This window comes from Undibacterium sp. JH2W (assembly GCF_049340425.1).
Lineage (GTDB): Bacteria > Pseudomonadota > Gammaproteobacteria > Burkholderiales > Burkholderiaceae_D > Undibacterium.
The window spans coordinates 172,031-285,203 of the sequence record NZ_JBMPOT010000006.1 but is presented as its reverse complement, the minus strand read 5'-3'; the positions used below and the strand labels follow the sequence as shown (position 1 = coordinate 285,203).

Here is a 113,173-nt window from a genome sequence, read left to right as displayed (position 1 = left end):
CGTGCGTTGCTTGCTGATCTGTTCGTGCCTGTGGGATGCCAGCTCTTTTTCAAAGCGTGCATGTTCGCCTTCGCAGGCGGCGTTGCGCAAGAAATTTTTCAGCCAGTCGCGCTCGTTCTGGGCCTTTATGCGTTCGTTCTCGCGCTGGCTTTGCCATTGCCTGATATCGCTCACGGCTTTGCTTGATAGCATGCTGCAAGCCACGCTGGCCGGGAAAACCAGTAGCGGCATGGCCAATGCGAGCAAGGCCCGTTGCCAGATGGGTCTTTTTACCTTGATGAATACAATCACCATGGTGATGATGCTGAGCAAGGCGCTACCAAATATAGCCCAGATCATTTCCTCAATATTTGAATTGACTGTAGCCGCAAGAACCTGGCAGGAATAAGTGGCAAAAAATAGTGTTGGTGGCAAGCGAAAAAGATACAAACAGAGGCGTGTGGTCACTGACCTGGCAGTGGGTTTGGCGGCGGCTGGCCCGCCTTGAAAAGATGTTCTCAAGATCTGTTTTGTAGTTCATGGTTGCGGGTGGGGCTAGTGTCTCACATGAGCGGGCTCGGGACAAGTTTCTGGCATATGCCTTTGCTGCAAGAGCGCGAGCAGTTCTTCATTTTTTGTTTTTGTCGCAAATTGCTACATGGAATAAGCAGGAGCATCCTGACTCGTTTCGGGGCAAATGAAGTCCAGTAATTGCTGGTCATTTAATTTATTCAAGGCCATTTTCAATGGCCGGTGAAAAAACCGTATCCGCTCGCAGGAAGGCAATGCCATCTTTATTCAAGATCCTGAGATTGACACCGTGTTGTGCCAGATAAAGTCAGCAGGTCTGCGCCATCGTTCTGGATATCAAGTGATGCATGAGACATGAACCAGGGAGGTTTCCTTGGCGATAGCCTTTCTGGGACAATTTTGCGTAAGTCCTAACTATTTTATTTCGCCACTTCAAGGACAAGTCTCAGGCATATGTCTTTGCTTTAGGTATGACACAAACGCCTGGTTTTGTGATTCTCTTGCATCGAGATACAAGGAATAGGCAGTGCCACCCTTGCGAGTTTCCGGGCAAATAAAATCCTGCAATTGCTGGTCATTCAGTTGATCGATCTCTGCTTGTAATTCCTTCGTCAGGATAGTACCGCCCTGTATGAAGCCCGTGCCACCCTGATTCAGTTGCTTGATACTGGCGCCGCGCTGTAATAGATATTTTAGCAAACTTGCACCCCCATCTTCTACAGCTTGCAGATTGCTGGCGTAAAGCTGTTTTCGTGCCAGTGCATTTGCTTCGGCTGCGCTTAACTCGCGCAGCCGAGCTTGAAGACGCTGTAAATCTGGTGTGCTATAGCTTCCCAGGTCAGAAAAAGAGTGGCGCTGCAGTACCCAGGTCTCTGCCGGTGTCCGTGCCTGCTCGTCACCAAATACTGCATAAGGGTCGAGACCAGCGTCGAGGGCAAATATGATGACATCGGCATTGGCCTTATCCATGGCGAGTGACAGCATGGACAACTTGCTGGTAGTGAACTTCATGTTCACATCATGCGCCTTCAAATAGTCCAGGGTCTTGAGCAAAGGCCCGGTATCGTCCTTTTTTTCAGATAATAATTCCCACCATGATGGCGCTGGTTTGTCCGGCCCATTGCCGTAATAGGTGTTGGAAGGACACACCAGCGACAGCTTCTGCTCGACAAATACATCTAGCAGACTGGTATTCATGCTCATCAACACCGGATTGAGGTAATTGCAATAGGCTGACTTATCTTCTTCCTGCTTCAATGTCGTCTGCAAAAAACTGCGTAAAGCAGCCTGGTTCGTCTTGGGGATGATGCATTCCAGCAGCAGCCGCTGGCGGGTTTCTGCACTATGTGTGCCCGTTGCCAGCGCCGCCTCGACTCCTTGCTGGTCATTGCCATCACAGGTGGCGAGACGCAGGGCATTGTTTTGCCATTCCTGCTGGCGCTCAGCCTCAAGTTGTTGTGCAGTTTCTTCGCTTTGCTTCTTATAGACTTGTTGCGCGACATAGCTGGTTGCCATGCTGCCTGCCAGGCACAGCGGAAATACCAGCAAGCTCGTCGCCAGTGACAGCAATAGCCGCGGCAAAAAAGTGCGCTTCAACCTGATAAACACCACGATCACTACGACGATACTCACCAGCGTGCTGCCGACTACACCCAGGATTAATTCTTCCAGTTCTGAATGCTGGCTGTAGGCAAAGGCCGGGCTGGCGAAGAGGAAGGCAAATAGTGTGAGAATCAGCTGGTAAAAATTTCTGGCAGGCCGCTTGCTATGCGCAGGAGTTGGAATGCGTGTACTGTGCTTGGTGTAGGTCAAGATACCGTCCGTAGTGCTAAGGTGTACATGAACGCTATCGGCAGCTTTACATGCTATAGCCTTGCGACTATAGCATGTTGTGGGTGGCACATGGCTAATTGCTATTATTTCCTCATGCTGTGTAGCTGTGAATGACTTCAATCGCGCTCACAATGTTTTCATTCAATGCATCCACATCTTCAGCCGGTATCGACCATTCTGCATGGTGATGCGACAGAAGAAAGCTGCTCTTTGCAGAGGCTACTGGCTTTGATACGATCAGCCCAACTATTGCGTATACTCAATGCCGTTTTGAATCGAGCCTATCACTTGTGCCTGGTTTTCTGTACTCTCGCAAAAACTTGCCAGGACTCCGGCCAGGGGTGATGTCAGTGCTGACGCGAATATTGTCATCAGCATCAAACACTTTGCTATCTATCTGCGCTGGCGTGATGCCTGCGATGTAGCTGTTGGAAATCTGTATGTTATGAGAAAATCCAGGGCCATTGAAAAAAAGGTCCAGTTTAATAATCTCGCCAGCATTGATAAAATTAGAGCTGCTGATATTCAGCGATCCACCAAAAAAACCTGTCCACGCAGTGACTGTTATTGGTGAGTTGACGAAAGTACTGTTGCTGATATCTGCATTTTTAGTTCCGGATGCATGGATAGTCGAATTGATGAACAGATCCGAGCTAAATTTGCTACTCATCAGCGGACTGATAGCAGAAGCTTCTATAATCGATTTCGATAACTGGATTGAACCCTGGCTGAAAAAATCATCCACAACAACATGGGAAAAATAGGCATTGGCACCAGTGATCTTGCCTTGTGTGCTATCTGCCGAAATCGTGGAATTACAGAGTCTTGCCATCTGTGTTTCATTTCCCGCCAACTGCAAATCACCTGCCAGCAAGAGGGTATTCCCGCTCAGATCCAGCGTTACACCGGGTATGATGGTCATGGGCGTGTAAGAGGTTTGATACTGAAAGTACTTGCTAATGGTGCACTGGCAATGTGAAGAGATTTTTTGAAATCGCCAAGTAAATTATATTTATTTAACATGCTTCATAGTGATAATGAGCACTTCAAGTTTGCTCATTTCTGTTTTTATCTGAGAGAAAAAAACCAAGCTGTAAGTAGTTGCACAGGCCCCTACGATGCCTGTGACGATTTACCAAAAATTGAAGGGGATTGCGAAATATTTTTCGTAAATGATGTAGTCTTAGCTTGCCATGCAATAGGCAATACTCTCGCAGGAGCGGCTTCAGCCGCGAAAAACTATTGCAACAACTATTTACGTCGTCCAGTCAATGCAATCAGAAATTCGCGGCTAAAGCCACTCCTGCGCGAGTCTATCCCCGCTTCAGCCGGTCCCTTTCCTTGACCGAGCGCATCAAGACTTTCCACTTCGACCTTGCGGCAATTTTATCCAGCGGGGTTTGCTGGTTGCGCTGGCTTTCGCGCAGCAGTTTTTGGTAATTCCTGAGTCTGTCTTCATCCACTGCAGCGCGCACGGCACAGCCGGGTTCGCTCTGATGGCTGCAGTCACGGAACTGGCAGGTGGCGGCCAGCGCATCGATGTCGGCGAAGCTGGCGCTGAGTGCCTCTTCGTCGAGATTGAGTTGCAGGCTGCGCAGGCCAGGGGTGTCGATAATGCAGGCACCGCCAGGGCAGAGATGCAGCGAGCGTGCCGTGGTGGTGTGGTGGCCGCGGTTGTCGCCAGCGCGCACGCCGCCGGTTTCTTGCGCACTGCTGGCCAGGGTATTGGTCAGGGTGGATTTGCCAGCACCGGATGAACCCAGCAAGATCAGGCTTTGTCCGGCTGCCATCCAGGGTGCCAGCAATGCTGCGGTGGCGTTGCTGAGCCCATTGATGGCAAACACTGGCACGCTGGCAGACAGGCGCTGTTCCACTTCTGCCAGCCGGGCAGTGGCATGCTCATGCATATCGGCCTTGGTCAAGAGCACGACAGGGGCGACACCAGCGGCATGCACCAGGGCCAGGTAACGTTCCAGCCTGCGTAAATTAAAATCATTATCCAGACCCATGACCAGCAAGGCGGTATCGATATTGCTGGCCAGGGCTTGCAGGCGGCCTTCATTATTGCGGCGTGCCAGATGCGTCAAGGGCGGCATGCGGGCGATGACGTGGTAGCTGCTCTCTGCTGTACCACTGAGCAAGCCCCAGTCGCCCACGGCCAGGCTTTGTTCATCGTCTGCCAGTTCATGCAAAAGGCGCGGCAGGGCACGCGCCTGCATAGTATTGATGCCATTGTGGACAACCAGGCTGTCGCGGTGTACTTCAGTAATGCGCACCATTTGCAGCGTGGTGTCCTCGGTATATGCTGCTGCCAATGCGTGTAGCTGGTTGGCGATAACAGGTGTCAGGCCGATCAGGCGCAGTGAGGCGAAATCAAAATTGATCATGATAAGTGTGTCTATCCATATTCATGGGTATGCATCGTTTGAGGATGCACTAAGCCATCCCGCAGACCTGGTAAAAAACCAGGACGTGCAGGAACGAAAAAGAAAATGGAAGTCGGCGCGTGATCAGAAGCGCATCAATGCACTAGCACACTAGCGGGATTGTTTTAAAAACGCCAGAAGACGATGCAGGCAGATCAGGCAGCCGACAAGAGGGCAATATCCGTGGTTCTCATGATGTTGTCTCCTGTGGTGGTTGATGGAAAGCATAGTGTGCCAGTAGTGGAGTGGGGCGTCAAGTGAGCTTATTAAATCATGTAAGCTGGGCGTGAAAATAAAAGTCGGTTCGCACGGCGCACATTACATATGACCGTGTCCTGTAGGGTGCGTTGCAACGCACCGCATCTACGCTTTCTAAGGCAAGAGTAATGCAAATGCCAATGAAAACAAATCAAGGCCTTTTGATAAAAAAGTAAAGCCTCTGCATACTCATGTCGCTGGATAGTGCCTTGCCAGCGACATGCCTTTGCATTGGAATAGCCCATATTCCACTTGCACCAGCTCACTTCAAGTCCGGTTCACCGACACCCCGCCATCCACCAGCATGGATGTACCCGTCATGAAAGACGAAGCATCCGATGCCAGGAATAAGGCTGCCCTGGCGATTTCTTCTGGCTGGGCCAGGCGCTTCAAGGCGTGCAGGCTGGCAACCTGGGCTATTGCTTCTGGTGTGTGGTTCATTTGATGCGCCATGGGTGTCTCGGTGCCACCCGGTAGCAGGGCATTGACGCGTATGGCTTGTGCACCAAATTCTGTCGCCAGTGCCTGCGTCAGGCCAGTCAGTCCAGCCTTGCTGGCGGCATAAGCCGCAGCACCCGGGAAGCCGACCGTGTGGCCGACAAAGGTCGACGTAAAAACCAGGCTGCCACCGCCGCGTTTCAGCATGGCTGGAATCTGATACTTGGCACCAAAAAACGCACTGTTCAAATTGGTATCCAGCGTATCTTGCCACCCCGCTGCGCTGACTTGCGGCGTCGCCCCCAGTTCACCCATGGTGCCTGCATTGTTGAAGGCAATGTCCAGACCACCAAATTCTTGCACGGCAAAATCCACCAGGGTTTGTGCATAGGATTCGTGACGCACATCGCCCGCGATGCCAACAGCGCGGCCACCTGCTTGCTTAATTTGCGCCACCAAGCTATCGAGTTCAGGCTGGCGCCGCGCAGCTGCGATAACTGTAGCCCCCGCGCCTGCAAACAGCAGCGCCGCTGCGCGGCCTATGCCAGAGCTGGCACCGGTGATGATGGCGATTTTATTGTTCAAGATAGTCATGCTGTGTCCTCTTTGCTTCTGGTTGAAAAGAGTCAGCAGTATTGGTTTTGGCGGGCGAGCTGTCTCGCCAGAAACGGACTGGGGATTTTTTGTGGGGTCTTAAGTGATGAGCTAGCTGTTTTCTTTCGCCTCATGGGGCGTGACTGGCTGTGGCGCGTTATAGCGCACAGTCTCTCTTCACAAAATCAAGTACCTCACATCCTTGGACATGGTGCGCCTGGCGCACCCTACCAGACGGTCTAATATTGAAAATCAAGACCAAAAAATTCACTACAGAGGCACAGAGTGAGTAAGTAGACTCATGCTGCGGATTGTAGGGTGCGTTATAACGCACCGTCGGTAAATCACGCAATGTGCAGGGAATATTTGAGGCTGGCATGGTGCGTTATAACGCACCCTACACTTCCAGCAAAAAATTGGATGTGGTTTGGCTGCCCAGTTGCACTGGTGCTTCTGTCTCATCCTTGAGGCTCACACCCGTCAGGCCACGCTTGCGGGCTTCAGTCAGCAGGTAATGCAGTTTGTAGGCCGCCTGCTCATAGCTCAGGCCATCCGGGCGTATGTTGGAGATGCAATTACGTGCAGCGTCGGTCAGGCCAGGCTGGGGTGCCCAGCTCAGGTAGGCACCCATGCTGTCGGGTGAGCTCAGGCCCGGTCTTTCGCCTATCAGTACCAGCACGGCGCGGGCATTCAGCAGCGCGCCTGTCTCGTCACCGATGGCGACTCTGGCCTGGGTGGCGATGACGATGGGTGTCAGGCTCCAATTGTCAGGCGTGAGCATTGCCTGCAAACCTGCCAGCAAGGGCAGGGCATTTTGTGCAACTGCGGGGGCGGATAAACCATCGGCAATGACGATCGCAAGGTCGGCTGGCGGCGATGATAATTGCTGCAGATGCTGGCGTGAGGCCTCATTCAATCTGCGGCCCAGGTCCGGCCTTTGCAGATAGCTGTTGCGATCATGCGCGGCGCTGTTGACGTGCAGGCTCTCGTACCCGGCTTGCTGCAAGGCCTGTGCCAGTGCAGCGACATCCAGCGCCTGATGCACGGCATCCCGGGCACGCGCATGGGCCAGCTGGAAAGCCAGTTGCGCACCAGTCGGCACGCTGACACCAGCGCGGCCCAGGGCTATGCGGGCCTGGGTAAACTGACGCAGAGCTTGCCAGGGATTGGTGTGGACGGGTGGTTTGGGTGCGTTCATGTCAAGCGCCGTAAAGCTGTTTCAAAACCAGATGGCAAGGCATCGTGCAAATGCAATTGCTCATCGTGCTTGTATATCTCCATCTGCTTGAGCCAGGCTTCAAATTCTGGTGCGGCCCGCAAGCCCAGCACACGTCGCAGATACAGTGCGTCGTGGAAAGAGGTGCTCTGGTAATTGAGCATGATATCGTCCGAGCCTGGCACGCCCATGATGAAATTGCAGCCTGCGGTAGCGAGCGAAGTCAGCAGAATATCCATGTCATCCTGGTCAGCCTCGGCATGGTTGGTGTAGCAGACATCGCAACCCATGGGCAAGCCCAGCAGCTTGGCGCAGAAATGGTCTTCGAGACCTGCGCGTATGATTTGCTTGCCATCGTAAAGATATTCAGGCCCGATGAAGCCGACCACAGAGTTCACCAGCAGCGGCTGGAATTTGCGCGCCACGGCATAGGCACGTGCTTCGCAGGTTTGCTGGTCCATGCCATGATGGGCATTGGCTGATAGCGCGCTGCCCTGGCCGGTTTCAAAATACATGACATTCTGGCCCACCGTGCCGCGCCCCAGCGACAGGGCGGCGCTGCGTGCTTCTGTCAGCAAGGCCAGGTTGATGCCAAAGCTACTGTTGGCCGCTTCGGTGCCAGCGATGGACTGGAACACCAGGTCCACCGGCGCACCACGCTCGATTGCTGCCATGGTATTGGTCACATGCGTGAGCACGCAAGACTGGGTGGGGATCGCATATTGCTCTATGATGGCATCGAGCATGTGCAATAGCTTGATGACTTGCGGCACATTGTCGCTGGCAGGGTTGATGCCTATCACGGCGTCACCACTGCCATACAATAAACCATCGAGTATGCTGGCGGCGATGCCGGTGCTGTCGTCAGTTGGGTGATTGGGTTGCAGGCGGGTAGCGATGCGATTTCCCAGTCCCAGGGTATTGCGGAAGGCCGTGACCACGCGACATTTTTTCGCCACCAGAATCAAATCCTGCACGCGCATGAGTTTGCTGACGGCGGCTGCCATTTCTGGCGTGATGCCGGGTGCCATTGCATTTAGCGTTGCAGTATCTGCCGCATCCGACAATAGCCAGTTACGAAAATCCCCTACGCTCAGATGGCTGATTGTGGCGAAGGCAGCAGCATCATGTTCATCAATGATGAGACGTGTCACTTCATCGCTCTCATAAGGCACCAGGGCTTCATTGAGAAAGGTTTTCAGCGGCAGCTCTGCCAGGCACATTTGCGCAACCACGCGCTCTTCTGCGGTGCTTGCGGCTACGCCAGCCAGCAAGTCGCCAGAACGCAGCGGCGTGGCCCTGGCCAGCAAGTCCTTGAGGTCGCGGAACTGGTAAGTGCGCGTGCCGATGATGTGGCTAAATTGTGCTGGCTTCATGCTCATCTTGCAGCGGTTTCTGTGGTCATGGCATTGTCCGCTTCTTCATCCTGGGTTATGCCGCTACGCTTGCCCACGGTCATGATATGGTAAACATAAGCCAGCCCAAGGAACAGGCAAAAAACGCCGAATATCAACAGATTATAATAAACCATGGTGGCCATGCAGATGCAGGCTGCCAGCAGGGCGAAGGCGGGTGAATAAGGATAAAACGGCGCGCGGAATGGTCGCGCAATATGCGGTTCTGTGCGGCGCAGCTTGAACAGGGCGAGCATGCTGACGATATACATCAGCAGCGCACCAAACACACTCATGGTCAGTATATTCGCCGTCAAACTCTGGCCACCTATCTTGATGAGTTCATCGCTATAAATCGCAGCGATGCCAATAAGGCCACCTGCGATGATTGCACGGTGCGGGGTCTTGAAGCGCGGATGGATTTTTGCAAAGAAATGCGGCAGATAATTCTCACGCGCCAATGCAAAAATCTGCCGCGAGTAACCAAGTATGATGCCGTGAAAAGACGCAATCAAACCAAACAGGCCCAGCCACACCAGCATATGCAGCCAGTTGCTGTTATTGCCGACCACCAGCTTCATCGCTTGCGGCAGCGGGTCATTGATATTCGCCAGCTTGGTCCAGTCGCCCACGCCACCGGCAAACACCATCACGCCTATCGCCAATGCCACCAGGGTGATGATGCCGCCTATGTAGGCAATAGGTATCGAGCGTTGCGGGTTGCGCGATTCTTCTGCCGCCATCGCCACACCTTCTATCGCCAGAAAGAACCAGATCGCAAACGGGATAGCCGCAAACATGCCAGGCAGCGAGGCTACGCTGAAATGATCTTGCCCGGCCCAGCCGCCTCTGGTGAAATTGGATAAACTAAAACCCGGCGATACCACGCCAATGAAGACCAGCAATTCAAAGATCGCCAGCAGCGTGACGGCCAGCTCAAAATTGGCGGCGATTTGTATGCCTATGATGTTCAAAGCCATGAATACAATGTACGCCCCCACCGCCGCCGTCTTGGGATTGATTTCAGGAAATTGTACATTCAGGTAAGCACCTATCGCCAGCGCAATGGCCGGTGGGGCAAACACAAATTCTATGAGAGTAGCCGCGCCGGCAAAGAAACCGCCCAGCGGCCCAAATGCCCGCCTGCTATAGGCAAACGGCCCGCCCGCATGCGGGATGGCCGTGGTCAATTCTGTGAAGCTGAAAATAAAGCTGGTGTACATCGCCGCGATGAACAGCGCCGTCACCGTGAAACCCAGCGTTCCCGCAGACGCCCAGCCATAACTCCAGCCAAAATATTCACCCGAGATGACCAGGCCCACCGCTATCCCCCACAACTGCAAGCTGCCCAGCGTAGGTTTCAACTGTGCATTAGCGCCTGAGCTTGCCTGATCGGGTGTCATGGATAGCCTCACTGTGGGGTAGGGTGAGTCAAGTATCCATGATTCGGGGCGTTATCACAAGAGCCAGATTTGGGTCGGAAGGGAGGCTCTAGGCAGGGGGGCGTAGGTTGGGCTACGCTTCATCAGCCCAACACTCGGCGCTTAAATAACGGATACGTATATTAAAGGCCCAGTGTTGGGCTGATACCCCGTAGCCCAACCTACAAGGATTGCCCGACCTACAGAGCGATCAATTGACGGCTTTCTTCTTCCGCCTCTCATAAATCGTCTCAATCAAACCCATAGTCCAGCACATGGGGCAGCCGCGCATCAATAAGAATGCAGCTATGAGTGCCAGCCCCTGCCATATGAAGGACAGGCCAGGCACCAGAAAAGCCACTAGCAGCAAACTCAAGGCTCCAAAACCGCGCAGCAAATGCACCGTCACAGATGTACTACAAAACATGATGACCTCCATGATTTGTCGGTGTTTCTGGCGCACCATCCTTCATCCAGTAACCGCTGCTCAGCAATTGCTCGCGCACCTGTGCACGGGCGCGGTGCAGGCGGCTCTTGACAGCTTCCAGGCTCAGGCCCAATTGCGCGGCAACTTCGGGGGCGGTCAGTTCATGCACGTCGCGCAGTATCAGCACCTCGCGGTAGGGTGCTGACAAGCGCTCCAAAGCCCGCACCAGGTCCAGACGCAAGTCGGTAGGCACCATGCTGGCCATGGGCATGTCGCTTTCATCAAGTTCATCCAGCACATCATGGTACTTCTTGATGCGCAGCAAGCGAAAACATTCGCGCTCGACGATGCGAAACATCCAGGTGGCAAAGGTGGCCACGCAACGCAGTGCGCCCACTTTGCGGTACAGGGACCAAAGTGCCATTTGTACCGCATCTTCAGCGTCTTCGGCATTCGAGCAGGTGCGTCTGGCAAAGCGCTTAAGGTCGGGTTGGCAGACCGCCAGCAACTCGGCAATAGCTTTGCCATCACCTTGCTGGGCGGCTTCCAGTAATTGGGTGCGGGGCAGGCTCATGTCAGTTATCCAGGTATTTACGCCCCACCATGGCACAGGCAGGGCAGAATCCTACAAAGGCTGTCATGACCATGGTAGCGGCACTGGCGATGATAATCCAGTTCAGCACGCCCTGGAATTGACCACTATAAGCCAGCCAAGCCAGCGCCACACCGCTGATGATGCGCAGCGCGCGTTCCCAATGGGGCAAATTACGTTTGAAATGAAACATGGTGAACTCCTCTTTGTAATGAATGACACTGAGCAAGAGTGTTCATCCAATGAAAAGGATTCAGGTATTTTCAAAATAATTGAAAATAATGGGGGAAATCAGTTCAAACCCAGGATATCGCCTATAGCTTGTTGTAATTGTTCTACCAGTTCAGCATCCATGTACTTGTATTCGTCAGGGATATCGAGCACATGCACAGGCTTGTGGCCTATCAGGTTACGGTAGCTGGCCATCAGGCGTGACTTGTGTTTTTCTTCCATGACAAAGATCTGGTCTGCCCATTCTATATCGGCGGCAGAGACTGGGTGGCGGGCGTTCGGGCTGGTGCCGCCAGAGCGGGCGCGTACCATGGGGTGCTTGCGCCAGACTTGCTCGGCTGTGGGGCTGCGCCACTGGTTGCGGCTGCAGACGAAGAGGGCGTTGATGGGGGTGTCTGGCATGGAGCTAGGTTGCTGAGGCAAAAGCGCCATCATGCCAGAAATGGATGAGGCTGGCCCTGATTATCGCTTGGTCAGTAGCATCTTGTCATTGATGATTTCAACTATGCCTGTAGATTTGCAACTCTCGGGGCTTCCGCCCGCAGTCGCGCTGCTGGCCTGGCTGGCGTTCGTCTCTTCTTCAGGGGCTGACGGTTCGCAGGTATCTGCATCCAGCCAGAGTTGCAGGTGGCCATTTTTTGGCAGTCTGGTGACGGCCGCCAGATGGCTGACTTCATACAGGTATTTGAAACGCTTGATACCCTTGAGTTCAAATACCCCCGCCATGTTAACGGCCAGCATGATGCTGTAATCCGTATCATAGTAAGGCGCAATAGTTTTATCTTCAGGCTGATAGAGATAATGGCAATCGCTGACCAGCAGCTTTTCAAGCAGATCTTTTTTTGCGTACACAGTGATCTTGGGGGAATTGCAATGCTGGTCTTTTAGCACTGCCAGGCTTTGCTTGTGCTGGGCTGGTGTCAAATATTGCAGGAGCGCGGCATGGTCTTCTACTACCATCATATCAAATTTGTCTGCCTGGGGCGCAGCCAGCAAGCCGGGGTGGTCTTCATTGCCTGGTGCAAACTCCAAATCATCGATGGCACTGGTGACGGCAGTGCTACTTGCGCCGGGGGCCGCAGCCGCAGCTTGATTAGCAGCCTGATGAGCAGGCATGCTGGCAGGTGTGGGGGTAGCCTGCTGCCAGAACAGCCAGGCAAGCAGCACTGCCAAAAGAGCGATGGTAATGAGGATGAAACCTGAACGGGATTTATTCATGCTGAAATGGATGGCAAATGACCAGAGCCGCCAACATAGATGAAATACAGTAGTGTGGCTATGCTTTTTACCCGAGGTAACAAATGCTCAGGGACAGGCAACTAGGAGCAAAAATGCAGACCTATTTTTTTAGCGCTTGCAATTCACCATGAATGATTTCCACAATGGTGGTGGACCAGCAGCCTTCCAGTGAGCTGCGCTTTTTTGTGCCATGCTGGCCGATGCACTGACAGCATTGCCGGGTAGTGCGCCGACAGGCTCATCCTCATCATTGTCAGAGCCGTCGTTTTCACAAATCAATCCATCCAGCCAGAGTTGCAGGCCGCCGCTTTTATCCGACTTGGTAACGGCGCTGAGTTTGCTGGTTTCATACATGAACTTGTAGTGGATGATGTCCTTCAACTCAAGGACAGTAGTTTTATCCACGGCCAGCATGATGCCGTACTCTGCGTCGTAATTATCGGGATTGCCCTTGCTGTCAGAGAAGAGTGAATAATAGCAGTCACTGAGCAGCAATTTTTCAGCGACATCCTTTTTAAAATACACCGTCAGCCTGGGCGATTTGCAATACTGCGTCTTCAGCAAGGCCAGGGCCTGCTTGTGCTGGGCCGCGCTCAGGTATTGCGCGAGGGCGGCGTGGTCTTCCAGCATCGCCATGTCGAATTTTTCTGCCTCTGGCGCCAGCAAGATGCCAGGCACCTGGCTGACCCCCGGCAATTTGGCAACTTCAGGCAGGCTGCCGGCTACTGCCACCTCGCTGGCGACGCTGACATTGCTGGCGCTGGACTCACGGGCAGCACTGGCGGCCACTTCCTGATCTGCTGCTGGCTTACTTGCCAGCGGTATCGTTTGCCGCCACCACAGCCAGGCAAACAGTATTGCCAACAGGGCGAATGCGATAAACAACAAACCTAAGCGGGATCGTTTCATGACATGGGCAGGCAAAATGCAAATAGCCGCAAAAATATACGAACTGTTGCGGCCGGGCCAGCTATTTTACGCCAAGTAACAAATACCGCAGCCCAGGTGCTGCAGCCCTTGCTTTCATCAAGCAAGGGCTGTCGTCTTACTTTGCTTCTGTATCATAGAGGGCAGCAATGCCACTGGCCAGCACATGGGGTTGCGAACCCTGTAAATTGGTCAGCACCACTACCGTCAGATGCTTCTCGGGCAAACTCACGCGCCAGGTCGCAGCGCCACCGCCATAAGAGATGGCCGTTTGCTTGCCAAAGGGCATGAAGATAAAGCCCAGGCCATAGTCACCATCCTGGCCATTGCGCAGCTTATAGGGCGTGGTCATTTCTTTCAGTAATGCGGGTTTGACGATCTTGCCTTCTGCCAGGGCTTGCTCAAAATTGATCAAATCATGGATATTGCCATTCAAGAGCCCGGCAGGTGCCAGATAGTCGGGCATGAACTTGGCACCATAGTGATAAATCTTGTCTTGCATGACGACAGGACGGCCATCCTTGATATCGAGCTTGCTATGGTCTTTGCTGATATTGAGCGAAGTGTACAAATCGCTGCGGCCAGGGATGATGGACCAGGCATCACCAAAACGTGCACCCGTCAGCCCCATGGGTTTGAATAAACGGGTTTGCAAAAACTGCTCATACGGCATGCCACTGGTTTTTTCTATGATCATGCCCAGCAACATATAGCCAGTCTGGTTGTAGACGGCTTTTTCTCCTGCTGGCTGCAAGGGCATCTTGGCCAGTTCTGCCAGGAGTAACTCGCGGTCGCCATTGATGGTGATGACGTTCACATCATCAGTGAGCGCATCTGGCAAGCCCGAAGTATGGGAGAGGCAATGGCGTATTGTGATGCCTGCCCATGCAGCCGGTAATTGCGGCAGTATCGAAGTGATGGTGTCATCAAGTTTGATGCGGCCATCCTGCACCAGCAGCATGATGGCGCTGGCAGTAAACGTCTTGGTCATCGAAGCCAGGACATAAGCAGTATCCGGCTTTACAGCGACATTGTGTTCTATGCTGGCCAGGCCATAGGTACTTTCCTTGATGATCTTGTTATCGCGCAGTACAGCGACCGACATGCCGGGGATATGGCGCTTTTGCATCTCGGCGCGCACAAAATCATCGGTGGCATCGGCATGGGCCAGCAAGGGTGTGGCAGCGATCGTCATGCAAGTCAGCATAAGTGCAGCCATGCCGCATTTTTTTGACAGATTTGTTCCTGAATTCTTTATAGTTTTCATTCTATTCTCCTGGTTTTCATGGACATAGATGCTGGCTTAACACCGCACCAGCCTCGCTTTTTTCCTTGTCTGTGACAAGTGCAGGCTTACTGTATTGCCAACTTTAAAAAGCTGCCATAGGGAAAATGATGAGTTGCAAAAACAGGGGAGTAAAATGCAAACCTGGGGGATAGATTGCATGGAGGTGCTGCCGGTTTGACCGTGCCTGGTGGTGAGCTTTTTGGTCTTGATCTTACTTACCAACTGGGACTTAGCGCCCAGCAAACCATACTGCACGCCCAGGCAACTGCCCTCACTATCGTCATTCCTGCGCAGGCAGGAATCCATCGTATTTGAGCCGTGATCTTTGATGCACCTTAATCGGCTTATTAAGAAGGTAGGGTGCGTTGCAACGCACCTGCTTGATTATCGCAGATCACAACTTGCATAAACCCACACATTCAGTCGCCGACATCACTTCTATGATTTTTCGCAAATTGCTGTCCATTGTACCGGATCTTGTTTTTTGTATAGTAGTGGCGAGATCCCAAATTTGCTGGCGTGCGGCAGGCTGGATGATACTGGCGAGCGGTGCAGCTGCGTCGGCCAGGGCTTCAACAATTTTTTCTTTAAAAGGTTTTTTTAAGTCCGGATTACTGAGGATTTGCAGATTGCCATAGTAGATAGAAAGCACACCATTTCTTGCTTGCTGCAAACCGCCACGCCGGATATCGGTGAATTCTTCTGGTTGTAAAGTAGCGATAAATTCTGTCAGGAGAGGTATTTCTTTTGCCAGGCAACGCACTAAGAAGGGTTGCAGAGGCTCCAATTCATTTTGAAAGGATACGACATTTTTGTACATTAATTTTCCTACTTGCTGAACGACCAATGCTTGATCATCCCCTTTTTTGACATAGGACTTCATATCGAACAATGCATACGACATGGTGACTGCATTAGTTTTCATGCACATATTGTGCAAGGTAGCCAGATCAGCAAGGCGGTAGGATGTTGAATTCAAAAAACGCTGGCTGTCAGAAAGAATGGCGATCAGCTCCATGACACCCTTGTCCTCCAGGCGTGGCATGTGGCCCAAGGCTGTTTTTTCTGCAGTAATTTTTTCAAATTCCTGGCTCGCAGCAAGATAGGCATTGATTTCATGTGCGCCAGTGCTTGTGCATGCAAAAATTAATAGGAGTAGCACCAGTCTTGTCCAGTTTTTCATGCCCGCGTCCACGCTCAGTTAATTTGTTAGCCTGACAGTTTACTATGTGCGGTAGGGGAGCGCAAATGATGTCTGGCGGTGCTGCGTTATGCATGCCAGCCTTGATCATTGATAAAGAGAAGCGCTATGGGCCATAATAGGTCGGCACTGGTAGAGTACGCCATGTGCATCATGCCTTGATATACCCGGGGCTTAGTTATTTGTAGGGTGCGTTACAACGCACCATTAATGATTCCATGTATTCAAAAAACGGTGCGCGTGGCGCACCCTACTCATTGAGCATGAATTTCCGTGCCCACTCGGTGTCTTTGTGGTGAGCTTTGGTCTTGACTTCATCATGCCTCATCAACGCTCTATCCCATACTCTATCGTCACCACCACCCGCGCCACTTTGTCTATCGTTGATTTATCATAGGTGCCGCCGTATTCATCCGAGCTGGTTTCTGTGCCTACTGGCAGGATGTAGAAAGCCCCTTGCGAAGCAGAGCGCATGCTGCCTACCTTGACTGCGCCATACTTGGCAAATTCAGCGGCGCGCTTGTTGGCGTTTTCGGTGGCTGCGCCGATCAATGACATTTTAATGTCTTCCAGTTTGGATACCAGAAACTGTGGCGCGCTGTAGAAGACGGGTTGGCCATCGGCTTCCAGTTGCAGGGCTGCACGGCTGACATTGGTGACCTTGGCCAGGTCCTTGGATGTCACCAGTATGCTTTGCGCTGCCTTGTAGCCACGTTGCACCTGGCGGCTACGGCCTTCTGGCAATTCTTCGGTGACCATATTGGGTTCTACTGCTTCTTCTGATTCTTTCAAAGCGGCTTTTTCAAAACCTTGCTTGCTTAAAAATTCATCCAGCACAGGGCGCGATTTGCGCAGCTTGGCCAGTGCCTCGGCAAAACTGGGTGCTACCACGGCCACGCCTATGCGCCATTCAGCATAATCAGCTTGCAGTGGTTTTTCTGCCAGGCCCTTGACAGAGATACTCTGCTTGCCCGACCCTATGTGTTTGGCCTGCGCGCCAAAAATAAAGGCAGCAGCCGACATACCCAGGGCCAGCAAAACACCGAGCACGACCAGGGCGCGTGATAAGTCTTTGTTCATTTCAATCTCCAGGTGTTATTGCCATGCAAAAATCGGCTTTGCGATCACTGTTAAAATAGGGCAAGGCAGTGACACATACTGCGATAAAGCTTTTATTTTCCCTATACACTTTGCATTTTGTTGCAAATTACTATAACAAGCCATGAAAAAAAAATGGTCTACGCTAGAAAGCCTGCTCGCCTGGTGCAAGACTTTCGCCCCTGCACAAATTGGTACTGACCATCGCGAACGCCTGCGTGCCTGTGCCGGCATGCTGGCAGGTTTGCTGCTGACAGGTCTGGTCACGCGGGTCATGCTGGGCTCATATGCCGCTATCCCCATGTTGCTGGCACCGATAGGGGCTTCTGCCGTTTTGTTGTTTGGCGTGCCCGCCAGCCCGCTGGCACAACCCTGGTCCATCGTAGGTGGCAATATGCTGTCAGCCCTGGTGGGTGTCTTGTGCGTGCACGTGCTGGGTTCGTCCATGGCCACTGCAGCACTGGCGACTGCACTGGCGGTGGCCGCCATGTTCTTGCTGCGCTGTCTGCATCCACCCGGTGGCGCGGTGGCCTTGACAGCCGTGCTGGGCGGGCCATTGATACTGGATCTGGGCTACCAGTTTGTGTTGCTGCCAGTGGGTATCAATTCTGTCTTGCTGGCCTTGTTTGCGCTGGTCTATAACAATGCCACTGGCCGTCGCTACCCGCATGCGGCCCAGCCTGACCATTCTGGCAAACATGGCACGGGCGATGCACGCCCCATAGACAGACTGGGTTTCCAATCGCGTGACCTGGATGAAGTACTGCAAAAATACAACCAGGTGCTGGACGTCAGCCGCGATGATCTGGAATCCCTGTTCCTGCAAACCGAGATGCATGCCTATCGCCGTCGCTTTGGTGAAATCACATGTGCCGACATCATGTCCAAAGATCTCGTCACTGTCGAATACGGCAGCACCCTGGAAGAAGCATGGACCTTGTTGCGCCAGCACAGGATCAAGGCCTTGCCCGTCATTGATAAAGCCCGTCGCGTCATCGGCATCGTCACCCTGGTTGACTTCATGAAGAATGCCAATCTGGATGTGTATGAAAAATTCGATGAAAAACTGCGCCAGTTGCTACGCCGCACCCGTCTCATGCATTCCAGCAAGCCAGAAGTCGTAGGCCAGATCATGAGCCACCCGGTACGCACCGCCCGCAGCGACATGCACATCGTCGAACTGGTGCCCTTGCTGTCTGACCAGGGTTTGCACCATATCCCCATCATCAATGAAGAACGCCGCCTGATAGGCATGGTCACGCAATCTGACCTGGTGGCGGCTTTGTATAGGGGCAAGCTGGCGGATACTGAATTGTGATCCATCCGGATAAGAGACAAGATAATGGGTATTACTAACACCGACACATGGAAAAAACTCGAAAGCCGCTGGGAGCAGGGTTTTGATCTATTGATGCCGGCAGAGCAGCAAGCCATTGCATTATGGTGGCTGGAAGCAGAAACCATGAATGGCACGCTGAATCAATTCTTTTGGAATAGTGCTGGTGATATGGCTCTGCTGGCATTGACTGCTTTGCAAGAACTGGATTTGCCTGTGACCACAAAGGCGCTGCAATCTGCGCTCAGATTTTTTGGGGACGATTATCCTGTGGACAGGGATGCGCGCATGCGCATGCTTGAAATCATAGAAACGGAACACGGAACGGATGCATTCATGCCTGCGAGCCGTATCATCCAGGATTTACCGGAAGATTTTGTGCTGGCTGCGGTGGACAGACTGGAAGATTTGTATGCACGTCGTTTAATATGTCCCCAGCAATAATTACCAAAAGCGACTTGCTACAATATGTCCGTGGATTTTTTAGAAAACCAAGCAAAACCTACGATGATCTCTACTCGCCAATTGTCCCAACTCCCCCTGCCTTCAAGTTTGCGTAGCATCTTGCAGGCCCTGGCCATGCTGGATGCCATTCTGGAAGAGGAGTGGGATTATCGCTATTATTCCTATAATGCCCATTGGTCAGAGACCGAGCAAATGGCTTCCATGCGTACGGGTTCTGGTGATGACTTCTTTGCCGTGTTCGATAGCTCTGGTTGCTTCTTACGTGGTTTTGGTCATGAAGCTGCGATGGCTCCTGCTAACAATGCCAGTTCTCAAGTATGGCCAGGAGTGCTTGATACTGTGCCGTCGGTATTTTGCAGTTCGCTGAATGAAGCGGCTTTTCACATGCAGGACACCACGTTTTGCATCTGGTGCCAGGTTGACGATGCTGCATGGTCATGCGGGATGGTAGAGTTTCCAGAAGGTGAAGATGACCCTGATGGCTCACAGTGGATGCTGACGCCTTTAGATGGAAAACCAGAGACTTACCAGGCTTTCGCGCAAGAGTATTATGAGCTTGATGTTGACCTGTCAGCCATTGCCAGGATTTTTGCGCACGAGCCATTGACAGCTGAGTTAGTCGCAGCTTTTTCAACTTCGCGTACTCTGGAAGAAGTCTTGATCGATGCAGAGGAAATTGGATATCACTGCTGAGTTTGAATCGCCTGTAAAAGATCAGTATGGCCGGATAGTGATGCTAGAAGTGACTGCTGGTTGAATCTGATTCGTGGATAATATGACAAACCACAAGAGCTCTTGTCATGTAAAAACATTAAAATCCACGGTAATTAAATTTGGCATTGATTAGTGCTGATAGCCAGGGCCGAATACCTCAAGTATCATCGCCCTCATCGGTGATCTGCTCCCTTGCCGGGCAGGTATTTTTTCAAAAAATGTCCGCGACTGTCGTTCTTTGTTCTGGAGCCTGAGACATAGCCCCGGACATGGTAACCTGTATTCTCCGTTGCGACGGGAGGAAGATATGTTTGCTTACCTGGTCATTGCTTTCAACAAGCTTGCTGAACGGTGTATCCGCGCCCGGCTTTACTTCGCTGTTTTTGTCCTGCCACTGTGTGCATGCGCTACCCAGAATTTCGATCTGGAAGTTTACCAGGGCTTGCGTGTCGGCATGAGCCGGGGTGAAGCCAATAAGGTGCTTGACAGGCTGGAAGCAGCAGGCCCGCCATTTGTGCGAAGAGTGAACGATACTGTCGGTTCCAGGTGTGTCGAATACCCAAGTCTCTGCCAGGACGGCCCTGACTCCCACCTCTTCGATTTTTACCGGGCTCAACAATTCCCTTACGATGTATTGAAGCAGGTCAGCAATGGCACCCCTTTTTTTCAAGTGGATTATCGTAGTGGTGCCGGTATGCGTTGCATCTATTTATTCTTTGATCCCAATACTCAGTTGCTGCGTGGCTGGGTAGCAGAGACCAACTTGCGGAGCCTTGCTTATTGGCAAGAGCGCCTGGGGTCGAAGTTGAAGCGTGAATATGGGAGAGTCAGCCATGGTCATACGAAAAAAGCGGAAGTATATGCGCTGATAGGGCCGCCAAAGACGATCATCGCTGCTCCCACAAAAATGAGCCGTGAATTGCTCGACGATCATTATTGGGATTCTAGGACCGTAGACCCGCCCACGGGGAAATGGAGTAATCGCTGGGAAGTCTATGAATATCTGCTCGAAGATGGTGCCGTCCGACATGTCTATATGATTTATGCAGGAGACAATAACAGTCTGACTGCCTATGGTTATGACCATGCCCACCTGGAAGTTGAGCGTTTTAAGCGTGTCCGTGGCTTTTGAATGCGGCTGCACCTGATGGCAACTGCTACTATCTCAAGATGTCATATCCACTGTCTATGAATGTCTGTGAATGTCTGTGAGTGTCTATTAATGCCTATTAATGAGAAAATTTTTATATGGCTAAATATCAATACTATCTGACGCGCATCGCTGCATTGGTTTTACTCGCAAGTGGTAGCCATGCCTGGGCATCTGGCGGCACCGGTGAATACACCCTGGACTGGCCCGTGCGCGGCGAGTTGCTGGCCTATCATTCCAGCGGTTGTGCAGATGCCTGCTGGGTGGCTGAGGTAAGGATAAGAGCCACAGGCAAGCTTAAGGCTCGCTTGCGCTGTGATGTGGATAAATTATATTTTTCACAGACAGGCAAGAGCAAGGAGCGCTTGTTGCCGGAAGCCTGCGCTTCCTATAGCGATAGTAATGACAAAGCCAGCCTCATCAGCAACAAGCTGAGGTTGCTGCTGCAACCTGGGCAAGTGAAGAAATAAAGATATAAGATGAACTACAGGATCAACGCATTGCTGACATTGACTGCGGCACTTTCCATTGCGTATGAATGCCAGGCTGCGAATGAGATCGCACTCAAGGGCCGTTATGAATTTCGTACCGATACCCAAAGCCAGGACTCGCTGGGTGGCCTGGTTTGCTTTTATCCAGGCTCGGATTCGGCCAAAATCTTGCCACGCTCGCCAACTGATAAACGCCTGGCCTGGTTTTGTTTCAAGAACAAAGATGAATCCAAAAAGCTGTTGAATATCCCCGAACAGATCAAGGGAAAAAATTGTGGCATCTCAGGACAGGCTGCATTAAAAGTTGCTAATTATGTCAGCTATAATGGCGAGGGTGATGGTGTTGATACGGTGGTCCTGGTGGCAGTAACAGAAAAATCCGCTCCCAGAAAACTGGCTTGCAAAGAGTAGAACTCATTTCATAAACAGGCTGAGTTGTAGAGCTTTGTCTGGTGCATCATCGCAAAATCCTGAAGCAGAAACATCAACCTGCCTATGATGAAGGAGCATGATCCATGAGTGCCGACCGAATCGACAAACTATTGCAAGACATACGCCTGCTTAATGAAGACCATTATGCCCTGGTACAGGCATTGCGAGAACAGATACTCAAGCTAGACCAGGGTGTGACAGAGGAAGTCAAATATGGCGGCTTGCTGTTCTCTGCCATCAGGCCTTTCTGTGGCGTATTTTCTTATACCAAGCATGTGACGCTGGAGTTTGGGCGCGGTGCATCCCTGCCAGACAAGTACAAGACGCTGGAAGGCGAGGGCAAGTACCGCCGTCATATCAGGCTGACTACGCCACAAGAGATAAAAGACAAGCATGTGCATGCTTATCTGCAGCTGGCACTGAAGGAAGCAGCGCAGGAATGAGTAGAAAATTATCTTCATCCTCCCCAGGCTGAATGACATAAGCTGCTGTGGTTTGCAGATCGTATCTCCGCTACCAAATGAGCCGGGCGCTGATGCTAAGTGCAGGTGAAAGGCGTATTACGGCGGTAGGGTGCGTTATTATTAGACCACTACACGCACTGCATTTTTTCCAAAAATATCAAAGACACTGTTTTGTTGATGCGTGCAAATTGCTGCTGCATGACATTTCTTGGACTGGCAAAGAGCCACGTGGTGCGTTACAACGCCCCCTGCCGACTTATGCAAACCCTGGTTTTTTGTAGGAGCGGCTTTAGCCGCGCATGGTTTACCGTGCCCACCAATTCGCGGCTAAAGCCGCTCCTACAGAATGCTCAAGGAAAACAGCTTATTGATCAAGAGACCAGGTCTTGCTGGATTCCGACGATCTGCACGGGTTCTGCAGGAGGCGGGTGTGTGGCGACATCATAGCCCGTCAAGGATGAATAATTGGTGATCACCGTCAGATTGCCCGCACTGTCAACTTCATGACCGGCGTAGTCGAACAGCTTGACCACTGCTACGCCGCCTTTGGGGACATTGTATTGCAGGTGCTGGGGGTCATAAGCTTCCAGAGGGGCTGATATGATATTGAAAGTCAGCTTGGTATCCGTGATCGAGATATTATGGTTTGAGGCGATACGCTGATTGCCTATCCAAAGCTCGGCATAACCAGAAGTCGCTTGCCCGGCGACGATGCTCACCTCTGCGCTGATTGCTACATTGCTGCCATTCAAGACGACAGTACCAGGGCTACTATTGCTGACCTTGCCACCCAGTGGTGTAATGATTAAACCGGTAGGCGCAGTTAACCCCCCTTGTATGGCTTCGCCATCAAGGTATCTGGTCTCCAATACTGACCAACCCACAGAATATGCCGAGGACCCTGCCGCAGTATGCAGTTCAATAGATGCCGTTGCACCTTTCCCCAGCAACGCTTTCAAGGCATAGGCGCTATCTGTATTGATTTCAAACCTGAGCTTGGTATCGCCTGCGAGAATTTCCCTGTCAAACACTGAAAATCCATTCATGCTCAGGCTGGCATAACCACCTGTCGCTTCACCGGCCACGATATCTGCAGTGACGATGAGTTTGGAATTGCTCGCATTGATGGTGTTGAGCACGCCCTTGCCATCTACCGGGATAAAGCTGGTATTTTTGGGATTCGTTAATTTGGTATCGCTGCCTGTCAGAAAGGCATTGGGCAAATTCAAGATATTGAAGGTGGTGACATTGCCAGCGCTGTCATATTCACGCACATTGTAGCCACCGTAGTACATGCTCTTGTTCTGCGCCTCATTGAGATCAAAAGCGACCTTGGTATCCGTCGCAGAGATGATATCGACTCTTGCCAGAGTATTTGTCTCGGTAGACCCTAGGGTGATATGGCCGCCAGTCAATTCACCCTGGGGAATGTTTAGCTCCAGGTGTGTCGTGCTATTGGCGTAGTTATATCGTGTCGTATAAGAAGTTCCCGCTGCTGGGGCTATGGTATCGAGTTGTATCCGGGTTTCCGCACCCAGATCGCCGGTGTTCCCGAAAATATCACTGACTTTGACACCTATGCTTTTTCCGCCATCTACACCCCAGAAAGTTGCACCAGGTACGGCAATGCTGGCTTTTTGCGCCAGTATCTCAGCCATGGTGATCGTGTGGACGACGCGTGAAGTGAATGGCTCGCCGTTAATCATCAATTCAAGCTTATAGCCGACTGAAACAGCCAGATCCTTCAAATCCAGGTCTATCTTTAAACCATTGGCAGCTTCAGTCCCATTCACCGTATTGTGCCCGGAAGGGAAATTCAGATTGGCGTGAGAAGTCAGTGTGGGAACGGGGGCGCCCGCCAGCACTTTGGACATGACCAATTTGACAGCCTCTAGTCCCAATGAGCTGGTATAGTTCGCAGCCTTTGCAGGGGTATCCAGGCTGGCGGTGAAGCGCTCGGCAAAATTAAGCTTATTGGCAATCGCAATACCATCATCACTGAGAGGTGATGCACCGTTCAAGATCGCCAATGCCGCTTGGCCCAGGTTGATGGCAGCGCTGTCAATTTGCCCGGTCCAATAGCTCAGGCCGCCGCTATCTGGCGCACGGCCAAATAAGTTTTGGTATAAGGCAGTGACTACGGTTACCGTATTTTTACCGCCATAAGTATTCTGGTATTCAACTTGCTCACTGAAAGATTGTGCCAGGCCTGCCAAAGAAATTTTATTTGCATCAAGCTGCCCTTCCCAATATTGCAAGCCAGCGACATCGGCAGGACGGTTAAAGTAGGCAATATAGATTTTTTGTATAACACTGGCATTGGCACCCATTGATGCAAACCTTTCGGTGATGTTGATAATGTATGGCTGGCCCATAGCCCCGGAATACCAAGCAGGAATATTGCATGAAAAATCCAGCTAGCCTGGGTAGTCTGAGGAAGAATCCGCGTATTTTCTCATGATCACCGCTTGCTGGCACAGTTTTCATGACTAATTCGTTTTCATGATCTGGGTGCATGGCGTTAATTGGCGGGGGCTTGAAATCAAGACCAAAAAAGTTCACCGCAGAGAGACAGAGCGGGCACGCAGACTGGTGCCCAGTCAGGAAGTAGGGTGCGTTATTATTAAACCACTACATGCACCGCATTTCTCCAAAAATATCAAAGACATCGCTTTATTGATACATGACATTTCTTAGACTGGCAGAGAGTTATGTGGTGCGTTACAACGCACCCTACCAGGCTATGGTTTGCAGATCGTATTCCCGCTACCAAATGAGCTGGGCGCAGCCGCTGGCTTTCTGGCGGAGTAAGTGCAGGTGAAAGGCATATGACGGCGCACCCTACTTAATTGTTGGCAGGCGCTTTGTCTCTGTGGTGAGATTTTGGGTCGTGATTTCACCGCTTCATGTGGGACTGTGCAAAGCTGGCACCCGCCCCAGCCAATCACTGCGCAATAAACCATACAGTGCCGAATCCGATACCTCGCCTTCGATGATCCAGCGTTCGCGCAAATAGCCTTCGCGGAGAAAGCCCAGCCTCTCCAGTGTCTTGGCTGAGCCCAGGTTGTCTGGATGTATGTCGGCTTCGATACGATTCAGATTCATTTCCGTGAAACCATAATTCAACAAGGCGACCAGGGCTTCATGCATATAAGCCTGACCCCAGAAGCTGGAGTCCATGTCGTAACCGATTTCTGCGCGGCGGCAGCTTTCATCCAGATGGAACAGGATGCAGCTGCCAAGAAAGACATTGTCAGTCTTGCGTATCATGCCCAGGCGCAGCATATCACCCTTGAGCACGGCAGCCTGGTCGCGTTCTACCATGGCGATGGCCTGGGCGATGTCGGTCCACGGGGCCGTGGTCATGTAGCGCATGACTTCCGGTTTGGAGCGCATGTGCAAGATGGCTGGGGCATCGTCCAGGCATAAGGGCCGCATGTATATACGTGGAGTATCTAATTTGAGCTGGTCGAAAGAGGGCATGATGAAGTAGGGGCCAGGAATAGTCTGATCTATTATTATAAATATGCACACCCTGGTAGATACGGGCAGGCATGGCAAAAAGTCTGTGTACAATAATAGATGAAAAAAGCCGTTGCTGCCATGCGTCTTATGGGCACAGTTTTTGTATGCACGTTGAGAACATGACAGGAGCGCCATGAAAACCTACCACGGCAGTTGCCATTGCCAGGCCATACGCTTTGCCGCAGAGATCGATCTGGCTGCTGGCACCATGCGTTGTAACTGCAGTTTTTGCCGCAAGATCCGGTGCTGGGCGACGGTGGTCAGACCTGAGTCTTTTCACTTGCTGGCGGGGGAGGGGGATTTGGCAGAGTACCAGTTCGGCGCAAAAAATGAACGCCACTTCTTTTGCAGGCATTGTGGCGTGCGGCCTTTTGGTATCGCGCAGTCACCCAGGCGCGGGCTATTCTATGGTGTCAGCCTCAGTTGTCTCGACGATGCAACGATTGCAGAACTGGCGAACGCGCCCGTCACCTATGTCGATGGCCTCAATGATAATTGGGATACGCCGCCGGATGAAGTAAGTTATTTATAAGATGATCCAGTGCCTGTCACATATGCGTGATCGGCGCATACATGGCCCAGATTACAATGATAATTGCCAGCAGTTGTAGCGCCGCCAGCGCGGCAAACGCCTGGCTGGCGCGCGCTTTTGCCTGTGGCTTGGAGCGCTCCCTCAGCCAGTTGAGCCAGATCGCCAGGCAGGGGAGGCCAGCACGCCATAAGTAGCGGCCATAGTCATCAACAAACTTGGTGATGATGAAGTCTTGTTCCAGGTTGAAAGACTGATGTAGCTCATAAAAAAACGGGATGAAAAAAAAGCCCATGAGCCCCAGTAGTAAAGAAAAAACGCTGGCACAGATTGCGCTCGGCCAGAAAAAATTTTTACCAGTGTTTTTACCAGTGTTTTTACCAGTGCTTTTGCCAGGGTTAACTGCTTGCATGTTGTGGTTTATGTGTAATTGAGTATGAATAAAAAGCTTATGCAGCCTGCAAGCGTGCCCTGGCCAGTGTCGCTACATCGGCCAACTGTGCGTCATAGCGCACATGCTGCTTCAGATAAGCCATCAAGCGCCCCAGGTCTTTGGGGTTGCTGGCCTTGGTCGCTTGCACACCCGCTTCCAGCAGGGCCAGCATGGCGGCCTGGTCCAGTGGCAAATGCAGTGGCAGGTTCAGGCGCAGGGCCAGCGGCTGTGCCTGCTCTTCCAGCAGGATGCAGGCTTCCACTTCCAGCGGTATTTGCAAGCCATGTACGGCTTTGAAGTGCAAGGCCGTGACATCCACTGCATGATGCCTGCCTTGCAGGTAAACCGAGCCATCGATGTAGGCATTAGCCGGGTTGATGGCGAAGCGAAAGCTGCGACCGGCCAGCGAACGCGGGTCAGGGGCCAGGCCGGGGATATGGTCCAGGCGTATGCTGATGTCACTTTTGTCGCCTTCATCATCCTGCTCCAGGCTATGCAGGCGGATGTGGATGGCGGGTAAATCTTCTGGCCCGCGGCGGCTGAAATACAGCGCGTCTATGGGCCGCAAGTCATGGGCACTTAATTGTTCCAATTTCATGAAGACTACACCAACACCGCTGCTGTCATATCTGAAGCCAATAACCAGCCCAGGGTAGTGTAGAGGGCGCGGCCTTCTGCCGTCGCGACCAGCACGCCCTGTTCGGCATGCTTGCCAACAGCATGGTTGGACAGGCTTTGCATGATGGCATTTGCCAGGCCACGACGTCGGTGGGCGGGTTCGGTGACGATCTGGTCAAACACAGCATGCTCGCCATGGATGGCCATGCGGCCAGTGGCAGCATGCTGGCCATCCCGGTTGCAGGCGCGGGCGGTGACGGCATTGCCATCAACTGTCAGGCCTATGCTATAGGCTTCGGGCATGCTCACTATGGTATGGCTGAGTTGTTTGCTCATCAGGTATTCTGGTGCCTTGACTTGCCAGCGTACTGGCAGCAGGCCTGCAACACTGCTATGGGGTGCGCAAATTTTTAACCAGGTGTCGGGGGTGTCGATTTCTTGTGCCAGCCTTTGTACGGCAGTCAGCACATGGCCTTGCAGGACATAGCGTTCCAGATGGCCGGGCAAGCCTACCTGGATGCGGTAACCAAAATCGGCCAGCGGGATGGGGGCATCAGTGCCGCGCGAAATAGTCCAGCCATGTGCCCAGGCGCTGAGTAGCTGGTTTTGTTCCTGTATGCTGAATTGGCTCATCAAAATCCTTGAATAAAAGATGGTGCCTGACATTGGGTTTGCTGACTGTAGACTAGGGCCGCCAAACATCAAGCTGGCCTGCGGCATTGACTGCGCGTAGCAGCATTTGCGAGCGCCAGTCCACCAGGATCAGGTCATGATTTGTGTACAAGTAGCTAAAGGTGGCGATCAGCCTGGCATTGTCAGCGTCCGGCCCCATGCTGACTCCCAGCACTGGTATGCCATCGGCATTTGTATAACCATACAGGCTGACATTGCCACCCAGGGCGATACTGAAACCATCCTGCACCTGGCCACTCAAGCTAGTGGCGTAATACAGCAGCGGGGCCGGGCCGGGTTTGCCACCCAATGCCGCGGCCAGTTCCGATACCGGCAAGCGCAGTACCGTGGTCCTGGCAAGCTGGCGCAGATAAGCCTTGCGCCAGCCGCCTTCGGTGCGATGTCCGGCTTCAAACAAGTGGTATTCACTGAGCGTGGCTTGCACTTCTTCGGCCCGCTCAGCGGCAAAGAATTCCATTTGCTCCCACTCATCTTCATGCAACAGGAAATCTGCTGCCTTCGGCTGCTCAGTCACAGGCAAGAGCGGTGCCAACTCATTTGCCAGGGTGGGGATGCTGAACAAGATTTCTTGTGGATTGACTGTCACCATGTGAATTTTTGCAGCCGCCAGACTGCAAGTGGTATGTTGGTGTGAAAATAACAATTTTACACGCAATAACAAGTGCAGCCAGCGATTTACAGGCTTTTGTTACATTCAGAAGCAAAAAAACCTATCATTATTTGGAGGTGTTCAGGGCCTCTACCCGCAACAGCACAGCGTCTTGCTCATCATCGAGGGCATCCATTTCCACCCAGTGCGCACTGATGGCCTTGCCTTCACGCAGGACAAAGCGCAGACGAAAATCTGGATTGTCATCGTAGAAAAATTCAGTGGCAGACAGCGCACTGATGGGCATGGCAGGCGAGTTTGCAGAAAATGCGGCATATAATTTGCCCTTTTCCAGTGTGATTTTGCCATTTTCGCCGCCATTTTGATACAGACCGACAAAGCCAGACAGTTTGCCTGTATCAAGTGCGATAGCGCGCGGACTTTGATAAGCCTGGCCAGCGCTCATCAGTGCCAGCCGCTTGACGATGCCTTGCAAGCCTGTACGTGCCACGCCCTCGCCATTATGCAAGAGCGCGACAAATAGTTTTGCTGAGGGCAGGTACACGGTTTCACTATGAAAGCCGGGGATGTCACCATTGCTTTGTATATACGCCGCCTGATGCAGCGTGTGTGGGCGCAGGCCGTAGCCATAATGCACCTGCTTGCCATCGTTAAGCTTGTACGCTGTGTTCATCAATGCCAGGCTGGCCGGACTGAGCACCTTGCCGCCTTGCAGGGCCAGTGTCCAGGTGGCGAGATCGCTGGTGCTGGAATAATAGCTGCCACCACCGTAACCCAGATGCGGGCTCATGAAAGCGACCGTGCTGGGGCCAGCCGCATACGGCGTGGCCAGGCCAGGTATGACTGTATTACCTATCGCAAAAACGGTGTGCTTCAAACCCAAAGGCTGGATGAATTGTTCATCCACATAGGTCTCATAGGGTTTGCCAGCGACCTTGCCTATCACCATGGCCAGCAAGGTGTAATTGATGGTGGCATAGTGGAACTGGCTGCCAGGCGCAGCCCGTAAGGGAGCATCTTTGGCAATGGCAAATAATTGTGCCGGTGTCAGGTCTTCACGCAAGCGCCCCTGCATGGCAGGCAGGGTGAAAATATTGCTTATGCCAGAAGTATGGCTGGCCAGATGGCTCAGGGTAACCGCCGCCCAGGCTGGTGGCGTGTCGGGTAAATACTGGCTGACGGGTGCATGTAAATCAAGCTTGCCCTGTTCTGCCAGCTTGAGCAAAGCTGCGCCGGTAAATTGCTTGCTGACCGAGGCCACATGGAACACATGGTCCGCCTGCATGGCCACGCCCAATTCCAGGCTGGCCTTGCCGTAGGCTTTTTTAAACACAGGCTGGTCATCACGCAAAATCAAGACAGCGGCACCAGGCATGCCCGGCTTGAAGGTAGTTTGCAGATAGCTGTCCAGGTTTTTCTGGATTGCGCTATCAGCGCTGGTTTGCGCTGGCGCGGCGGCGGCTGGTGCAGCTAGCGTAGCCAGTGCAGTGCCAGTCAATAAGCTGGTGCACAACAGGAAAACAATTCTTGGCATGGAGTTTTTTTGGGGGGGATTTGAACCTGGCTGCAACAGTAAGAGTATCAAAGAGCATGCCAGGCAAGCTGCTCTACGCGCAGCATAGTAACAGTGATATGGGCCTTGTATGCAAACGTATTTTTCTTCGCAAATCGTCAGTCTTTATATCTTCGGACAAGCTGCGTTACAACGCACCGCTTTTCTCTTACTCATCTGTCTTGTCAGACTCGATAAGACGCGTCAGCAATTTCAGCAATTGTTTTTGTTCAGTCGCGTTGAGGGCTGCAAATTGCTTGTTCAAGTAATGTTCTATGCGGCGTCCTTCGCCAGCGCGGCGTTCTATCAAGCCCTGGGCGACCAGGCGATTGGCCAGTCAGTAGGGTGCGCCATGCGTACCGTTTTATTTAAACAGCGTTGATCATGAATGGTGCGTTATAACGCACCCTACAAAAAACCGTCAACTGCGGTAGGGTGCGTTACAACGCACCGCTTTTCTCTTACTCATCTGTCTTGTCAGACTCGATAAGACGCGTCAGCAATTTCAGCAATTGTTTTTGTTCAGTCGCATTGAGGGCTGCAAATTTATCGGCCAGCACTTGATTGGCAAGGTCATTGCCGTTGGCCAGTATGTGCTCGCCTTGCTTGTTCAAGTAATGTTCTATGCGCCGTCCTTCGCCAGCGCGGCGTTCTATCAGGCCCTGGGCCACCAGGCGATTGGCCAGTGTGCCAAAGGCCTGGTCGGTCTGGAAGGTGGCTACCGCCAGGTCGTGTGATGAGGCCCCCGGGGTGCGGGCAATGGCGCGCAGGGCATCCCATTGGGCGAGGGTAGTGCCGGCCGCTGCCAGGGCATTTTCCAGGGCGCGGTGCTGGCGGTATTGGGTTTGCTTGACGGCACGGCCCAATTGCTGGATAGGGGTTAGTTGCAGGTGATTTAGCATGAGGCCAGTTTAGCAGAAAATATAAATCAGCTGATATAAAGAAATTTATATCAACATATTTATATAAATATGTGTATATAATGTGCGCCAGATCAAACAGGTCTTCAATTTTCAGGAGCAGCCATCATGTCAGGTACCGCAGCAAACCCCAGCGCAGTAACCCGCACCGCAGACTTGCGCCCCAACTTGTCGATACGCTTTGAGCAGGCAGGCCAGGGGCGGCCCGTCCTGATCTTGCATGGCGGTGGCGGCACGCCCACCGTGGCTGGCATTGCCCGCCATCTGGCTGACAGTGCCTTCACCATCTTGCCCACGCACCCAGGCTGGCATGGCACGCCCAGGCCGGATGACTTGCACAGCGTGGCCGACCTGGCACGTGCTTACCTGCTCTTGCTGGACCATCTGGATGTAAGCGATGTGACCGTGATAGGCTCATCGATAGGCGGTTGGATAGCGACAGAAATGGCATTGCAGGATGAAGGGAAACGCATCAGCAGCCTGGTGCTGGTGAACGCTGTTGGTATCAAAGTCGAGGGCCAGGAAATTGCCGACCCCTTTGTGCTGGGCCCACGCGGCCTGGCTGAACATGCCTTCCACGAGCCAGACAAATTTTTTATTGACCCTGCCAGTCTGCCTGCAGAACAGCAAGCCATGCAGCGCGCCAACATGGCGACCATGCGTGTCATCGCCGGTGCGCCCTTCATGCATGACCCGCAATTACATGCGCGCCTCGGGCAAATCATGATTCCTGTGCTGGTGGTCTGGGGGACGAGTGACAGGGTAGTCACCACCGCCTATGGCCAAGCGTATGCGTCAGCATTTACCAGCAGCCGCTTTGCGCCCGTGCCCCTGGCTGGCCATCTGCCGCACCTGGAGCAGCCTGCCCATACTTTTGCCATCATCGATGGCTTCATGCAGGGCAAGCTTGCCTGAACCCTGGGCTTGCGATTAGCACCTGTCAAGAACCTGGCACATGATGCCTGGTTTCAAGCCCAGCATGGAAAATTGAAACAGGCTCAGTTCGCCGGGGATGACCCTGGCTGTCAGGGCCGGTACCAGTTTCAAACCCTGGTCGCTATTGGTCAGCAAGACCATGGCATCGCCCGTGGCGGGGGCGGCAATCACAAAGGAGCGATAACCATAGTTATTACCCCAGTGCCAGAGCAGGGGCGCTTGTCCGGCGGCAGATGTCTGCGCCAGCCCCCAGCCCAGTCCCCATTCCAGCTTATTGGCCGGGTCCGCCGTGACGGGCTGATCGAGGATTTGTTTTTGCAGGCCGGCATCCTTCAGCACGGCCTGTACAAAGCGTGCGTAGTCAGTGATGCTGGCATGCAGGCTGGCTGCGGCAACTGCATTGCGTGGCGGATGCAAGGACAATGGCTTGCCTCGCAGACTGCCGGCGACGAGTTGGGCTTGCCATGCTTTGCCCGGCTGGTAACTGCTGTGCTGCATGCCCAGCGGGGTAAAGACCGCTTGCTGCATCCAGGCATCCAGCTCCATGCCAGTGATGGCGCTAACTACGGTTTGTAGCAACATATAGCCTTCGCCAGAATATTGCCAGCGGCTGCCAGGCTCAGACTCAAATCTGAGCTTGCCGCTCTCCCAGTTGGGCAAGCCTGCCGTATGCTGCAAGACCATGCGTGCCGTGACTTTTTGCAGACGCGGGTCGCTGACCAGGTCATGCGCACTGCTCTTGTCACCAGGCCGTGACGCATGCTGATAGCCTTGCGGCAGATATTGCAGCAAGGGCGCATCAAGTGCCAGCTTGCCTTGCGCTACCAGGCCCAGCACCGCATAGGCAAATACCGGCTTGCCCAGAGAAGCAGCCTGGAAGATGCTGCTGGCATCCGGCATGGCAGTATCATCACAGCCCGTGACAAACTGCGGTTCTTGTATTTGTCCGGCTTTGATATACACCAGCGCGGCCGCGCAAACCTGGTGTTTACTGGCGAGTTGCTGGAAAGTGGCAGGCGGCTCTGCTGCGGTACTGGTCGCCGGTGTCGCCATACCTGACAGCAAACTGCTGGCCAGCAAGAGAGTAAGCAGGTAGTTATTCGCCATGTGCGTAGGAGGCAAGGACTTTGCCTTCGTCAGAAAAATGAAAGAATTCTGCACACAGCTTGTGATCCAGTCCGTGATAATGGATGACAGCTGTATTGACGCCCTTGAGCATGGCGATCAATTCAAAGTGCAGGTCAGGGCGCGCTGCCAGGCCACGGCCCCAGTACATGCGCGCTGCCTCCTTGCCTTTGAGTTTGCCGCCACTGGCCGGGCTGACCCGCGCCAATACCGGCGAAGAGAATTCAAAGTGCTCGTCATAATGCGCCAGGATGTGCTCCAGATCATGCGCATTCCAGGCAGCCAGCCACTCGCCGACAAACTTTTGGTAAAAAGCATCGTGCAACATACTGTCTCCTTGCAGGTGCCAGTCTTGGTCTGGCGTGATGTCGGTATTCTACGTCAAAGTCTGCCGTGGAGATGTGCGGTCTGTGATCTTATAAAGCACTATCAGCAGGCGGCAGATGGTTTTTACGCATGCGGCTTTAGTGTGATGCTCAAGGCGAGCTTGCCGGGTAGGATGACCATCCTTAAGCAGCACAGGAAATCCAGATTCACCAGACACACCAGATACACGAGATGCAGGGGTTTGCTTGAAAAACTGCTTGCCTGGTATTAATTCATCGCAGATACAAAAAAGCATTTGATGACTTTTAATAAATAATGTTAAATTATTAAAATTAGCAATATAGCTAGTCATTTGCTGATGAATTGTCGTCAGTCTCGCCCGCCCCTTCATCGCCCTGTGCACTGAGCAGCAATGGCTTGCCTGGCAGCACGGATGCATGCTTCCTTGTTTCTTTTTATGCCACATACATAGGAGAAAACCCATGCCTACACTCAGCCCGGTTTATCTGCACAGCATTGATGAGCCAGTACGCTATTACTATGACACCAACCTGGCTGGGGCCTCCGGCTGGTCTGAAGGGCAGATATTCTTTCAGGCTTACACTACCCAGGAACCCGGTACGGTGGCCATCTACCGCCATTTTGCCAAAGACCCTGATCGCTACTATTACGACACCAATCTGCACAACAATGCAGGCTGGAGCGAAGGTAGCATTGCTTTTTATGCCTATGAACAGCAACAAGGCAATACCGTGCCAATTTACCGCCACAATGCGCCGGACCCTGACCGCTATTACTACGACACCAATCCGCAGAACCATTCAGGCTGGGGCGACGGCACTATCGCCTTCTATGCTTATCCGCAAGGCTGGATGTCGGCCATTGATGATAATGCCCTGCTGGCCCATGTCAGCCTGCCCGGCACGCATGAGACCATGTCGCACTATGGTTATGGCAGCGATTGCCAGCAATGGACACTGGCCGAGCAATTGCAGCAAGGCTTGCGGGTGTTTGATATCCGCCTGCGTTATCTGGAAGGCGACGATGGCAAGGTCAATTTCGCTATCCACCATGGCAATGACTATCAATACGCCTTCCTGGACTCCCAATTTCCCTACACCGATGACGCCAAGTACTTTGTGCTCGATGATTGCCTGGCTTTTCTGAAGAATAACCCGACAGAATGCATAGTCCTGTTAATGAAACAGGAAAAAAGCGCGCAAGAGCGCGGCCTGTTCTACGACGCCTTCTGGGAAATCATCGACAAGCGTGATGGCTACAACGGCAAGACCCTGGACCAGTTATTCTATAAAGAGCATACACCACCAAAAATGCGAGATGCCAGGGGAAAGATCATCTTCGCCTTTGTCGATGGCGACGACGGGGCCGACTATCAATTGATTTCCCCTGAGCGTGGTCTGTACTGGGGCAATATCGATTACCAGGTGCAGTGGAACCGCGTACTGCCAGGCCAGCAACCCGGTCTGGATGTAGAAAACCACTGGAAAGACTTTAAAGACGCCAAATGGAGCAGGATAGAAAAGCATCTGTACAAGGCACTCGACACCGGCACCGCAGCCACCGTCTGGTATGTCATCTATACCTCCGCCAGCCGCGCACCTGAAGTGGGCTACTTCCCTGGCGACTACGCCAGCTATTTGCTACCACAGCTACAAGACTACCTGTACACCAATTCCATCAACAAACCACACGACAACTGGGGCATCTACTTCGGCACGGTACTGATGGATTTTCCCAGCAAGGAAGTCATCAGCCTGCTTATCAGAGCTGCCCTGAAGTATCAGTATGCTTAAGCTTATTGATGGAGTGCCAGGCTAGTAATTTGCAGGGTACGTTACAACGCAGCACAAATGTTCATGGTTGTTAAAAAACGGCGCGCACGGTGTACTCCACAGCAACACGATCTGGTGTCTTCGTGGTTTTTGCACAGTGTCATGCCTGAGTTCTGGATTCACTTTTCCCCGCTATATCTACAGACAAGGATCAAGCAATGAATAATGATGACAATGAGTACGGGCAAGTCGCGACTATGCTTGCAGAAAACACCGATGAAGAAAGCGCACAGATCGCTTTTTTGGCTGACTTTGAAAAAAATCGGCAAGTAAAAGCTCAAGGTGCCACGACAGAATTTTTGAAATGGGCGGCCAGTGGCGTGGTGGGTAAAGTGGCGGGTGAGGTCATTGGTGGCCCGATACTGGATTTGTTTGGCCTGGGTGAAAAGGACTATACAAAATACCTGGAAAATATCCAGTCTCAATTGGCCGACATGCGCAGTGAGATCAACCAGCAAATGGGGGCCGTGCAACAAGGTATCAGTGAAATCAAGGCGGCAGTCACTGCCATCTCTATCGATACCAAGGACCAGAAGTTACAGTTGGCCTTGCAAATGTATACGCCCAATAAAAACAAGATCAATCAAAATTTTATTTCTTTTGCCAATGCCATTGCCGGTTGTGCCTCCAAAGACACGACGAAATCAGCCCGTTCAGTGAAGGAGATCTTTGATCTGCTGCAAATCACCAACATGAATTCCATCTCTGAAGCGATGATGAATATCCATGATGGCGTCTATGGGTCGGGGCAAATGACGGGCATCATCGATTATCAGGTCGATGTTTGCTATGGCGCGGTCGTCAAATGGGCATCCATATCCAAAAATCTCTGGCCGGAATATGGGCTTCCTCCTTTTGATTATGAAGACTATAGCAAGGTCATGTTTGAAGCCAGCCCCATCATGAACCGGGAGCTTAATCAGGTGGTATTACCCAATCTGAAAGCCATGCTGACCGTGCAATTGCAAGGGCTGGCTCTGCTGACCCGCGCCTGGACAGGCACAGCACAAGAATCGCAGCTCAAATTGCATATCATGAACCTGACTGCCCAGATTACTAAAATCAAAGGTCTGTATGCCGTCATGACGGCGACTGCCAAATATGACAAATTCGTGCAGGATACCATCGTCGCCCTTGCCAAACCCCTGCAGCAGGAAGTGTATGACCAATATGTAGAATCGCTGCGTGGCCCCGACGGCAATGTCGGCGATGGGAACTTGCGCTACTGGCGATTTTCCAAACCTCCATTTGGCAAAGACTGGGTAGGCTGGGGACATCCCAGGCATTTCATTGCCGGCTATCGCCGTCCCTTCCACAAAGCCTGGCAAGGAGAAGAACCCTCCATGTTTGATAATTACGAGCAGCCTTGTACCTCATCTTGCATTATTAAATTGCCTATCAATTTTGGTGGCATGAATCAGATCATCCATATAGGAACCATCTTCGGTCAAAAAGCACCCAAGCATTTTTATACTGGGATCAAGGCTACCATTCATAAATCGGGCACGCCGATGAAAACCATTCTTGATCCACGAAACACGCCGATTCCCTATCCACATATTTACATACAGCCAGCGTCGGCTGAATATGCAGCCTTTATCAAGGAAATGGACAAGCCACCAGCATGAACTAGCGTCAGCATTTTGTAGGAGCGGCTTTAGCCGCGAATAGTTGGACACCGCAAGATATCTGCGGTCAAAGCTGCTCCTGCGAAAAATGCGCTGCGTTACAGCGTACCCTACAATCCGTAGCATGAGTCTCTGTATTCATTCTGCGCCTCTGTAGTGAGTTTTTTGTTTTTGATTTTCAATATCAGACAGCCTGGTAGGGGGCGCCGTGCGCACCATCTCTAACATGCCTTGGCTTTCTTGTTGCCGCGCTCAGCCAACCAGCATTACCCCAGGCAAGGTCGCTCCAGCGCAGGCTGGAGTCCAGCGACGTTTGTGGATCAACGCAGAGAGATCAAAAATTTGAATACGCGTCCCCATGTCTGGTGGCAGATCAAATTTCACGGCACTAATACCATGCCATGGATTCCTGCCTGCGCAGGAATGACGAGTGAGAGTGCATTCAAATAGACAAACGATACTGTTTGCATGAACTTAAATACCTGACTCGTTTGGTGCGTTACAACGCACCCTACTGACTATGGTGATATTTTTCTCTTGATTTCTGGGTGTCATAAACTATGAGCTTAGCTGCCGTTGGAGCGGCTTCAGCCGCGAATTGGCATAAGCGGCAAGGAATACACGGCTCAAGCCGCTTCTGCAAAAATGCATGTTTGCCAGAGTGAGATGGATACTCTTTATTTCGCCATCCACCCCAGGCCCTTGCCACTGACATTGTGAATATACAGCCGGTTCGCAGTTTCCGTGACGCCGGTGACGGTGGGTGAATTGCCGCTGGGGTCTTGCAGGTCGGCGGTGACTTTGCCGTCTTCGGTGAAGGCGATGATGTGACCGTAGGCTTGTGGCAGTTTCCATAGCATGCGCGGGACGCGCAGGGCCATGCTGCGCAGGTAGGGGCGTTCGGCGGTGTAGTCGAGGAAGTTGCGCTGGCCTGCCAGCCCCAGCCATATTTTGCCGTTCTGGCCACGCGTGAGGTTGTCCGGGTAACCGGGCAGGTTATCGAACAGCAGGCGGGCTTGCGGTGTAGCTTGTGTCAGCGCGCCAGTAATATCGAGTTGCTCGGCGCTGATGGCGATTTTCCATATGCGGTACTTGCCGCTTTCGCTGACGAACAGGCTGGTCTCGTCTGCACTGAGGACCAGGCCATTGGAAAAACTCAGGCCTTGTGCCACCACGCGCATTTCCTTGCTGGCCGGGTTGTATTCGAGCACACGGCCAGTGGCAGATTGTTCAAAGATATCCAGCATGGCGGCTTTGTTCGTGCTATGCCATAGTCTGGCAGCAAAGCGGGCAGTAGAGTCGGTCAGATAGATCTTGCCGCTTTGGGCTACTACGACCGCATTCGGGAAGTGCACGGCACCGCCCTCGTAGGTATCGAGCAAGATGCTGTACTTGCCATCGGCAGCGATGGACAGCAAGCCCTTATAGGCATCCGCCACGATGAGCCTGCCATCTGCATCAAAAGCCATGCCCAGCGGTCTGCCACTGGTATTACAAAATACTTCCTGGGCGCTGCCATCTGGCTGCATGCGCAAGATATTGCCGCTTTGCATGCCCGTATAGAGCTTGCCATCTGGCCCTATCAGCACATGCTCAGGCCCCACTTCGCCATGCAAGTCTATATTGTGCAGGTCTTGCAGCCTGGTGTTGGCAGCGTGCACGCCGGTATAGCCGTTGCTCACTGGCGCTTGCCAGGAGAAAGGCACGATGGGGACGGGAGCGAAGGTCAGGTAGGCTGCTAATACCAGGATAGGCGGGAGTGCCAGGGCAAGACGTTTCATGCAATTTTTTGTGTCAAGGTGGTAGGTTGCGCGCATATTACAGCATAGCGCTCACATAAAACAATGCTGTTCATGGCGAATCTGGCTGTATCGCAACAGCCTCTAAGAGTTGATAATACGATAGGCAAGGGGGCCAGTAGTGGCTAAGCGGCGGGAGCGGCTTTAGCTGTGAAAATTGAAGCGTTCAGGGCATGGGAAAGAGGCAATATGCTGAGGCCTGCAATTTGGCAGGGTAGGCCGTGCGCAACATGGTCTTGATACATTAGAGCAAAAACTGGTGCGTTACAACGCACCCTGCAAAACACGGTACTCCGTATTTACCAGCTCAATCATAATCATACACCCAGGCTTTTTCAGTGAAGTCATAGTGCCAGGCTTCAAAAGGGACAAAGGTCGCGGCATAGGTCAGGAAAGGGCCATCACTGCCTTTATTGTAGAACAGCATATGAGGGCGACTTTCCGCACTTGCCAGTGTGGGGATATCGTCGAGGCTGGCAGGGAAATCGCCATGTACTTGCCGGTGTTTTTCCAGTTCACTGATGATATTGTCGGCATAGGCGCGGGCATGATGATGGCGTTGCACATGCACAGCCGCCACCACCGCCGCTGACAGCAGGATGAGGGCGATCAGCAATACATATTTATTGCGGATTTCTGCCTTGCGCCAGTTGAGTGCAGTTTTGATCAGGGCATACAGCAGGCAGGGGATGGCGATCAGATAAAACATGAAGCCCGCATGTTCGGCACTGCACATGAAGGTGATGACGGCCCATATGACGATGAAATAGGGATGACGGCGTGCCTGCAATAATATGGACATGGATCTTAACCTTGGATGGTGTCAAGCTGCACAGATATCATGCAGCATAGGCCGGGCAATGCGCAGATAGTCTTCGGTATTGAGGATGATGGAGGTATCGAGCCGCCCGGCATTAAAGGCAATTTCAGCATAGCGCGACACCAGTGAAGGATCAAGCACCAGTTGTATATCGTCATTAAATACAAAGGGTGGGATTGCACCGATGACGCAGCCAGTCTTTTCCATGGCCGCCTCCGGGGCAGCAAAGCTGGTTTTCTTGACTTGTACGGCGGTCGCCAGTTTTTTGAAATCGATCTTCTGGTCACCTGGCAAGATCGCCAGTATCAGTTTGGCGGCGTCATCCTTGCTCTGGCATAGCATGGCCTTGGCACCCTGACCCACTTCTGTGCCGCGGATAGCGGCAACTCTTTCCGACTGGCCTTCGGCCAGATGTTCTACCACGCGGAAGCGGGCCTTATGCGTTTGCAGCAGGGTCTTCAATTGCTCGAACATGGTGCCTTTCTTGACAGATATTGTCGTAAAATTTTTAGATCTTGATCGATGCATGCTGCAAGACTGCCTGGCGCAGAGAATGTCTATATTCAACCACACGCCAGTTGCTCAGGCGTTCTACTTGCCAGCCCAGTGCACCCGCGGCCTTCCACAAGGCTTGTGAGTCATCGTTATAGCGTGGTGTGAAAATCAGGGTAGGCATGGTTGCTGGATTAATCTTGCATGGAAGCAAAGACTATATACGTGAAACGGCTCATCTGGCAATGCTGGCCAGAGCTTTCTTTTGATGCTGGTTATTCTGCGTCAGCAGCGCTGGTTTGTATTAAAAACACAACGCCATTTTCTGCTCATTACTCTGCCGCTTACCCAGCTGATCACCCAGCTGAGCACCCAGCTGATCAAAATATTTTTTTTGATTGCTAAAAATTTAAGAAATAGGAGTATAGTGTGTTTGTAATTGTAAAAAATGCAATTAAAAATATCAACAGCTGACAACTCTGTCTGGCTGCGCCCAGGTTTGTGATTCCCCCACTTTCTTGAAATGGAACTGAGATGAAAATCCTTTCTATGATAGGCAGTAGCCTTGCTCCCATGCTACTCGTGCTCGCTACCCAAGCCCATGCTGCACCGGATAATTTAGCTGCCGGGCGCTGCGAACGTAGTATCTCTGCTGACGTGGTGGCGATAGAACAGGCGATGATGATTAACCGTCTGGGTACTGCACAACCGGGCGGCATGGTGTATGCACTGCTTGGCGATGTGGTTGCTGTCAGGGGCAATACGCCAGGGCCGGGCAATGCGCAATTGCGGCCAGGCAAAAGGCCGCGCCCTATGGTCTTGCGGGCGAATGTCGGTGATTGCCTGGTGATCAATTTCCAGAACTGGCTCAACCGGCCGTATTCCAATTCCAACCCGCCTGCTACGCGCAATGCATCGGTGCATGTGGCCGGTATGGAGCTGGTACAAACCATCACCGATGGCGGCAGCTTTGTGGGCAATAATGCCATATCTGCAACAGGCTATGCCAGTGGCATTATCCAGCCTGGAAAAGCGATCACTTATCGCCTGTTTGCGGCAGAAGAGGGTAGCTTTTTGCTCTATAGCATGGCCGGGCAAGAGCAATTGACGTATGGCCTGTTTGGCTCCGTCAATGTGCAGCCGCGCGGGTCGGAATGGTATCGCAGCCAGGTTACGCAAGCTGAAATGCAGCAGGCATCGGGCACCAGCGCGACTGGTTATCCGGTCATCAATTATGATGCGCTGATACCCGGCAGCAGCAAGCCAGTATTAAAAATGCTGGATGCCAGGAATAACATTGTCCATAGCGATTTGACAGCTATCGTCACCGGCCCCAACCACGGTCCCTTCACTGTCAGTGGGACACGCAATCCATCTTATCCTAATCCAGAGTCACCCTATCGTGAAGTGACGGTGATGTACCATGAGTCTTTCGCTCTGGTGCAGGCATTTTCACAACTGGCGGACTCCAATAATGTACTCAGCGGTGCCAATGATGCGTTTTCCATCAATTATGGGTCGGCAGGTATTTCTGCCGAAATCCTCGCTAACCGGCTCAAGGTCGGGCCGACTGCCGATTGCCCTGAATGCAAATTTGAAGAGTTTTTCCTGAGCTCATGGGCTGGTGGTGACCCTGCCATGGTGGTCGATAATCCAGCCAATCTGACATGCTCGCCCCAGCCTTGTACGCCACCTAAAGCTACCGTGGCGCGCTTCCCTGATGATCCATCGAATGTGTATCACACTTACCAGGGCGACCGCGCCCGTTTCCGCGTCCTGCATGCGGGGCAGGGTATCTTCCATGTGCATCACCACCATGCCCATCAGTGGCTGTATTCACCGGACAGTGATACCAGCAGCTATCTTGATAGCCAGACCATAGGCCCGGGTTCATCCTATACCATGGACCTGGTCTATGAGGGCAGCGGCAACCGCAACCTGACGCCGGGCGACTCTATCTTCCATTGCCATTTCTATCCGCACTTTGCCAGCGGCATGTGGGCCCTGTTCCGCGTCCATGATGTGCTGGAACTGGGTACGTCCCTCGACAGTGACGGCAAGCCCAGGCCTTTGTCCAGGGCACTGCCTGATGCCGAGATTCTGGCTGGCACGCCAATACCGGCAGTAGTACCCCTGCCCACCCGCGCCATGGCACCCCTGCCGGCCGCCGTGCATATCGATAAAGGGCAAGTCAAGGTCACCGGTGCAGGCAACCCTGGTTACCCCTTCTTTGTGCCTGGACTGGCGGGGCACCGTGCGCCGCACCCACCCAATGATTTTGCGGTGGAAAATGGGGTGACACTCAATGGTGGTTTGCCACGTCATTTGATTACTGGCGGCACGATTTCTGTCGATCAATACACGCAGACTGACTTTACCAAAGAGATGAGTCTTATCAACGCCATAGAATTGCCGGAGCAGGGCACTGCGACAGAACAGGCGGCCATGGCTATGCATGAGCAAAAATCCGTCGCCACCAGATTGCCCGATGGCAGGCCTGCACAATTTGCCATGAATGGCCTGGCGCGCGCACCTGGTGCCCCCTTTGCCAATCCGGCCAGAGGGGCAGTCGGCACGCCGCCGTTACGCATCTATAAAGGTGCGGCCATGCAGACTGACGTGGTCCTCAACAAGAAGGGCTGGCATTTCCCGCAGCAACGCATATTGGCGCTGTGGCAGGACGTGAAGCCCATCATCAACGGTGAGAAACCGCCAGAACCCTTGTTCTTCCGCGCCCGCAGCAATGATGTGGTCGAATACTGGCATGCCAATCTGGTGCCCAGCTATTATGAGCTGGATGATTTCCAGGTGCGCACGCCCACCGATATCATAGGCCAGCATATCCATCTGGTGAAATTTGATGTGCTTGCCTCTGATGGTGCAGCCAACGGTTTTAATTATGAAGACGGTACCTTCAGCCCGGATGAAGTACGTGGCCGTATCACCGCCATCAACCAGGCCGGTGGTTTAACTACCAATGGCAAACAAAACAGATTGACACCTAAGAGCATAGCCACATTTGGCGATGGGCCTACGCCCGGCAGCATGCAGTGGCTGGGCGCGCAGGCCACCGTGCAACGCTGGTGGGTTGATCCTGTGCTGGATAAGCAGCAAGCCGACCGCACTTTGCTGACCGTATTTACCCATGACCATTTTGGTCCATCTACACACCAGATGGTGGGGCTATATGCCGGGCTGGTCGTGGAACCAGCAGGTTCAAGCTGGACCACAACAGATGGCAAGATGCTCATGGGGGTACGCAATGATGGCGGCCCCACCAGTTATGCCGCCAATATCCTGACGCGCCAGGGCAAGGCCTACCGCGAATTTGCGCTCGCTGTTGCTGACTCGCAGTTTGCCTATCTGCCAGGCAGCCGCTCCAGTTTTGATTGCTACCCGGAACAAGACCCCAGGTTCAGTGGCTGCAAGCCCAGTACTAAGGGCATATATACCGGCTGGGCTGATCCGCAAAATGGCATCAATTGTGTTGACTGCTTGCCAGTGGCACTCAGCAATCCGGTCAATCCACCGATTCCGCCTGTCACTAAGCCCAGCATCATCGGTGGTTTTGGTGTCGGTGTATCGGTACTCAATTATCGCAATGAGTCCCTTGCTCTCAGGGTGGCGGCAAATAGCGGGGTCGCCAATGCGGGCACAGACCTGGCGCGTGCCTATAGCTCCACACTACGCAATGATGCACAACTGAATGTACAGCCCATGGGCGGGGCCAACATCAATCCGCTCTGCGTGAAGAGTGCGACCAATCCCTGCTTCACTTTCCCGGTACAGGCTGTCAGTGCCCAGATGGGAGCGACCGATCCCTACACCCCGCTGTTGCATGTCTATGAAAATGACCCTGTGCAGTTACGCGTCATCGACGGTGCCCTGGTCGGCAATCATACCGTCACCGTGAATGGCAACAAATGGCTGTTTGAACCGTTCGATAGCAACTCGGGTTATCGCGACAGCCAGACCATGAGCTTGTCCGAGCATTTTGAAATGCTGTTCACCATCCCGCAAACCGGCAAGGCACAAACGCTGGATTATCTGGTCAACACCAGCGATGCTTATGATGGTACGGTCAGTGGTGCCTGGAGTTTAATGCGCAGCCACAATAGCCCCGTGCCCTGGCTGGCGCGCTTGCCTGGTAATCAAAACATCAGGCCAGTGGCGACCAATTTGCCAAACCTGCCTGCCGATTGCAGTGCGCGTGGTCCCTGCGTGCGTGAGTTCAAGGTATCTGCCACGACGATACAGCAACTGCTGGGCCCAAATCAGCAACTCCTGTATAACAACCGGCGCGCCACGGGCTTGAATAGCACGCTGGCCCTGAGTGACCCCAATGCCATCGTCTATGTGCAGGACCAGGACTTGAATCCGAATGGCAGTCTGAAAGCCGGGCGCAATATTGAGCCACTGGCCTTGCGCGCCGCCGCTGGTGATATCATCAAGCTGCAACTGACTAATCGTGTCAATGCAAATGCAGCGGTGTTTACCACGAGCGAATCGGCAGCACGACCCCACCTTGGTTTTACCGCCGCTTATGCCAATATCAATTTGCTGCCTTCCAGCCAGGTTGGCCTGCATCCGCAGTTATTGGCGATGGATGTCAGCAATGCCGACGGCATGAATGTCGGTGGCAATCCAGTCCAAACCGTTGCTGCCTGCAACCCGGCACCATGTAGCGGTACGCCACCCTCCATCACCTATACCTGGTATGCCGGTACCCTGCAAAACGACAATGGCGTCACACAAGCCACACCGATAGAATTTGGTGCCCTCAACCTGATGCCCGCCGACCCGCTGATGCAGGCTTATCATGGCTTGTTTGGCGGCATGATCATAGAACCGCTGGGCGCGAAATGGCAAGATGATGTGGATACCCATGTCTCCAGCACGGTGTCACCGGCCAGTGGCAAACCCTTCCGTGACTTTGCCGTCTTTATGCAAACGGATATTGCCATGCAATATCAGGGCAAATCGCTCTACAGCGCCAAATCACCCTTGATGGCGGTTAATTATCGTACCGAGCCTTTCTTTTATCGCTACGGCACAGATGTCAAAATCAACGCCAACCTGGCGAGCATGGACACCACCTCCGAAGTATCCAATACCCTGGTCAATGGTGAGCCGAAAACACCGACCTTCCGTGCTAATGCAGGTACGCCAGTACGTTTCCGCCTGTTTGGCCCCACCGGGCTGGCTGACAATCAGAATGTCTTTGAGCTGACTGGTCACCAATGGCAGTTTGAGCCTTATACTGATGACTCAGGCAGGATAGGCCATAATCCCGCCTCGCCATCGACAGGCACGCAGTCTGGGTATGGCACGACATCACATTTCGATGTCGTCATCGATAAAGCCGGTGGCGCATTCGCAGTACCGGGAGATTATCTGTACCGTAGCTGGCCCAATAGTCAGTATGCTGCCGGTAGCTGGGGCGTGTTCCGTGTCAGCCCTGCGACAGGCTCAGCTGCACCAGCTGCACCAACTGCTGCAGTGGCAACGCCCGCAGCCCAGCACGGGTTTGCCGATATCGTGGTAATAGACCAGGCCTTGTCCAACGATAACAGCATAGAATTGCTGGGCAGTGTCACGCTGCGCCTTGGCCGTGAGCAATGGGAACAGGCTGACTTTGTGACCGTGGTGGCCGATGGCAAAGAACTGGGTACCGCGCCGGTTGATAAAACCGGACACTGGCAATTCAAAGCCAATGTGGCCCGGCCCCAGATGCTGGAAGTGCGTTCTTCTTTGGGCGGGTTGGCGCAGCATAGGCCAATAGTCACGGCCGCCAGCAAGGCCATCAACTTGACAGAAAAACTGGCTGAACCCGTGTTGCCCGTGCAAGAAATAGTGCGACGGAAACGTTAATGGAACAGGCAATACCAACCAGGGCTTTGCAGAAGAAAAAATCCATGCGCAGATGCTGGCATCATGCCCTGGCCGGGCTGATGCTGGCAACGGTGATGACCTGCAATGCGGCAACGCTGGCAGTAGCAGAGACAAAACCCGCAAGCGATCAAGTCGTCAGGGATGGCGTGGCCTTGCAACTGCAAGTTGAACACACCCTGCAAGAGGGGGGCGAAGCCCGCTTCAGCCTGAGCCTGCATGATGCAGCCAGCGCAAGTCCCATACGCAATGCGCGACCTATCGCCTGGGTAGATGGGCCAGGCAAGGACGACGATATTGGTGGCAGCAATAGCGAGCAGGCTTGCCGCCGCAAGGTGGCGACTTTCATCGGCGGCGATTTACTGCATGCACCCGCACTGAATCTGAATGCTTATTATGTGCTGGCCCTGAATGAAGATAATTCCATCTCCGTCATCAATCCACAAACCGGTTTTGGCGGCTCCAAACTGCTGACCATGGTGATACTGCACGGGCAAGGGCAAGACTGGTTGCTGACCCCTGAGCAAAACCTCTGGGTCAGCCAGCCACAGGTGCATGAAGTGGCATTGGTGGATACCCACAACTGGCAAGTCAAAACCCAGGTACCCGTGCCTGGTCATCCCGGGCAAATGGCCTTGCGCCCAGGTGCACAGCAAGTCTGGGTATTGACCGATGAGGGGGTGGCGGTGCTGGCGGCGGACAGTGCACAAGTGCTGGCTACCATCCAGACTGGGCAGGGCAAACACACTATCGCCTTCAGTGATGACGGCAAGAGCGCATTTGTCAGCAATAGCGCAGACAATAGCATCAGCCTCATAGCCGCAAGCAGCCTCAAGAAGATTGCAGATATAACCGCTGGCAGCAAGCCGGTCGCCATGGCATGGTCAGTCAAGGCACAACTGCTGTACGTCGCCCATGAAGGCGATGGCCAGGTGCTTGCCTTTGATGGGGCGGGCAAGCAGGCGGCCAGTATCAAGGCGCTGCCGGGTATTTCCACCATCCGCTTTGCACCGGATGGCCGCTATGGCTTTATCCTCAACCCACAAAAAAACAAACTCGATTTGCTCGATGCTGCCACCAACCAGATCGTAAAAGTTGCAGATGTTACTCATGGCCCTGACCAGGTGACGTTTTCTGATCGCATCGCCTATATCCGGCGGCGTCATAGCGAAATCGTGCAACTGCTGCCACTCGATGCGATAGAACATGCCATACAGTCTGGCCAGCCACTGGCACTGGCCGCAGTCGGTAATGGACAAAAAGCGCCAGATCAGGGGCGCAGCGCCAGCAGCCTGGCCGACACCACCGTGATGGCACCGAATGGCACAGCCGCCCTGCTGGCTAACCCGGCAGACCGCACCATTTATTACTACCAGGAAGGCATGAGTGCGCCTGCCGGCAGCTTCCGCAATTATGGCCACGAACCACGTGCCGTGCTGGTGCTGGACCACAGCCTGCAAGAGCGCCAGCCTGGGCTGTACCAGGCCAGCGCCCGCTTGCCCAAAGCGGGTAATTACCAACTGGTGTTTTATCTCGATACACCCAAGATGCTGCATTGTTTCCCCCTCACGGTGCAGGCTGATCCGGCCAGGCCAACACCGGCGCATTATGCAGTGACACTGGCAGGCGCGGCCTCGGCCCAGGCCTTGAACAAGGGCACAAGCCAGAAGCTGCAATTTATTATCCGTGATACTGTCAGCGGTGTAGCCAAGTCTGGCGTAGCAGATTTGCAGGTCTTGCTGTTTAATACCGCAAACAGCCAGCAATTGCAACTCGATGCCAGTGCACTGGACAGCGGTGCATATGGCATCACATTTGCAGCACCCAGCAGTGGTCATTACTATGTTTACTTTCAGTCAGCATCGCTGGGCATGAGCTGGAACCAGACGACACAACTGATGTTGACGGTGAGATAGGGTTTTCTATAATCGGGATCGATATGAAGCGAGAGATAAAAAACCTGCAGGCTGTGCTGACCCAGATCATGCGATGCATCGGCTATTGCGCCCTGGGCTTGTTCTGGGCATCGTCCGCACTGGCGGCAAGCCGCGCCATCCCTGAGGCCCAGCTCATCAACCAGGATGGCAAGAATGTGGCCTTCTACCGTGACCTGGTGCAAGGCAAGACGGCTGTCGTCAATTTCATCTTCACTTCCTGCACCATGATCTGCCCCACCCAAACCGCCACCTTGCGCCAGGTGCAACGTGAGCTGGGCACAAGGGTAGGGCGCGACGTGGTTTTTATTTCTGTCAGCATAGACCCCAACACCGACCAGCCAGCACGCCTGAAAGCCTTCGCACAACAGTTTGAGGCAGGCCCGGGTTGGGAGTTTTTGACGGGTAACAAAGCCGTCGTCGATAAATTATTACGCTCCCTGAATGCCGGTGTCGGTGACATCAGCAATCATAGCGGCCTGGTGCTGGTCATCAATGAAAAAAAGAATGCCTGGCAACAGCTGGCCAGCATGCCAGAAGCCAAACTCATCCTGAAAACCGTAGAACAAGTAGCTGGCCCCGACCCAGCCCTGCAAACCGCCAACGGCCGCTACTTTCCCAATTTGCCTTTGCAAACACAAGACGGCAAAACCGTGCACTTCTTTGATGACGTCATGAAAGACAAAGTCGTACTCATCAATTTCATCTTCACCACCTGCCCTGGCATCTGTTCCCCCATGACCGCCAACCTGGCCAGGGTGCAACCCCTGCTGGACCCCCGCGTGCAAATGGTCAGCATCACGGTAGACCCCGACACCGATACCCCCAGGGTATTAAAAGACTTTGCCAGCAAGTTCCAGGTACGCCCGGGCTGGTTATTCTTGACCGGCAGTTCTGAGAATATTGCCGCAGTGGCTAAAAAACTGGGTGGTAGCGGTGAAGACAAAGATGCCCACAGCGGTATTTTATTGGCAGGCAATGTACAGACCGGCGACTGGAAAAAAATATACGCCACCGCCAAGCCCGAAGACATCGCCTTAGCCGTAGGGAAGTTGCTGCCTGCGAGATGATGGCAAGCTTCAAGGCCATTTTTTGCGGTTTGCTGTGCCTGCTCTTGCTTGAAAGTGCAGCAGCACAGGACGCAGCCATACAACGCGGGCAAGCCATTTACCATCAGGGCAACAATGGCCAGGCAGCCTGTGTACGCTGCCATGGCAGCCGCGGCGAAGGGCGGGAAGAGGGCGGCCTGCGCGCCCCCGCATTGGCAGGCTTGGCAGGATTAGCAGGCCAGGCAGACCGCCTGCTCTTGCAACGCGCACTGACCGAGGGCCTGGGTAGCAATGGGCTCAGCCTGCACCCGCTCATGCCACGTTATCAGATAGATGCCGCCAGCCTGGATGACCTGATCGCCTACCTGCATATCATCGCCAAAGACACGCCGGGCCTGACGGACACCGTGTTGCGTGTAGGCGTGAGTTTGCCTGCCAACGCTTACGGTGCTGCCATACAGGCAGGCTTGAGCCAGGCATTCGATCAGCTAGTGTATGGGCGCAGGCTGGAACTGCTCATTAACCCGACAGCAGAGCAGGCATTTGTCGAGGTCGCCAGTGCGCAAGATGCCTCGCGGCCTCAACTTCAAACTACCCCCTATCCTGTTGTAGAAGCAGACAGACCCGCGCTCATCGGCCCCTTGCCCATGCCGGGCATTGCCAATTTTTCCGACAGCCTTGCGCCGGGCAGCGTCCCCATCTTGCCGTCCATGCGCGAACAAGCCAGCTTGTTGCTGGCACAGGCCGCGCTGGATGCGCCCAAAGACCAAGCTGTACAACAACTGAGCATCATCTATGACTTGGGCAATGATCCCGCCTTGTCTGCTTTGCTCCAGGAGTTGCGACAGCAAGCAAGAGCCAATCACCAGTCCCTGCGCGAGCAAATCTGGTCAGCCAAGGTCCGCAAGCCGGGCGAGGCCGTGATTTATCTTGGCAGCCCTGCTGGTTTGCGCGACATGCTGGCCAACAGCGGCGACGGCCTGGTGTATGCCAGCGCCATCCATATCGGCCCGGCCAGCCTGCAACTGCCACCTGCACAGGCAGCCCGCCTGCGCCTGCTGCTACCCTGGCGCACCAGCCGCACCGTGTTTGACTTGCCCAGCGCTTATAGCGACGCCGCCTATGCATCTGGCCTGGTATTGATAGAAGCACTCAAACGCAGTGGCCGCCAGCTAAGCCGTGCTGAGCTACTGCAACAACTAAAGCAGCTCAGGGATTTGACTATCCCCGGCCTGGGTAAAATAAACCTGCGCCCAGGTCTGGCCCACGCCAGCCTGGGCGGACAATTGCTCACGGTAGATGCCGGGCATGGTGTGTTTGCGGTTTTGCGTAGCTGGTAAGCATTGCTTATGCCACCCAAAATATCGACAATTAAGGATGAATAGGCGCTCATTGCGTGAGTAGCAGGGAGAAGATCCCGAGTGGAACTGTTTCATAAAAGCCAGGGTCGAAGCAGCTGTTTCCATGTTGAAGGTTAAAGATGCACGAACGCAAGCTGATGTGGGGTAGTCAGACTCTATGGCAACCCATGGTTTCCTTCACCATTGCTACACTGATTACCGCTTTGCTCTTATTCCAGCTGATTAAACCCTGGCATAAAAATCCCATGCCAGAAAGCAGTTATATCACCCTCGATTTGTCGCCTCTGCTCAAGATCATTCCCAAGCTTCCCACACCGACAAACACAGAGAGCAAGCCAGAAAAAAAGCCCGTTAATAATGTCGCCAATAAGCCCAAAAACACCGAACAAGCAACATCCAGAACAGCAAGCACGACACCGCAAACTCAGCAGGAAATTCCCCAGACAATAACGCCGCCAGACTTGCCCGCCGAAGACAAAGCCAGCGTACCAGCCAGATTGAATATTGGTAAAGAAGCGATCGCCAAAGCCTATGCCGACAGCCGCGATGACATGCCAAAAATAGCTGGCCAGACCATACAAACCCTGGAAGCCGCCGAGGCCAAAAAAAACCGGCAATTCGGACACGAAGTCAGCAAGGCCAGGATAGAAGACTGCATCAGACCCAACTCTGATGCAGGCGTCACCATAGGCCAAACCACTTTCGTCGGCTATTTGGCAGTCGCTGCACTTGCTTATAATGCAGTCACCGGCAAGTGCAAGTAGTGATCCAGGCTGCCCTGAGAAAATTGACAGGGCGGTACTACCTCTGTTAGCCGGTAGGGTGCGTTACAACGCACCGATAAATGGCCGTATATAGCAACATATAGCCGACCATGTTTCGCACGAAAAGCTTCAGCCAGTAAATCTGTCCTGCTGAAAACCTGCAAAAAACCGTTTCTTATTTCAGATAAAAATTCCCAAGCGTCATGCCAGACTCGATCTGTCATCAGTGTCGTTCTCTCGTGATTCCGATGTAAGCGAAATCGCAAAAAGCCGCCGTTTTATACAAGCAGCAAAGCACGCGAGCCGTACGCGACCAAAGCTACTGGATGCCGGATCAAGTCCGGCATGGCGGCCTTAAGCATGCGGTGTAGAAAGGAACGATACGTGTTAACTCTGTCCAAAACCTACATTGAAACTTATCCCCGTAGGAGCGGCTTTAGCCGCGAATAGCAGCTCGGCAAACACGTTCACGGCTAAAGCCGCTCCTACCCCAAGCAATTGCCGAGTTGTGGGCATCTTGTTCAAGGTCGCCGCGCCTTTACCGCTTGCTTGCGAACAAAAAATTAGACTATGCATGGCAATCTCCTTATTCCACCACTAGCCCACATGGTCTACTGCCAGCTCCGTATCCGTAGGGTGCGTTGTAACGCACCGAAATTTGGCCGTATATTTAATCGTATAATCGCCATGTCGTAAAAAATTGGATATCAACATGATCAGCAAAGACCTGCTTTACGCTCTGCAGACGCGTAGCAAACACATGACCCGGCTATTGGAAGACTTTAGCGGTGATATTAAAAAGTATTCCGAGGAAGAAGGCTGGCTGGTCGTTGCTGAAACCATGGAAGTGGTCAAGAAGCTTGCGCCGACGCAGGCCAAGTACACGCACATCATCAAGGCTATTAATCGTGCATGGCTGGTGTATAGCGAGCAGTCGCCGCTGAATGCGCATCGTCTATACGACGCCGTCATCAAGACGCTGGCGGAAACCACATGGACAAGTGCCGAGCAGGCACAAGTCGCTTACCAGCTGCTCTATGCTTTTCACGATAACCATTTGCATCTTCCTGGTTCAAACAAGTATTTGCACCTGGCGCTGCGACGGCATTCGCCCTTTATTCTGGATTTGATCAAAAACATCGCTGCATACTCAACACAGACACTGTTCACGATGCCCGTCAAACCGCATACTGGTATTGGTGCTGATGCGATTGAAATGCTGCTGGAGATTTATTATTATCACCTGGGCATAGATCAGGCAGACGATCTGAGGGCGGATGCATCTGGATTACTATTCGCTCTTGTGCAGGCAAATCCAGATTTTGGAAATATCATGACGCTTGCTTTGCTTGAGCATGCTCCCGAGCGCTCAACTATCTTAAGCCAGCTCATCGATTTTTATCTTATCAATGATGTGCACAAGAACCGGGAGGGAATGTTCTATAGCATTATGCTGGACTTGCTGGACAATAGCGGTAGTAGTTTTATCTATGATGATCTGGATAAGATCACACGGCAGCTTGAAGTCTTCGCTAAGAAATGGACAGCCAGCCAGTTTGATGCCTTTGCCCAATATGCTTTTTTTTACAGATTGAGCACCGATGAGGACAGACGCCTGCTGTTAAAAAAATCGAAGAAAGTCATGCGCTTGTTGAAGATGATAGTCGATAGCGGGCATGCCGGTACGCATATTGATGCTTTAAGATCGCTGCATCAGGTAATAGACGCACAAGCCGCAGATCAGGCACCGCCCATTAATGGAAAGCATCAATTTAAAGACCTCAACTTCAAGCTGCTTGTCATTCAGGAGCTAATGTACGTCCAGGAAAAACTTTTGCCACGCTTTGATGTGCATGAGTTCATCCGTCAACACACGGACCGCGAGATCATGATAGAGAAAGAAGGCTACGATGTCATCCCGGAAGTGCTGGCGTATTTTGAGAACCTGTTAATTCCTCCATCGCTGTTGGTACAAGTGGACAAGCTGGCATTTGACGGCGGTAACAAAATATATCATCAAATTTTCCCGTATTGGGATGGGGAGTGCGACACCTTCGATGTGACATCTGCAGAAGACATCAAGCTCGTCCCCCACTTGAAACGCATGTCATCTATGCCGACCCGGTTCATCGAACTGCATGGAGTGGAGCTGAGTAAAAAATCGATAGAGCTAAGCTATCACCCATAGATGCGTTAGCGATGCAGGGCGCATTGCTTGATGCGCCTTCAGCTTCATGGGCTCAAATCGCTAAGGAACGCGCCAGGTATTACAGTCAGACTGATAAAGGAAGCACCAGTCAATCTGTTTTTAAAGCCTGAAAAAAAAGCCGCAACTTATGCAAGATGAAAACCTCCCAAGCGTCATGCCAGACTCGATCTGGCATCCAGCGGCTTTCTTTGGAAACTGGCATCGGTATTCGGGAGCGGGATGTCGTACACGCTTTCTGCAAAGAGCAGCAATATGTGCAGCCAGGGCTTAAGGACATGGGACACTGGATACCGGATCAAGTCCTGCATCATGAATGAAGTATTTCTAGTTCTCTAAAAATGTTTGTAGACTAATCCCTTACTTGTAATGAAAATGTTACAAAATGCAGTATGATTTCGTCAGCTTACTTCTCCAGGTCTCTTGAGTTTTAAAAATATCCAGGGAGATTAAATCTCTCTTGGTGAGTGGTTCACGAGATTTTGACGCTTGATCGGTTCAGCCACATTGAATAAATGCTGCTCACACTTGCATTTAGTCAGATTAAATTTTACTTTTTAATTTGGAATTTCAATAATTCCAGAAAATATATGTCACAAGTCGAACTTCAAAAAAAATTACTCAGCAGCAGAAAAGAGCTGTTGGATATAGGTCTTCGTAATAATCTGATCAATTTTAATCCAGGATCAAAAAGTCTTAGAGTTGTCGATGAGCTGTCTATAGAGGTGTTAAATATTCTCTATAGGAAGAATCGAACGATGACTTTTTTGCCTGTGCCTAAAGCAAAACTCAAGCAACTTACGGCCGGTTTTAATGGAGACGAGTCATCCTCCGGTGGCAACGACGATTCAACAATGGAGCTATTGCAGGAGCTGGAAAATGTCAATTGGTCCGACGACGAAGGCCAAGTGTCAGGTGAAGTGGCAAAAAGACATGTCGATACAAAACTGCAGACCGCCTTGACAGAGGAAAGACTGTTCCTCTCTTTATTGAAAATTCACACTGAAGCTGAAACATATATTCAGGAGCAGGGCGTTAACATATTGTTTCTGGCGCTGGGATTTTTGCATTGGTATGAAGCTGACAGTTCTGATAAGCCTCGTAGAGCCCCACTATTATTACTCCCAGTATCTCTATCTCGAGTTGGCGCGAAAGATAATTTTAAGCTTGATTACACTGGTGATGACCTTATTCAAAACCTGTCACTTGCGGCGAAACTTAAAACTGATTTCAAGCTGAATTTACCTGAGTATGTTATCGATGCCAGTACTGATGCGGATGAAATGCCCCCGCTTGAAAATTACTATAACTCGGTTGCTGAAGCGATTAGTAGTCAAAAGCGTTGGAAACTTGCCTCAGATGAGATTCACTTAGGATTTTTTTCTTTTGGTAAGTTCTTGATGTTTAATGACTTGAATCCAGAAGTCTGGCCAGAAGGACAAAAACCAGGTGATCATCCTGTCTTGAATTTGCTGTTGGGAGATGCCTTTCGCGAAATTAAACCTGTGATTCCCGATGGCACACATTTGGATAGCGTTATTTCCCCAGGCGAAGTCAAGTTTGTCAAAGATGCAGATAGCAGCCAAACCCTTGCCATTATTGAGGCGCGAGAAGGGCGCAATCTTGTTATTCAAGGACCACCCGGAACGGGAAAATCTCAAACCATTACGAATATTATTTCGGACCTGCTAGGTCAAGGTAAGTCAATTTTGTTTGTTTCCGAGAAGATGGCCGCTCTTGAGGTCGTGAAGCGGAGGTTGGACGAAAGTCACTTAGGCGATGCTGTTCTCGAGTTGCACAGTCACAAGGCCACCAAGCAATCTGTTCTGAAGGAGTTAGGGAGAACTCTAGAGCAAGGGCGACCTTTTATCAAGGATGGCTCTGGAGATTTAGATGCACTTAAATTGGCGCGTGATGAACTCAATAGCTATGCTGAGGCCGTCAATTTACCCATAGGCAAAAGTCAAGTTACATTCATTCATGCTCTTGGTCACTATTTAAATCTGAAGCGCAAACATCCTAGTTTGCCCGTATGGCCTTTTGATACCATGAAAAATTGGTCTCAACATGAGCAATTGCGATTTAGAGAAAAAATAAATGAGTTAGACCTGCATTTGAAAGAAATGGGGCGGCCTGTCGACAATCCATTCTGGGGCTGCTCAAAGACATCATTTTCTCCTATAGAACAAGAGAAGCTGACTCAATTGATGGCGTTAGGGATTGAGCTTAATGACAAAGTAATTAGCGCTTCCTCAAAGCTGGCAGAGCATGTCAAGTTATTATTGCCAGTATCCATGTCAGATGTTGAAGTGGTTTGTCGTGCAGCACAACGTGCGGCAGAAGCACCCCAATTAAATGGGATAACACTTACTACTGACGATTGGCAAAGCCGCAGAGATTCACTTCGCGCGCTTATCAATGCGGGTCAAAGAATGTCGAGTGTGAGGACGACGCATGAGCTAGTGTTCATTGACCAGGCATGGGACCAAGATTTTTTAGAATTGCGTCAGGATTTTTCCAATTATGCTGATAAGTGGTGGCGTATATTTTCAGGGAAATTTCGTCAATCAAAAGCTAAATTTCAAGGCTTATGTAAAACGCCGATTCCAACTGACAAGCAAGCGTGTTTACTGCTGATTGACGATGTTCTTCAGTATCAGCAACAGAAGAAAGTTTTTACAGAGCATGCTCTATTAGGTGAAACATTATTCGGTGCACAATGGCTCAAAGAACAATCCGACTGGGAAGTGTTGAGCAAACTAAGTCAGTGGATCTTCGCGTTGTACGACGAGGTAGGAAAGGGAGAAGTGCCCAAAGGGATACTTGAATTTTTGCAAGGGGACTCTGATCCTGCTCGCTTAAACGGAGAAATTCAGCCGATACGCGCTGCTGTAAATGAACTTCAAAATGTTTTTGGAGACATACGCTCTCGTTTGGAACTTAACGAAAAAGAATTCGATATTAAAGCAGTGGCTTTAAATGAATTGCATGCAAAACTCTCTTCTTGGCTAAACAATATCCAAAAACTTTATTTGCTATCTCGTTTTAATCAAATAAAAGCTGAAATGATTGCGCTCGGCCTGAAAGATGTCGTGACGCGTTCTCAAGATTGGGATTCTGGCAAAGCAGACTTGACCGCAGCTTTCGACTATTCATGGTTTGCAGGCCTGGTTGAGTTATCTTATGCGAGTTTGCCAGCCTTGGCAAAATTTGACAACATCAAGCAGACACATCTCATTGAGAAGTTCCGTAAGCTAGATAAAATGTCACTTGCTCATGCGCAAGCGGAGTTGGCCAAGAACATTTGGGACCGCCAACCGAATAAAGGAAAAACAGGTGAAATGGCGGTCATTCAAAATGAATTAAATAAGAAACGCAGACTTATGCCCATTCGCCAATTGATGAATGAAGCGGGCAGAGCTATTCAACAGATTAAGCCAGTGTTCATGATGAGCCCCATGTCAATTGCCAACTTTCTGCCACCAGGAAAATTAGGGTTTGATGTAGTCATTTTTGATGAAGCATCCCAGGTTAAAGCTGTTGATGCCTTCGGTGCAATTTTGCGTGGTAAGCAAACTATCGTGGTTGGTGATACGCGCCAAATGCCACCCACTAATTTTTTTGGTAAGGATGTTGAAAGCGACGATGAAGACAACGTTACTTCCGACATAGAAAGTATTCTGTCTATGTTTCGCGCTCGCGGCGTGACAGAGCGCTATTTGAGCTGGCACTATAGGAGCAGACATGAGTCGCTTATTGCCATCTCCAATGTCGAATTTTATGACAGGCGCTTGGTAGTATTCCCTTCTTCTGGCGCCAATCAATTTGCTACCGGTTTATCAATGAGGCATTTGCCCCATGCACTCTATGACCGCGGGAGGACACGCACAAATCGAGAGGAAGCAAAAGTCGTTGCTGAGTCGGTTTGCAAGCATGCAAGAGAAAAATCCAACCTGTCCCTGGGCGTGGTTGCATTTAGTATGGCTCAACGTGATTTGATACAGGTTGAAGTGGAACTACTGCGACGAAAAAATCCAGAACTGGATTCATTTTTTACAGCAGCACATCCTACTGAACCATTTTTTGTCAAGAATCTCGAAAATGTTCAAGGTGATGAACGTGACGTGATTATGATCAGTATTGGTTACGGTAGGAATGAATCCGGTCGCATAGCTAAAGAATTCGGCCCCGTAAATCGTGAAGGTGGGGAGCGCAGGTTAAATGTACTCGTCAGCCGCGCCAAGATGGCAATGGAAGTGTTTTGCAATTTTGTCGCCAGTGATTTAGAGCTTGATGCTAACGCCACTCACGGCGTGCGAGCGCTTAAGCATTTTTTGCACTATGCAGAAACCGGAGATTTAAATATCCCACTTGAAACTGGGAAGCAGATCGACTCTCCTTTTGAGTTGGAAGTAAAGCGAGCCCTTGAGGAGCTTGGCTACAAAGTTGAGCCGCAAGTAGGTACGGCGGGTTATTTTATCGACCTTGCTGTAAAAGATCCAAAAAAGCCAGGTCGATATGTCATTGCTATTGAATGTGATGGGGCGAGTTATCATAGTGCTCGTTCTGCCCGTGACCGTGATCGCTTGCGCCAAAGCGTATTGGAAAGTCTTGGTTGGCGTTTCCATAGGATCTGGAGTACTGACTGGTTCAGAAATCCAGTCCGAGAATTGGACAGGGCTGTCAGCGCCATTGAATTGGCGTTGAGTGAGAGTGAGTCAAATGAAATTCCTTCGCCAATATTTGTCGAAGAAGTGAAACCCGTCATTTTTCGTTCTGAAGTAGAAACCTTAAAACAGGATTTAGCTATCAATTACTATGTACGTGCGATATTGCCAAATTGGACTGGTAGCGAAGCCTTGCATGAGGTCATGCCCGAGCGTCTAGCGAGCTTTGTAGCTCTTGTCGCCAATGTTGAAGCACCAGTGCATGAGGCAAACATCACAAAGCGCTTATTGGCGGCATTTGGAGTTACTCGCGCCGGGAATCGTATAGTTGAGAGTATTGATACCGCCATTCAATACGGCCATCGCAACGGCTTATTTCACTACCATGAAAAATTTATCTATCAGATCGGTGTGCCAGTTGTTGCATCGAGAAACCGTAGCCGTTTGGATTCGTCTGAACGGAAAATCGAGCATGTCTCTAATGAAGAAATTGATCTCGCTTTGATGAAAGCTATTGAATTGAGTTTTTCCATCCATCCTGATTTTGCAATATCGGCAGCACTTGAAAATCTAGGATTTGGACGTGCCACTTTAAATATTGCGGGGACGCTAAAATTACGCATTGAGCATTTAATGAATAGCAAAAAAATTAAAATGGACGGTGATAAATTAATTATTGCTTAATTTTTTTACTTTGAGAGCCTTTACTTCCATCACTTAAATGATGGAAGTGACCAAACCACCGTGTCAGGTTCGATCTGGCGTCCAGCGGCTTTCTTTGTGAACTGGTATCGGTATGTATCTATGCGGTTTTCTTGCAATCTGCTCTGCTCAGATTTGCAAGCGATATTGCACGCGGTCAGTGTACGGGGTAATATAAAAAAATGATTGTTTCCGCTTGAAGAACATACTAATCCTATTTACGGTTTTACTACCCGCCATCTGTGAGGCGCAATTACCCTTGCGACCTTGGGATAATGTTTCGCCAGAATGGCCATATTCGCTTTGTCGGCGGGAGGTGCCAGACAATCAGGTGGCGAAGGATTTCATGCAACTGCGACGCAGCCTCAGTGACGCGACTGAGTCTGGCCGTGGGGTGCGTGTAGGTAACGCGATGAGTTTGCAATTGGAGGCATACAATACTCGCCGCATAGCATCCTTTACCTCTGTCGAGGCTGAGACGTATATACTGCTTTTGTCCTACCTTTCAAATCTGACTGACCCGCCACCTATAGGTGCCAGTGTGCCCTATACGCTAGTGCTTGAAGGTCGCGATCGTGCCCGTGGGCTTGCTGCGCGATTTGCAAGTGAGCAACAGGTGCGTTGCGCCTGGCTTGATTCTGAATTGCATTTGGCAAATAACCGAGGGCTGGTCGCCTACGATCCGCAAATCAAACAGGGTAAAAAAGAGAGTGAAGCAGCTTTGGCCGCTTTTCTGGAAGACGTACTGGCCGGTAAGGAAAAGGTGAGCACAGATTTCTCGTATTTGCGTTACAAGCTTGGTCAGTTATACGTAGATCAAGGTTTCGTTGCACTGAATGCTGACCATGATTTAAAAGTAGCAGGCGATAAATTCGAAGCGGGCGGCAGATATCTCGTGTTGTCAGCTGCGCAGACGCGCAATGTGAACATTACGAATAACTGGCACCGCTACAATTACGGCATTTCCAGACTGCAAACGCAACAGCAGCTACCTATACTGCGCCGCTTGCGCAATTATGCCAACGAGTTGTTTGCTGAAAAGTTGAAATTGTCTGAAACAGAGATGTGTGCGTACACCTTTGTGTTGAACACTTTTGCGGAAGCGGCCTTGAGGGCCAACCAGGACGGTGAGGCTGTACCTGCCTTGCAGAAGTACAATGAATTGCTACACCGTCTACGCCTGCTCGACAGGCGCAATGAAAATTATGAAACCAGTGAGGTCACAGGGTTTTACTCACTGGCCGAGGTTTATGCCCGGCTGGGCAAAACCCGTGACGCGAGGCAGCAATATCGACTTGCCATAGAAGCAGCGTCCCAGGTCAGCGAAGGCAGCAAGAATCTGCTGGAAGCAGACGGGTTCTTGCTCGAAGTCAGGGAAAAAGCCGCTTCTAATATCAGATGAAAACCTCCCAACCGTCATGCCAGACCTGATCTGGCATCCAGCGGCTTTCTGTGGGAACTGGCACCTGCATTCAGGAACAGGATGCTGAAAATACTCTTCTGCAAAGATCAACAACATGTTTGATAGGAAAAAATCAAGATGACTAGACGCCCAGTTTTATCCAGTGTAACTTGATCCATGCAAATTTCTATTTCAAACTCAAAGCAGATTAAAAATGGGACATAGAACCATACTTGTGATTGGTGATAATTTTTTGGACCAGCTTGGCAAGTTTCAGCGCATGGAATATGCAGACCCGCTCTCACAGCATGTACTTTCACTTGAAATACTGAGCAAAGTAAAAACTCACTATGAGGAAACTTTCAACAAAGACGAAGAAAACTTTTTGAATTGGGTGAAGAGAATGTACGCCGTTGATGTTCTTCTCAAAGGGCGCGAGCCTGATTTAAGTGGTGAACAAAAAAATGGCTGGATAGTATTAGATGCAGACGGCCAAATCTCTTCAGTGATAGACCGCACCATACCAGAAGGTTTCTTTGACTGGTTTGAAGGAACGCTTAGTTACTGGACATTGTATCCTGGTGCAGAAGGGGTCGATGTGAACTTGGCCGGAGAAATTTCAGCTGCCACCGGTTTCTCAGGCTCAGCAAAAAAATCGGCGATTGATCTTGCCAGTATGTGGGAAATCGTAGACAGGTGCTGTGCCGAAAGATGGGACTATGTCAGGGCAGCCTGCGGTTCTCAAACCTGGGAAGCTTTTGATACCATCCAGGACAAATATAAAACAGATAAATACAATGCCGAGCTTTATCAAAAAACATATACAGAATGGGCTGAGCAGCCCGCCGTAAAGGCTATATATGCCATGCCTTGCCCTGAAGAGTCGCTCTGGAAGGAGCTCTCACGGCAGGAGTTGCATATGAAAAACCTCCTATGGAAGCATCTAGAGCCTTATGCTATCGACAGACTGCGCTTACCAAGAAATGCGTATATAAATAGCTATGATCTTGGCCATTTGCTGAATTATTCCGGAGTCATCAAAGGCGGCGTATTACTAAAAGACCCGGATGAGAGAGCATTATTTGCTAGTCTTGCAGATGACACGTTGTTGACGATCGCTTATGTTCATTCTTGATTTTTTTTGCTGGAACCGTATGAAACCCAAGTAGTTACACTTAATAAAGCGTTGCAAGCTATTTATACTGATTTACTTCATGTATTTTTGAAATACATTGATCAATTAAATTTGATTTTAAATTCAAAGCAGATAAATAATGGGTCATGAAACCATACTTGTGATTGGCGATAAATTTCTGGACCAGCTTGGCAATTTCCAGTTAATGGAATATGCGCACCCTCTTTCTCCGCAAATTGTCTCAGTCAATATACTAAGCAAGGCAAAGGAAAAATTTAAAAAATGCTTAGATGCGGATGAATCCAGTTTTCCTGATTGGATAAAAAAATATTACGGAGTTGCTGTTCTGTTTGAAGGTCAACAACCTGATTTTGAGAAGGTGCACAGATTTGGTTGGGTACGTCTCGATGCAGATGGACAGGTTTATGAAATTTTTGAACGAACGATATCTGAAGGTTTTTTCGACTGGTTTGAAGGCACGCTTAGTTACTGGAAATTGAAGCCTGGCGCAGAAGGGATAGATGTGAGCCTGGCCGAAGAATTTTCAGTCACCACCGGTTTTGCAGGTTCCGCCAAAAAATCAGCTATAGAACTAGCAAGGATGTGGCAAATCATAGAAAGCTGCGCTGGCGAAAGATGGGACCATGCCATGGCGGCTTGCGGCTTCCAGACCTGGGAAGCTTTTGATATTGTATGGGATAAGTACAAAGCAGAAAAATATAGTGATGAGCTTCATCGGGCAGCAAAAGCAGAATGGGCAGAGCAGCCAGCCGTGAAGGCCATCTTAGCCATGCCTTGCCCTGACGAGGTGCTATCTCAAGAGCTTTTTGAGACGGAGCGTGAGATGAGAAGTCGTCTATGGATGTACCTAGGCCATTGCGGCATCGACATTTTGCGCCTGTCAAGAGATAAATATATAAACAGTTATGACCTCGGTCACTTGCTGGGTTATTCCGTAATCATCAAAGACGGCGTATTACTAAAAGACCCGGATGAGAGAGCATTATTTGCGGGTCTTGCAGATGACACCTTGTTGACGATCGCTTATGTTCATTCTTGATTTTTAGTTCTATCTTCCATAGCAAAAGTTCCTGAATATTGCCATCGATAATCTGGGAAGTTAACAATTATATTTTAAGCGATAGAAAAAATGGGCGGTAGGTACGTTATGGTGATCGGCGATGACTTTGAAGATCAACTTCGGAAATTTCAATATTTTGAAAATGCCTATCACCTCTCCAGACATATTATATCTGCCAATGTCCTGAATAAAGCCAAGAAAAAATATTCAGCTTTACCTGATAATGAAAAGACTGATTTCATATCTTGGGCGAAGAGAAAATTTGGTATTTCCATCTTGGCAGACGGAGAATATCCCGATCTTAAGGAAAAGCACTATTATGGTTGGATCAAGTTGAATGAATCTGGGCAGGTCTATGAAATGGTGCAGCGTATGATACCAAATAGTTTTTTGGAGTACTTTCAATGTACCGTTGATTATTGGAAATTGAAATCGGGTGCTGCAGGACTTGTAAATGATGGATATACAGAAAGTCCGGCCCTTAACGGCTATGCTGGGTCGGCGCGTAAAGACGCGATTGACCTGGATGGAATGCGCGAGATTATACGTATGCGGGCCGGAGAGCGATGGGACCATGCCGTAGCAGCATGCGAGTCGCAGACCTGGAAACCTTTTAAATATTTTTCAAAAAAACATGAGTCTGATGCCTATAGTAGGGAACACTATTCTTGCGCATTAAGTGAATGGCGCGATCAGCCAGCAGTGGTGGCTATTCTGCGCGAGCGCCATCTCGAGCCTGCTATTACCCCTGAAATTTCTCTTTTTGAGTCAGCTGCTATCTCCGTGTTCTGGGGCTATCCGGAAGACTACGCAATTGACCCTCTCCGCATGCCGCGAGAACAGTATGTGGCGCGATTTGGTCTGCGCTATGTATTGCGTGGACCGGTGATTAAAGACGGGAAATTGCTAAAGAAAATCAAGGAGCCAGGGTTTTTCGATCGCCTCCCTGATGATACTATTTTGACTTATGCCTTTGTGGAATAGTAGATGTCTGTAAATCGGCACAACGCAGATTTGTGTTGTTACTGTCCTGGCTTTTCCCTTAATGGTACTGCTTTGCGCCGCACGCTACGGAATGATAAAAGAAACACCAGTGAATTTGGTCTTTTGAAAGCCTGCAAAAAACTGCATCTTATCTCAGCTGAAAACCTCCAAACCGTCATGCCAGACTCGATCTGGCATCCAGCGGCTTTCGTCGTGGACTGGCGTCGGTATTCAGGGGCAGAATGCTGCCGACGTCTTCTACAAAAATCAACAGTATTTGCAAACAGGGCCAAACGACACTGGATGCCGTATCAAGTCCGCCATGATGGTTTGAGGATGATAGTAAAGCAGGGCCAAGCGTATTCATCGCTGGAATACAGGGTGCGTTGTAATGCTCCTTTAGTTCTGGGCCATATCACGGCGCAAGCATGTTCATTGATTCCCCAGCACGATATTGCTGCACACAAAATCCACAAAAACACGCAGCTTGGGTGACTGGTAGCGGCTGGAGGGCCATAGCAGCGAGAAGACGCCCTGTACCTGGGTGTAGTCGTTCAAGACGATTTGCAGATCGGCTTTTTTGATTTGTTCGCGCACGACAAAGTCGGGTAAATAGGCCAGGCCCAGGCCCAGGCTGGCAGACATGATGAGGGCTTCTATATTATTGCAGATAAGGTCGGCTGGTACTTGCCAGGGGCGCTTGTCGCTTTCAGTGATTTGCCACTCCTGCAGCTTGCCGGTAGTAGGGAATTTGTAATGCAGGCATTGATGTTGCTGCAAGTCGCCGGGGCTGAGGGGCAAGCCATGCCGGGCAAAATAAGCTGGTGAGCCGACGATATGAAAGCGAAATGATCCCAGGGTCCTGGCCGTCAGGCGTGAGTCTGTCAAGTCGCCGCTACGGATGGCAACATCCATGCCTTCATCAATGATATCTATCAGTTTGTCATTGAAGTCCAAGTCGAGCTTGACTTCGGGATAGCGTGCTGCAAACGCAGGCAAGATAGGCTGCAGCATTCTGTAAGCAACGACGGGCAGGCTGACACGCAGCTTGCCGCGTGGTGTGGAAGACATGCTGATCACTTCGGCCTGCGCATCTTCTATCTCTGACAGTATGCGCAGGCAGCGATCATAAAATAATTCACCTTCTGCAGTCAGGCTGATGTGGCGGGTGCTGCGGTGTAGCAGGCGCACCCCCAGCTTGTCTTCCAGCCGCATCACGCTCTTGCCTATGGCAGAAGCGGAGACGCCGAGCACTCTTCCCGCAGCGACATAACTGCGCAATTCTGCGGCCTGGGTAAAGGCACTCAGTTCTATCAGGCTGTCTGTTTGTTTCATGATGATTGCGGAATAATATTCTTCTATGTGAGGATTTTAAGCTTATTTTTCATTCATTGTGGATTGAATATCATGCAAACCTGGCTGGTAGCCTGTGCTGCCAGGGTTTTTTGAGAACTTCTATCTTATGGATACATCATCTGTCTTTGCTGCAAACATGCCGCGTCAGCGTGCTGAAAAAATCTTGATACTGCTTGCAGTTTGCCTGGCGGCACTCAGTATGCCTGTGAGTTTTACCGGGCCTGCGGTCGCCCTGCCTGCGATACAAAGGGAGCTGGGTGGCTCGCCCTTTGCCTTGAGCTGGGTGACCAATGCCTTCATGCTGAGTTTTGGCAGTTCGCTGCTGGCAGCCGGTGGCATGGCAGATCGCTATGGTCGCAAACGGGTTTTTATGCTGGGCATCATGGTCTTTTTATTGAGTTCCCTGGCCCTGGCCAGTGTGCATAGCCTGCTCTGGTTTGACATCTTGCGTGCAGGCCAGGGCTTGGGGGCGGCCGCCGCTTTCGCCAGTGGCCTGGCCGCACTGGCCCAGGAATTTGAGGCACAGCAGCGCACTCGTGTATTCAGCCTGATCGGTACGACGTTTGGTGTAGGCTTGGCATTTGGGCCTTTGCTATGTGGCGTGTTGATCAATCTGTTTGGCTGGCGTGCAGTTTTTGTGGCAAGCAGCCTGATGGGGGTTCTGGCCCTGGTCTTTGCCTGGCTACATATGCATGAATCCCAAGACCCTCAGGCGGCGACACTTGATGCTGCAGGTGCACTGAGTTTTACTGCTGCCTTGAGTGCCTTCACCTTTGCCTTGTTGCTCGCCCCTGCCAGGGGCTGGCGTGACCTGCTGGTGCTGGGCTTGTTGTTGGCAGCAATATTATTGCTGCTGACCTTTGTGGGCATAGAAAAACGCCATCCGCGGCCCATGCTGGATTTATCCTTGTTTCGTTATCCGCGTTTTGTAGGGGCACAATTTTTAGCTGCAGCACCAGCTTACTCCTTTGTTGTTTTGCTGATCTTGCTGCCAGCTCGCTTCATAGGCATAGAAGACATGGGCGAAATCGGCACAGGCTGGCTGATGCTGGCTTTGTCTTGTCCCATGTTGTGCGTCCCCATGATGGCAGCATGGCTGACACGCTGGTTTTCGGTAGGAGGGATCTGTGGTTCTGGCTTGTTGATTGCGGCGCTGGGTTTATTTTTTCTGAGCACAGTGCCTCCCGGGCAAGTCGCTGCACAATTCATTTTCCCCTTGATGCTCATCGGCTTCGGGACAGCCTTGCCCTGGGGCCTGATGGATGGCTTGGCAGTCAGCGTCGTACCAAAAGAGCGCGCAGGCATGGCCGCCGGCATCTTCAGCACTACCCGCGTCGCCGGTGAGGGGATAGCCCTGGCGATAGTCAGTGCAGTCCTGGCGAGCCTGATACAGCAGGCTTTGCCAGCAAGCCCGACGGTGCATGTCGCAGAACTTGCACAAAGGCTGGCGGCGGGTGACCTGGCCAGCGCACAGAAATTTTTGCCAGGCGCCACAAGGCTGGCCTTGTCAACGGCATATGGCGATGCCTTCAGGATATTATTACGCTTGCTGGCATCCATTACTTTGCTGACTGGCTTGTTAACCTGGATACTATTGGGCGCACGTTCTGACAAGAAAGCTGGCCAGATCAAGGGTGGCCCAGGATAAAAACAGGTGTCACCAGGATAGGGAGCACCATCGCATGTATCGCATGTATCGTATGCCATCATCATTATACGGCGAGGCTTTGCTACTCATGTCTGGCCAGGAGGCACAGCTCTTGGGTAAAGACCTGCCACCATTTATAAGCAGGGCTTAAAAATACTGGATACCGGATCAGGTCCGGCTTGACGGCTTGCTACCAGGTCAGGCGCGTTACCGGTATCCACCTTCATCGTCACAGGAAATGTAGCGTAAAGCAGCGTGCTGGCGGTGCCAGACAATCAGGTGGCGAAGGATTTCATGCAACTGCGCCGCACCCTCAGTGAAGCGACAGAATCTGGTCACGGGTTGCGTGCAGGTACGGCGATGCGTTTGCAGTTGGAGGCGCTCAATACCCGCGGCATAGCATCTTTGATTTCTGTCGAGGCTGAGACATATATGCAGCTTTTGGTCTTCCTCTCAAACCTGGCTGATCCACCACCTATAGGTGCCAGTGTGCCCTATACGCTGCTACTTGCAGGTCGCGATCGAGCGCGTGGGCTTGCAGTGCGATTTGCAAGTGACCGGCAGCTGCGTTGTGCCTGGCTTGATACTGTCTACCAGTGTAGGTCTTGCAACGCCCAAACGAGGCAGACGTAAAATCAGCATATTATGCTTCAGGGTTTCGGCGGCTCCCACAACTCCACCCGGTTACCTTCAGGGTCCATGACCCAGCCGAATTTGCCGTATTCTGATTCATCGACCTTGGCATCAACATCGCAGCCTTCTGCGCGCAGGGCGGTGAGCAGGGTGTGCAAATCATCGACACGATAATTGATCATGAATGGCTGGCTGCTGGGGGAAAAGTAGGTTGAATCTGCAGGGAATAAGGACCAGGCGGTTTTTTCGGTGCTGCCGCCATTGGCCTCAAACACTGCACCACCCCAGGGGCTTAACTCAAAACCCAGATGATCGCGGTACCAGGCGCTTAATGCTTGCGGGTCTTTTGCCTTGAAAAACACACCGCCTATGCCGACCACACGTTTCATATTGCCTCCTTGAGGATATTTATTTAAATAGAGTTGATTGAATCAGACAATCTCTTGTCGCAGATACTACATGAGCACTTAATCATGTGTAAACGGGCTTGCCATGAGCTTGCTCATGAGAGCTGCAAACCATCACGCCGCTCTCAACTGCAGCCCCACATTCTCTTCCATCAAGGTCTCCAGAATAATCTCCCGCAAACGCTGCACGGCCATGTCCGGTTCAGTTTCCAGGCGATGCAAGCTCAGGCCCAGCATGGGCAAGGCAGGCAGGGTAGGACTGTGGATGATGCGCAGGTGCTGGGGCAAGCCTACGGCGGTGCGTACAGTCACGCCCAGGCCGGCGGCGACGGCGGCCCAGATGCCGGACAGGCTGGGGCAGTTGAAGGAGAGCCGCCAGGGGATGTTGGCACGGTCCAGCGCGCTGGTAGCATAACTGCGCATGAGGCAGGGGGACTCGAAGGCGATCAGGGGCAGCGGGTCGTCTGTGGTATAGCTGGCTTGCAGTTGCGTGTCTGCCGCGCCTATCCAGTGCAAGGCAAAGTTGCGCAGGTGTTCGCTGTGCGGGGTGCTGATATTGCCATCCCAGGTCAGTGCCAGGTCCAGCTGGCCGCTGGTGATGAGCTCAAGCAGGGTGGCATTGCGGGCGATTCTGGCTTCTATCCTGACCCTGGGGTGGGCACGGGCAAAGCGGCCCAGCACGTCGGTGAGTATGCGCTCGCCAAAGTCCTCTGGTATGCCCAGCCTGATCCAGCCTTCGAGATCAACGCCGCGCACGGCAGCAGCGGCTTCGTCATTGAGTTCGAGCAGGCGGCGGCCATAGGCCAGCAGGGTTTCGCCCGCAGCCGTGGGCACCATGCCGCGCCCGGATTTGCGCAGGATGGGGCTGCCGACTTGTTCTTCCAGCTTCTTGAGCTGGGCGCTGACGGCAGAGGTGGAGCGGCCTAGCCTGTCGGCCGCCTTGGCAAAGCTGCCCAGCTCTATGCCGGTGACAAAGCTGCGTATGACGTCGAGGTCAAAGGTGATCTTGCTCACGGCTGCTTCCTTAGGTTTTTGTCAATTGTCCCGTTTTTTGGGATGATTGGTTTGAAATTATCTGATTTTATGGATGAAGATAATCGGCTATCTTGTGCATGTCAACCTCTCTTTTGGAGTTACCGCATGTCAGCCACCCCCAAACTCAGCCATAGTCCCAGCACCATCGCGCGCGAACTGATGGGCGACATCGCCCCCAAATTTGCCGAGCTGACCGACCAGGTCTTGTTCGATGACATCTGGCAAAGGCCGGGCTTGCCAGCGCGTGACCGTAGCCTGATTACCGTCGCCACGCTGATCGCCCTGAACCGCAGTGAGCAATTACCCTTCCATATGCAGCGGGCGCTGGACAATGGCATCTCGCAGGCGGAACTGGTCGAAGTCATCACCCACCTGGCGTTTTATGCGGGCTGGCCAACGGCGGCATCGGCTGTGAACGCATTACGTCAATTACTTGCAACCCCAACCACAACGAAGGAGTAAATCATGCCCATGAGCCGTGTGTCCCTGTTAAAAGGAAAATCACCTGAATACCTGCAAGCTGTGTCAGATGCCTTGCACCAGGCCCTGGTCGATGCCTATGAAGTGCCACTCAAAGACCGCTTCCAGATCATCCAGCAGCATGAGGCGAATGAGCTGGTGTTTGACCGCGATTACATCAGCCACCAGGGCAAGCCCAGGTCGGATGATTTTGTGATGATACAGATCACCGCAGGCCGCCAGCGCAGCGCTGCCACCAAGGCGGCGTTTTACCAGCGCCTGGTGGCGCTGCTGGCAGTATCACCAGGGCTGCGGGCAGAGGATGTCATGGTCAACATCAATACCACCGCAGCCGAGGATTGGTCGTTTAGTGGTGGCGTGATGTATGACGGGGTGGCGCGATATGAGTGAGGCAATTGCAATGACGTAGGCGGGGCCTCGCCAACCTAGGTTTCGTAGGTTGGGTCGGGCCGGGCCTCGCTAGGCTACGTTTCGTAGGTTGGGCTACGTTTTACCAGCCCAACACTGGGCCTTTGCAAACGTATACGTCATTTAAACGCAGATTGTTGGGCTGGTAAAGCGTAGCCCAACCTACAACATTAACGAGGCCCGGCCCAACCTACGACAATTGCAATCTATAAAAGAAATTTTCCCATCAACCTGAGTCAAAAGGACGCCCCAAAATGATCGCCATGCAATACAACTTCACCCTCCCTGCCGACTACAACATGGACATCGTGCGCCAGCGCATTGCCAGCAAGGGTCATATGCTGGACAACTTTCCTGGCCTGGCTTTCAAGGCTTATCTGCATGCCAGCAAAGATAGCGAACCAACGGCATCAAGCCAGAATGTCTACGCCCCTTTTTATCTGTGGAATGACAATGAAGGCTTGAATAATTTTCTCTGCGGCGATGGCTTCAAGGCCGTCTCACACGCCTTTGGCTGGCCCGCTGTCAAGCAATGGTCGGTATGGCATAGCCATGTCGGTGAGCAGGTGCGCAGTGCAAAATTCGCTACCCGCCAGGTCAGTGCTATTGCGCCTTACACTGCACTGGGTGGCTTGCGTGAAGAGGAAACTGGCGCCGCAAAAAGACTCAGCCAGCAAGACGGCGTGCTGGCAACACTGGTGGCCTTTGATCCCAATGAATGGACGTTGGTACGCTTTACTTTATGGCGCGATGCGGCAGTAGCTAAAACTGCCGCACAAGCAGCGGGTTTGCCTGCAACTGTGCAGGCGTATGAAGTGGGGCATGTATCGGCACCGGGGCATTAATATTGATCTAGGCACGGGCATCCATGCCGCCAGCAAACTCAAGCATTTCTTGCGCCGCCAGCCTGGCCTTGTCTATATCAGCCTGTAACTGCGGTAACTGGTCTACCATGGTGGATAAGGTATTGGCCACTTCTTCATAGGCGATGCGGGCTTGCAGGTAATTGCTGCTCACCTGGTGCATATAGCCGAGATTGAACAGGGCGCTGGCCAGCTTGGGCATCTGGTGTGCCGGATTCTGCTGTGCCAGTTGGCGGCGTATTTGCACTGCCTGTTCAAAAGTCGTGATGGCTTCGGGTATGCGCTGGTGCATGCCATACAGTATACCCAGGTCTTCCAGTGATGCGCTCAGCGGTCCTAGCTGGCTGGGCCCATGCTGGTACTCCTCACTTTGCAGCATGCGGCGATACACGGCTACGGCGTCCTGGCAATAGCCTATGGCCAGCTGCGGATCTGTATCATGGATGTGTAGCCAGCCCAGGTTGCTGAGGGCGCTGGAGAGGTAGAGTAAATAATTGGCACCGCTACTGTCATCAAGTTGACGATAGATATGCAGGGCTTCTGCAAAGGCATTCTGTGTTTCTTGCTTGCGCTCGTCTGAATTGATGATGGTCGCAAAAATCACCAGGGCATCTGCCAGCGGGCGGGCATAGCTGCTGGCGTCATGATGGACCAGTTGCCGGTAGATATCCAGGGCGGGGGTGATGTAGTGATGGGCCTGTTCCAGCTGGTAGGCATTCGAATGGATTTTTGCCAGTTCCAGCAAGACTGAGGCTGCCAGCGGGCGGTAAGTCGCTGTATCATCAGCGGCAAGTTTGATGAAAATATCCAGCGCTTCTTCAAACGCGACATGCGCCTCCTGCGGCTGATTTTGCATATGATGCCAGCTACCCAGGCTGCGCAATGCCATACCCAGTTTGGGCAGGTACTGGGCCGCGTCTTGTTGCACCAGTTTCCTGGCTTCGGCGACCAGGGCGTTAATCGCTTCTGCGCTTGGAAGATTTGTCTGGTTGGTGTTATGCATACGTTAGATGGCCCAAGGTAAGTGGATCTGATTACCTGAGTATACTGTATCTTGTGCATTTGACCTCGTTTTGAAAATGAGACATGCTTCGTCATCAGCAAACTCGTCATTACTAAACCAGGGGCATACATGCATTTAAAACAGCTCATCGGTGACATGTCGACATCGGACAATCATCGCTTACGCAGGGCCCGCATTCATCAGGGCTGGTGGCGGGCCTTTGTATTAAAGCTGGAGCAGGGCGAGCATCCCATCAATCCGGACAAGACGATATGCAGCAGCCTGCCAGCAGCCGCTGCGGACAGCAGCAATTTTATTTCTGCTGAGATAGGTGCTTTGGCCATGTGTGTGGCACAAGAACACAAGGCTAGCAAAGAGCGCGCAGGCATTATTGATATCAAACGCCTGACAGGCAATTTGTTGACTAGTCAGGCTGTGTGTTTTAATTTCTTTGGCATGCTGGCACTTGACCATGATCTGGGCCTAAGAGTAGTACAGGCGTTTTATCCTGATGTCACTGCCTTTACAGGCGTGAACTTTGAGTATGCCCCCGCTCCCAAGGCAGATTTTACTAACGATAACTCCGCATTTGATGTGGCTTTGGAAGTGATGATAGGTGAAGAAGAGGGCTTGATTGGCTTTGAATGCAAATATACCGAAGACTTTTCGCCTACTCCTTATGAACAAGCGCAATATAGAAAAATCTATAGCGCCAGCGCTAATTTTAACGCCACTTATGAAGAGCTGACGGCAAGTCGATTCAATCAATTGTTCCGCAATCAATTGATCGCAGAATCCTTGCTGCAATCCGGTCGCAAGAAGTTTGTGAAGACTGGCCTGTTTTGTGCACCAGACGATGTTGCCGCTAAAAATACTGCAAGCGCATTCTCACAGTTTGTTAAAAGCGATTTTAAGGTGATTGATTTCTTTGACTATATCGTCGCCATACAAAAACTGCTGATCACGCCACGACAACGTGAGCAAACCATGTTGTTGTGGGCCAGGTATCTTGCCCATGAGTTGAGTGCCGCGGCAGCTGCGGAGTTTTATTCCTAGTGCCTGCTCACCAAGGCAGCGATGTGCTCCGGTTGCGATCTTAAAACTACTCGTCGCGGATGTGCAGGGGGCTTCCAGGGCCTTAATCAGACTGCAATTGACCTTTTCTGCATCAGTCTTTGATATCTCGCCTGGCATTCGGCAAACTTCATTCGCGGCTTCAGTCACGAATAGTCTGGGCACGCCAGGGCAATTGAGTCTTATTTTTCCACCTGCTTGCTGACGGCGAGTTTTAATTCCTCTACGCGGGCATTGAGTTGCGGTGAGAGAGGCGCAGAGCGGCTAGTCAGGCTGGCGATTTCTTCATATGCTGCTCTGGTCTGTTCGCTCTTCTGGTTCGCAAGATGCAGGCTGCTTGCTAATACCATGCATCATTGAGCGAATATCAATTGCTCCTGCCTGTCCCAAAACGTCAATTCCAAGCCTTGCTTAAGTGCCAGAAACTGTTCTTTGCTGATGTTCAGGCTAACTTCAAAACTGCTGATCTCTTTGCGCTGGTACAAGGGGGCAGCGAGTATGATGGTGAGCAGGTTTCTATTCAAGGTCACGCTGGCGACGATGTTTTCACCGGCCTGGCTCTGGTCCTGGTATTCGATATACACGCCGGTGTCGTCTTCATGTCCCTGGATTTCATGGCGCTGGAATAGCAGGTAATCCTCACCATTGGTGACGCCAGTGGTAATGGTCTCATATTCGCTGTCCATGGCAGCTTCGTTGGCTGAAAACTGGATGATCAAAGTGCGCTCCTGTGAGATAGTTTTAAAGACTGCTGAAGCCATGATGCAGGTAATATATTGCTAATATGCAGGTAAAAGCGCGACCAGGCCTTCACCCACCCTGGCGGTAAACAAACTGCCCATAAATCTTCATGCTGGCAGCCAGTTCTGCATGGATTTCTTCATCGGGGTAGCGCTGTTTGTCCGGGTTGTCACTCTCCAGTATCCACGCACCGCCGGGCTGGCGGCGCAGGCGCTTGATCCTCAAGCCATCGGGATGTTCTATGGCAAATATCCTGTCATTGACGGGGCGGGTCTTGCTGGTATCAAAAATCACGATATCACCATCGACGATAAAATTGGCCATGGAATTGCCATCGGCATGGATGGCGAAAGCAGCTTCTGGCTTGAGGCCATATTTCTTGAAAAAACTGGCTTCCTTGACCAGATAGCCCTTGCTGGCGGGCTCATAATTCATGATGCCTGCACCACAAGCCGCCCGCACATTCCAATGACTGATGCGGGCTGTTTCTATCCCGGCTTGCTCTGCGCTTTGCAAGAGGTAGCCAGCAGGCGGGCTGGGCTGGATCGCAAACAGGACATCGCTGGAAACCTCCAGGGCTGTTGCCAGCAAGGGCACATTTCGCTTGGGCAGACCCCGGCTCTTCCAGTTGGAAAAGCGCTGCTTGGTCACACCCAGCTCAGCCATCAGCCAGGCGGCGTCTTTGTCCCTGGCGCTCAGCAAGGCTTCAATACGAGTCCAGGGTATGCTCGATTCATCCATCATAAAAACAGGCTTTAAGAAAAATTTGTAAGGTGTACACAAGTTGTGTACTATACATTCTTACGGGGGAGAAGTACATTTTTTTTGCAAACCTGGCGTTTTATTCTCCCTCTTTTTAGCTTGTATTTTGCATCGCATGCATTGCGTATTCATTGCACGGTTGTAGCAAACTCGTCGCACATTCGTAACACATTTGTAGCACAGTCGTAGCACTTCGGCACATCGCTGCTTTTCAGTATTTTCAAACACAAGTCACGCACAGCCTCTTGCACTAGCCATGGGCTGTGTTTCATCACGCATTTTTTAAGGGTTTTTTTGAATATGATTATTCAAGTGTATATGCATGGCCATGCAAGATCAGTGCGGGCCACCGGCAATATCAATGGCTGCCAGGCAGCAAGCGCAGTGGGAGTGCCGGTATGAATTACTACCCTTTTCACCTGGGCGATTATGCATCCCACACCCGCCATCTTGGCTTGCTGGAAGACCTGGCCTACCGCCGCATGCTGGATTTGTACTACACCACCGAAGCTGCCTTGCCAGTCGATGCAGAAAAAGTGGCGCGCCTGATAGGCATGCGTCAACACTTGCAAGAAGTCAGCGATGTCTTGTCTGATTTCTTTGTGATCTCAGATGCAGGTCATACCCACAGCCGTTGCGAAGAAGAACTGGCGCTGTATTGGGCCAAGGCTGACCGTGCCAAGTCAGCCAACAAGGCGCGCTGGGGTGGCGGCAGGAAGCAAGTGTCAACAGATGCAGATGAGGAATTTGTGAAATCAGAATCAAGATCACAGGCAAATTCATATCCGGCTTCAGATACAGACTCATCTGCAAAAGCACAAACAAATTCACAGCGTACTCAGATCGCAACCAATAACCAGGAACCAGTAAGCAAGAACCATAAACCAGTAAACAATCAACCAGTAAAAAAAATAAAACCAAAATCACGCACCAAAGCTGCGGCTACGCCGCAGCAGTGCGATGAATATTTTGAATACGCATGGGAAGACTATCCCAAGACCTCTGCATGCAATAAAAACGCCGCTTACCAGGCATGGAATGCCCGTCTTGCAGAAGGAGCCAGCGTCAGTCGTATGCTTGGCGGTGCCGGTTGTTATGGCTCTTTTGTTCAGGATAAACAGGTCGAGCTGGATGCCGTGATGAATGTCAGTGTGTTCTTTGGCCGTGAAAAACATTATCTGCAAGACTGGGAAAAGCGTCCGTTATGGAAGCATGAAGATACTTATTTTGATGAGGGAGAATATTGATTTGCATGCAGACTTTGAAGATTAGCCTGGCGGTATAGTGAAACAGCAGGTGGAAGAAATTATATTTTCTGCTGCAGACATTATCAGTTCCCCAGGCCCGTAAAAGAGACTATAAAATTCTGGTGGACAATTACCGTGATTATCCTGCCCAGACGCCCAGTATCTGGAATTTATTTCGGAGCAAATAATGATCCCCGTCACTTTATATGAAATCCCTTATTTCACTTGCGACGTAGCACCTGTAGTGCAAGTGCTCAGTGCCAGCGATCTGGCGCAGTCGGTCGCGAGGCTCAAGGATGGCAAGCATCTGGTGCGTTGCCTTACCAGGCGTCAAGCCTTTGTCAGTAACCAGGCTGTTGTCATACCAGGCAAAGCTTGTGTGTTCGATGCGATGACCATCAACTGGGAAAACCGGGCCTGGAATTTTGTTGATAGTGAAGTCAGAAAATATGCGGCGCGTATCAATAGCAAGGGGCAGTGTCCGGAAGTGGATTATCGCGAAGAATTCTACCCCGGTCAGCATTGGACAGAAATCTATCCAGAGACCACTCTGGAAGCTTCCATGGAGATCAAGAACCTCGCTGAACTCAGCGGCATCGCCCTCTTGCGCAAGGCAGGTTTGCCATGGGGCAAGTATAAGCGTAACCCGGATGATCAAGCCAAGTTGCATGTAGCAGCCGTGCACGAGGTAAAGGCAGAGCAGTGCCTGGATGAGGGGGATCGCATCTGGCCTCTTGTCTGGCCCTTTAACAAACCCACGCAGTGCTACCATGCAGCCATGGTACGTGGCTATGGCTATGTTGAATGGATGGTGTTTGCCAAATACCAGGATGGCAGCATCCGCTTTAAGGGGACTAGCTATATCATCGCCTGATACTTTAGCTGCATGATTATTGCCCCTGTTCTGCGCCCTATCCCGTAAGAGCGGCTTGGGCCGCGAACAAGTTGATCAGCGACAAATGCCTGGCTTAGAGCTAAGGTGATCGCGCATTCGCGGCCCAAGCCGCTCCTACATTTATTAGCCTTCCAACAAGCCTGGTCTGAGCCAAAAAAACATCAAACCCTGTTGACATGCAATATGATTTGTTGTGTAATCACAATAAATTTACAGAATTAGATACAAAAAAATGGAAATTCACAATCGCATTGCCCTGTTCCGTGCCGAGCGCGGGATTTCACGACGGCAGCTGGCGGATGAAGTCGGCGTCAATAACCAGACCATCGGTTATCTGGAGCGGGGGGACTACAAACCCAGCCTGGAACTGGCCATGAAAATCGCCCGTTACTTTGGTGTCAGCATAGAGATACTGTTTTCTTTTGAAGCCTTTGAAGCGATTTCTGTCGCGCTGAAACGGGCAGAAGACTTTGAATAGTCGCTGCCGGTTTTACAAAGTTTGCTGCTTGCCCGTTTGTATTTACAACTGATCATAGAAAGAAATCTGATGTCTCTCTACAAAAATAATCACTTGCTGGCACGTCTGGACAAGATGGCACAATGGACGCATATTCCTGATCTTGCCAGTGGCAATATCCGCCGTCGTCGCCTGCGCTTTTTACCTGCAGTCATCTTGTTCATAGGCAGTGCCAGCCTGGCCCTGATCCTGCTGATGCCACAGTTCTATTGGCTGGGATATGCCGCTCTGATGCTGGGTTTTGGCGTCAGCAATTTCCTGCCTATGTTTGGTCCCGTCAAACAGCCAGGTAACCCGGATGAAGAAGCCGATGAGCGTGAGCGCAGCTTGCGGCGCGACGCCTACCTGGTGGCGTTTTCCTGCATAGGCCTGGCGGCATTTATGGGCATTTGGGCCGTGCTGGGGCTGACAGTCATGCATGACTGGCCCAAAGAAATCCTCATGCGGGCCATGATGGCGCTGAGCTTTTATTTGATGCTACTGTTTTCTGCCGTGCCTACGCTATATGCAAGCTGGGTCTTGCCTGCACCGCTCGATGATGCTGATGAGTGATCGCCATGCGGCCCATGTTAGACTAGCCAGCTCTTGTTAACTGGATTGAATCGAAATGGCAGATACCCTCCATCCTGCGCCCGTCAACGGCATGCCTGCAGAGCAGGAGCCGTCACAAGCACAACTGCAACTCAAGACCAGCATTACACCCGCGTTCATGCAAGCGCTGGAGGTGGAATTGCAGCAGATACTGCATGGCCGTTTCATGGCATTACGCCAGCGCATGATGCCAGCAAACACCGTTGCCAGGCTGAGGACTGTCGTCAAATATCTGAGCCTGCTGGGCTTGAGCCTGTGCCTGCTGATGTTTGTCATGGGTGGCATGCTGTTTCATGGTGTCAGGGTGGATGCGGCATTCACTGTGTTTTTCCTGGGGATGCTGGTCCTGCACTGGGACAAAAACAAGCGGCCCACCTGGAGTGAAAAACTGTTCATGCCTTATTGGAACTGGTTGGCAAAAAACAGCACAAACCGCATGCTGAAAATCGCCAAAGCAAGCGCCCCCTTCAGTGCTGAATATCATTTCCAGGGCAACACAGCCAGCTATCACCGCGTCAGCAGCACCGGCAGCATGCAGGCCTGGAAGCGCGAAATACGCCATGTCTACCTGCCAGGCCAACGCATCAGCCTGCTCTTCAAAAAGCCAAGCTCTATCTACCCCTACGCCATCATCTTGCATGAACAGCCGCAAGAACTAGCGGCATATCTGGAGGGCTTGGGGTTAGGGCGGATAGGGTAGGTAGTGCACCTCTCGCGAAGTTTGGCAAGGAAACGATGTGGCTAAGCAGTAGGGTGCGTTGTAACGCACCGATTTCCGCATTCGCCATCCTCGTTTATTATCACAGCCGGTGCGTTATAACGCACCCTACCTGGTGCATATCGTAGTGAAAGTAGCTCGCGTAGGTACGATTAGCGCAGCGTAATCGTACGCATGTTAGTTGCCAATTGCTATGCTGCTTGAAAATCCCGGTTGCTTTATGATATTGAATTGAGTATCCATAGAATTCACTTTGAGATAGATGCAAGGCGATCATGGAATTTTCTTGAGGCATATCCTTATTTCCTGCGCAGCATGCGTACGATTACGCTGCGCTAATCGTACCTACGGGGTCTAATCTCAACAAGCTCACCCTGCGGGCTGTTTTCGTCGCTACAGTGTTGTTGGGATTTTCTACTACAAGTCGTCCGCCGACGTAAGGAGCATCTCTTGCAAGGGATGTATTCTAAAGCGATAGCCTTGCTGGGGCAATTTTGCTTAAGTCCTGATTAAGGTTCTTCGCAAAAATGTATCCCAGGTTCTTGCTTTAATATCTGTTTCAAATCGCGATTTAATTTTTCATAGACTGTTTTCGTATCGAGTTTACCCAGCAATCTCAAAAAATTTGACTTAAAAAAGAAAAAGAGTACTTCCACTTATCAGGTTTGCAGCGACCGTACTTGCTGACCAGGCTGCCAATGGACGATGGCGCTTGCTCTATGCTCACAACTCTTCTTCGTCGTCCTCGACCAGCTCATTATCATTATCTTCATCGGCACTCAAGCCGTCAAATTCAACAGTGCACAAGCCACCATTTGCTTCTTCTGTTGCCGTTAGCAACTGCTGCTGAACTTCTGGCAGCCACTTGTATGAGCCGCTGATAATCACAGGCATCTCTGGATCAGTTTGGGAGGAGAGGAAGTAGCTGCCCCCTTCGCTACATTCTGCTATAGCTGACATGTCGCTGTCGATTTGCTGATGTGCGAACACTGCCTTAATCGCTTGCTTAATCGCGTCTGTACGGTCAGGATGGTAATGACTCACCTTCAGTGAGAGATGCAGGTTGACTGACATTGGCACGCCTTTTTGAGTTGAAGTAAGGATTATCATATTCCCACTTTCGCACTTATTTTGCAAACCAGCTGCTGCGTCTCAACCAGAATGATGTACCCAATTTCCTTGCGATACCCTGATACCCCGATAGCCTGTGTTCCGTGTGATTGCCCGGCATGCAGATGGGTATGAGAAAATAGGACTGACAGACTCACCACATCAAGCTCAAGATCAAGCCCAACATCGCGCTGAACAACAAGCTAAACAACAAGCTCAATAGAAAATATCATGTGCATCAATTTTGTCCCGACCCGCAAAGAAAAGCTGGACTATTTCAATGCCCGCAGTGCCCAGTTGCCTGAATGGGAGGAGGAAACCTGGCAAGACTATAATGCGCCCATCCTCCTGCATGACGCCGATGGCAATCGCCAGGCCTTGCTGGGTGCCTATAGCATGATACCCAAGACCAAGATGCAAGCCGGTGTCAAACGCTTTTCTACCATGAACGCCAGGGCAGAAACCCTGGGTGCGCTGCGCAGCTATGCGCCATCCTGGCATGGCGGCAAACTTTGCCTGGTGCCCATGCAGCATTTCTTTGAACCCAATTATGAAAACGGTGTGGCTGAGCGCTGGCGTATAGGTCTCTTCGATGAGCCAGACTTTGCCGTTGCTGGTCTCTATAAGGAGTGGCCAGAAGAGGATGGCAGCGTCAGCTATTCTTTCACCCAGATCACCATCAATGCTGACGACCACCCGCTGATGAGCCGTTTCCACAAACCCGGCGAAGAAAAACGCTCCCTCGTCGTGGTACCACCAGAAGACTTCGACGACTGGCTATCCTGCCGCGACCCAGAATTCGCCCGCGCTTTCTTGCGACCTTTTCCGGCAGAACGCATGTTTGCCGAGGCTGCTCCCAAGCCTAAAGTGGAGAAGGTAGTGAAGATCATCAAGCCTGTGAAGCCGCAGATGATTGTGCCGACTAATCTGGATTTGTTTGATTGAAAGTAGCAATGTATGAATATTGATGAAGTCAACCAGTGTAGCTCTCGCTGTGTCAGATGCCAGTGTTTGTATGCATTTTTCTAAGTCAAAGACGATGCGGCCAGGGCATCTTTGTATGCAAAGGTCGTAAAAGCTGATTTTCTGGGCTTTGGCCGGGCAATACAGACAAATGACCTCGTGTTCTCACGGTGAGGCCAAGGCCACCCTGGCGTATGTCGCTCTGCCAGGTCGCCACTGCCACTGGTGCAAATCAGTATTGGGTGAAGGCGCAATTGTGGATTGCCAACGCTGCACCTCGCTTAACCTGGTATGGGCAGTGGACAGTTTTGATGTAGAAGCTGCAGCGGATATGAACCAGAAAACGCAGAATTGATGTCAGTATTTTCTATTCCTTTTGATGGCAAAAGACACCAGGCTGGTAGCCCGAGTTTTTTACCAAGGTTGTTCTTTAGCCGTGAACAGCAGACACAACTATATCCAACTCGCTTCTGAAGCTCGTACTAGCACCCTCACTTTCCTGACCTATATATCTCCTGACCTATATATCATCTCCGTCGGATAAGAAACAAAGCCCAGGTCCTGGTATAGCGCCTGGCCTTCTTCTGAGGCACTCAGATTGAATGTTTTCAGGCCTTGCTCTTTGCCCAGTTGCAGCACGCCTGCGACCAGTGCCCTGGCAATGCCCAGCCTGCGCCAGTCGGGTGCGGTGTAGACATTGACTATCCTGCCGCGACGGGCTTGTGTATCACCCCGGATTGGTCCCCAATCCAGTATGCTGAGACCAGCACCGGCGACGACTATGTCTCCGGTCTGGGCCAGCAAGCCTGTGTAATTGCCTGCAGCCAGTGTGCCTGTCAGCCAGTTTGCATAGGCATCCAGGTCTTCTTGCCGTTCATCTTCGTGGTGGAAACGGTGGCGGGTAATGATGGCGATATCTGCCCGCGTCGCCGGGCGTATGGTCCAGTTAGTCGTCATGTGTTCAATCCCCCCGCCAACCTGACAAACGCCTCCACTAGTGGCGACACTTCTCCCTTGCGCTGCGCCAGCAGCAATGAGGTGCTGGCGCCTGCATCGGCAATGGGGCGGTAGCATATGCCATCAAAATGGATGGAATAAAAAGAGCCTATCAGGATAGAGACGCCGCAGCCTGCTGCCACCAGGCCGATGATGGTGGAGGCGTCGTTGGCTTCCTGGGCGATTTTTGGGGTGTAGCCTGCGGCGCGGCATAAGCGCAGGATGTGCGGATAAATGCCTGTGCCTGCGCTGGGCGTGTACATGATGAAGGATTCCTGGGCCAGGTCTTTCATGCTGACTTTTTTCTTCTTTGCCAGCGGATGTGTGCTGGGCAGCACTGCTACCAGTGTATCTTCACGCAGCTTGCGAAAACGCAAAGGTGAAGAAACGCCACGGGCCAGTTCGCCATCTTCTGGCGGGCGTATGAAACCAACATCCAGGTTGCGCTGGTCCAGTGCTTCTAGCTGTTTGTTGGTGGTCATCTCACGCAAGCTCAACGTCACATCGGGATATAGCTGGCGGTAGCCGTTGATGACGGCAGAAAACAGGGGCGTGAACGGGGTCGAGAAAGTAAAGCCTATGCGCAACTCGCCCGTCTCGCCACGCTGGGCGCGACGGGCGTTTTCGCAGGCTTGCTCAGCCAGGGCCAGTATGTGTCGCGCATCCTGCAAAAACAGCTTGCCCGCTTCCGTCAGGCGCACCCAGCGCTTGCTGCGCTCCAGCAATTGCGCACCGATATCGGCTTCCAGCATTTGTATCGCATGGCTCAGGGGCGGCTGGCCTATGTGCAGCCGCTCCGCCGCACGGGTGAAGTGCAGTTCTTCGGCGACGGCGATGAAGTATTTGAGGTGGCGGAGTTCCATTTTGTTTTGGTGTTTGCAAATGAATTTTTGAAGGGGGGCGGGCCTACGAAATTACAACCACACTCACCATTCCATCATCTAAAAAATGTATTACTAACACCTTAAATATATATTGGACGCTATAAAAGTGCAAATATAAGATGAGGGCTCCTTGATCGTTCAACCTTGCCATCATGACCGTCGCCAGCAGCACATTCCCGCAGCCAGTCACCCGTATCGCTGCAGGCACGCCAGAATTCAAACGCATTACCCGCGCCATGATCTTTGGTGGTTTCTCTACTTTTTCTTTGTTGTACAGCATACAACCGCTATTGCCCTTGCTGGCTCTGCAATTCCAGCTGACGCCGGCGCAAAGCAGCTGGGCTTTGTCGATATCTACCTTGTCACTGGCAGTGTCCTTACTCATCAGCAGTGCCATCAGTGAGCGCATAGGCCGCAAGCCCATGATGGTGGCAGCGCTGGCGCTGGCGGCTGTGGCTACGGGTTTGTGCGCACTAACCGAGGATTTTGCCCAATTGCTGGTCTTGCGCGCCTTGCTGGGCTTTGCGCTGGGGGGCATGCCTGCGGTGGCTGTGGCTTACATGGGTGAAGAATTAGAGGCGTCTTCGATGGGGCTGGCGGTGGGCCTGTATATCGCTGGCAGTGCCTTTGGCGGCATGCTGGGGCGCTTGCAGTCTGCCTTGCTGAGTGAATATTTCCACTGGCGCACAGCAATGGTGGCGATGGGTCTGGCAGGCATTTATGCCGCCTGGGAATTCTGGCGCAGCCTGCCAGCAGAGCGTCATTTCAAACCGGCAGCGCAAGTCGGGGAAAGCCTGCGCAAGGGTGTGCGCCTGCATTTGGCAGACAGTGGCCTGCGCATGCTGTTTTGTCTGGGTTTTATACTGACGGGATGTTTTGTCAGCATGTATAACTATATGGGCTATCGGCTACAGGCTGCTCCCTTTGGTTTTAGCCAGAGTACAGCCGGGACGATTGCCCTGATGTATGTGCTGGGCATGGGCAGTTCAGTCTGGGTAGGGCGGCTGGTGGACCGCATAGGCCGCCGTGGTGTGCTCTGGATAGTCTTGCTGGTGATGATGGCGGGTTTGCTGTTGAGTCTGTCGAATTCATTGTTCATCATGATCCCTGGCCTGGCCTTGTACACCTTTGGTTTTTTTGCTGCCCATTCGGTTGCCAGCAGTTGGGTGGCGCGCCGCGCTCAGGGCTATAAGGCGGTGGCATCGGCGTTATATCTGTGTTTTTATTATATAGGTTCCAGCCTGGTAGGCTCTTACACTGGTGTCATCTGGGCCAGCCATGGCTGGGCGGGCGTGGTGATGCTGCTGGGCGGCATACTGGGCGTGGGGCTGATGATTACCCTGCGCTTGCGGACTTTGCTGCCTGTCGTGGCAGCCTGATTTCAGCATGGTGCGCCGTGCGCACCATGGCTTGCCCCCTATACCCCTATATACCTCTGTATATTGCACTACTCAAGCTTGGATTAGAATAGCCGCATTCAGAAAGCGCTTGCAAAGGCTGGGCTGCGGATTCGTACATCAAGGAGTATCAGGCATGGTAAAGCGAACTGTCATCATCGCCGGGGCTACCGGCATGGTGGGAAAAGAAATTCTTGCTGGCCTGCTGGCCGACGATACCGTGGTCGAAGTGCATAGTCTTGGCCGCAGGCCACCCACGATGCAGCATCCCAAACTGAAAGCGCATGTCGTTAATTTCGCCAGCTTGCCGGTGTTGCCACAGGCGGACGAAGTGTATCTGGCGCTGGGTACCACCATCAAGGTCGCCGGGAGCCAGCAGGCTTTTCGTGCCATAGATTATGATGCCAATCTGGCCGTGGCCAGGGCAGCCCAGGCCGCAGGTGTCAAGAAACTGGGTCTGGTCAGTGCCATGGGGGCAGACGCCAGCTCCAGGGTTTTTTATAACCGCATCAAAGGGGAGCTGGAAGACGCGCTGGGGAAAATGCCATTTGCAGGCATGGTCATCGCCCGTCCTTCGCTGTTGGTCGGCGATAGAGAGGTGTTGGGACAGCCAGTGCGGCGCGGTGAAAAGCTGGGGTTTGCGATCAGCAAGGTGCTTGGTTTCCTCATACCTGCAAACTACCAGCCTATTGCGGCGGCGGCTGTTGCCAAGGCCTTGTTATCTGCTGTGCCGCGGGCGCAGGGCAACACTATCTTGCTTTCTGGTGACATGCATTGAGTTTCGCAAACAAGTTTTTTTTGCTTGATCTGATGGGGCCTTACAGAATTGCCAGAAGGCTGCGCTGTTGTCTTTGCTGAATGAATCATTGAGACCAAAGATCGCACCACAGAGGCACAGAGTCAGCACTGAGAGTTATTCTTGTAGTAGGGGGCGCCGTGCGCACTACGGCTTGCCCCTATATTGCCGGATTGGTGCGCATGGCGCACCCTACTGGGCCGGGACCAAGACCTGCAATCTCAGTACAGAGACACTGATACACAGAGTCAGGCGCGGCACTCTCTTTTTTCATGCATTGTGCTACATTGTTACATTCAATGAAAATGAATTGGGCACCTATGCATATCCCGGGTATGGTCGCACTATTGTCTGGCATCGCTATCCTGGTCTTATTGCAGCTATACTCGGCCATCATGATTTTTGCCAGCAATCATGTGCAGGCTCTGTTGTGCCTGGTCGTGCCCGGGTATCTTTTATTGTGGGCGATGCGTTACATCGATGATGGGAAATTCTTGCTGGTTTATTTCTCTGGTGTCGCATTGGTAGTGCTGGGTGCTGTGATACTGAGCTAATCCGCGGGAGATTCCATGCAAGTAAGCAAGTCCTATCGCTCATTGCAGATGCCTGCCAACAAAGTCTGGGCGCAGACTCTACTGATTATGCTGCTGGCCTTGCTGGCCACCAGTGCACAGGCACGCCAGTCTGACTGGGAAAAAATCGTCATTGCCAGCGCCAGCTATGCGCAGACCACGCAGCAATCCCTGGAAGATAATTATAAGATTTTGAGTTATGAGCGCTGGGATGTAGACCAGAAAACAGGTGAACTGATATTCTCAGACAAGGGCCAGCCCAAGCTGCTGGCCAGGTTTCAATTCGTGGGTTCGTTTTCCGAGCGTAACAAGACCTGGCTATGGAGTTGGGGCAATGGCAGCATCACCCCGGCCCTGTACAAACGCATGGAAGTGATGAAAAGCCTGGGCGAAAAACATCAGTTTCAAAAACTGATAGACCGCAGCTGGACAGGTGAGTTGACGGATGCATGGGAAATGGCAGCAGTTGCCAACTACCTCTTGAAAGCCAAGGGCATTTACCGCGCCCCCTTTGACGGTGGCTATGTGTTCATGGTGATTACGGATGTCAAGCCTGCTGCGACACCATGAGTGCCGGCGTCTTGCACACACAAATCCCTGCATGACATGCCCGGTCTGCCGCAAAGCACAAGGCACAATGGGTTTACCTGGATCAGCAATTCATTGATAAAATACAAATACCCAAGGTGCTGCTGGTCTGGCGTCTGAGGCAGTCTCACCGCTGCACGGCTCGCATGTACCATGGCACTCAGGTGCTGGTGTTTGCGGGCTTAGCTTATCCTACCTCTCACCATGAAAGCCATCCATGAGCAACTTATCCCTACCCATTGCCAATCGTAGCCTGACACCTTATCTCATCGTCCAGGGGGCCATTGCGGCGCTGGAGTTTTATACCACGGCATTCGGCGCGCGCGAGCTGGTGCGTCTGGATGACGGCAAGGGCAAGATCATGCATGCCGAGCTGGACATAGGCGATGCGCGCATCATGCTGGCGGATGAATTTCCAGATATGGGTTATCGCGGTCCCAGGAGTTTAGGGGGCTCCAGTGTCTCCCTGCATTTATATGTAGACGATGTGGACACTGTGTTTGCTCGCGCAGTTGAGCTGGGCGCGACAGCCACCATGGCAGTGGCTGACCAGTTTGACGGTGACCGGCGCGGCACCCTGACCGACCCCTTTGGCCATGTCTGGCTGCTGGCGAGCCGTAAAGAAGATGTATCGTATGAAGAGTTGCGTGCCAGGTTTGCCAACATGATGGGGCAAGCCTGATGCAGAGAATGGGTATGAGCGATTGCCTGTGAAGACACCAGGGTCATGCACTTCAACGTCGCTGTCTGCCTGCGGTTTTGCCGTGCTGGCACTGGTTTTTTCTGCGTTTTATATTCAACTGTCCTTGCTGGGTTTTATCCTGCTGTTGCTGCTGGTGTTTGCTTTAGGGGCATACGCCAGTTTCAGGGCGCTGATGCTATTGCTGGGTTCTTCTGGCAAGCAGCGGCTTGCCAGTGCCGGGCGGCTGGTGCTGGTATTGCTATCCTGGCTGGGCTTGTGGTATTTGCCTGCGTCTGATCTGGCGGCCTATGTTGATGCCAGTCTGTTCTATCGCCAGTATGAAAGCCAGGTCGAAAAAGTCCATCATCAATCCCGCGCCAACTGTGGACAAACCCTGGCTTGTTATACAGATGGCGGCCAGCCTGCCTATGTGTTTTTTGCGTACAGGCTGCATTTGCCGTTTTCTGGCCAGCAGGGTGTGTTATATGTGCCTGATCCTGTCGAGTTACCACAGCAGCAGCGGCTGGATAAAATTTCTGGGGCGATGACTTGCCGGGCACTGCCTTTGAGTACGCATTTCTTTGCTTGCGCCATGTCTGCCTATGGCGGTTAGTCCAAGTATTGTCTTGATGCAGCGCTTGAAAATTCCTGCCTTGCGCGCATTAAACATTTTACTGACAGGGCTTTTTGTCGTGTTCGGCCTGCCAGCTTTGGCACTTTCAATTTACATCACAGTAACGCCGATTAATCTCTATGTCAGCATGCATGATGGCTGGTCTGCACAAATGCAGACGAGCAGAGCGTATGTGCGTGCCTTTCAAGAAATGCATGGCCGCATGTATTTGGTCAGGTATGTATGCAAATGAGCTATCCGTTTTTACATCCTGTCGTTCTTCTGTGGATTGCTGCTCAGGTACTGGCTAGTATGAGCCTTCTTTCTATTGAATCTGGTTCGTGAGATTTAATACCGTGCAAGTGTTCCTGGTAAATCCCTGTTAACAGGATTTCCAGTAGCCAGCTTACAAATTACTCCAGGGCTCAACAATGTCTGCGATTTCTTTTCAAAAAACGACCCTGTCCATGGTCATAGCCATGTTCGTGGCAGGCGCAATACCGGGAATGTCTGTTGTGCACGCCGCCGCCGTGCCAACGATAGAAAAGGGGGCGACCAAGGTAGAGGGCGCACTTGTGAATACGAAAAATAATAAGACGACAGCGTCCAGGCAATTGTTGACATCGATGTTCCGCAAGGGGAATATCTACGTCAAGGTTTCTGTCAATGGCGCAAAAAAGACCTGGATGATGCTTGATACGGGAACCGCCTCGGCGTCTATCATAGACCTGGACTATGCACAAAGCCTGGGCATTCAATTGACACCGGAAGCAGAGGGAACTGGTGGGTTTGGCTCTGAGAAAGTGCCAACTTTTAATACTAGCCCAGTTCATCTGAGTGCCGATACCAGCAAAGGCCAGATCACTGATTTTGAATCCTTCAAAATTGACGGCATGACAGGGCCAGACGGAAAAGCACTTTCTGGCTTGCTAGGTTACAGTTTTTTGGCTGGAAAGACTCTGGTCATCGACTATAAAAAAGAAGAAATCTATTTCGTAAAAAATGCCGCAAAACCAGACCGGCAAGATGTGAAAATGGAATTGAATCTCAATATTCCTTCGGTCAACATAAAAATGTCTGGTCACGATGTACGCGCTTTGATCGACACGGGTGGCGCTTATAACTTATTAATTACGCCAGCAACGACGAAAGAAATCGGGATTGAACAATATCTTGAAGAGGCGAAGCCGGCAGGCTCATCAGGCCATGGCGGTGAGCAAGCCGTCAGAATAGGAAAGGCTCCTGATATCAGTATCGGTGACCTGGTGATACACGACTTGACCGCGGCCTATACAAGCTTTGGTACGACGGGAATAAATGCAGGGGCCTCACTGGGTAAAGATTTTCTGAAGAACTACAAGTTAACGATCAATTATGGCGCAATGACCATACGATTTGAGCCTTAGGCTGCTACGTCATGGACTCAGACCGGCAAGCCACTCACCAGAAAAACATGCGCCTCGGTTTTGAAATCTATCTTTTCGCGTAAATAAGCCAGGCTAAGCAAGTGCAACTGGTCTTTCAATGGGTTGGCTTCAATATAATTGTCGGCTAAAAACCGCTGGTAATCGGCCTTGTTCTTCAGGCACAGGCCGATCGCCTGCACATAATAGTCATGCGCGATATCGGCACTGGCGGCGATCAGCATGTCTTCTATCTGCGCCAGCAGATGCCCCCGCATATTGTAGAGAAACTGGGCAAAGCCACCCTGGCGTATATCGTAGTCAAAACGCGCCGCCAGCAAGTGAGGTAGTTGCCGTGCGTGGCTGCTGGCAAGCGCTTGCCAGTCGCCAGAGTCGGTGGTGGTGAGCCACAGCTGGAGCTGGGCATCGATGGCATCTTGCAATTGCTTGGCTGGCATGGCTGGTGTTGTGATGAGATGACCTGGTTCTTAGTATGCCACTCTATTGCCTTGTTTGCAGACGGGGCTTTGTCTGATTGTCTGTTTCTGTGATTTAATGCTGTTTCTTATTCAACAACAAGGACCAACATGTTACTTCGCCGTCATTTGCTCAAAACCGTCCTGGCACTCAGTTTTGCCGCGCTTAGCCCCGTGGCTGCCTGGGCTACCGGCTTTAGTTCAGAGCGCATCAGCGTGAAAACCGAGGGCGAAGGCAGGGATGTCATCCTGGTGCCTGGCCTGAGTTCTTCGCCACGTGTCTGGGCTGAGATGGTCAAGGCTGTGCCAGGCTATCGCTATCATCTGGTGCAAGTATCCGGCTTTGCTGGGCAAGCGGTGGGGGGCAATACTGAAGGTCCGGTGGCTGCACCAGTGGCGGAAGAAATTGCCCGTTATATTGCTGTCCAGGGTATACATAAGCCTCTTGTCATTGGTCACTCCATGGGCGGCAGCATAGGCATGATGCTGGCTGCGCGCCATCCGCAAGCGATCAGCAAGTTGATGGTGGTGGATATGTTCCCCTTCCTTGGTGCCATGTTTGGTGTACCGGGCGCGACGGCACAAAGCGTCAAGCCCATGGCCGACGATATGCTGGCCAAGATGCGCAGCATGACGCCCGAAGCGCGTGCGCAAAGAATGGAGGGGACGATCGCGGGCATGATCAATAACACTGCCATGCGCCCGTCCGCAGTAGCGGATGGACTCAAGAGTGACCAGGATGTGTCTGCCCGCGCCTATCATGAGCTCATCACCACCGACCTGACCCCAGAGCTGAAAAACATTGCCGTACCAACCGTAGTCTTATATGTGGTGCCTAAGGGTATGCCAGTAAGTGTTGAACAGATGGATACCTTCTATAAAGTTGCCTATTCCAGCGTCACGGATATCAGCCTGAAACGCATTCCTGACAGTGCCCATTTCATCATGTGGGACCAGCCTGAGCAATTCCAGGCGGAGGTGAAAGTGTTTTTGAAGTAGGGGGCGAGATCGTGGGTATATGTACCTTGCAAATTTACTCCGCGTTGTAGCTTGGGGCAGGCCCCGCTGGGCCGTGTTCGTAGGTTGGGCTACGCTTCATCAGCCCAACACTCGGCGTCTGAATCACGTGTACGTTTGTTGAGGCTCAGCCAGTAGGGTGCGTTGCAACGCACCATATCGCCAGAGGGGGATATGGTGCTTTAGATAATCGGGAAAAGCGGTGCGTTGTAACGCACCCTACACATGATCGCCATCCTGCTGTTTCCACGGATCGATATGTGTCATGAGGTTGAGTACTCGGTGTCTTTGCAGCACGCGCTGGCGGGCGACGACGGCGATGTCGTGGCCGGCTTCTACGGTGATGTGGGCGTCGACTTCGATATGCGCATCGACCATGAGCATGTCACCCATTTTGCGGGTATGCACATCATGCACATTGCGCACGCCGGGGGTGGTGAGCAGGGTCTCGCGTATGGCTTGCACTTCTACCTCATCGGCGGCGCGGTCCATTAAATCATGCAGGGCTTCCCAGCCAAATTCCCAACCCATTTTACTGATCATCAAGCCAACGATGAGGGCAGCGATGGGGTCGAGTATGGGGTAGCCCGCCAGGTTGCCTATGATGCCCAGGCCCACTACAAAGGACGAGGCCGCATCTGACCTGGCATGCCAGGCATTGGCCACCAGCATGCCGGATTTGACTTTTTGCGCAATCGCCAGCATGTAGCGAAACAGCAGTTCCTTGGACACCAGGGCGACTATTGCTACCCACAGGGCAGTGACATGCACTTGCGCTATGGTTGCCGGCGTACTGATTTTTTGCACCGCTGACCATAGCATACTCACACCGACGGCCAGCAATATCAGGCCCAGTGCCAATGAGGCAGCGGTTTCAAAACGGTGGTGACCATATGGGTGCTCCTGGTCAGCATCTTTTTTACTGTGGTGGCTGGCAAACAAGACGACAAAATCAGCCACCAGATCAGACAGCGAATGGATGCCGTCCGCAATCAAGCCCTGTGACCTGGCCAGGACACCTATGCTGATCTGGCCTGTGCAAAGGAGCAGGTTGACCACCACGCTGGTCCAGGTACTGCGCGATGCTGCGGCAGCTTTTTCTGCCGGGTTATGTTCCTGGTCTTCGTGGTCGTCGCTGAATTCTGCTGGCTTCATTGTTGTTGGGCTCTCGTCCTGAAATGGAGCCACTATTGTGGCGGCAATTGCCGGGCTTGTCATCATTTGCCAGTACCCAAGGTATAGGTAAGCGGTACCTGCTTAAAAAGGAGATGTTTTTTTAAAGCTTTTTTACAATGCTGTCATCCATCGCCATCTTCATTGCGTTAATACAGCAAGGGGTAAGCGCAGGCAGGTTCTTAATAAAGATGAGCTGGCTGGCCTGCTTGCCATCCAAGGTTTTTGATTGTTTTAGATTATTCAGAGAGTGAATTATGGCATACGTCTACGGCGATTCTACAGTGTTCGATGAGAGAACCAATGGTTACGATTCCGGCTCTCCCACTATTAATTTCCAGGTCAGCAAGGGCCTGGTGTCTTTTGGTAAATTGTCCGCCACCGATTTAACCGACTGGTATCAACTCAATCTCGATGGCCCTGGCAACTACACGCTGGTGGTCTCGACCGATCCAGCCAACAACTACAGCCCCACCAATGACTGGCGTGAAACCTTTAGCGGCATCAAGGTAGAGATCACCGATATCAATGGCAGGCCACTGGATGGGATTGATTTTAGCTATGCCAATAACAGCAGCGATGGCAGCATCAGTTTTGCCTATGCTGGCGGCTATACCCATGGTGATTTCTACGTCAAGGTCAGCAATCTGGCTTACGCTGCTACTGACTATATACTCGGCCTCAGCGTGATTTCGGTAGCGGGTAAAAATGTCTATGGCACCGCCGGCAATGATTACCTGGTGGGTACAGCAGGTAACGATAATATCGTTGCAGGTGCGGGTAATGACACCATACAAAATGGCCCTGGCAATGACATCATCAATGGCGGCAGTGGCACGGATTTTCTCATCATGTCGGGCAAGCTGGGTGAGTATGCAATCACCGGAACGACCGGCAATTTCGTCATCAAGGATGTGGTCGGCACAGATGGCAGTGACACCGTGACCCAGGTAGAGCGCCTGTTGTTCACCGACGCGGCGCTGGCCTTTGATCTCGATGGCGTAGCTGGCCAGGCTTACCGTCTGTATCAGGCTGCATTTGGTCGCAAGCCCGACCTCGCTGGCCTGGGTTACTGGATAGATAAAATGGACCATGGTGCCAGCCTGACCCAGGTGTCGGCAGCTTTTTTCCAGTCGGCAGAATTCCAGCAATTGTATGGTGCCTATCCCAGCACCACTACCTTGCTGACAAATTTCTACCAAAACGTTTTGCACCGCGCGCCCGACCAGGCAGGTTTTGATTATTGGGCCAATCAGTTGAATAAGGGCTTGATCACACCAGCAGGTGCGCTCGCCAGTTTTTGCGAGAGTGCAGAAAACCAGGCCCAGGTCATAGGGCAGATACAAAACGGTATTGTGTATACCGAGTGGCTGGGCTGATTTGTGACATGGGCTCAGGGCGACATGCGTGTCGCCCTGAGCGGTGTCCTCTCTATCACCATGTCGACTGACTATCGTGTGACGCCGCGTCTCAAAGCGCAGATACTGGCGAGGCGATTTTACTGCCACAAAATCCAGGCATCCCTGCGGCATTTCTTGACACCTCAGTATTTCAGTACTTTAATGGATGGTCGGGAATGCTGATGTACCTGGTTCCCGCATGAAATTGCCCTGTTTTCCACAGTCTTGCTTCCTTTGCTTTTTGCCGTGTCCCCCACTCACAAAGGAGTTCTCCATGCCTATGCTTGCGTACTCGCGTCCCGCCTTGTTTGCCGTCACCTTGTTCTGTTCCGCCGCCAGCCTGGCGGCTGAGCCCATTACGATTTGCTTAGGCAATACGGCGTCGCCGCCTTTCCTGTTCCCGAACAAGGAGGGGACAGTCCAAGTGCTGATACGCATGGCGGCTGAACAGCAGGGTTTGCAAGTCAAGTTCCAGCCTATGTTGCCGACCAAGTGTGCTGAAGAGATCAAGGCTGGTACGATTCATTCTGGCGCTGCCATGGGCTTTACGGCTGCGAACCAGGAATATGCCGCCTTCCCCATGAAAAAGCCGGGCGAGGTGGATACCGGCAAGGCAGTGGGGGCGGCGCGTTCTGTGGTCTATCGCGTCAAAGGCAGCAAGGCAGACTGGAATGGCAGCAGCTTTTCTGAAGTCAAGCAAGGCGTCTTGTTTGCCAAGGGTAATTCCGTGTTCACAGAAAAACTCAAGGCCTTGAAAGTGCCTTTCAATGATGAGACTGCAACCTTTCAAAAAAATCTCTTGAAGATGGTGGCAGGCCAGGGTGAGCTGGTCATTGGCTTTGAGCATGAAGGCAAGCTGCGCATGGAAGAGCCAGAGTTCGCGGGCAAGATAGAGGCCTTGCCCACGCCATTTACCGAAGCCTATTATTTCATGGCCTTCAATAAAAAATACCATGATGCCAATGCTGCCCAGGTGGATGGCTTGTGGGCGGCGATCGCCAAGATGCGCACTAATCCAGCGTATTTGACAGCTATCAAAGGAATACAGTAAATAATTTGGCAATAAAAAACCAGCGGTTTCGCTGGTTTTTTTTGCGGCAAGATACCATAGTGACACCGTGACATGACAGCGCGATGACAGCGTTAAGAAAACCCCTGTTTGTTTCCCTGTTTGTTGCAAGCGACCCTCATACCTATTTTCGTATCTTGCACTGCAGTACCTGCTTTGCTACATTGCAGCCATGATAAAAACAAAAAAAATAGGATCAAAGTTAGGGGCCAGTCTGATCGCGCTGGTGTTTGCAGTCTTGTTTGGCGCCGGCGGCTGGGCAGGGGGTGTGCTCCCCATGGCCAAGCAGTTGCAGGGCTGGTGGCGGGCTAAGGATCTGGTGGCGGTGCAGGCGCATATCAACAAGCTGGAGTTGCGCGAACATAATGACGAATCCACCAGCTGGCAAGTCCTGGCTGAATTTGAATATCAGTACCAGGGGAAAACCTATCGCAGCGCACGCATCAACATTGGTGGTGACAGTCACGATAATATAGGCAGTTATCAACACGACATCCACGCCCAACTGCTGGCGGCGCGCAGCCAGGATCAAAACGTCACCCTCTGGCTGGACCCACAAGAGCCAGCCTATGCCGTCTATGACCGGCAAATACGCTACAAGCGCATGCTCTTCCTGATCCCTTTTGCTACCCTGTTTCCCTTGGTCAGCCTGGGCGGCTTGTGGGTGCTCTGGGCCATGTGGTTCAGGCATGACGAAGATGAGATGGATGCCGCAGCCTCAGGGTCATCGCTCAGGCCAGGCCAGGTCCAGTCGAATAAGCTGGAGTTACAGCCCGCCAGGAGTGGGGCGGTGGTGATAGGCTTATTTGCACTCGTCTGGAATTTACTGTCCTTCCCCATGTCCATCCTGTCGGTATCAGGTGGCGGTAGCAATATGCGCTTTTTGGTGCTGCTGTTTCCGCTGATCGGGGTACTGTTGCTGTGGCTGTCTTTCCGCATGGGCTATGTGCGCTGGCGCCTGGGTGAGGCCAGCCTGTTCATGGCCCAACAGCCGCACACCGGCATCGAGGATATGTTGCTGCGTCTGCGCTTCAAACTCCCCTTGGGGCAGCGCATGCAGAGGGCAGTGACACATTATCCTTTGAAGGCAGAAGTGCTATGCGTACATGAAGACCGCCGTGGTGAAGACACCAGCAGCAAGACCCTGTGGTCACAAGAATTGAAAGCCGTACAAGTCTTGCACGGTACGCAGAGTGTGGATCTGAAAATCAGCCTGCCCCCAGGGTTTCCGGCGAGCGGCTTGCAAGGTCACAAAGATGTGGAAGTCATCTGGAAATTGCAGCTCAAGGTATTGGGCGCTGACCTTGAGTTTATCCTGCCTGTGCAGGCAGGTACGGGGCTGGGGCAGCAAAAGAAACTCAGCGACTTGATGGTAAATACGGAAGAGCGCAGCATCTATGACTTACCCACGGCAACGGCGCAGCCAGGCAAACCAAGCCGTAACAGCCTGTGGGTCTATGTCATCGTCTTTGGCATGCTGGCGCTAGGTGCTTACCTGATACTGTTTGATGATTTAGCAGGCATCAGTGATAACACTCCGGCCACGCAGAACAGCAGCATGCCAGCAAGCCTGGCAGGCCCGGCAAGAATAGAGAACCTGGCGCAACTGCAGGCCAGGATCAAGGCTGGTGCCGATGTCAATGGCAGGGATGGTGAAGGCCATAGCCTGCTCATGCAAGCGGCAGAAGAAAACAATCTGGAGAAAGTACGCTACCTGTTGCAGCAAGGCGCGCAAGTCGATCTGGCGACGCCTCTCGATGCAGAGGGTAATGGCGGACGCAGTGCCTTGTTTGCAGCCATAGGCAATGATGCGGTGAACATAGTGCAAGCCCTGGCAGAGGCAGGCGCCGACTTGAAAAAGCCCAGCAACAAAGTGTGGACGCCGATGCACTATGCCAGCTACCGCGGTGCAATCAAAAGCATGCGCTATCTGCATGAACGTGGCCTGGCAATTGATGACGCCTTTGCTGGTGCCCGCGGCTCAACACCGCTGATGCTTGCCGCCCAATACAATCAGTTGCCAGCGATTGCTTTTTTGCTGCAAGCCGGTGCTGAACGCGGCAAAAAAGACCTGTATGGCGAAGATGCCTGTGGCTATGCGCGCTACTTCAAGCAGGCACAGGCGGCCAATGCGCTGGGGTGTCTGTGAAGTGCCATTCTGCTAAAGAGTACCCGTCATGCAAGGCTATGGAACAGGGACGGGGACAGGTTCAGCCAGCATACGTTTTCTTGCATCCCGAATCCGACACAAATATTTTACTCACTCTGGTATCGGTATGCTGGCTAGCGGTGAGTCTGTTTTTTTCATGGCGTGAATTGACATTGTTCAGCAATGCAAGTGGCTGGACCCACTATAGAGCCATATTCTCGCCCTTGCCTGGGGTTTTGCTCTTGGTACTGGGTTTGCGCATGATACATTTGCGCAAGCGCTTGGGTGACCTGGCTTTGCATATACAGCCACCCTTGCATGCAGGCTGCCGTGATGTGTCTGCTACTTTGCATTTCATGGATGGCCAGTGGAAAAACATGAACACGGCCGCGACCGACTATGCTATTCATCTTGAAGTGGAATGCATCCATAAAATGGGTAGTGGCGAAGACGCAAAGAGTACGACTTTGTGGTGGCGAGAATTGACTGAAAGACGCTTGGCACATGCTGCCAGCGACATGAAATTCACACTGAGTCTGCCCGCCGACTTGCCTGGCAGTGGCACACTTGAAGACAAGGATAGCGAGATATTCTGGCACTTGCGCGTCAAGGTTCTGGGGACCAAGATCATCTTTATACTGCCGGTGCTGGCTGGGCAGATGCGGATATTGAGCAGCGATGAATTGCTGGTAATGAGAACCAGGCGACACTATGCAACACCGGAGTCCGCCGCCCGTGCCGCTGCAAAATCAGAAATCTGGTTTGTAAAATATAGCGCCTGCCTGGCGCTGGCTGCAATTGTCTTGCTTGGTCTTTTTGTCTTGCCTTGAAGTTTTTTCTGATGGCACAAGATACTCTGTATGCCCGCTTCCATTTTTTGCCTAGCCGAAGAATTGGCTGAGTGCACACGCATCTCTGGTGGTGTAAAACCGCTGGTCACGACCGCTTCTTCTATCCATGGCACGACATCATCGCCGCTGCCGTGCTCATCGTCGCCAAGATCATGGCCGAGGCTGATGTGGCTCACTCCACCTGCTTCCAGCAAGGCTATGGCTGGTACGGACCAGTCCACCCTCAACCAGCCTGCTGGCATCGTTCTTTCATCGTCGAGGTTAAATTTCATGCTTTGTGCAGCCCTGGCTGGTATTTCTATGCCATGGACGCATGACACTCACTTTTGGAAATTATTGTTCAACTTATCCATTTCCATGCTGTTCTTCTTGATATGGCGCTGCTGCATGTCTTGCTGTTCTTTGAGGATTTCTTGTACCTTTTGTTGATGGCGATTAAATTGTGTCAATGTGGCTTCGTCGCGGAACATGAGTTGTTCGCCCTGCAAAGTCCATTTCTTTTTATCTGCCAGCAGGGCGAGCATGTTTTCAATTTCTTGCACGGCTTTTCTTTCCATCTGCCAGTTTTGCATGATCAGGGCACGAGAACTTTGTCCGCCGCGGTTAAAGCCATCAAGCATGTTTTTCTTTGTATCATCATCCAAAGCCAGGGAGTTGATTTTTGCCCTGCCGCTGTCAAACAAACTATCTGTATTGGCTTCGAATTTGCTGATGATGGATTTGGCTTTTTCCACTATGGCTTTACTCTCCTGCATATCCTTGTCATTCTTTATGCGTTTGAAATCCATGACATGGTCCCAGTTGGCTGCATTCAGTTCATGCAAGTAGGCATTTTTGTAGGCTGCGGCGCTATTCATGAAATCTTTCATGAACTTTTCCATCTCCCCAAACTGGCCGCTGGCCTTGGAAGTGGTTGCAGGGCCGGTTTCCACGACCTGGGACAGCACATTGCCGTCTTGGCTTTCATTGTTTTTTTGTATAGTCGTGGTCAGGCGCTGTATTTCCTCCTTGGCAGACTGCATGGCGATATTGGCTTGCACTTTCTGCTGATCCACACTGATCTTGCCAGCCATGAACATGGAAACATATAAGGCCAGCAAGACAGTGACGTAATAAATGCCACCACGCTTGCGTAGGAACAGGCTGTAAAATATACCTGCACCAACAACTGCATAGATGACAAGTTGCGCTGCCAGGTAAGCCATGCCTTCCATGCTTTTGCTACCCAGATAAAAGGCAGCGTACGCTGCGGCTGCGCAAGTGGGTAGCAATAACAATAGCCACAGCGACTTGTTGAGCCTGGACGTGTTTGCTTGTTCTTGTTTATTCATGGCTGGGTTTCAATCAATGTGGGTAATATTATTAGCAACAACGCAGACGACAACTTAGTCAGTAAAAAAGCTGCCATCTCTGGAAAAGTATTGATTTTAAAACAAAGTACCCCTGTCTGGCAGGCATCTTGTCCTGGCGATATTGCGGGACAGATGGCAGCCAACTTGTGCTACTGTACTCAGGTAAGGGCAGATAGACTTGTAAAAAAGCTTATCACTCCTTGATCCTCCCACTAAAGCTCTTTAAAATATGTCGGCTTTTGTTGGATGTCCAAGGATAGTCTCGTCATTAATGTTGGCTCAATGGCAGCGCTGTGGCATATTTGGTCAGCATTTCATGATATGACTAAACCAGATCTGGTCGTTTGTTTCTTCTTTCAATTATTTCCAAGCTATGAAAACTTCCATGTCCCGTTATCGTGCCAGTGGTACGCATTTTTTAATCAGTTTGGTCGTTGGTTTTACCTTGCTGATGCTGTGCTGGTTCATGTGGTATCCGACGCCTATGCTTTCTGCCATAGGTGGTTATGAAATTTTCTTCCTGATTGTTGGCATTGATGTGATATTGGGCCCGGCCCTGACCCTGGTCGTGTTCAATACCAAAAAGAAGTGGCTGGTATTGGATTTGCTGGTGATCGTGGTATTGCAAGTGTATGCCTTTGTCTATGGTGTCAGCACTTTGCTGGAGGCACGTCCGGCTTATGTTGCTGCGCTCGGCAAGAGCTTTCAAGTGGTGCAGGCTTCTGAAATTACCGATGGCAACCTGGAGAAGGGCAAGGCCACGCTGCCATTGTGGGGCCCCAAGCTGGTCGGCACCTTTGAGCCAACTGACCCGGCTGATCTCAGCATGGCCCGTGCTATAGAATCCGTAGGCGGCAGCAAGGGCTATATGCCGCAACTGCATATTCCCTATGCCGACATGAGCAAGGAAATACTGGAGAACGCCCAGGATTTTGATGCCCTTGAAAAAGACAATGAAGATCAAAAAGCCGACATACAAGCCTGGCTCAAGTCGCATGATTGCGATGAAAAAAAATGCAAATACCAACCCATCAGGATCAGGGTATCCACCTTCCCGGCAGTGATAGATGCGAAAACGGCAGCCTATCTGGGCATCATGCCACTCCATCTCAAAATGTAATTTGAAGACATAATTTTTACCCGGCCTGGATTGCCACCCATGTGCAGCCCAGGCCATTTTATTGAAATGTACCCCGAATGGCATCAGCAAAGGAAGGCCGGCTGGCCTTGATCATTTTTGCAGTAGCGATTTTTTTCAGCTACGCACATGCTTATCATATCCATCCCTACAGAACTTTTTACCATGACCTGATCAGTTGCATAGGCTTGCTTGGGGCCATGGCGTATTTTGTGATCCGGCCTACGCCTGTGTATCTGCGTTATCCCGCCTTGCTGGCTTTGCCCCTGGGTATCGTGCTCCTGATAGGCCTGCAGCTCATGCTGGGCATGATACAACCAGTTGCCGAGATTGCCTTTCCGGTGTTCTACCTCTTGCTGTTTGCCCTGGCCATTGTGTTTGGTAGCAGCATTGCGCTTGACGCCAGCAGGGTCGACATGGCCGTTGCCGCCATCGCCCTGGCGCATATAGTGGCTGCTGTCGTGTCGCTGGTGTTCCAGCATATACAGATACTGGGCCTGGACGCGACGCCGCTGGTGATGTACATGGCCAAAGATTTACGGGCATCCCTGCGTCCCTTTGCCAATGTGGCGCAACCGAATCAACTGGCCTTGCTGTATTTCTTTGCGCTGGCCGGTCTCTGGTATTTTTATCGCACGGCAAAACTCCCGGCCTATATCGCCATCGTGCTGGCAGCCCTGATCTTGTGGGGTACGGTGCTGACGCAATCACGCATAGGCTGGATTCTGGTACCACTGTTTTTTGCCTATACTGCTGGCAAGCTGGGCGCGGCCAGGCGCACTGGCATCGTGGTGATGGCGGGGCTGGTGCTGCTGTATGCACTGCTGGTTTTCTGCTTGCCACAGATCAGCCAGGCCATAGGCTTTTCAGCGTCTTCCGTGGCTGAGCACGTTGGTGGTCGTTCCGAGCGTACTGGTCTGTGGCAAGTTGCCTGGCAATTGGCGGCGGATCATCCCTGGCTGGGGGTAGGCTGGTTTGGTTACGGTGCTGGCCAGGTCAGCATAGGCGCCAATTTTACCTCCAGCACCTATGCCGAACATGCGCATAATTTACCCTTGAACCTGGCTGCCGAACTGGGCTGGCCTGCGTGCCTGCTCATCATGGGCGGTTTGTGCTGGTGGTTTTACCAGACCTGCATCAAACCCGCCAAGAGCATGGCGTTGCAATTTTGCAGCCTGTGCTTCTTTGCCGTCGGTGTGCACAGCATGGTCGAGTTCCCGCTCTGGTATGCCTTTGTCTTGTTACCAGTAGGCGTGCTCATGGGCCTGGTGCATCAAATGCGCTGGCCTGCGCAAGGCAGCGTGGCCAGGCCCGGCATGGTATTGGCCAGCCTGGCGCTAGCCAGTGCGGTCATCGCCGGTGTGATACTCGATTACCAGCGCGTAGTGGGTGGATTCAAAGCCTTGCGCTATGTCACCCAGGGCTTCAAGTCGCAAGAGCAATTTCTTCGCAAGCCAGCTTTTACCTTGTTTCCACAATTCTTTGACTACTTCAAACTGACCCATATAGAGCCGCATGAAGGCATGTCAGCCGAAGAAATCGCCTACATGGAAACCTGGAGCAAGCGCTTTGGCTTTGTCCACATCCTCAACCGCCTGGCCGAGGTTTATGTACTCAATGGCCAGCCTAAAAAAGCCGCATACACCTTGCTGACCCTGCAACGCCTGCACCCTATTTCTTATCCAGAATATTATGATTACTGGCAAGCCAAGGGCAAGCAAGACCCGCGTTACCAGACTGTCTTTGAGACCATGCCGCCTAGGGACGCACCTTGATATAGCCTGCACCCTACCGGATGCCGTCTTGTAGGGTGCTTTGCAACGTACCGCTTTTTTGCTTATCTCATCCACCATCTCGCAAGAGGGGGATATGGTGCGTTGTAAGGCACCCTACGGGCTACGGCATGTTCACTCACTTCAAAAAAAACGCTTCCTTTTTCTTTCATAAAACCTGACACGCAAGACTAGTGGTATAGCTGCAAGCAAGGGCAGCAATAGCAAAGTCAAAGCCAGGGGTTTATAAGAAATAATCCAGAAAAAAGCCGAAGCAAACAGGCTGTTTGCCGTGAGCACCCCAAAAACATTAGCAATATGCCAGTGACAGTTGAGGCTGCGATGGCAGTTCTTGCACCACACAGGCAGGCCGCACAAGGCGGTCAGGGCCTTGTGGCTTCCAGAGCAGGCGGTTTCTCCGCAGGTGGGGCAAGACAATAAGAAAATACTGGATTTCATCCTGCTTATCTCCTGTTGCTGTTTTCTTGGCGATACAGGTTCATCTACCATGTCCAGGCCAGGGTTTCAGATACTGTCCGCAGGCTTACCCCCCGCCTCACGGCAAAGCTGATCCACCAGTTTCAGCAAAGTCGGTATGCGGAAGCTGCCATGCATGGCAGCGATATTGGCCAGTGCGGTAGACTGGTCCATGCCTATGCTGGTGATGTATAGCGGCTTGATGCTATCACCCCGGCATATGCCAAAGGATGCATCTATGGCTGAGAAAGAAGACTTGGCCACACCGATGATGGCGACCTTGCCGCCCAGCGCCTGATACAGGTGCCAGCCCAGGCCGGGCTGGCTGCTGCCATCCAGGTAGACATAGCCATCGATAATGATGCAGTCTGGCTGCACCTCATGTTCTGCCAGCAACTGCAATATGCAGGGCAGCTCACGCTTGTAGAATTCGCCCGGTACATACCCGGCCACATCGCTGATATGGCTGATGCAGGTTTTCTCAGGCTTGTTATCGCTCCATTCATGGAACACCACACCGGCGGCATAGGCGTGACTGTTGTCACTATCGATGGCAGCATCAGCGGTGCCATTGTCGGCATAGGCCACGTCTATGGCCAGTAAAGTAGCTGGCTTACTCATTATTGATCGATATCCGCCACCCAGTCACCGGACTTGCCGCCGTGTTTTTCCATGACGCGGATATCAGTCATCACCATGCCGCGGTCGGCAGCTTTACACATGTCATAAATTGTCAGCAGGCCAACTTGCACGGCAGTCAGGGCCTCCATTTCCACGCCGGTTTTACCCACTGTTTCTACCTGCGCCTGGCATGTAACAGTGTTGTTACTTGCATCAATGCTAAAATCAACAGCAACACGGGTCAGGGCCAGCGGGTGGCATAGCGGGATCAGGTCGCTGGTGCGCTTGGCTGCCATGATGGCGGCGATGCGGGCTATGCCGATGACATCGCCTTTTTTTGCGTTGCCTTGCTGGATCAGGTCCAGTGTAGCGGCCTGCATGCGGATATGGCCGCGGGCGACGGCGATGCGGTGGCTATTGTTTTTATTGCCTACATCCACCATATGAGCTTGGCCAGTGGCGTCAAAATGGGTCAGTTCTGGTTTGCTTGTATCTGCGCTCATTTTTGTGTAAAAAGAAAAGAATATCGAAATACAGGTTTAGGTAAAATCGTTTTCACGCGACATTTGCTGGCAGCAAAGTGGTTTTACCTAAGTCCTGAAGAGAAGGAAGCTCTGAGTGTCCAAATTATTGTCTGAATTACAGTCTGAGTTACAGTCAGAATCACAGTCCGACTATCATAGCATTGAGAAACCGCTGCGACGCGCTTTTCGCCTGCCCATACTCCGTCTGGCTGTCTTGCTGGCAGTCACTCTGGGGAGTGCCAGCCTGTCACCCGCACTAGTCCAGGCGCAAAACCTGCCTACGCTGGGCGATACCTCGCGTGAAGATTTGTCGCCTCTGGCAGAACGCAAGCTCGGCGAGCAAATCATGAGCGTGGTCAGGCGCGACCCTGACTTCATGGACGACGCCCCCGTCAGCGAATATCTGAACCGCCTGGGCAACAAAATGCTGGAAAACCGCCAGGATGCCCGGGGCGAAACCAATTTCAATTTTGAGTTTTTTGCCGTACGCGACCCGGTGCTGAATGCCTTTGCTTTTCCGGGCGGTTTTATCGGTTTTCATTCCGGCCTGATTTTGGCGGCGCAATCTGAGTCCGAGCTGGCCTCCGTCATGGGCCATGAGATAGGCCACGTTGCCCAGCGCCATATTGCACGCATGCTGACCAGCCAGAGAAACGATGCCCTGATCCCCCTGGCGGCACTGGCCCTTGCCGTGTTGGCAGCCCGTAGCAGCCCTGATGCCGCCATGGCCCTGGTCACTGGCGGGCAAGGCCTGGCAATACAAAAGCAATTGAACTTTGGCCGCGACGCCGAGCGCGAGGCTGACCGTGTCGGTTTCCAGATCTTGCGTGAATCTGGTTTTGACCCATCCGGCATGGTGAGTTTTTTTGGCCGCCTGCAAAACGCCACGCGTAACTATAACGACAACCTGCCGCCGTATTTGCGCAGCCATCCCTTGACCAGTGAAAGGATAGCCGACATCCAGTCGCGCCTGGTAGATCAGCGCTATCGCCAGCATGCCGACAGCCTGGAATTTTTACTCACCAAGGCCAGGGTCAGGGTCTTGCAAGACAGCACCATCCAGGGCTTGATGGATGCCAGCACTTTTTTTGATACCCAGGTCAAATCCGGCAAACTCGAAGACCAGATCACCGCCAAATACGGCCAGGCCTTTGTCGCCTATAAACGCCTGGATTTTACCAGCGCCCGTAAGTTGCTCGAACAATCGCGCAAACTGCTGGAACAGACCCCCGCTTATAAAAGCCTGCTCAGTTACAGCAATATGTATGTTGATTTGTCGATCGCCATCCTGATCGGTGACAAACAGACTGACGCCGCCGTCAAAGAGGCTGACAAAGCCATGCGTGATCTGCCCCTCTCACGCGGCGTCGCCCTGCAATATGCAGAAGCCCTGCTGGCCGACAGCAAGGAAGAAAAAGCCGCCGTCTTTTTACGCGACCAGATCGTCCTGTACCGACAAGAGGCACAGTTATACAACCTGCTGGCCAAGGTCTACGCCGCCCAGGGCAAGCAAGCCGCCCAGCACGTCGCCCTGGCCGAAGCCTATGGCATAGAAGGCAACCTGGCCGCCGCCCTGCAACAACTGGACATCGCCCGCCGCGAAAAAGATGCCCAGTATTTTGAACTCTCCGTCATCGACGCCCGCGAACGTGAATGGAAAGAAAAGCATAAGGAGCAATTGGCGGAAGAGAAGAAGCGGCGTTGATTTATGGCGCAGCGAATTCTATTAAGCAGAAAAATCTTTCAAGGATTTTTATTACTGCTGGCTTGCAGCCTGCTCACGTCCTGTTTTTTTAAAAAGAAAGATACCGCACAAGGGGCAGCCTACAAGGCTGATTTACTCCAGGCCATCCGGCAAGCCAGCAAGATCGTCGTGACCGAGCATTCCTCAGAACTGGATTTCGTCGTGGCTGGGCGATCTATCCCCCAAAAGGAAAGAGTTTACAGAACGGTGACATTGAGTCAGCGCCACCGTGATAATTTCATTGCTATTGTCGAAGCTACGCCTGACGAAACGCAACAATCATTCTCTGGCTGTCTTTTTGATCCGCATCATACGGTGTATTTTTATGTGCAAGGCAAGCTGGCAAGCAAGCTCGATATTTGCTTTGCGTGTGGTCAGCAACAGTGGGACGCGACCAAGCATAGACCACCATCTTCGATCATTGAGAGTTTCTCCAGCTTCGTCAAGTCCATAGGTTTAAGCCCCGAAAGAGAATGGGAAGAATTGCTGAAGAAAAAGTCTTGATTATATTGTTCAGGTTGGTAAGCGATGGCATCCGGTTGGGGCGATGGTTTAGAATGCTTAAAAGTGATAATTCAAGGAATTTTATGCAGAGATATTACATGTTCAGAATAGTTGTTTTCGTATGTGTCAGCTTGTTTGCCGTCTCGGCACAGGCTGGTAAATTATCTGGTGAGGGCGCGGCCTATAAACGTGAGTTGATCAAGGCAATTGAAACGGCAGATAAAATAGTCGTGACTGAACATTCTGATAAATATGATTTTTTTGATCGCAAGAATTATGTATTTCTGCCGCAGGAACAGCTTACTTATCAAACCGTGATATTGACTCAGCAAGAGACAGTCAAATTTAAGCGCTTTGTTAATGCTGTACCAGCCAGAACGCGGTACCTGATTGCTGCGTGTATTTTTGAGCCGCATCATACGATCAGGTTTTATGCTCAAGATGAATTATTGAGCACTTTACAGATTTGTTTCAAGTGTGGTGCCCAGGAATGGGATGGTAGCAAGTATGAACCGCCTCAAGAAATTATTAGTGCTTACTTTAGCTTGATCAAGGCAATTGGTTTGCATCCTGAAACGAATTGGCGACAAGTGGCAACTGAGAAGTTAAAAAAAGATGGTGAACAATCTGCTGCCGATTAATTTATAATGAGCACTTGCCGGAACAGATTTGCTGGCACCAACTTTCCTCCTCGATAAAAAAGAATAAAAGCATGTGAAATAAAAAATGAAATCTTGAAACCAATTCCCTGATCTTATTCAGTCATAGAATTTGCGCATCCTCTGTAGGAGCGGCTTTAGCCGCGAAAACCCGTGCATCAACTCAAGTGAAGCGCACGGCTTATACTGCAAGAATTCGCGGCTAAAGCCGCTCCTACTAAGTAGTGCCATGCAGTGGATGACACAATAAGATGAAATGGTTTCAATGGATATGCAAGACATGACCATGCTAGCTCATGCGCATTGCGCATTGCGCGTTGATGCTTGCTGGTCATTGCTCTGCCCCAGGAATTTTCATTTTTTATTTACATGCCATCAGCTCACCCAGTCAAAGCCAGGACAGCGCCATCTAAAGCGCCTGTCATCAAATCTATTTTAATCAGCCTCTTGCGCCAGCCAGGGCATATCATTGCCTTGCTAGGTGATGATATCGATGGCGTCTTGCAGCCAGGCTTGCGTCAGGTGAATCTGGCTGAACTTGATAGCAGGCTGTTCCCTCGGGTTGCCAGCTTGGCGGCTGACTGGCATAGCCTGCAAAAGGCCATAGATCTTGCCAGTGTCTGGCCAGCCTTTTGGAGGGTATTTTGGGCGACTCTGCCTGATCCTGGCAACAGCACGACGCCAGTCATGCCGCAAGTTGCAGCAATTAAAAAACCAATCGCCACGGCGGCCCACCCCCGTGCATTTCGTGGCACCAAATACCAGCCGCCCAAGCCTGCATTGCCTGCCTTGGACTTGTGTGCCTGGCTGGCGGACCAACGCTTGCTCGATGCTTTTTTTGCTCGCCATGATTTTGCTGCCTTGCCTGCGCTGGATGCGCAAGGGCAGCTCATTGCGCTGGCAGCAGATGCGTTGCCACCGACCACTGTCTCACTGTTTTTCCGCCACTGGCAAACGACGGCGCAAGCCTTGCCGGTTTTCCCGGATGGCTTTCGCCGCTACTTCCTGTGGCAATTGCGTGCCTGTAGCGCAGAACAGCAACTGGCTTGGTTGCAGATATGGCACAGGCATTGCGGCATGCAGGCAGATGATGTCTGTCGCTCAGAAAACCTGGGTTTGCTGGCACGCCTGTGTGCACTAAATCCTAACCAATGCCATGCCGCAGAACTGGCGCAACTATTGCCTGCCATCCGCCAGAGTATCTTCCTGCGTGTGCTGATGCGTGAACTGCAGGGAAAATTGTCAGATCAGCAGATGAGTGTTGAGCAGCTCATGCGCTTGCATGGATTGTCGGCAGATGATGTGCGCTTTGAGTTTTACCTGCGCAATATTCTGCGTAACCTGGGCAGGCAAGTGAGTGTGGAATATAGTCTCATTGGTTGCCTGCTCTACGAGTCTAGTGATATTGGCGAATTGCGCGACTATGTGCTGACCGCCAAACATGACTGCCAGGATGTACCTGTAGAAGCAATAGTAAGAGCTTGCGATGCTGCGGGTATTAAATCTTGGGTATTCTTATGGGATTATTGCGCCGAATTGCCTGGTCTTGCTCAGCTATTGCGTGAAACTCGCTGGGAGAAATTTAGCCAGCAGGCTGCGGAGACCTGGCTCAATATTTTCTACAAATTTATTGATGAGGATGAGAAAGAAAAATTACAGGCAAAGTGGCAAGTCTATTTGAAGTTGTTTTCTTTTTGCCATGATGTGCTGATAAACCTCACTGCTGAGAGACAAGATAAACTCGCCCGGATATGGAGCTGGTTTGTCGGCGGATGGAGCAATGCACTGACCTTGCCAAAAGCGGTGCATGATTTTTTGCCGCTGATGCATAGATTATGTCTGCCGCCGTTTTCCATTGAAATCGATTATGGACATAGTCTTGTGAATATCATCGAGACTTGGCCGGAAGACAAAAGACATGAAATTCTTGCACTAGATGATCGCGTCTGGCGGCAATTTGAACGCGCCTGCCGCCGAGAAGATAACGTCAATTTACTGACTTATGGTATCTACAGTCTTGCCAATGCGACACCGTCTTTGTTACGTACCTCATTTTTAGCAACGCCTGCCAGGTTCTTTAAAACTGCTTGTTTGCTGGGGAGTTTGCATTTTGAGTGTCGCCAGCTCTTCATGAGAAGACAGTTGAATACTGAATGGTTTACGCTGGACTGGCAGTCAATGCCGTCGCAAACTGCTTGCCAGCGTTTGCTGGAGTTGTGTGCAGCCTCAGGTCTGGATAGCCCTTTGCCGCGTCGCCTGCGTGAATACCTGGCGGGAGACTTGAATTTATCACCACAACAAATAGCAAGGCATTGCAAACTCGCTCTGTCGCGATTACCCGCCTTACACTTGCGCGCGATAGAAGCGGCACTTTGGATAGAAATGGATGGCTCTTTCCAATTACGTGATGCTTCTGCTTCTGCCAGACATGCCCTGCGTTTACTGGCAGGCATGAATCATTTTTCAGGGCGTAACCGTCAAAGCCTGCGACGATTTTTGATCAATGCCAGGAATGGCAATACTCTGGCTTATATCCAGCATCCACTCAATCGAGCCTGGTATGCCAAACACCCAGGTGTTCAACAGGCTATATGGCAGACTGGTCTGCTACGCAAAGTACATATAGGACAAGCCGAGTTGACGCTGGCGTTTGAGCATGATCCCTTTGAAGTGTTGATGATGGGTAGCTATGCGGGAACCTGCCTTGGAATAGGTGGCTTGTGTGATTATTCTACTGTCGCCTGCCTGCTCGATGCCAATAAGCAAGTCTTGTATGCCCGTGATGCCGAGGGCAGGGTGGTGGCACGCCAGTTATTGGCGATTGATGAAGCAGATCAGTTGGTTTGCTTTTGGGTCTATCCTCAAAAGATTCCGCAAGAATTGAAGGCGGCATTCAAATCGTATAATTTGGAGCTGGCATCAAATTTGGGTTTGCCTATGTATGAGGAAAACGATGATAGCAGCTACGACGTCGCCACCATCCTGGCCCAGGGCTGGTGGGACGATGGCCCCTGGGTGGAAGAATAATTTTCAGATAATGAGCAGCAAGTTTTGCTTCATGTATGATGCTTGTTTGATATGAAAATAAGAGAGACAAAAAATGAAAAATACTTTATCCGGCATTTGCCTGGCCATCACAACGGTCATGGCAGCCTGTGCCGGTACGGCATGGGCGCAAGATGCGGCGGTGCCGTCAGCTAATGCTGCCAGCACCAGTCACGCCAGCCCGGCGACTTCCACCTGCGCCACGCCAGGCAAGAATGGTTACGACAAGAATTGCAAACGCTATCCAGATGCCGATACCTGGCCAACCACTTGTGAGCAGGCTGCCACGCAGATATTGGCCAAGCTTGATGATGCCAGCAAGCAGCGCGTCAAGGATGCAAAGTATGAAAACCTGATCCAGTTTCATATGGGTTGGGGCACGGGCATACGCAATGACACCGGCCTGTGGCGCGGCAATGTGGCTCTGACGGATTCGTGTATGGCAAAGGACAAGGATGGCAGCCGCCATCCTGATGACATTTCCATGGTCATCATTCAAGAGATATGGAAAAAGCTGCACTGAGCCTGCAGTTGTAGACATGCCAGAGAGTTCATTAACTATGCCAGTTCTCCGTATTAAATTTCTTTTCGCGAGCGCTATCCTCGCCTGCACCAGCATCACCCTGTCCGCCACTGCCGCCAGTTTTGATTGCGACAGGGCAGCCACTGCCGTGGAAAAAACCATCTGTGCAGACCCAGCTTTATCCGCCCTGGATGAGCAGCTCGGTGTGCAGTACGGGGAATTGCTGAAACTGGCCAAAGACCGCGCTGCCGTCAGCAGGATGCAGCATGAGTGGATTGCTGCTGATTCTAATCTGCCTGACAACCGCAGCACCTGTGAAGAAAAAAACGAAGGACGTGAAGCTTGTCTGGCTGAGGTTTATCGCAAGCGCCTGGATTTGCTGGCGGCCTTGAAGCCCTTATTGCAACAGCCGGATCAACCTGCAGAAGAAGGCTGGCGCTTTGACTTGCACAAAGTGTCGACCAGGTATGACTTCAGCATACGCATGCTCAATAAGTGCGATGCAGATAAAAAAGATGACAGTGTCACTTGCGAAGAAGCTGGCGTGGTGTACATCAGCAAAAAAGGGCAAGCCACGCCTTTGCAGGTGATCCCCATGAATAATATTTACCTGAGCGTATACAAGGCTGCGCCAGTTTCGCCCAATCAGCCAGCAGTGTATGGCGAGCAGGGGACCATCCTGGTCGGGGACTTCAATTTTGATGGAAAAGAAGACATCGCCATCCGCAATGGCAATTTATCTTCCTACAATGGTCCCAGTTATGATGTGTTGTTAAAGTCGAGCTGGCAAGATGGCTTTGTGCATAGCGAACCCATGACCAATTTGATATTCGCTAGCCTGGGTTTCTTTCAAATCGACAAGCAGCACCAGCGCCTGATCACTAATGAGAAAAGTGGCTGTTGCTACCATGTCTCAACAATATATCAACTCGTCCGTGACATACCCGTGCCTGTGAGCAGGAAAATCGATGATGGCCTGGTGGAAGGCAAGTACAACTATCGCTATGAAGAGCATTGGATCAACAGCAAATGGAAGCGAGTAAAATCCCAGAGGGTCAAGCGACAGCAATAGTTTTGGTAATCCTGGATGTTTGAGATGTTTGAGTGGAGGGCGGGTAAGACCAAGCCAGAACATGCGTGACATGAACAGTTAACAGATTGTGTAAAGTAATAGACATGACAGAAAAAATCAAAGAACTGCCAGAGATCTTTATCGCCGTCGATGTCGAGGCAGATGGCCCCATCCCTGGCCTGTATAGCATGATCTCTTTAGGCATGGCCGTGGCGGGGCATCCTGAGCTGAGTTTTTACTCAGAGATCAAACCTATATCAGAAGAGTTTGATCCGGCTGCTCTGGCTGTGTCAGGGCTGGACAGGGATCATTTGATCCGCAATGCGCCAGATGCCGCACAAGCCATACGCGCAGCTTATGATTGGGTCAATTCCTTGCGCAAGATAGGCAGGCCGGTATTTCTGGCAGCACCTGCAGTATGGGATGGCATGTTTGTACACTGGTATTTCATGCGCTACGTTGGCAGCAGCCCGTTTGGATCTACCGGTTCTGGCGTGGATTTACGCAGTTATTGGATGGGGCTCACTGGATGCGAATGGGTGGAAAGCCGCAAGGGCAAGATCAAGTATGCACTCAATCTTGAAGGCTTGCCGCATACCCACCATGCCGGTGAAGATGCAATGGAACTGGCGCAAGTGTTTGCAGCAGTATTGAAAAAACGTGCAGAATTGCATCCTGCTAACTTGCCACAAACTGAATAGTTTAATCCGCAATGCCTGTTTCTTATCTCAAACTGCGGCTTGGCAGTTGCACCTTGATTTGTATGTGAAATCCATGATCAGGCTTTTGTTCTGCTTCATTATCACTGGCCTGCTTGCAGGCTGCAGCCTCATGCCGCAGCCTGCACCTACGTCCATCGTTTTATTTCGTGCATCTATTGATGATATTCGCGAAGGCCCGCCTTATCCTGCATCAACGCAGCCCAATGTCATGGACATCAACAGTTATTTTTTTGTTGATTATGATTTGCATGAAATCCTGATTGGTCACCTCAAACTCCAGCGTGGTACGGCCTTGACTGTCGCCTGGCATATGCCTATGAGTGATCGCGAACCGCCTTTGCAGTTCTATATTCTTGCCCGCCAGGATAGTGAAGGCAAGCTGCGCACCATACTCTGGAAGCAAGTCCACTCTGGTTTTTGCTTGCCACAGGATATCGCTGTAAAAATAGGAATAGAAAACGAGATGCGAAAGCTTTACCAAAGCGGCGAGCCTGCCTGCAAGAATTTGACAGAACTGGGTTATGGCTTGACGAAAAAGTAGTAGCACGGACAGCTACTATAAGCATGAACAGTGTGGCCCTTGGAGCATGAAGCTGGATAAGCTAGGGCCTATCAATCCCCGGCTCTGGGCTTGGCCACAAACCCGAATTCCCGCATCAATTGCCCCTCTTCACAGCGCTGCACTTCCAGGCGCAAGCCAGGCATGCCCGGTGGGTGTAATTGCAATTCACCTGGTGTGCTGGCATCTTCCAGCCAGTGCAATAAGGCTTCATCGCTAATGGCTTGCTGGTCCAGTGTCAGCCAGGGCAGGCAGAGTGCCAGGTCGCGGTCATCGACCTGGGCCAGGGTAGTGCCGCTGCTGAGTTGTAGCCTGCCTTGTGGGTCAAGAAAGGCCAGCTCGGGCGTGAAAGCCTGTGCCCCGTGTTGCAGGGCAAAGCTGCCGTCTGCGGTAGTGTTGGCGATGTAGGGCGTGGCTGTCAGGTCGACATACACACGTTGCGGGCCATTCTGGAAATACCAGCAACCTTCTTCATTGCACAGATAATTGCGGCTGATGAAAGCCAACAGGGTGGGGTGGCGGATGATGTCGCCAGGCAGGTCCAGGGTCTGGCTGCGCTCGTCGCGCATGCGCCAGTTGCCACGCGCATCCAGCGCCAGCCAGCCATAGCAGTGCGGTACATTGGGCCACTTGGCCATGGCTGCCTTGACGATCTCATCCATCAGCTATTCGCCTCAAAGAAATTCAGTATTTTTTGCGGCAACCAGTTCAAATGACCTGGTACGCTGCCTGCCGCAAAGCCCACATGGCCGCCATGATCAGGGTATTCCAGCGTCACGCATCTGGCTGCTTGCGTGGGCAAATGCTGGCCCGGCAAGAAGGGGTCATTTTTGGCATTCAGCACCAGGGTCGGTACGGTAATGTCCCCCAGTATATGCTTGGCGCTGGCCCTGTGCCAATAATCATCAGTATCGAGATAGCCATGCAGGGGCGCGGTGACGACATTGTCGAACTCATACAAGTCCTTGGCTTCCAGCATGGCGGTTTTATTGAACAGACCAGGGAATTGCTCCAGCTTTTGCAGGCACTTGGGTTTCAGTGTCTTTAAAAACATGCGGGTGTAGATCATGTTGAAACCGCTGGACAACGAAGCCCCACCTTGCGCCAGATCAAGCGGGGCCGAGACGGCGCAAGCTGCATTGACGATCTCGGCATGGTGCTGCGATTCACCCAGCCAGCGCAGCAGGGCATTGCCGCCCAGCGAGACGCCCGCTGCATAAAATTTGCCACCGTCATGCTGGTGATGGAATTGCTGGTACAGGCGTTCTATGATCCAGCCTATTTCCTGCGCATCGCCAGAATGATAAAAGCGCGGTGCCTGGTTCAGCTCGCCTGAGCATCCCCGAAAATGCGGTATCGCCCCTGACCAGCCGCGTTCGCGCAAGGCTGCCATCATGGCACGCGCATAGTGGCTGTCGCTGGAACCTTCGAGACCATGGAAGAGCACGACAAAGGGTTTGCCTGGCTCGCCATCGAGAAAATCGATGTCGACGAAATCATTATCCGGCGTGGTCCAGCGTTCACGCCGCAGCGGTGTCACGGGCTTGTTGATAAACAAGGCCGGGTAGATGGTTTGCAAATGGCCGCCGGGTAACCAGCGAGGGGAAAGGTATTTCATTGATGCTTCATTAATGCAGGATGCTGGCCTTGAACATGTCCAGCGGCGGCTTGCCAGAAGCGACCGAGGCATGGTGCATGGTGATGCGCCAGCCGCGCGGTGTCTTGACATACACATTGGTGGCCAGGATATGTACGTCCTGGTTACCGTCGCTGGGGCGCTGGAATTCTTCGACGATGCTGTGTACCGCAGTCAGCATATTGTGGGTGGCATGCAATTGCAAAGGCCGTATCTGCACACTGCCGCGCTCAAAAATACCTTCCCATGAACTGCGTATGGCCGCATGGCCTATCAGCCTGGGGGCGCCGGGGTGTATGCAGACTATTTCTTCATCCTCGGCCCACAGGGCCATCATGCCATCGAGATCGGCACGGCTGAGTGCATCATAAAAAGCCGCTTCGACTTCGTCGGCACTGCCATTCAACTGTTTTTTAGCGGCCATGATGGGGGAAGAGGATTAGTGGGCTTTGAGTACTACGCCTGCTGCCAGCTTGTATTGCGTGCCGCAGTAAGAGCAAGTGGCCGTGCCGCCATGCGACAGATCGAGATAGACACGCGGGTGCGAAGACCACAGCGGCATGGCCGGGTTAGGGCAGTGCGCAGGCAAATCCGTGGCTTGCAGTTCGACGACGTTATTGGTGGTGCTGGCTGTGGTGGACATGGAGACTCCGTAAATAAAAATGGTGCTGGAAGCTTGCTCGCCATGCTGGCGACGCTGGATTACTTCCAAATAAGCATTGCTAACGGGATTTTAACGGATTATGGGGTGGCTGGGGGTATTCGTGCTGGTGGGTGGTCATGCTGTGTAGCCAGGGATTTAGCGTGATCCGGCAAAATTGTAGGTTGGGCCGGGCCTCGGTAGGTTGGGCTACGCCTTACCAGCCTAGCGAGGCCCGGCCCAACACTCGGCGCTTAAATACCGTATACGTTTGCAGAGGCCCAGTGTTGGGCTGATAGCCCGTAGCCCAACCTACGAACCATGGATTGGCGGGGCGGGCAGCCCAATCTACGAAATTGCAATGTATTGCATGAAATTTAAAATCGTATGGGTTTGTGAGGCTTTGAGAATTTATCAATCTGCTCACAAATTCAGCACCGTCGGCAAGCTTTTTGTTTCCAAGCTACAATGATGCACTTTCCCGCTACA

The 113,173-nt window shown here is 51.9% G+C and carries 113 protein-coding genes and 1 pseudogene (1 of these 114 only partly in view); 61 read left to right on the top strand and 53 right to left on the bottom strand.

Annotated elements, in window-relative coordinates:
- The 15 genes from ACO0LC_RS10980 to ACO0LC_RS10910 all read right to left on the bottom strand — a co-directional run.
- A protein-coding gene (locus ACO0LC_RS10980; protein WP_423002882.1) for a hypothetical protein crosses the window boundary here: on the bottom strand, nt 1–501 show its start. 912 nt of this gene lie to the left of the window's left edge; the window shows 501 of its 1,413 coding nt (coding positions 1–501); it begins with the start codon at nt 499–501; its stop codon lies beyond the left edge, outside the window.
- 441 nt (nt 502–942) lie between these two features.
- On the bottom strand, nt 943–2,322 hold the full coding sequence (locus ACO0LC_RS10975; RefSeq protein WP_423002880.1) for a hypothetical protein: 1,380 nt from the start codon (nt 2,320–2,322) through the stop codon (nt 943–945).
- Nucleotides 2,323–2,602: 280 nt separating this feature from the next.
- Nucleotides 2,603–3,265, bottom strand: coding sequence for a hypothetical protein (locus ACO0LC_RS10970; protein ID WP_423002879.1), 663 nt, complete (start codon nt 3,263–3,265; stop codon nt 2,603–2,605).
- Between the two features lie 391 nt (nt 3,266–3,656).
- Nucleotides 3,657–4,730: a ribosome small subunit-dependent GTPase A gene (gene rsgA / locus ACO0LC_RS10965; protein WP_423002877.1), complete on the bottom strand. Its 1,074-nt coding sequence runs from the start codon at nt 4,728–4,730 to the stop codon at nt 3,657–3,659.
- Nucleotides 4,731–5,294: 564 nt separating this feature from the next.
- Complete coding sequence (locus ACO0LC_RS10960) at nt 5,295–6,059, bottom strand: SDR family oxidoreductase (RefSeq protein WP_423002875.1); 765 nt, start codon at nt 6,057–6,059, stop codon at nt 5,295–5,297.
- Nucleotides 6,060–6,456: 397 nt separating this feature from the next.
- The gene (eutC, locus tag ACO0LC_RS10955; protein ID WP_423002873.1) at nt 6,457–7,257 is read right to left on the bottom strand and encodes an ethanolamine ammonia-lyase subunit EutC; all 801 of its coding nucleotides are present in this window, start codon (nt 7,255–7,257) and stop codon (nt 6,457–6,459) included.
- On the bottom strand, nt 7,254–8,651 hold the full coding sequence (locus ACO0LC_RS10950; RefSeq protein ID WP_423002871.1) for an ethanolamine ammonia-lyase subunit EutB: 1,398 nt from the start codon (nt 8,649–8,651) through the stop codon (nt 7,254–7,256). Before ACO0LC_RS10950 ends, eutC begins: the two co-directional genes overlap by 4 nt.
- 2 nt (nt 8,652–8,653) lie before the next feature.
- Nucleotides 8,654–10,072, bottom strand: coding sequence for an ethanolamine permease (eat, locus tag ACO0LC_RS10945; protein ID WP_423002869.1), 1,419 nt, complete (start codon nt 10,070–10,072; stop codon nt 8,654–8,656).
- 229 nt (nt 10,073–10,301) lie between these two features.
- Nucleotides 10,302–10,517 carry a hypothetical protein gene (locus ACO0LC_RS10940; protein WP_423002867.1) on the bottom strand — a complete coding sequence of 72 codons (216 nt, stop codon included), beginning with the start codon at nt 10,515–10,517 and terminating at the stop codon, nt 10,302–10,304.
- Entirely contained in the window at nt 10,507–11,091 is a 585-nt protein-coding gene (locus ACO0LC_RS10935) for an RNA polymerase sigma factor (RefSeq protein WP_423002865.1), read from the bottom strand. Before ACO0LC_RS10935 ends, ACO0LC_RS10940 begins: the two co-directional genes overlap by 11 nt.
- Nucleotide 11,092: 1 nt before the next feature.
- Nucleotides 11,093–11,302, bottom strand: a complete 210-nt coding sequence (locus ACO0LC_RS10930) for a YgaP family membrane protein (RefSeq protein WP_423002864.1) — start codon at nt 11,300–11,302, stop codon at nt 11,093–11,095.
- A 98-nt stretch (nt 11,303–11,400) separates the two neighbouring features.
- Nucleotides 11,401–11,742, bottom strand: a complete 342-nt coding sequence (locus ACO0LC_RS10925; RefSeq protein WP_423002862.1) for a low molecular weight protein tyrosine phosphatase family protein — start codon at nt 11,740–11,742, stop codon at nt 11,401–11,403.
- Nucleotides 11,743–11,802: 60 nt separating this feature from the next.
- Nucleotides 11,803–12,558, bottom strand: coding sequence for a hypothetical protein (locus ACO0LC_RS10920; protein ID WP_423002860.1), 756 nt, complete (start codon nt 12,556–12,558; stop codon nt 11,803–11,805).
- 129 nt (nt 12,559–12,687) lie between these two features.
- Nucleotides 12,688–13,488, bottom strand: a complete 801-nt coding sequence (locus ACO0LC_RS10915) for a hypothetical protein (protein WP_423002858.1) — start codon at nt 13,486–13,488, stop codon at nt 12,688–12,690.
- A 136-nt stretch (nt 13,489–13,624) separates the two neighbouring features.
- Nucleotides 13,625–14,773 carry a serine hydrolase domain-containing protein gene (locus tag ACO0LC_RS10910; RefSeq protein WP_423002856.1) on the bottom strand — a complete coding sequence of 383 codons (1,149 nt, stop codon included), beginning with the start codon at nt 14,771–14,773 and terminating at the stop codon, nt 13,625–13,627.
- 174 nt (nt 14,774–14,947) lie between these two features.
- Between ACO0LC_RS10910 and ACO0LC_RS10905 the strand changes: the two genes are divergently transcribed.
- On the top strand, nt 14,948–15,109 hold the full coding sequence (locus tag ACO0LC_RS10905; RefSeq protein WP_423002854.1) for a hypothetical protein: 162 nt from the start codon (nt 14,948–14,950) through the stop codon (nt 15,107–15,109).
- A 79-nt stretch (nt 15,110–15,188) separates the two neighbouring features.
- On the opposite strand, the gene ACO0LC_RS10900 is transcribed toward ACO0LC_RS10905, so the two are convergent.
- Nucleotides 15,189–15,812, bottom strand: coding sequence for a hypothetical protein (locus ACO0LC_RS10900; protein ID WP_423002852.1), 624 nt, complete (start codon nt 15,810–15,812; stop codon nt 15,189–15,191).
- 510 nt (nt 15,813–16,322) lie between these two features.
- On the bottom strand, nt 16,323–17,075 hold the full coding sequence (locus ACO0LC_RS10895; RefSeq protein WP_423002850.1) for an SIMPL domain-containing protein: 753 nt from the start codon (nt 17,073–17,075) through the stop codon (nt 16,323–16,325).
- Between the two features lie 142 nt (nt 17,076–17,217).
- On the opposite strand from ACO0LC_RS10895, the gene ACO0LC_RS10890 reads away from it, so the two are divergent.
- The 7 genes from ACO0LC_RS10890 (at nt 17,218) to ACO0LC_RS10860 (ending at nt 22,124) form a co-directional block, all read left to right on the top strand.
- The gene (locus tag ACO0LC_RS10890) at nt 17,218–18,411 is read left to right on the top strand and encodes an HPP family protein (RefSeq protein ID WP_423002848.1); all 1,194 of its coding nucleotides are present in this window, start codon (nt 17,218–17,220) and stop codon (nt 18,409–18,411) included.
- A gap of 24 nt (nt 18,412–18,435) precedes the next feature.
- Nucleotides 18,436–18,873, top strand: a complete 438-nt coding sequence (locus ACO0LC_RS10885) for a DMP19 family protein (protein ID WP_423002846.1) — start codon at nt 18,436–18,438, stop codon at nt 18,871–18,873.
- 63 nt (nt 18,874–18,936) lie between these two features.
- Nucleotides 18,937–19,587 carry a hypothetical protein gene (locus tag ACO0LC_RS10880; RefSeq protein ID WP_423002844.1) on the top strand — a complete coding sequence of 217 codons (651 nt, stop codon included), beginning with the start codon at nt 18,937–18,939 and terminating at the stop codon, nt 19,585–19,587.
- Nucleotides 19,588–19,915: 328 nt separating this feature from the next.
- Nucleotides 19,916–20,740 (top strand): hypothetical protein, encoded by an 825-nt coding sequence (locus ACO0LC_RS10875; protein WP_423002842.1) that lies wholly within the window; start codon nt 19,916–19,918, stop codon nt 20,738–20,740.
- A gap of 116 nt (nt 20,741–20,856) precedes the next feature.
- Nucleotides 20,857–21,228: a hypothetical protein gene (locus ACO0LC_RS10870; protein ID WP_423002840.1), complete on the top strand. Its 372-nt coding sequence runs from the start codon at nt 20,857–20,859 to the stop codon at nt 21,226–21,228.
- A gap of 9 nt (nt 21,229–21,237) precedes the next feature.
- On the top strand, nt 21,238–21,660 hold the full coding sequence (locus ACO0LC_RS10865; RefSeq protein WP_423002838.1) for a hypothetical protein: 423 nt from the start codon (nt 21,238–21,240) through the stop codon (nt 21,658–21,660).
- Between the two features lie 104 nt (nt 21,661–21,764).
- Complete coding sequence (locus ACO0LC_RS10860; RefSeq protein WP_423002836.1) at nt 21,765–22,124, top strand: DUF1801 domain-containing protein; 360 nt, start codon at nt 21,765–21,767, stop codon at nt 22,122–22,124.
- 392 nt (nt 22,125–22,516) lie between these two features.
- On the opposite strand, the gene ACO0LC_RS10855 is transcribed toward ACO0LC_RS10860, so the two are convergent.
- Complete coding sequence (locus ACO0LC_RS10855; RefSeq protein ID WP_423002834.1) at nt 22,517–24,475, bottom strand: DUF4214 domain-containing protein; 1,959 nt, start codon at nt 24,473–24,475, stop codon at nt 22,517–22,519.
- 574 nt (nt 24,476–25,049) lie between these two features.
- Entirely contained in the window at nt 25,050–25,628 is a 579-nt protein-coding gene (locus ACO0LC_RS10850) for a GNAT family N-acetyltransferase (RefSeq protein ID WP_423002832.1), read from the bottom strand.
- Between the two features lie 175 nt (nt 25,629–25,803).
- On the opposite strand from ACO0LC_RS10850, the gene ACO0LC_RS10845 reads away from it, so the two are divergent.
- Nucleotides 25,804–26,202 carry a GFA family protein gene (locus tag ACO0LC_RS10845; RefSeq protein WP_423002830.1) on the top strand — a complete coding sequence of 133 codons (399 nt, stop codon included), beginning with the start codon at nt 25,804–25,806 and terminating at the stop codon, nt 26,200–26,202.
- Between the two features lie 16 nt (nt 26,203–26,218).
- Here the strand turns inward: ACO0LC_RS10845 and ACO0LC_RS10840 are convergent, their stop codons facing one another.
- From ACO0LC_RS10840 to ACO0LC_RS10820, 5 genes are all read right to left on the bottom strand, one after another.
- The gene (locus ACO0LC_RS10840) at nt 26,219–26,611 is read right to left on the bottom strand and encodes a hypothetical protein (RefSeq protein WP_423002828.1); all 393 of its coding nucleotides are present in this window, start codon (nt 26,609–26,611) and stop codon (nt 26,219–26,221) included.
- Nucleotides 26,612–26,648: 37 nt separating this feature from the next.
- A complete protein-coding gene (locus ACO0LC_RS10835) occupies nt 26,649–27,230 on the bottom strand; it encodes a hypothetical protein (protein ID WP_423002826.1) in 582 nt (193 codons plus the stop codon).
- A 5-nt stretch (nt 27,231–27,235) separates the two neighbouring features.
- Nucleotides 27,236–27,883: a GNAT family N-acetyltransferase gene (locus tag ACO0LC_RS10830; RefSeq protein WP_423002824.1), complete on the bottom strand. Its 648-nt coding sequence runs from the start codon at nt 27,881–27,883 to the stop codon at nt 27,236–27,238.
- Between the two features lie 52 nt (nt 27,884–27,935).
- On the bottom strand, nt 27,936–28,532 hold the full coding sequence (locus ACO0LC_RS10825; RefSeq protein WP_423002822.1) for a hypothetical protein: 597 nt from the start codon (nt 28,530–28,532) through the stop codon (nt 27,936–27,938).
- Between the two features lie 127 nt (nt 28,533–28,659).
- Nucleotides 28,660–30,087 carry a serine hydrolase gene (locus ACO0LC_RS10820; RefSeq protein WP_423002820.1) on the bottom strand — a complete coding sequence of 476 codons (1,428 nt, stop codon included), beginning with the start codon at nt 30,085–30,087 and terminating at the stop codon, nt 28,660–28,662.
- 109 nt (nt 30,088–30,196) lie between these two features.
- On the opposite strand from ACO0LC_RS10820, the gene ACO0LC_RS10815 reads away from it, so the two are divergent.
- On the top strand, nt 30,197–30,487 hold the full coding sequence (locus ACO0LC_RS10815; RefSeq protein ID WP_423002818.1) for a hypothetical protein: 291 nt from the start codon (nt 30,197–30,199) through the stop codon (nt 30,485–30,487).
- A 79-nt stretch (nt 30,488–30,566) separates the two neighbouring features.
- Here the strand turns inward: ACO0LC_RS10815 and ACO0LC_RS10810 are convergent, their stop codons facing one another.
- The gene (locus ACO0LC_RS10810) at nt 30,567–31,007 is read right to left on the bottom strand and encodes a MarR family winged helix-turn-helix transcriptional regulator (protein ID WP_423002816.1); all 441 of its coding nucleotides are present in this window, start codon (nt 31,005–31,007) and stop codon (nt 30,567–30,569) included.
- 126 nt (nt 31,008–31,133) lie between these two features.
- On the opposite strand from ACO0LC_RS10810, the gene ACO0LC_RS10805 reads away from it, so the two are divergent.
- Nucleotides 31,134–31,940, top strand: a complete 807-nt coding sequence (locus tag ACO0LC_RS10805; RefSeq protein ID WP_423002814.1) for an alpha/beta fold hydrolase — start codon at nt 31,134–31,136, stop codon at nt 31,938–31,940.
- A gap of 15 nt (nt 31,941–31,955) precedes the next feature.
- Here ACO0LC_RS10805 and ACO0LC_RS10800 read toward each other — a convergent pair whose 3' ends face one another.
- Genes ACO0LC_RS10800 through ACO0LC_RS10790 form a run of 3 tightly spaced genes read right to left on the bottom strand, consistent with a single transcriptional unit; the run spans nt 31,956 to nt 33,765 of the window.
- Nucleotides 31,956–33,068 (bottom strand): serine hydrolase domain-containing protein, encoded by a 1,113-nt coding sequence (locus tag ACO0LC_RS10800; protein ID WP_423002812.1) that lies wholly within the window; start codon nt 33,066–33,068, stop codon nt 31,956–31,958.
- Entirely contained in the window at nt 33,058–33,414 is a 357-nt protein-coding gene (locus tag ACO0LC_RS10795) for a nuclear transport factor 2 family protein (RefSeq protein ID WP_423002810.1), read from the bottom strand. The genes ACO0LC_RS10800 and ACO0LC_RS10795 overlap by 11 nt, the downstream gene beginning before the upstream one ends.
- 48 nt (nt 33,415–33,462) lie before the next feature.
- Nucleotides 33,463–33,765, bottom strand: coding sequence for a hypothetical protein (locus tag ACO0LC_RS10790; RefSeq protein WP_423002808.1), 303 nt, complete (start codon nt 33,763–33,765; stop codon nt 33,463–33,465).
- A 130-nt stretch (nt 33,766–33,895) separates the two neighbouring features.
- Between ACO0LC_RS10790 and ACO0LC_RS10785 the strand changes: the two genes are divergently transcribed.
- Together ACO0LC_RS10785 and ACO0LC_RS10780 are read left to right on the top strand one after the other, a co-directional pair.
- Nucleotides 33,896–35,227 (top strand): hypothetical protein, encoded by a 1,332-nt coding sequence (locus ACO0LC_RS10785; protein WP_423002806.1) that lies wholly within the window; start codon nt 33,896–33,898, stop codon nt 35,225–35,227.
- A 197-nt stretch (nt 35,228–35,424) separates the two neighbouring features.
- Nucleotides 35,425–36,894, top strand: a complete 1,470-nt coding sequence (locus ACO0LC_RS10780; protein ID WP_423002804.1) for a hypothetical protein — start codon at nt 35,425–35,427, stop codon at nt 36,892–36,894.
- A gap of 677 nt (nt 36,895–37,571) precedes the next feature.
- Here the strand turns inward: ACO0LC_RS10780 and ACO0LC_RS10775 are convergent.
- The 4 genes from ACO0LC_RS10775 to ACO0LC_RS10760 all read right to left on the bottom strand — a co-directional run bounded on the left by ACO0LC_RS10775 (nt 37,572) and on the right by ACO0LC_RS10760 (nt 40,189).
- Nucleotides 37,572–38,675 carry an SMP-30/gluconolactonase/LRE family protein gene (locus ACO0LC_RS10775; protein ID WP_423002802.1) on the bottom strand — a complete coding sequence of 368 codons (1,104 nt, stop codon included), beginning with the start codon at nt 38,673–38,675 and terminating at the stop codon, nt 37,572–37,574.
- Between the two features lie 325 nt (nt 38,676–39,000).
- Nucleotides 39,001–39,495, bottom strand: a complete 495-nt coding sequence (locus ACO0LC_RS10770) for a hypothetical protein (protein ID WP_423002800.1) — start codon at nt 39,493–39,495, stop codon at nt 39,001–39,003.
- A 21-nt stretch (nt 39,496–39,516) separates the two neighbouring features.
- Complete coding sequence (locus ACO0LC_RS10765) at nt 39,517–39,987, bottom strand: YbaK/prolyl-tRNA synthetase associated domain-containing protein (protein WP_423002798.1); 471 nt, start codon at nt 39,985–39,987, stop codon at nt 39,517–39,519.
- Nucleotides 39,988–40,021: 34 nt separating this feature from the next.
- On the bottom strand, nt 40,022–40,189 hold the full coding sequence (locus tag ACO0LC_RS10760; protein WP_423002796.1) for a hypothetical protein: 168 nt from the start codon (nt 40,187–40,189) through the stop codon (nt 40,022–40,024).
- Nucleotides 40,190–40,209: 20 nt separating this feature from the next.
- Here ACO0LC_RS10760 and ACO0LC_RS10755 point away from each other — a divergent pair, with 20 nt between their 5' ends.
- The 6 genes from ACO0LC_RS10755 to ACO0LC_RS10730 all read left to right on the top strand — a co-directional run bounded on the left by ACO0LC_RS10755 (nt 40,210) and on the right by ACO0LC_RS10730 (nt 51,002).
- Complete coding sequence (locus ACO0LC_RS10755; protein ID WP_423002794.1) at nt 40,210–40,410, top strand: hypothetical protein; 201 nt, start codon at nt 40,210–40,212, stop codon at nt 40,408–40,410.
- A 129-nt stretch (nt 40,411–40,539) separates the two neighbouring features.
- Nucleotides 40,540–45,876: a hypothetical protein gene (locus ACO0LC_RS10750; RefSeq protein WP_423002792.1), complete on the top strand. Its 5,337-nt coding sequence runs from the start codon at nt 40,540–40,542 to the stop codon at nt 45,874–45,876.
- On the top strand, nt 45,876–47,810 hold the full coding sequence (locus ACO0LC_RS10745; protein ID WP_423002790.1) for a YncE family protein: 1,935 nt from the start codon (nt 45,876–45,878) through the stop codon (nt 47,808–47,810). Before ACO0LC_RS10750 ends, ACO0LC_RS10745 begins: the two co-directional genes overlap by 1 nt.
- 23 nt (nt 47,811–47,833) lie before the next feature.
- Nucleotides 47,834–48,898, top strand: a complete 1,065-nt coding sequence (locus tag ACO0LC_RS10740) for an SCO family protein (protein WP_423002788.1) — start codon at nt 47,834–47,836, stop codon at nt 48,896–48,898.
- Nucleotides 48,898–50,217, top strand: a complete 1,320-nt coding sequence (locus tag ACO0LC_RS10735) for a c-type cytochrome (protein WP_423002786.1) — start codon at nt 48,898–48,900, stop codon at nt 50,215–50,217. Before ACO0LC_RS10740 ends, ACO0LC_RS10735 begins: the two co-directional genes overlap by 1 nt.
- Nucleotides 50,218–50,357: 140 nt before the next feature.
- Nucleotides 50,358–51,002, top strand: a complete 645-nt coding sequence (locus ACO0LC_RS10730; RefSeq protein ID WP_423002784.1) for a hypothetical protein — start codon at nt 50,358–50,360, stop codon at nt 51,000–51,002.
- A gap of 387 nt (nt 51,003–51,389) precedes the next feature.
- Here ACO0LC_RS10730 and ACO0LC_RS10725 read toward each other — a convergent pair whose 3' ends face one another.
- A complete protein-coding gene (locus tag ACO0LC_RS10725; protein WP_423002782.1) occupies nt 51,390–51,578 on the bottom strand; it encodes a hypothetical protein in 189 nt (62 codons plus the stop codon).
- 136 nt (nt 51,579–51,714) lie between these two features.
- Between ACO0LC_RS10725 and ACO0LC_RS10720 the strand changes: the two genes are divergently transcribed.
- The 6 genes from ACO0LC_RS10720 to ACO0LC_RS10695 all read left to right on the top strand — a co-directional run bounded on the left by ACO0LC_RS10720 (nt 51,715) and on the right by ACO0LC_RS10695 (nt 63,179).
- Nucleotides 51,715–53,190 (top strand): DUF6892 domain-containing protein, encoded by a 1,476-nt coding sequence (locus ACO0LC_RS10720; RefSeq protein WP_423002780.1) that lies wholly within the window; start codon nt 51,715–51,717, stop codon nt 53,188–53,190.
- 533 nt (nt 53,191–53,723) lie between these two features.
- Entirely contained in the window at nt 53,724–58,559 is a 4,836-nt protein-coding gene (locus ACO0LC_RS10715; RefSeq protein WP_423002778.1) for a DUF3320 domain-containing protein, read from the top strand.
- Nucleotides 58,560–58,923: 364 nt separating this feature from the next.
- Nucleotides 58,924–59,979, top strand: coding sequence for a hypothetical protein (locus ACO0LC_RS10710; RefSeq protein WP_423002776.1), 1,056 nt, complete (start codon nt 58,924–58,926; stop codon nt 59,977–59,979).
- A gap of 214 nt (nt 59,980–60,193) precedes the next feature.
- Nucleotides 60,194–61,114, top strand: a complete 921-nt coding sequence (locus ACO0LC_RS10705; protein WP_423002774.1) for a hypothetical protein — start codon at nt 60,194–60,196, stop codon at nt 61,112–61,114.
- 139 nt (nt 61,115–61,253) lie between these two features.
- A complete protein-coding gene (locus ACO0LC_RS10700; protein ID WP_423002772.1) occupies nt 61,254–62,174 on the top strand; it encodes a hypothetical protein in 921 nt (306 codons plus the stop codon).
- Between the two features lie 108 nt (nt 62,175–62,282).
- Nucleotides 62,283–63,179 carry a hypothetical protein gene (locus ACO0LC_RS10695; RefSeq protein WP_423002770.1) on the top strand — a complete coding sequence of 299 codons (897 nt, stop codon included), beginning with the start codon at nt 62,283–62,285 and terminating at the stop codon, nt 63,177–63,179.
- A 432-nt stretch (nt 63,180–63,611) separates the two neighbouring features.
- Here the strand turns inward: ACO0LC_RS10695 and ACO0LC_RS10690 are convergent, their stop codons facing one another.
- Nucleotides 63,612–64,514, bottom strand: a complete 903-nt coding sequence (locus tag ACO0LC_RS10690) for a LysR family transcriptional regulator (RefSeq protein WP_423002768.1) — start codon at nt 64,512–64,514, stop codon at nt 63,612–63,614.
- Nucleotides 64,515–64,641: 127 nt separating this feature from the next.
- On the opposite strand from ACO0LC_RS10690, the gene ACO0LC_RS10685 reads away from it, so the two are divergent.
- Complete coding sequence (locus ACO0LC_RS10685) at nt 64,642–66,183, top strand: MFS transporter (protein ID WP_423002767.1); 1,542 nt, start codon at nt 64,642–64,644, stop codon at nt 66,181–66,183.
- A 650-nt stretch (nt 66,184–66,833) separates the two neighbouring features.
- On the opposite strand, the gene ACO0LC_RS10680 is transcribed toward ACO0LC_RS10685, so the two are convergent.
- Both ACO0LC_RS10680 and ACO0LC_RS10675 read right to left on the bottom strand, forming a co-directional pair.
- Nucleotides 66,834–67,205 (bottom strand): VOC family protein, encoded by a 372-nt coding sequence (locus tag ACO0LC_RS10680; RefSeq protein WP_423002765.1) that lies wholly within the window; start codon nt 67,203–67,205, stop codon nt 66,834–66,836.
- Nucleotides 67,206–67,337: 132 nt separating this feature from the next.
- Nucleotides 67,338–68,237 carry a LysR substrate-binding domain-containing protein gene (locus tag ACO0LC_RS10675; RefSeq protein WP_423002763.1) on the bottom strand — a complete coding sequence of 300 codons (900 nt, stop codon included), beginning with the start codon at nt 68,235–68,237 and terminating at the stop codon, nt 67,338–67,340.
- Between the two features lie 126 nt (nt 68,238–68,363).
- Between ACO0LC_RS10675 and ACO0LC_RS10670 the strand changes: the two genes are divergently transcribed.
- From ACO0LC_RS10670 to ACO0LC_RS10660, 3 genes are all read left to right on the top strand, one after another.
- Entirely contained in the window at nt 68,364–68,720 is a 357-nt protein-coding gene (locus ACO0LC_RS10670; RefSeq protein WP_423002761.1) for a carboxymuconolactone decarboxylase family protein, read from the top strand.
- 3 nt (nt 68,721–68,723) lie between these two features.
- Nucleotides 68,724–69,128 carry a tautomerase family protein gene (locus ACO0LC_RS10665; RefSeq protein WP_423002759.1) on the top strand — a complete coding sequence of 135 codons (405 nt, stop codon included), beginning with the start codon at nt 68,724–68,726 and terminating at the stop codon, nt 69,126–69,128.
- A gap of 272 nt (nt 69,129–69,400) precedes the next feature.
- Nucleotides 69,401–69,991 (top strand): DUF4865 family protein, encoded by a 591-nt coding sequence (locus ACO0LC_RS10660; RefSeq protein WP_423002757.1) that lies wholly within the window; start codon nt 69,401–69,403, stop codon nt 69,989–69,991.
- A gap of 7 nt (nt 69,992–69,998) precedes the next feature.
- On the opposite strand, the gene ACO0LC_RS10655 is transcribed toward ACO0LC_RS10660, so the two are convergent.
- Nucleotides 69,999–71,012, bottom strand: a complete 1,014-nt coding sequence (locus tag ACO0LC_RS10655) for a tetratricopeptide repeat protein (RefSeq protein WP_423002755.1) — start codon at nt 71,010–71,012, stop codon at nt 69,999–70,001.
- A 129-nt stretch (nt 71,013–71,141) separates the two neighbouring features.
- On the opposite strand from ACO0LC_RS10655, the gene ACO0LC_RS10650 reads away from it, so the two are divergent.
- Entirely contained in the window at nt 71,142–72,068 is a 927-nt protein-coding gene (locus ACO0LC_RS10650; protein ID WP_423002753.1) for a PGN_0703 family putative restriction endonuclease, read from the top strand.
- A 200-nt stretch (nt 72,069–72,268) separates the two neighbouring features.
- Here the strand turns inward: ACO0LC_RS10650 and ACO0LC_RS10645 are convergent, their stop codons facing one another.
- From ACO0LC_RS10645 to ACO0LC_RS10635, 3 genes are read right to left on the bottom strand one after another with little or no spacing between them, the layout of a single operon-like run.
- Nucleotides 72,269–72,436 carry a hypothetical protein gene (locus tag ACO0LC_RS10645; RefSeq protein WP_423002751.1) on the bottom strand — a complete coding sequence of 56 codons (168 nt, stop codon included), beginning with the start codon at nt 72,434–72,436 and terminating at the stop codon, nt 72,269–72,271.
- A gap of 3 nt (nt 72,437–72,439) precedes the next feature.
- On the bottom strand, nt 72,440–72,847 hold the full coding sequence (locus tag ACO0LC_RS10640) for a hypothetical protein (protein ID WP_423002749.1): 408 nt from the start codon (nt 72,845–72,847) through the stop codon (nt 72,440–72,442).
- 49 nt (nt 72,848–72,896) lie between these two features.
- Complete coding sequence (locus ACO0LC_RS10635) at nt 72,897–73,571, bottom strand: S24 family peptidase (protein WP_423002747.1); 675 nt, start codon at nt 73,569–73,571, stop codon at nt 72,897–72,899.
- A gap of 416 nt (nt 73,572–73,987) precedes the next feature.
- Here ACO0LC_RS10635 and ACO0LC_RS10630 point away from each other — a divergent pair, with 416 nt between their 5' ends.
- From ACO0LC_RS10630 to ACO0LC_RS10610, 5 genes are all read left to right on the top strand, one after another.
- Nucleotides 73,988–74,836: a YdaU family protein gene (locus ACO0LC_RS10630; RefSeq protein ID WP_423002745.1), complete on the top strand. Its 849-nt coding sequence runs from the start codon at nt 73,988–73,990 to the stop codon at nt 74,834–74,836.
- Nucleotides 74,837–75,023: 187 nt separating this feature from the next.
- Nucleotides 75,024–75,710 carry a hypothetical protein gene (locus ACO0LC_RS10625; protein WP_423002743.1) on the top strand — a complete coding sequence of 229 codons (687 nt, stop codon included), beginning with the start codon at nt 75,024–75,026 and terminating at the stop codon, nt 75,708–75,710.
- A gap of 253 nt (nt 75,711–75,963) precedes the next feature.
- A complete protein-coding gene (locus ACO0LC_RS10620; protein WP_423002741.1) occupies nt 75,964–76,209 on the top strand; it encodes a helix-turn-helix transcriptional regulator in 246 nt (81 codons plus the stop codon).
- 69 nt (nt 76,210–76,278) lie between these two features.
- A complete protein-coding gene (locus ACO0LC_RS10615) occupies nt 76,279–76,800 on the top strand; it encodes a hypothetical protein (RefSeq protein WP_423002739.1) in 522 nt (173 codons plus the stop codon).
- A gap of 55 nt (nt 76,801–76,855) precedes the next feature.
- A complete protein-coding gene (locus ACO0LC_RS10610; RefSeq protein WP_423002737.1) occupies nt 76,856–77,539 on the top strand; it encodes a hypothetical protein in 684 nt (227 codons plus the stop codon).
- Between the two features lie 741 nt (nt 77,540–78,280).
- Here the strand turns inward: ACO0LC_RS10610 and ACO0LC_RS10605 are convergent.
- Nucleotides 78,281–78,667, bottom strand: a complete 387-nt coding sequence (locus ACO0LC_RS10605; RefSeq protein ID WP_423002735.1) for a hypothetical protein — start codon at nt 78,665–78,667, stop codon at nt 78,281–78,283.
- Nucleotides 78,668–78,898: 231 nt separating this feature from the next.
- Here ACO0LC_RS10605 and ACO0LC_RS10600 point away from each other — a divergent pair, with 231 nt between their 5' ends.
- Nucleotides 78,899–79,612 (top strand): SOS response-associated peptidase family protein, encoded by a 714-nt coding sequence (locus ACO0LC_RS10600; RefSeq protein ID WP_423002733.1) that lies wholly within the window; start codon nt 78,899–78,901, stop codon nt 79,610–79,612.
- Between the two features lie 169 nt (nt 79,613–79,781).
- Nucleotides 79,782–79,985 (top strand): hypothetical protein, encoded by a 204-nt coding sequence (locus tag ACO0LC_RS10595; RefSeq protein WP_423002731.1) that lies wholly within the window; start codon nt 79,782–79,784, stop codon nt 79,983–79,985.
- 149 nt (nt 79,986–80,134) lie between these two features.
- Here ACO0LC_RS10595 and ACO0LC_RS10590 read toward each other — a convergent pair whose 3' ends face one another.
- Nucleotides 80,135–80,587, bottom strand: coding sequence for a GNAT family N-acetyltransferase (locus ACO0LC_RS10590; RefSeq protein ID WP_423002729.1), 453 nt, complete (start codon nt 80,585–80,587; stop codon nt 80,135–80,137).
- The gene (locus ACO0LC_RS10585) at nt 80,584–81,489 is read right to left on the bottom strand and encodes a LysR family transcriptional regulator (RefSeq protein ID WP_423002727.1); all 906 of its coding nucleotides are present in this window, start codon (nt 81,487–81,489) and stop codon (nt 80,584–80,586) included. Before ACO0LC_RS10585 ends, ACO0LC_RS10590 begins: the two co-directional genes overlap by 4 nt.
- Nucleotides 81,490–81,662: 173 nt before the next feature.
- Between ACO0LC_RS10585 and ACO0LC_RS10580 the strand changes: the two genes are divergently transcribed.
- The 8 genes from ACO0LC_RS10580 (at nt 81,663) to ACO0LC_RS10545 (ending at nt 87,564) form a co-directional block, all read left to right on the top strand.
- Complete coding sequence (locus tag ACO0LC_RS10580; RefSeq protein ID WP_423002725.1) at nt 81,663–82,889, top strand: MFS transporter; 1,227 nt, start codon at nt 81,663–81,665, stop codon at nt 82,887–82,889.
- Nucleotides 82,890–83,043: 154 nt separating this feature from the next.
- The gene (locus ACO0LC_RS10575; RefSeq protein WP_423002723.1) at nt 83,044–83,685 is read left to right on the top strand and encodes an NAD(P)H-binding protein; all 642 of its coding nucleotides are present in this window, start codon (nt 83,044–83,046) and stop codon (nt 83,683–83,685) included.
- 323 nt (nt 83,686–84,008) lie between these two features.
- Entirely contained in the window at nt 84,009–84,257 is a 249-nt protein-coding gene (locus ACO0LC_RS10570) for a hypothetical protein (RefSeq protein WP_423002721.1), read from the top strand.
- 15 nt (nt 84,258–84,272) lie between these two features.
- Nucleotides 84,273–84,845: a DUF6882 domain-containing protein gene (locus ACO0LC_RS10565; RefSeq protein ID WP_423002719.1), complete on the top strand. Its 573-nt coding sequence runs from the start codon at nt 84,273–84,275 to the stop codon at nt 84,843–84,845.
- 235 nt (nt 84,846–85,080) lie between these two features.
- On the top strand, nt 85,081–85,545 hold the full coding sequence (locus ACO0LC_RS10560; protein ID WP_423002717.1) for a VOC family protein: 465 nt from the start codon (nt 85,081–85,083) through the stop codon (nt 85,543–85,545).
- A 28-nt stretch (nt 85,546–85,573) separates the two neighbouring features.
- A complete protein-coding gene (locus ACO0LC_RS10555) occupies nt 85,574–86,158 on the top strand; it encodes a hypothetical protein (protein ID WP_423002715.1) in 585 nt (194 codons plus the stop codon).
- Nucleotides 86,159–86,183: 25 nt separating this feature from the next.
- The gene (locus tag ACO0LC_RS10550; protein WP_423002713.1) at nt 86,184–86,411 is read left to right on the top strand and encodes a hypothetical protein; all 228 of its coding nucleotides are present in this window, start codon (nt 86,184–86,186) and stop codon (nt 86,409–86,411) included.
- Between the two features lie 226 nt (nt 86,412–86,637).
- The gene (locus ACO0LC_RS10545) at nt 86,638–87,564 is read left to right on the top strand and encodes a pepsin/retropepsin-like aspartic protease family protein (protein WP_423002711.1); all 927 of its coding nucleotides are present in this window, start codon (nt 86,638–86,640) and stop codon (nt 87,562–87,564) included.
- 17 nt (nt 87,565–87,581) lie between these two features.
- Here the strand turns inward: ACO0LC_RS10545 and ACO0LC_RS10540 are convergent, their stop codons facing one another.
- Nucleotides 87,582–88,019, bottom strand: coding sequence for a DMP19 family protein (locus ACO0LC_RS10540; RefSeq protein ID WP_423002709.1), 438 nt, complete (start codon nt 88,017–88,019; stop codon nt 87,582–87,584).
- Nucleotides 88,020–88,148: 129 nt separating this feature from the next.
- Here ACO0LC_RS10540 and ACO0LC_RS10535 point away from each other — a divergent pair, with 129 nt between their 5' ends.
- On the top strand, nt 88,149–89,036 hold the full coding sequence (locus ACO0LC_RS10535; protein ID WP_423002707.1) for an alpha/beta fold hydrolase: 888 nt from the start codon (nt 88,149–88,151) through the stop codon (nt 89,034–89,036).
- A 237-nt stretch (nt 89,037–89,273) separates the two neighbouring features.
- Here ACO0LC_RS10535 and ACO0LC_RS10530 read toward each other — a convergent pair whose 3' ends face one another.
- Nucleotides 89,274–90,209 (bottom strand): cation diffusion facilitator family transporter, encoded by a 936-nt coding sequence (locus tag ACO0LC_RS10530; RefSeq protein ID WP_423002705.1) that lies wholly within the window; start codon nt 90,207–90,209, stop codon nt 89,274–89,276.
- 275 nt (nt 90,210–90,484) lie between these two features.
- Between ACO0LC_RS10530 and ACO0LC_RS10525 the strand changes: the two genes are divergently transcribed.
- From ACO0LC_RS10525 to ACO0LC_RS10505, 5 genes are all read left to right on the top strand, one after another.
- Nucleotides 90,485–91,606 carry a DUF4214 domain-containing protein gene (locus tag ACO0LC_RS10525; protein ID WP_423002703.1) on the top strand — a complete coding sequence of 374 codons (1,122 nt, stop codon included), beginning with the start codon at nt 90,485–90,487 and terminating at the stop codon, nt 91,604–91,606.
- A 3-nt stretch (nt 91,607–91,609) separates the two neighbouring features.
- Entirely contained in the window at nt 91,610–91,810 is a 201-nt protein-coding gene (locus ACO0LC_RS10520; RefSeq protein ID WP_423002701.1) for a hypothetical protein, read from the top strand.
- 91 nt (nt 91,811–91,901) lie between these two features.
- A complete protein-coding gene (locus tag ACO0LC_RS10515) occupies nt 91,902–92,678 on the top strand; it encodes a hypothetical protein (RefSeq protein WP_423002699.1) in 777 nt (258 codons plus the stop codon).
- A gap of 190 nt (nt 92,679–92,868) precedes the next feature.
- Nucleotides 92,869–94,845 (top strand): ankyrin repeat domain-containing protein, encoded by a 1,977-nt coding sequence (locus ACO0LC_RS10510; protein WP_423002697.1) that lies wholly within the window; start codon nt 92,869–92,871, stop codon nt 94,843–94,845.
- A gap of 140 nt (nt 94,846–94,985) precedes the next feature.
- Nucleotides 94,986–95,675: a hypothetical protein gene (locus tag ACO0LC_RS10505; RefSeq protein ID WP_423002695.1), complete on the top strand. Its 690-nt coding sequence runs from the start codon at nt 94,986–94,988 to the stop codon at nt 95,673–95,675.
- A gap of 89 nt (nt 95,676–95,764) precedes the next feature.
- On the opposite strand, the pseudogene ACO0LC_RS10500 reads toward ACO0LC_RS10505, so the two are convergent.
- Nucleotides 95,765–95,938: pseudogene (locus ACO0LC_RS10500) on the bottom strand (cyclic-phosphate processing receiver domain-containing protein); the annotation flags it as partial.
- Nucleotides 95,939–96,016: 78 nt separating this feature from the next.
- On the bottom strand, nt 96,017–97,027 hold the full coding sequence (locus ACO0LC_RS10495; protein ID WP_423002693.1) for a hypothetical protein: 1,011 nt from the start codon (nt 97,025–97,027) through the stop codon (nt 96,017–96,019).
- Between the two features lie 394 nt (nt 97,028–97,421).
- Between ACO0LC_RS10495 and ACO0LC_RS10490 the strand changes: the two genes are divergently transcribed.
- Both ACO0LC_RS10490 and ACO0LC_RS10485 read left to right on the top strand, forming a co-directional pair.
- Complete coding sequence (locus ACO0LC_RS10490) at nt 97,422–98,168, top strand: hypothetical protein (RefSeq protein WP_423002691.1); 747 nt, start codon at nt 97,422–97,424, stop codon at nt 98,166–98,168.
- A gap of 77 nt (nt 98,169–98,245) precedes the next feature.
- Nucleotides 98,246–99,961 (top strand): Wzy polymerase domain-containing protein, encoded by a 1,716-nt coding sequence (locus ACO0LC_RS10485; RefSeq protein ID WP_423002689.1) that lies wholly within the window; start codon nt 98,246–98,248, stop codon nt 99,959–99,961.
- A gap of 522 nt (nt 99,962–100,483) precedes the next feature.
- On the opposite strand, the gene ACO0LC_RS10480 is transcribed toward ACO0LC_RS10485, so the two are convergent.
- Together ACO0LC_RS10480 and moaC are read right to left on the bottom strand one after the other, a co-directional pair.
- Nucleotides 100,484–101,056, bottom strand: a complete 573-nt coding sequence (locus ACO0LC_RS10480; RefSeq protein ID WP_423002687.1) for an endonuclease V — start codon at nt 101,054–101,056, stop codon at nt 100,484–100,486.
- Nucleotides 101,056–101,559, bottom strand: coding sequence for a cyclic pyranopterin monophosphate synthase MoaC (gene moaC, locus ACO0LC_RS10475; RefSeq protein WP_423002685.1), 504 nt, complete (start codon nt 101,557–101,559; stop codon nt 101,056–101,058). Before moaC ends, ACO0LC_RS10480 begins: the two co-directional genes overlap by 1 nt.
- A 115-nt stretch (nt 101,560–101,674) precedes the next feature.
- Between moaC and ACO0LC_RS10470 the strand changes: the two genes are divergently transcribed.
- The 8 genes from ACO0LC_RS10470 to ACO0LC_RS10435 all read left to right on the top strand — a co-directional run bounded on the left by ACO0LC_RS10470 (nt 101,675) and on the right by ACO0LC_RS10435 (nt 110,390).
- On the top strand, nt 101,675–103,285 hold the full coding sequence (locus tag ACO0LC_RS10470) for a M48 family metalloprotease (protein ID WP_423002683.1): 1,611 nt from the start codon (nt 101,675–101,677) through the stop codon (nt 103,283–103,285).
- Nucleotides 103,286–103,288: 3 nt separating this feature from the next.
- Nucleotides 103,289–103,828, top strand: coding sequence for a hypothetical protein (locus ACO0LC_RS10465; protein WP_423002681.1), 540 nt, complete (start codon nt 103,289–103,291; stop codon nt 103,826–103,828).
- On the top strand, nt 103,798–104,469 hold the full coding sequence (locus ACO0LC_RS10460; RefSeq protein ID WP_423002679.1) for a hypothetical protein: 672 nt from the start codon (nt 103,798–103,800) through the stop codon (nt 104,467–104,469). The genes ACO0LC_RS10465 and ACO0LC_RS10460 overlap by 31 nt, the downstream gene beginning before the upstream one ends.
- A 387-nt stretch (nt 104,470–104,856) precedes the next feature.
- The gene (locus tag ACO0LC_RS10455) at nt 104,857–107,514 is read left to right on the top strand and encodes a hypothetical protein (protein WP_423002677.1); all 2,658 of its coding nucleotides are present in this window, start codon (nt 104,857–104,859) and stop codon (nt 107,512–107,514) included.
- Nucleotides 107,515–107,587: 73 nt separating this feature from the next.
- A complete protein-coding gene (locus ACO0LC_RS10450) occupies nt 107,588–108,055 on the top strand; it encodes a DUF6794 domain-containing protein (protein ID WP_423002675.1) in 468 nt (155 codons plus the stop codon).
- A gap of 37 nt (nt 108,056–108,092) precedes the next feature.
- On the top strand, nt 108,093–109,127 hold the full coding sequence (locus tag ACO0LC_RS10445; RefSeq protein WP_423002673.1) for a lysozyme inhibitor LprI family protein: 1,035 nt from the start codon (nt 108,093–108,095) through the stop codon (nt 109,125–109,127).
- A 104-nt stretch (nt 109,128–109,231) separates the two neighbouring features.
- Nucleotides 109,232–109,828, top strand: a complete 597-nt coding sequence (locus ACO0LC_RS10440; RefSeq protein WP_423002671.1) for a hypothetical protein — start codon at nt 109,232–109,234, stop codon at nt 109,826–109,828.
- 73 nt (nt 109,829–109,901) lie between these two features.
- A complete protein-coding gene (locus tag ACO0LC_RS10435; protein ID WP_423002669.1) occupies nt 109,902–110,390 on the top strand; it encodes a hypothetical protein in 489 nt (162 codons plus the stop codon).
- A 71-nt stretch (nt 110,391–110,461) separates the two neighbouring features.
- On the opposite strand, the gene ACO0LC_RS10430 is transcribed toward ACO0LC_RS10435, so the two are convergent.
- Genes ACO0LC_RS10430 through ACO0LC_RS10415 form a run of 4 tightly spaced genes read right to left on the bottom strand, consistent with a single transcriptional unit; the run spans nt 110,462 to nt 112,687 of the window.
- Nucleotides 110,462–111,070 (bottom strand): DUF2946 family protein, encoded by a 609-nt coding sequence (locus ACO0LC_RS10430; RefSeq protein WP_423002667.1) that lies wholly within the window; start codon nt 111,068–111,070, stop codon nt 110,462–110,464.
- On the bottom strand, nt 111,070–112,026 hold the full coding sequence (locus tag ACO0LC_RS10425) for a YheT family hydrolase (protein ID WP_423002665.1): 957 nt from the start codon (nt 112,024–112,026) through the stop codon (nt 111,070–111,072). Before ACO0LC_RS10425 ends, ACO0LC_RS10430 begins: the two co-directional genes overlap by 1 nt.
- Nucleotides 112,027–112,036: 10 nt before the next feature.
- Nucleotides 112,037–112,468: a YybH family protein gene (locus ACO0LC_RS10420; RefSeq protein WP_423002663.1), complete on the bottom strand. Its 432-nt coding sequence runs from the start codon at nt 112,466–112,468 to the stop codon at nt 112,037–112,039.
- Between the two features lie 15 nt (nt 112,469–112,483).
- Nucleotides 112,484–112,687 carry a zinc-finger domain-containing protein gene (locus ACO0LC_RS10415; protein ID WP_423002661.1) on the bottom strand — a complete coding sequence of 68 codons (204 nt, stop codon included), beginning with the start codon at nt 112,685–112,687 and terminating at the stop codon, nt 112,484–112,486.
- Between the last annotated feature and the right edge of the window lie 486 nt (nt 112,688–113,173).

Bases quoted from the DNA above. Each gene is read 5' to 3' on its own strand.
- ACO0LC_RS10970 (WP_423002879.1), bottom strand. From the start codon at position 3,265: ATGACCATCATACCCGGTGTAACGCTGGATCTGAGCGGGAATACCCTC.
- rsgA (WP_423002877.1), bottom strand. From the start codon at position 4,730: ATGATCAATTTTGATTTCGCCTCACTGCGCCTGATCGGCCTGACACCT.
- ACO0LC_RS10960 (WP_423002875.1), bottom strand. From the start codon at position 6,059: ATGACTATCTTGAACAATAAAATCGCCATCATCACCGGTGCCAGCTCT.
- eutC (WP_423002873.1), bottom strand. From the start codon at position 7,257: ATGAACGCACCCAAACCACCCGTCCACACCAATCCCTGGCAAGCTCTG.
- ACO0LC_RS10950 (WP_423002871.1), bottom strand. From the start codon at position 8,651: ATGAAGCCAGCACAATTTAGCCACATCATCGGCACGCGCACTTACCAG.
- eat (WP_423002869.1), bottom strand. From the start codon at position 10,072: ATGACACCCGATCAGGCAAGCTCAGGCGCTAATGCACAGTTGAAACCT.
- ACO0LC_RS10940 (WP_423002867.1), bottom strand. From the start codon at position 10,517: ATGTTTTGTAGTACATCTGTGACGGTGCATTTGCTGCGCGGTTTTGGA.
- ACO0LC_RS10935 (WP_423002865.1), bottom strand. From the start codon at position 11,091: ATGAGCCTGCCCCGCACCCAATTACTGGAAGCCGCCCAGCAAGGTGAT.
- ACO0LC_RS10930 (WP_423002864.1), bottom strand. From the start codon at position 11,302: ATGTTTCATTTCAAACGTAATTTGCCCCATTGGGAACGCGCGCTGCGC.
- ACO0LC_RS10925 (WP_423002862.1), bottom strand. From the start codon at position 11,742: ATGCCAGACACCCCCATCAACGCCCTCTTCGTCTGCAGCCGCAACCAG.
- ACO0LC_RS10920 (WP_423002860.1), bottom strand. From the start codon at position 12,558: ATGAATAAATCCCGTTCAGGTTTCATCCTCATTACCATCGCTCTTTTG.
- ACO0LC_RS10915 (WP_423002858.1), bottom strand. From the start codon at position 13,488: ATGAAACGATCCCGCTTAGGTTTGTTGTTTATCGCATTCGCCCTGTTG.
- ACO0LC_RS10910 (WP_423002856.1), bottom strand. From the start codon at position 14,773: ATGAAAACTATAAAGAATTCAGGAACAAATCTGTCAAAAAAATGCGGC.
- ACO0LC_RS10900 (WP_423002852.1), bottom strand. From the start codon at position 15,812: ATGGAGCTGATCGCCATTCTTTCTGACAGCCAGCGTTTTTTGAATTCA.
- ACO0LC_RS10895 (WP_423002850.1), bottom strand. From the start codon at position 17,075: ATGAACAAAGACTTATCACGCGCCCTGGTCGTGCTCGGTGTTTTGCTG.
- ACO0LC_RS10890 (WP_423002848.1), top strand. From the start codon at position 17,218: ATGAAAAAAAAATGGTCTACGCTAGAAAGCCTGCTCGCCTGGTGCAAG.
- ACO0LC_RS10885 (WP_423002846.1), top strand. From the start codon at position 18,436: ATGGGTATTACTAACACCGACACATGGAAAAAACTCGAAAGCCGCTGG.
- ACO0LC_RS10880 (WP_423002844.1), top strand. From the start codon at position 18,937: ATGATCTCTACTCGCCAATTGTCCCAACTCCCCCTGCCTTCAAGTTTG.
- ACO0LC_RS10875 (WP_423002842.1), top strand. From the start codon at position 19,916: ATGTTTGCTTACCTGGTCATTGCTTTCAACAAGCTTGCTGAACGGTGT.
- ACO0LC_RS10870 (WP_423002840.1), top strand. From the start codon at position 20,857: ATGGCTAAATATCAATACTATCTGACGCGCATCGCTGCATTGGTTTTA.
- ACO0LC_RS10865 (WP_423002838.1), top strand. From the start codon at position 21,238: ATGAACTACAGGATCAACGCATTGCTGACATTGACTGCGGCACTTTCC.
- ACO0LC_RS10860 (WP_423002836.1), top strand. From the start codon at position 21,765: ATGAGTGCCGACCGAATCGACAAACTATTGCAAGACATACGCCTGCTT.
- ACO0LC_RS10855 (WP_423002834.1), bottom strand. From the start codon at position 24,475: ATGGGTGCCAATGCCAGTGTTATACAAAAAATCTATATTGCCTACTTT.
- ACO0LC_RS10850 (WP_423002832.1), bottom strand. From the start codon at position 25,628: ATGCCCTCTTTCGACCAGCTCAAATTAGATACTCCACGTATATACATG.
- ACO0LC_RS10845 (WP_423002830.1), top strand. From the start codon at position 25,804: ATGAAAACCTACCACGGCAGTTGCCATTGCCAGGCCATACGCTTTGCC.
- ACO0LC_RS10840 (WP_423002828.1), bottom strand. From the start codon at position 26,611: ATGCAAGCAGTTAACCCTGGCAAAAGCACTGGTAAAAACACTGGTAAA.
- ACO0LC_RS10835 (WP_423002826.1), bottom strand. From the start codon at position 27,230: ATGAAATTGGAACAATTAAGTGCCCATGACTTGCGGCCCATAGACGCG.
- ACO0LC_RS10830 (WP_423002824.1), bottom strand. From the start codon at position 27,883: ATGAGCCAATTCAGCATACAGGAACAAAACCAGCTACTCAGCGCCTGG.
- ACO0LC_RS10825 (WP_423002822.1), bottom strand. From the start codon at position 28,532: ATGGTGACAGTCAATCCACAAGAAATCTTGTTCAGCATCCCCACCCTG.
- ACO0LC_RS10820 (WP_423002820.1), bottom strand. From the start codon at position 30,087: ATGCCAAGAATTGTTTTCCTGTTGTGCACCAGCTTATTGACTGGCACT.
- ACO0LC_RS10815 (WP_423002818.1), top strand. From the start codon at position 30,197: ATGCAAACGTATTTTTCTTCGCAAATCGTCAGTCTTTATATCTTCGGA.
- ACO0LC_RS10810 (WP_423002816.1), bottom strand. From the start codon at position 31,007: ATGCTAAATCACCTGCAACTAACCCCTATCCAGCAATTGGGCCGTGCC.
- ACO0LC_RS10805 (WP_423002814.1), top strand. From the start codon at position 31,134: ATGTCAGGTACCGCAGCAAACCCCAGCGCAGTAACCCGCACCGCAGAC.
- ACO0LC_RS10800 (WP_423002812.1), bottom strand. From the start codon at position 33,068: ATGGCGAATAACTACCTGCTTACTCTCTTGCTGGCCAGCAGTTTGCTG.
- ACO0LC_RS10795 (WP_423002810.1), bottom strand. From the start codon at position 33,414: ATGTTGCACGATGCTTTTTACCAAAAGTTTGTCGGCGAGTGGCTGGCT.
- ACO0LC_RS10790 (WP_423002808.1), bottom strand. From the start codon at position 33,765: ATGACTAGCTATATTGCTAATTTTAATAATTTAACATTATTTATTAAA.
- ACO0LC_RS10785 (WP_423002806.1), top strand. From the start codon at position 33,896: ATGCCTACACTCAGCCCGGTTTATCTGCACAGCATTGATGAGCCAGTA.
- ACO0LC_RS10780 (WP_423002804.1), top strand. From the start codon at position 35,425: ATGAATAATGATGACAATGAGTACGGGCAAGTCGCGACTATGCTTGCA.
- ACO0LC_RS10775 (WP_423002802.1), bottom strand. From the start codon at position 38,675: ATGAAACGTCTTGCCCTGGCACTCCCGCCTATCCTGGTATTAGCAGCC.
- ACO0LC_RS10770 (WP_423002800.1), bottom strand. From the start codon at position 39,495: ATGTCCATATTATTGCAGGCACGCCGTCATCCCTATTTCATCGTCATA.
- ACO0LC_RS10765 (WP_423002798.1), bottom strand. From the start codon at position 39,987: ATGTTCGAGCAATTGAAGACCCTGCTGCAAACGCATAAGGCCCGCTTC.
- ACO0LC_RS10760 (WP_423002796.1), bottom strand. From the start codon at position 40,189: ATGCCTACCCTGATTTTCACACCACGCTATAACGATGACTCACAAGCC.
- ACO0LC_RS10755 (WP_423002794.1), top strand. From the start codon at position 40,210: ATGGAAGCAAAGACTATATACGTGAAACGGCTCATCTGGCAATGCTGG.
- ACO0LC_RS10750 (WP_423002792.1), top strand. From the start codon at position 40,540: ATGAAAATCCTTTCTATGATAGGCAGTAGCCTTGCTCCCATGCTACTC.
- ACO0LC_RS10745 (WP_423002790.1), top strand. From the start codon at position 45,876: ATGGAACAGGCAATACCAACCAGGGCTTTGCAGAAGAAAAAATCCATG.
- ACO0LC_RS10740 (WP_423002788.1), top strand. From the start codon at position 47,834: ATGAAGCGAGAGATAAAAAACCTGCAGGCTGTGCTGACCCAGATCATG.
- ACO0LC_RS10735 (WP_423002786.1), top strand. From the start codon at position 48,898: ATGGCAAGCTTCAAGGCCATTTTTTGCGGTTTGCTGTGCCTGCTCTTG.
- ACO0LC_RS10730 (WP_423002784.1), top strand. From the start codon at position 50,358: ATGCACGAACGCAAGCTGATGTGGGGTAGTCAGACTCTATGGCAACCC.
- ACO0LC_RS10725 (WP_423002782.1), bottom strand. From the start codon at position 51,578: ATGCATAGTCTAATTTTTTGTTCGCAAGCAAGCGGTAAAGGCGCGGCG.
- ACO0LC_RS10720 (WP_423002780.1), top strand. From the start codon at position 51,715: ATGATCAGCAAAGACCTGCTTTACGCTCTGCAGACGCGTAGCAAACAC.
- ACO0LC_RS10715 (WP_423002778.1), top strand. From the start codon at position 53,724: ATGCTGCTCACACTTGCATTTAGTCAGATTAAATTTTACTTTTTAATT.
- ACO0LC_RS10710 (WP_423002776.1), top strand. From the start codon at position 58,924: ATGCAACTGCGACGCAGCCTCAGTGACGCGACTGAGTCTGGCCGTGGG.
- ACO0LC_RS10705 (WP_423002774.1), top strand. From the start codon at position 60,194: ATGGGACATAGAACCATACTTGTGATTGGTGATAATTTTTTGGACCAG.
- ACO0LC_RS10700 (WP_423002772.1), top strand. From the start codon at position 61,254: ATGGGTCATGAAACCATACTTGTGATTGGCGATAAATTTCTGGACCAG.
- ACO0LC_RS10695 (WP_423002770.1), top strand. From the start codon at position 62,283: ATGGTGATCGGCGATGACTTTGAAGATCAACTTCGGAAATTTCAATAT.
- ACO0LC_RS10690 (WP_423002768.1), bottom strand. From the start codon at position 64,514: ATGAAACAAACAGACAGCCTGATAGAACTGAGTGCCTTTACCCAGGCC.
- ACO0LC_RS10685 (WP_423002767.1), top strand. From the start codon at position 64,642: ATGGATACATCATCTGTCTTTGCTGCAAACATGCCGCGTCAGCGTGCT.
- ACO0LC_RS10680 (WP_423002765.1), bottom strand. From the start codon at position 67,205: ATGAAACGTGTGGTCGGCATAGGCGGTGTGTTTTTCAAGGCAAAAGAC.
- ACO0LC_RS10670 (WP_423002761.1), top strand. From the start codon at position 68,364: ATGTCAGCCACCCCCAAACTCAGCCATAGTCCCAGCACCATCGCGCGC.
- ACO0LC_RS10665 (WP_423002759.1), top strand. From the start codon at position 68,724: ATGCCCATGAGCCGTGTGTCCCTGTTAAAAGGAAAATCACCTGAATAC.
- ACO0LC_RS10660 (WP_423002757.1), top strand. From the start codon at position 69,401: ATGATCGCCATGCAATACAACTTCACCCTCCCTGCCGACTACAACATG.
- ACO0LC_RS10655 (WP_423002755.1), bottom strand. From the start codon at position 71,012: ATGCATAACACCAACCAGACAAATCTTCCAAGCGCAGAAGCGATTAAC.
- ACO0LC_RS10650 (WP_423002753.1), top strand. From the start codon at position 71,142: ATGCATTTAAAACAGCTCATCGGTGACATGTCGACATCGGACAATCAT.
- ACO0LC_RS10645 (WP_423002751.1), bottom strand. From the start codon at position 72,436: ATGGTATTAGCAAGCAGCCTGCATCTTGCGAACCAGAAGAGCGAACAG.
- ACO0LC_RS10640 (WP_423002749.1), bottom strand. From the start codon at position 72,847: ATGGCTTCAGCAGTCTTTAAAACTATCTCACAGGAGCGCACTTTGATC.
- ACO0LC_RS10635 (WP_423002747.1), bottom strand. From the start codon at position 73,571: ATGATGGATGAATCGAGCATACCCTGGACTCGTATTGAAGCCTTGCTG.
- ACO0LC_RS10630 (WP_423002745.1), top strand. From the start codon at position 73,988: ATGAATTACTACCCTTTTCACCTGGGCGATTATGCATCCCACACCCGC.
- ACO0LC_RS10625 (WP_423002743.1), top strand. From the start codon at position 75,024: ATGATCCCCGTCACTTTATATGAAATCCCTTATTTCACTTGCGACGTA.
- ACO0LC_RS10620 (WP_423002741.1), top strand. From the start codon at position 75,964: ATGGAAATTCACAATCGCATTGCCCTGTTCCGTGCCGAGCGCGGGATT.
- ACO0LC_RS10615 (WP_423002739.1), top strand. From the start codon at position 76,279: ATGTCTCTCTACAAAAATAATCACTTGCTGGCACGTCTGGACAAGATG.
- ACO0LC_RS10610 (WP_423002737.1), top strand. From the start codon at position 76,856: ATGGCAGATACCCTCCATCCTGCGCCCGTCAACGGCATGCCTGCAGAG.
- ACO0LC_RS10605 (WP_423002735.1), bottom strand. From the start codon at position 78,667: ATGATAATCCTTACTTCAACTCAAAAAGGCGTGCCAATGTCAGTCAAC.
- ACO0LC_RS10600 (WP_423002733.1), top strand. From the start codon at position 78,899: ATGTGCATCAATTTTGTCCCGACCCGCAAAGAAAAGCTGGACTATTTC.
- ACO0LC_RS10595 (WP_423002731.1), top strand. From the start codon at position 79,782: ATGACCTCGTGTTCTCACGGTGAGGCCAAGGCCACCCTGGCGTATGTC.
- ACO0LC_RS10590 (WP_423002729.1), bottom strand. From the start codon at position 80,587: ATGACGACTAACTGGACCATACGCCCGGCGACGCGGGCAGATATCGCC.
- ACO0LC_RS10585 (WP_423002727.1), bottom strand. From the start codon at position 81,489: ATGGAACTCCGCCACCTCAAATACTTCATCGCCGTCGCCGAAGAACTG.
- ACO0LC_RS10580 (WP_423002725.1), top strand. From the start codon at position 81,663: ATGACCGTCGCCAGCAGCACATTCCCGCAGCCAGTCACCCGTATCGCT.
- ACO0LC_RS10575 (WP_423002723.1), top strand. From the start codon at position 83,044: ATGGTAAAGCGAACTGTCATCATCGCCGGGGCTACCGGCATGGTGGGA.
- ACO0LC_RS10570 (WP_423002721.1), top strand. From the start codon at position 84,009: ATGAATTGGGCACCTATGCATATCCCGGGTATGGTCGCACTATTGTCT.
- ACO0LC_RS10565 (WP_423002719.1), top strand. From the start codon at position 84,273: ATGCAAGTAAGCAAGTCCTATCGCTCATTGCAGATGCCTGCCAACAAA.
- ACO0LC_RS10560 (WP_423002717.1), top strand. From the start codon at position 85,081: ATGAGCAACTTATCCCTACCCATTGCCAATCGTAGCCTGACACCTTAT.
- ACO0LC_RS10545 (WP_423002711.1), top strand. From the start codon at position 86,638: ATGTTCGTGGCAGGCGCAATACCGGGAATGTCTGTTGTGCACGCCGCC.
- ACO0LC_RS10540 (WP_423002709.1), bottom strand. From the start codon at position 88,019: ATGCCAGCCAAGCAATTGCAAGATGCCATCGATGCCCAGCTCCAGCTG.
- ACO0LC_RS10535 (WP_423002707.1), top strand. From the start codon at position 88,149: ATGTTACTTCGCCGTCATTTGCTCAAAACCGTCCTGGCACTCAGTTTT.
- ACO0LC_RS10530 (WP_423002705.1), bottom strand. From the start codon at position 90,209: ATGAAGCCAGCAGAATTCAGCGACGACCACGAAGACCAGGAACATAAC.
- ACO0LC_RS10525 (WP_423002703.1), top strand. From the start codon at position 90,485: ATGGCATACGTCTACGGCGATTCTACAGTGTTCGATGAGAGAACCAAT.
- ACO0LC_RS10515 (WP_423002699.1), top strand. From the start codon at position 91,902: ATGCCTATGCTTGCGTACTCGCGTCCCGCCTTGTTTGCCGTCACCTTG.
- ACO0LC_RS10510 (WP_423002697.1), top strand. From the start codon at position 92,869: ATGATAAAAACAAAAAAAATAGGATCAAAGTTAGGGGCCAGTCTGATC.
- ACO0LC_RS10495 (WP_423002693.1), bottom strand. From the start codon at position 97,027: ATGAATAAACAAGAACAAGCAAACACGTCCAGGCTCAACAAGTCGCTG.
- ACO0LC_RS10490 (WP_423002691.1), top strand. From the start codon at position 97,422: ATGAAAACTTCCATGTCCCGTTATCGTGCCAGTGGTACGCATTTTTTA.
- ACO0LC_RS10485 (WP_423002689.1), top strand. From the start codon at position 98,246: ATGGCATCAGCAAAGGAAGGCCGGCTGGCCTTGATCATTTTTGCAGTA.
- ACO0LC_RS10480 (WP_423002687.1), bottom strand. From the start codon at position 101,056: ATGAGTAAGCCAGCTACTTTACTGGCCATAGACGTGGCCTATGCCGAC.
- moaC (WP_423002685.1), bottom strand. From the start codon at position 101,559: ATGAGCGCAGATACAAGCAAACCAGAACTGACCCATTTTGACGCCACT.
- ACO0LC_RS10465 (WP_423002681.1), top strand. From the start codon at position 103,289: ATGGCGCAGCGAATTCTATTAAGCAGAAAAATCTTTCAAGGATTTTTA.
- ACO0LC_RS10460 (WP_423002679.1), top strand. From the start codon at position 103,798: ATGGGAAGAATTGCTGAAGAAAAAGTCTTGATTATATTGTTCAGGTTG.
- ACO0LC_RS10455 (WP_423002677.1), top strand. From the start codon at position 104,857: ATGCCATCAGCTCACCCAGTCAAAGCCAGGACAGCGCCATCTAAAGCG.
- ACO0LC_RS10450 (WP_423002675.1), top strand. From the start codon at position 107,588: ATGAAAAATACTTTATCCGGCATTTGCCTGGCCATCACAACGGTCATG.
- ACO0LC_RS10445 (WP_423002673.1), top strand. From the start codon at position 108,093: ATGCCAGTTCTCCGTATTAAATTTCTTTTCGCGAGCGCTATCCTCGCC.
- ACO0LC_RS10440 (WP_423002671.1), top strand. From the start codon at position 109,232: ATGACAGAAAAAATCAAAGAACTGCCAGAGATCTTTATCGCCGTCGAT.
- ACO0LC_RS10435 (WP_423002669.1), top strand. From the start codon at position 109,902: ATGATCAGGCTTTTGTTCTGCTTCATTATCACTGGCCTGCTTGCAGGC.
- ACO0LC_RS10430 (WP_423002667.1), bottom strand. From the start codon at position 111,070: ATGGATGAGATCGTCAAGGCAGCCATGGCCAAGTGGCCCAATGTACCG.
- ACO0LC_RS10425 (WP_423002665.1), bottom strand. From the start codon at position 112,026: ATGAAATACCTTTCCCCTCGCTGGTTACCCGGCGGCCATTTGCAAACC.
- ACO0LC_RS10420 (WP_423002663.1), bottom strand. From the start codon at position 112,468: ATGGCCGCTAAAAAACAGTTGAATGGCAGTGCCGACGAAGTCGAAGCG.
- ACO0LC_RS10415 (WP_423002661.1), bottom strand. From the start codon at position 112,687: ATGTCCACCACAGCCAGCACCACCAATAACGTCGTCGAACTGCAAGCC.